The organism is Nostoc sp. (assembly GCF_036917315.1).
Classification (GTDB): domain Bacteria; phylum Cyanobacteriota; class Cyanobacteriia; order Cyanobacteriales; family Nostocaceae; genus Nostoc.
The window spans coordinates 1-93,773 of the sequence record NZ_JBALDR010000043.1; the positions used below are offsets into that span (position 1 = coordinate 1).

77 protein-coding genes and 3 pseudogenes are annotated in these 93,773 nt (G+C 41.3%); 41 read left to right on the forward strand and 39 right to left on the reverse strand.

The features are described 5' to 3' along the window. Positions 1-99 precede the first annotated feature (99 nt). Positions 100-2,436: pseudogene (locus V7K84_RS19285) on the reverse strand (tetratricopeptide repeat protein); the annotation flags it as partial. A gap of 472 nt (positions 2,437-2,908) precedes the next feature. On the opposite strand from V7K84_RS19285, the gene V7K84_RS19290 reads away from it, so the two are divergent. From V7K84_RS19290 to V7K84_RS19300, 3 genes are all read left to right on the forward strand, one after another. Continuing rightward, complete coding sequence (locus V7K84_RS19290) at positions 2,909-3,076, forward strand: hypothetical protein (RefSeq protein ID WP_334840361.1); 168 nt, start codon at positions 2,909-2,911, stop codon at positions 3,074-3,076. A gap of 131 nt (positions 3,077-3,207) precedes the next feature. Beyond that, positions 3,208-3,477 (forward strand): hypothetical protein, encoded by a 270-nt coding sequence (locus V7K84_RS19295; protein ID WP_334840362.1) that lies wholly within the window; start codon positions 3,208-3,210, stop codon positions 3,475-3,477. Further along, on the forward strand, positions 3,474-3,893 hold the full coding sequence (locus V7K84_RS19300) for a putative toxin-antitoxin system toxin component, PIN family (RefSeq protein ID WP_334840363.1): 420 nt from the start codon (positions 3,474-3,476) through the stop codon (positions 3,891-3,893). Before V7K84_RS19295 ends, V7K84_RS19300 begins: the two co-directional genes overlap by 4 nt. 123 nt (positions 3,894-4,016) lie before the next feature. Here V7K84_RS19300 and V7K84_RS19305 read toward each other — a convergent pair whose 3' ends face one another. The 3 genes from V7K84_RS19305 to V7K84_RS19315 all read right to left on the reverse strand — a co-directional run bounded on the left by V7K84_RS19305 (position 4,017) and on the right by V7K84_RS19315 (position 6,053). Continuing rightward, the gene (locus V7K84_RS19305) at positions 4,017-4,175 is read right to left on the reverse strand and encodes a hypothetical protein (protein WP_334840364.1); all 159 of its coding nucleotides are present in this window, start codon (positions 4,173-4,175) and stop codon (positions 4,017-4,019) included. Positions 4,176-4,364: 189 nt separating this feature from the next. Beyond that, positions 4,365-5,345 (reverse strand): porphobilinogen synthase, encoded by a 981-nt coding sequence (hemB, locus tag V7K84_RS19310; RefSeq protein ID WP_109011263.1) that lies wholly within the window; start codon positions 5,343-5,345, stop codon positions 4,365-4,367. A 348-nt stretch (positions 5,346-5,693) separates the two neighbouring features. Beyond that, positions 5,694-6,053 carry a DUF4870 domain-containing protein gene (locus V7K84_RS19315; protein ID WP_334840366.1) on the reverse strand — a complete coding sequence of 120 codons (360 nt, stop codon included), beginning with the start codon at positions 6,051-6,053 and terminating at the stop codon, positions 5,694-5,696. 124 nt (positions 6,054-6,177) lie between these two features. Between V7K84_RS19315 and prfC the strand changes: the two genes are divergently transcribed. The 8 genes from prfC (at position 6,178) to V7K84_RS19355 (ending at position 16,298) form a co-directional block, all read left to right on the forward strand. After that, positions 6,178-7,806 carry a peptide chain release factor 3 gene (gene prfC, locus V7K84_RS19320; protein WP_334840368.1) on the forward strand — a complete coding sequence of 543 codons (1,629 nt, stop codon included), beginning with the start codon at positions 6,178-6,180 and terminating at the stop codon, positions 7,804-7,806. A gap of 204 nt (positions 7,807-8,010) precedes the next feature. Then, positions 8,011-10,287: a M48 family metalloprotease gene (locus V7K84_RS19325; RefSeq protein WP_334840370.1), complete on the forward strand. Its 2,277-nt coding sequence runs from the start codon at positions 8,011-8,013 to the stop codon at positions 10,285-10,287. A gap of 617 nt (positions 10,288-10,904) precedes the next feature. Then, positions 10,905-11,417 (forward strand): RNA recognition motif domain-containing protein, encoded by a 513-nt coding sequence (locus V7K84_RS19330; RefSeq protein ID WP_334840371.1) that lies wholly within the window; start codon positions 10,905-10,907, stop codon positions 11,415-11,417. Between the two features lie 491 nt (positions 11,418-11,908). Then, positions 11,909-12,349 carry a SufE family protein gene (locus V7K84_RS19335; protein ID WP_334840373.1) on the forward strand — a complete coding sequence of 147 codons (441 nt, stop codon included), beginning with the start codon at positions 11,909-11,911 and terminating at the stop codon, positions 12,347-12,349. 101 nt (positions 12,350-12,450) lie between these two features. Then, the gene (locus tag V7K84_RS19340) at positions 12,451-13,365 is read left to right on the forward strand and encodes an alpha/beta fold hydrolase (RefSeq protein ID WP_334840454.1); all 915 of its coding nucleotides are present in this window, start codon (positions 12,451-12,453) and stop codon (positions 13,363-13,365) included. 465 nt (positions 13,366-13,830) lie between these two features. Continuing rightward, positions 13,831-14,802 (forward strand): CobW family GTP-binding protein, encoded by a 972-nt coding sequence (locus tag V7K84_RS19345; protein WP_334840375.1) that lies wholly within the window; start codon positions 13,831-13,833, stop codon positions 14,800-14,802. Positions 14,803-14,885: 83 nt separating this feature from the next. Next, positions 14,886-15,947, forward strand: coding sequence for a WD40 repeat domain-containing protein (locus tag V7K84_RS19350; protein WP_334840376.1), 1,062 nt, complete (start codon positions 14,886-14,888; stop codon positions 15,945-15,947). Between the two features lie 78 nt (positions 15,948-16,025). Then, a complete protein-coding gene (locus V7K84_RS19355) occupies positions 16,026-16,298 on the forward strand; it encodes a hypothetical protein (protein ID WP_334840377.1) in 273 nt (90 codons plus the stop codon). A 102-nt stretch (positions 16,299-16,400) separates the two neighbouring features. On the opposite strand, the gene V7K84_RS19360 is transcribed toward V7K84_RS19355, so the two are convergent. Continuing rightward, complete coding sequence (locus V7K84_RS19360; protein ID WP_094349445.1) at positions 16,401-16,625, reverse strand: hypothetical protein; 225 nt, start codon at positions 16,623-16,625, stop codon at positions 16,401-16,403. A gap of 3 nt (positions 16,626-16,628) precedes the next feature. Here V7K84_RS19360 and V7K84_RS19365 point away from each other — a divergent pair, with 3 nt between their 5' ends. Further along, complete coding sequence (locus V7K84_RS19365; protein WP_334840378.1) at positions 16,629-18,233, forward strand: NAD(P)H-quinone oxidoreductase subunit N; 1,605 nt, start codon at positions 16,629-16,631, stop codon at positions 18,231-18,233. An 85-nt stretch (positions 18,234-18,318) separates the two neighbouring features. On the opposite strand, the gene V7K84_RS19370 is transcribed toward V7K84_RS19365, so the two are convergent. The 6 genes from V7K84_RS19370 to V7K84_RS19395 form a co-directional block, all read right to left on the reverse strand. Continuing rightward, entirely contained in the window at positions 18,319-19,710 is a 1,392-nt protein-coding gene (locus V7K84_RS19370) for an ATP-binding protein (RefSeq protein ID WP_334840380.1), read from the reverse strand. Positions 19,711-19,796: 86 nt separating this feature from the next. Continuing rightward, complete coding sequence (locus V7K84_RS19375; RefSeq protein ID WP_334840382.1) at positions 19,797-20,339, reverse strand: methanogen output domain 1-containing protein; 543 nt, start codon at positions 20,337-20,339, stop codon at positions 19,797-19,799. A 540-nt stretch (positions 20,340-20,879) separates the two neighbouring features. Next, a complete protein-coding gene (locus tag V7K84_RS19380; RefSeq protein WP_334840384.1) occupies positions 20,880-21,923 on the reverse strand; it encodes a sensor histidine kinase in 1,044 nt (347 codons plus the stop codon). Between the two features lie 6 nt (positions 21,924-21,929). Then, positions 21,930-23,081, reverse strand: coding sequence for an FIST signal transduction protein (locus V7K84_RS19385; protein WP_334840385.1), 1,152 nt, complete (start codon positions 23,079-23,081; stop codon positions 21,930-21,932). A 42-nt stretch (positions 23,082-23,123) separates the two neighbouring features. Continuing rightward, on the reverse strand, positions 23,124-24,419 hold the full coding sequence (locus tag V7K84_RS19390) for a hybrid sensor histidine kinase/response regulator (protein ID WP_442940974.1): 1,296 nt from the start codon (positions 24,417-24,419) through the stop codon (positions 23,124-23,126). A gap of 90 nt (positions 24,420-24,509) precedes the next feature. Further along, positions 24,510-24,653 (reverse strand): hypothetical protein, encoded by a 144-nt coding sequence (locus V7K84_RS19395; protein WP_334840388.1) that lies wholly within the window; start codon positions 24,651-24,653, stop codon positions 24,510-24,512. A 441-nt stretch (positions 24,654-25,094) separates the two neighbouring features. Here V7K84_RS19395 and V7K84_RS19400 point away from each other — a divergent pair, with 441 nt between their 5' ends. Both V7K84_RS19400 and V7K84_RS19405 read left to right on the forward strand, forming a co-directional pair. Beyond that, positions 25,095-26,129 carry a terpene synthase family protein gene (locus tag V7K84_RS19400; protein ID WP_334840389.1) on the forward strand — a complete coding sequence of 345 codons (1,035 nt, stop codon included), beginning with the start codon at positions 25,095-25,097 and terminating at the stop codon, positions 26,127-26,129. Positions 26,130-26,366: 237 nt separating this feature from the next. Next, the gene (locus tag V7K84_RS19405; protein ID WP_334840390.1) at positions 26,367-27,776 is read left to right on the forward strand and encodes a cytochrome P450; all 1,410 of its coding nucleotides are present in this window, start codon (positions 26,367-26,369) and stop codon (positions 27,774-27,776) included. 104 nt (positions 27,777-27,880) lie between these two features. On the opposite strand, the gene V7K84_RS19410 is transcribed toward V7K84_RS19405, so the two are convergent. Next, positions 27,881-33,574 carry an AAA family ATPase gene (locus V7K84_RS19410; RefSeq protein ID WP_334840391.1) on the reverse strand — a complete coding sequence of 1,898 codons (5,694 nt, stop codon included), beginning with the start codon at positions 33,572-33,574 and terminating at the stop codon, positions 27,881-27,883. A gap of 388 nt (positions 33,575-33,962) precedes the next feature. Further along, positions 33,963-34,598, reverse strand: a complete 636-nt coding sequence (locus V7K84_RS19415) for a response regulator (protein ID WP_334840392.1) — start codon at positions 34,596-34,598, stop codon at positions 33,963-33,965. A 234-nt stretch (positions 34,599-34,832) separates the two neighbouring features. Between V7K84_RS19415 and lipA the strand changes: the two genes are divergently transcribed. Next, positions 34,833-35,753, forward strand: coding sequence for a lipoyl synthase (gene lipA, locus V7K84_RS19420; protein ID WP_334840456.1), 921 nt, complete (start codon positions 34,833-34,835; stop codon positions 35,751-35,753). A 198-nt stretch (positions 35,754-35,951) separates the two neighbouring features. Continuing rightward, positions 35,952-36,101 (forward strand): photosystem I protein PsaX, encoded by a 150-nt coding sequence (locus V7K84_RS19425; protein WP_194041075.1) that lies wholly within the window; start codon positions 35,952-35,954, stop codon positions 36,099-36,101. Between the two features lie 21 nt (positions 36,102-36,122). Here the strand turns inward: V7K84_RS19425 and V7K84_RS19430 are convergent, their stop codons facing one another. After that, complete coding sequence (locus V7K84_RS19430; protein ID WP_334840393.1) at positions 36,123-36,989, reverse strand: branched-chain amino acid ABC transporter permease; 867 nt, start codon at positions 36,987-36,989, stop codon at positions 36,123-36,125. 208 nt (positions 36,990-37,197) lie between these two features. On the opposite strand from V7K84_RS19430, the gene hrmK reads away from it, so the two are divergent. Then, positions 37,198-39,132: a hybrid histidine kinase/response regulator HrmK gene (hrmK, locus tag V7K84_RS19435; RefSeq protein WP_334840394.1), complete on the forward strand. Its 1,935-nt coding sequence runs from the start codon at positions 37,198-37,200 to the stop codon at positions 39,130-39,132. A gap of 91 nt (positions 39,133-39,223) precedes the next feature. Then, entirely contained in the window at positions 39,224-40,051 is an 828-nt protein-coding gene (gene larE / locus V7K84_RS19440; RefSeq protein ID WP_334840458.1) for an ATP-dependent sacrificial sulfur transferase LarE, read from the forward strand. Between the two features lie 25 nt (positions 40,052-40,076). Here the strand turns inward: larE and V7K84_RS19445 are convergent, their stop codons facing one another. The 3 genes from V7K84_RS19445 to V7K84_RS19455 are packed head-to-tail and all read right to left on the reverse strand — an operon-like array spanning position 40,077 to position 41,641. Beyond that, the gene (locus V7K84_RS19445) at positions 40,077-40,433 is read right to left on the reverse strand and encodes a DUF4864 domain-containing protein (RefSeq protein ID WP_334840395.1); all 357 of its coding nucleotides are present in this window, start codon (positions 40,431-40,433) and stop codon (positions 40,077-40,079) included. Next, positions 40,391-40,558: a hypothetical protein gene (locus tag V7K84_RS19450; protein WP_334840396.1), complete on the reverse strand. Its 168-nt coding sequence runs from the start codon at positions 40,556-40,558 to the stop codon at positions 40,391-40,393. The genes V7K84_RS19445 and V7K84_RS19450 overlap by 43 nt, the downstream gene beginning before the upstream one ends. Before the next feature lie 27 nt (positions 40,559-40,585). Continuing rightward, positions 40,586-41,641: an SGNH/GDSL hydrolase family protein gene (locus tag V7K84_RS19455; RefSeq protein WP_334840397.1), complete on the reverse strand. Its 1,056-nt coding sequence runs from the start codon at positions 41,639-41,641 to the stop codon at positions 40,586-40,588. 958 nt (positions 41,642-42,599) lie between these two features. Between V7K84_RS19455 and V7K84_RS19460 the strand changes: the two genes are divergently transcribed. Then, positions 42,600-42,794, forward strand: coding sequence for a hypothetical protein (locus tag V7K84_RS19460; RefSeq protein ID WP_094342069.1), 195 nt, complete (start codon positions 42,600-42,602; stop codon positions 42,792-42,794). A gap of 97 nt (positions 42,795-42,891) precedes the next feature. On the opposite strand, the gene V7K84_RS19465 is transcribed toward V7K84_RS19460, so the two are convergent. From V7K84_RS19465 to psaA, 6 genes are all read right to left on the reverse strand, one after another. Further along, positions 42,892-43,797: a DNA-methyltransferase gene (locus V7K84_RS19465; RefSeq protein ID WP_334840399.1), complete on the reverse strand. Its 906-nt coding sequence runs from the start codon at positions 43,795-43,797 to the stop codon at positions 42,892-42,894. Positions 43,798-43,903: 106 nt separating this feature from the next. Further along, on the reverse strand, positions 43,904-44,335 hold the full coding sequence (locus tag V7K84_RS19470; protein ID WP_442940975.1) for a DUF7689 domain-containing protein: 432 nt from the start codon (positions 44,333-44,335) through the stop codon (positions 43,904-43,906). A gap of 35 nt (positions 44,336-44,370) precedes the next feature. Beyond that, the gene (locus tag V7K84_RS19475; protein WP_334840402.1) at positions 44,371-44,682 is read right to left on the reverse strand and encodes a hypothetical protein; all 312 of its coding nucleotides are present in this window, start codon (positions 44,680-44,682) and stop codon (positions 44,371-44,373) included. 40 nt (positions 44,683-44,722) lie between these two features. Further along, positions 44,723-45,493: a hypothetical protein gene (locus V7K84_RS19480; protein WP_334840403.1), complete on the reverse strand. Its 771-nt coding sequence runs from the start codon at positions 45,491-45,493 to the stop codon at positions 44,723-44,725. A 138-nt stretch (positions 45,494-45,631) separates the two neighbouring features. After that, positions 45,632-47,857: a photosystem I core protein PsaB gene (gene psaB / locus V7K84_RS19485; RefSeq protein ID WP_334840404.1), complete on the reverse strand. Its 2,226-nt coding sequence runs from the start codon at positions 47,855-47,857 to the stop codon at positions 45,632-45,634. Between the two features lie 120 nt (positions 47,858-47,977). Continuing rightward, entirely contained in the window at positions 47,978-50,236 is a 2,259-nt protein-coding gene (psaA, locus tag V7K84_RS19490) for a photosystem I core protein PsaA (RefSeq protein WP_334840406.1), read from the reverse strand. 541 nt (positions 50,237-50,777) lie between these two features. Here psaA and V7K84_RS19495 point away from each other — a divergent pair. Further along, on the forward strand, positions 50,778-52,478 hold the full coding sequence (locus tag V7K84_RS19495) for a hypothetical protein (protein ID WP_334840460.1): 1,701 nt from the start codon (positions 50,778-50,780) through the stop codon (positions 52,476-52,478). On the opposite strand, the gene glsA is transcribed toward V7K84_RS19495, so the two are convergent. From glsA to V7K84_RS19510, 3 genes are all read right to left on the reverse strand, one after another. Next, positions 52,443-53,357, reverse strand: a complete 915-nt coding sequence (glsA, locus tag V7K84_RS19500; RefSeq protein ID WP_334840408.1) for a glutaminase A — start codon at positions 53,355-53,357, stop codon at positions 52,443-52,445. The genes V7K84_RS19495 and glsA overlap by 36 nt on opposite strands. A 29-nt stretch (positions 53,358-53,386) precedes the next feature. Beyond that, positions 53,387-54,085, reverse strand: coding sequence for an HAD family hydrolase (locus V7K84_RS19505; RefSeq protein ID WP_334840410.1), 699 nt, complete (start codon positions 54,083-54,085; stop codon positions 53,387-53,389). A 162-nt stretch (positions 54,086-54,247) separates the two neighbouring features. Continuing rightward, entirely contained in the window at positions 54,248-54,607 is a 360-nt protein-coding gene (locus V7K84_RS19510) for an HAD family hydrolase (RefSeq protein ID WP_334840411.1), read from the reverse strand. 251 nt (positions 54,608-54,858) lie between these two features. Here V7K84_RS19510 and V7K84_RS19515 point away from each other — a divergent pair, with 251 nt between their 5' ends. From V7K84_RS19515 to V7K84_RS19535, 5 genes and pseudogenes are all read left to right on the forward strand, one after another. Continuing rightward, a complete protein-coding gene (locus V7K84_RS19515) occupies positions 54,859-56,373 on the forward strand; it encodes a thioredoxin-like domain-containing protein (RefSeq protein ID WP_334840412.1) in 1,515 nt (504 codons plus the stop codon). A gap of 283 nt (positions 56,374-56,656) precedes the next feature. Beyond that, on the forward strand, positions 56,657-57,079 hold the full coding sequence (locus V7K84_RS19520; RefSeq protein WP_334840413.1) for a KGK domain-containing protein: 423 nt from the start codon (positions 56,657-56,659) through the stop codon (positions 57,077-57,079). A gap of 183 nt (positions 57,080-57,262) precedes the next feature. Further along, positions 57,263-57,829, forward strand: a pseudogene (locus tag V7K84_RS19525) (HAD family hydrolase); the annotation flags it as partial. 123 nt (positions 57,830-57,952) lie between these two features. Next, positions 57,953-58,303: a DUF952 domain-containing protein gene (locus tag V7K84_RS19530; protein WP_334840461.1), complete on the forward strand. Its 351-nt coding sequence runs from the start codon at positions 57,953-57,955 to the stop codon at positions 58,301-58,303. 254 nt (positions 58,304-58,557) lie between these two features. Continuing rightward, positions 58,558-59,475, forward strand: coding sequence for an RluA family pseudouridine synthase (locus V7K84_RS19535; protein WP_334840463.1), 918 nt, complete (start codon positions 58,558-58,560; stop codon positions 59,473-59,475). A 200-nt stretch (positions 59,476-59,675) separates the two neighbouring features. On the opposite strand, the gene V7K84_RS19540 is transcribed toward V7K84_RS19535, so the two are convergent. The 3 genes from V7K84_RS19540 to V7K84_RS19550 form a co-directional block, all read right to left on the reverse strand. Beyond that, entirely contained in the window at positions 59,676-60,443 is a 768-nt protein-coding gene (locus tag V7K84_RS19540; protein ID WP_334840414.1) for a phycobilisome rod-core linker polypeptide, read from the reverse strand. Between the two features lie 414 nt (positions 60,444-60,857). Next, positions 60,858-61,403 carry a hypothetical protein gene (locus tag V7K84_RS19545; RefSeq protein WP_334840415.1) on the reverse strand — a complete coding sequence of 182 codons (546 nt, stop codon included), beginning with the start codon at positions 61,401-61,403 and terminating at the stop codon, positions 60,858-60,860. After that, on the reverse strand, positions 61,400-62,017 hold the full coding sequence (locus tag V7K84_RS19550) for a phycobiliprotein lyase (RefSeq protein WP_334840465.1): 618 nt from the start codon (positions 62,015-62,017) through the stop codon (positions 61,400-61,402). The genes V7K84_RS19545 and V7K84_RS19550 overlap by 4 nt, the downstream gene beginning before the upstream one ends. A gap of 293 nt (positions 62,018-62,310) precedes the next feature. Between V7K84_RS19550 and V7K84_RS19555 the strand changes: the two genes are divergently transcribed. The 4 genes from V7K84_RS19555 to V7K84_RS19570 all read left to right on the forward strand — a co-directional run bounded on the left by V7K84_RS19555 (position 62,311) and on the right by V7K84_RS19570 (position 64,918). Continuing rightward, on the forward strand, positions 62,311-62,481 hold the full coding sequence (locus V7K84_RS19555; protein ID WP_012410163.1) for an NblA/ycf18 family protein: 171 nt from the start codon (positions 62,311-62,313) through the stop codon (positions 62,479-62,481). Positions 62,482-62,952: 471 nt separating this feature from the next. Further along, complete coding sequence (locus V7K84_RS19560; RefSeq protein WP_289795383.1) at positions 62,953-63,510, forward strand: bleomycin hydrolase; 558 nt, start codon at positions 62,953-62,955, stop codon at positions 63,508-63,510. Positions 63,511-63,588: 78 nt separating this feature from the next. Further along, entirely contained in the window at positions 63,589-64,083 is a 495-nt protein-coding gene (locus V7K84_RS19565; RefSeq protein WP_289795384.1) for a bleomycin hydrolase, read from the forward strand. A 226-nt stretch (positions 64,084-64,309) separates the two neighbouring features. Continuing rightward, on the forward strand, positions 64,310-64,918 hold the full coding sequence (locus V7K84_RS19570; protein ID WP_334840417.1) for a HEAT repeat domain-containing protein: 609 nt from the start codon (positions 64,310-64,312) through the stop codon (positions 64,916-64,918). A 41-nt stretch (positions 64,919-64,959) separates the two neighbouring features. On the opposite strand, the gene V7K84_RS19575 is transcribed toward V7K84_RS19570, so the two are convergent. Together V7K84_RS19575 and V7K84_RS19580 are read right to left on the reverse strand one after the other, a co-directional pair. Continuing rightward, on the reverse strand, positions 64,960-65,868 hold the full coding sequence (locus V7K84_RS19575; protein WP_334840419.1) for a HEAT repeat domain-containing protein: 909 nt from the start codon (positions 65,866-65,868) through the stop codon (positions 64,960-64,962). Between the two features lie 32 nt (positions 65,869-65,900). Continuing rightward, the gene (locus V7K84_RS19580) at positions 65,901-66,140 is read right to left on the reverse strand and encodes a hypothetical protein (RefSeq protein WP_194041200.1); all 240 of its coding nucleotides are present in this window, start codon (positions 66,138-66,140) and stop codon (positions 65,901-65,903) included. Between the two features lie 251 nt (positions 66,141-66,391). Here V7K84_RS19580 and V7K84_RS19585 point away from each other — a divergent pair, with 251 nt between their 5' ends. Together V7K84_RS19585 and V7K84_RS19590 are read left to right on the forward strand one after the other, a co-directional pair. Next, the gene (locus V7K84_RS19585) at positions 66,392-66,574 is read left to right on the forward strand and encodes a hypothetical protein (RefSeq protein ID WP_194041202.1); all 183 of its coding nucleotides are present in this window, start codon (positions 66,392-66,394) and stop codon (positions 66,572-66,574) included. Positions 66,575-66,757: 183 nt separating this feature from the next. Further along, positions 66,758-68,029, forward strand: a complete 1,272-nt coding sequence (locus V7K84_RS19590) for a HEAT repeat domain-containing protein (RefSeq protein ID WP_334840420.1) — start codon at positions 66,758-66,760, stop codon at positions 68,027-68,029. Between the two features lie 231 nt (positions 68,030-68,260). On the opposite strand, the gene glgA is transcribed toward V7K84_RS19590, so the two are convergent. From glgA to V7K84_RS19605, 3 genes are all read right to left on the reverse strand, one after another. Beyond that, positions 68,261-69,700 carry a glycogen synthase GlgA gene (gene glgA / locus V7K84_RS19595; RefSeq protein ID WP_334840422.1) on the reverse strand — a complete coding sequence of 480 codons (1,440 nt, stop codon included), beginning with the start codon at positions 69,698-69,700 and terminating at the stop codon, positions 68,261-68,263. A gap of 139 nt (positions 69,701-69,839) precedes the next feature. Beyond that, positions 69,840-70,811, reverse strand: a complete 972-nt coding sequence (gene hemC, locus V7K84_RS19600) for a hydroxymethylbilane synthase (protein WP_334840424.1) — start codon at positions 70,809-70,811, stop codon at positions 69,840-69,842. A 209-nt stretch (positions 70,812-71,020) separates the two neighbouring features. Further along, positions 71,021-71,758 carry a phycobilisome rod-core linker polypeptide gene (locus tag V7K84_RS19605; protein ID WP_334840426.1) on the reverse strand — a complete coding sequence of 246 codons (738 nt, stop codon included), beginning with the start codon at positions 71,756-71,758 and terminating at the stop codon, positions 71,021-71,023. Between the two features lie 817 nt (positions 71,759-72,575). On the opposite strand from V7K84_RS19605, the gene V7K84_RS19610 reads away from it, so the two are divergent. Beyond that, positions 72,576-73,547: a YegS/Rv2252/BmrU family lipid kinase gene (locus V7K84_RS19610; protein ID WP_334840428.1), complete on the forward strand. Its 972-nt coding sequence runs from the start codon at positions 72,576-72,578 to the stop codon at positions 73,545-73,547. Between the two features lie 124 nt (positions 73,548-73,671). Then, on the forward strand, positions 73,672-75,222 hold the full coding sequence (locus V7K84_RS19615; protein ID WP_334840430.1) for a metallophosphoesterase family protein: 1,551 nt from the start codon (positions 73,672-73,674) through the stop codon (positions 75,220-75,222). A 392-nt stretch (positions 75,223-75,614) separates the two neighbouring features. Here V7K84_RS19615 and V7K84_RS19620 read toward each other — a convergent pair whose 3' ends face one another. The 4 genes from V7K84_RS19620 to V7K84_RS19635 form a co-directional block, all read right to left on the reverse strand. Then, positions 75,615-76,022 (reverse strand): hypothetical protein, encoded by a 408-nt coding sequence (locus V7K84_RS19620; protein WP_334840432.1) that lies wholly within the window; start codon positions 76,020-76,022, stop codon positions 75,615-75,617. A gap of 347 nt (positions 76,023-76,369) precedes the next feature. Beyond that, the gene (locus tag V7K84_RS19625; protein ID WP_334840434.1) at positions 76,370-76,804 is read right to left on the reverse strand and encodes a CAAD domain-containing protein; all 435 of its coding nucleotides are present in this window, start codon (positions 76,802-76,804) and stop codon (positions 76,370-76,372) included. Between the two features lie 187 nt (positions 76,805-76,991). Further along, complete coding sequence (locus tag V7K84_RS19630; RefSeq protein ID WP_334840436.1) at positions 76,992-77,453, reverse strand: BON domain-containing protein; 462 nt, start codon at positions 77,451-77,453, stop codon at positions 76,992-76,994. A 133-nt stretch (positions 77,454-77,586) separates the two neighbouring features. Continuing rightward, on the reverse strand, positions 77,587-78,867 hold the full coding sequence (locus tag V7K84_RS19635) for a general stress protein (protein ID WP_334840437.1): 1,281 nt from the start codon (positions 78,865-78,867) through the stop codon (positions 77,587-77,589). 554 nt (positions 78,868-79,421) lie between these two features. On the opposite strand from V7K84_RS19635, the gene V7K84_RS19640 reads away from it, so the two are divergent. The 8 genes from V7K84_RS19640 (at position 79,422) to V7K84_RS19675 (ending at position 92,937) form a co-directional block, all read left to right on the forward strand. After that, complete coding sequence (locus V7K84_RS19640) at positions 79,422-82,544, forward strand: MFS transporter (RefSeq protein ID WP_334840438.1); 3,123 nt, start codon at positions 79,422-79,424, stop codon at positions 82,542-82,544. Between the two features lie 474 nt (positions 82,545-83,018). After that, a complete protein-coding gene (locus V7K84_RS19645) occupies positions 83,019-83,174 on the forward strand; it encodes a hypothetical protein (RefSeq protein ID WP_334840440.1) in 156 nt (51 codons plus the stop codon). Then, a complete protein-coding gene (locus tag V7K84_RS19650) occupies positions 83,149-83,880 on the forward strand; it encodes a calcium-binding protein (protein ID WP_334840442.1) in 732 nt (243 codons plus the stop codon). The genes V7K84_RS19645 and V7K84_RS19650 overlap by 26 nt, the downstream gene beginning before the upstream one ends. 916 nt (positions 83,881-84,796) lie before the next feature. After that, on the forward strand, positions 84,797-85,495 hold the full coding sequence (locus V7K84_RS19655) for a calcium-binding protein (protein WP_334840444.1): 699 nt from the start codon (positions 84,797-84,799) through the stop codon (positions 85,493-85,495). A gap of 1,226 nt (positions 85,496-86,721) precedes the next feature. Beyond that, positions 86,722-87,414 (forward strand): calcium-binding protein, encoded by a 693-nt coding sequence (locus tag V7K84_RS19660; RefSeq protein WP_334840446.1) that lies wholly within the window; start codon positions 86,722-86,724, stop codon positions 87,412-87,414. A 491-nt stretch (positions 87,415-87,905) separates the two neighbouring features. Continuing rightward, positions 87,906-89,591 carry a dihydroxy-acid dehydratase gene (ilvD, locus tag V7K84_RS19665; protein WP_334840448.1) on the forward strand — a complete coding sequence of 562 codons (1,686 nt, stop codon included), beginning with the start codon at positions 87,906-87,908 and terminating at the stop codon, positions 89,589-89,591. A 418-nt stretch (positions 89,592-90,009) separates the two neighbouring features. Next, on the forward strand, positions 90,010-90,387 hold the full coding sequence (locus V7K84_RS19670) for a hypothetical protein (RefSeq protein ID WP_334840450.1): 378 nt from the start codon (positions 90,010-90,012) through the stop codon (positions 90,385-90,387). A gap of 30 nt (positions 90,388-90,417) precedes the next feature. Next, a complete protein-coding gene (locus V7K84_RS19675; RefSeq protein ID WP_334840452.1) occupies positions 90,418-92,937 on the forward strand; it encodes a caspase, EACC1-associated type in 2,520 nt (839 codons plus the stop codon). Between the two features lie 85 nt (positions 92,938-93,022). Here V7K84_RS19675 and V7K84_RS19680 read toward each other — a convergent pair. Further along, a pseudogene (locus V7K84_RS19680) lies at positions 93,023-93,598 on the reverse strand (Uma2 family endonuclease). Positions 93,599-93,773: the final 175 nt, after the last annotated feature.

Genomic DNA, 93,773 nt, shown 5'->3' on the forward strand with positions numbered 1-93,773 from the left:
ACTCTTAAATGATGGAGAGCTTATTATTAAATGGGGAAGAAAAATAAAAAACAAGGGAAATGCTGTTTGTGCAAATTAAAAGCACAACAGCTTATCTAACAGAGATTGACGAAAATCATTTGTAGCATTCTCTATCTTTTCCTGTCCGGGTAGTTCATAAGTATCAAGAGAATTGGGAGTGACAACCCAAAGATAGCTATGTTTTTTACCCAAGGAATATTGCAATAGCAGGGTGTCTGAATCTAGTTGTTGCTGAATTTGAGTTAATTTTAGAGGGTTAGGATATTTCAGTGCTGCATATTTGGGACTACTTGTACGGATTTTGGTTTGCAGTTCTTCGTATTGGTTAAGGAGGTCGGCAATTTCTTTTTCGAGGTTTTGTATAGCGGTTGTGGGTGCTGTTTTATTCAGTAACTCTTGACGCAGTTTATCTCTAGCATCAAGTTGCTGCTGCAAGTTTTGTTCTTCTGCTAGTAGTTGCGGGTCAATGCCTTTACGGATTTTGGCATTGGCTTCTGTTAATAGTTCTAAAAGACCCCTGGCGCGCGATCGCTCACTGATGTGCAGTGCTTCAGCAGCGTATCCTTTAGATGGATCTTTTTTGTGCAGTTCCATCAGCAGGTCGGTGTATAACTTGTAATAGTCTTGGACAGAAGCAAAATAAGAAGCACGTAGTTCTTTATTAGCTATTTTGGTGCGTAAATCTTCAATGATTTCAATAGCTGCTTGAATATGTGTTTGGGCTTGCTGTAAATTACCACTACTGCGTTCTAGGAAAGCCATATTAGAGAGAGTGTTGGCTTCCCCTCCCCTGTCCCCCACTGCACGGAGTATGGGTAAAGCTTGGTTGAAGTATTTGAGCGCTTCTTGCTTTTCTCCTAAATCGGAGTAGACACCGCCAATATTGTTGAGAGTGGCGGCTTCACCTCCTCTGTCCCCTACTGCACGGTGTATGGGTAAGACTTGGTTGTAGTATTTGAGCGCTTCTTGCTTTTCTCCTAAATCGGAGTAGACACCGCCAATATTGTTGAGAGTGGCGGCTTCACCTCCCCTGTCCCCCACTGCACGGAGTATGGGTAAAGCTTGGTTGAAGTATTTGAGCGCTTCTTGCTTTTCTCCTAAATCGGAGTAGACACCGCCAATATTGTTGAGAGTGGCGGCTTCACCTCCCCTGTCCCCCACTGCACGGAGTATGGGTAAAGCTTGGTTGAAGTATTTGAGCGCTTCTTGCTTTTCTCCTAAATCGGAGTAAACACTGCCAATATTATGGAGGGTGGTGGCTTCACCTCCTCTGTCCCCCACTGCACGGCGTATGGGTAAAGCTTGGTTGTAGTATTTGAGCGCTTCTTGCTTTTCTCCTAAATCGGAGTAGACACTGCCAATATTGTTGAGGGTGGTGGCTTCACCTCTCCTGTCCCCTACTGCACGGTGTATGGGTAAGGCTTGGTTGAAGTATTTGAGCGCTTCTTGCTTTTCTCCTAAATCGGAGTAGACACTGCCAATATTATGGAGAGTGGCGGCTTCACCTCCCCTGTCCCCTACTGCACGATGTATGGGTAAAGCTTGGTTGAAGTATTTGAGCGCTTCTTGCTTTTCTCCTAAATCGGAGTAGACACTGCCAATATTGTTGAGGGTGGTGGCTTCACCTCTCCTGTACCCCACTGCACGGAGTATGGGTAAAGCTTGGTTGTAGTATTTGAGCGCTTCTTGCTTTTCTCCTAAATCGGAGTAGACTCTGCCAATATTGTTGAGGGTGGCGGCTTCACCTCCCCTGTCCCCCACTGCACGGTGTATGGGTAAGGCTTGGTTGAAGTATTTGAGCGCTTCTTGCTTTTCTCCTAAATCGTCGTAGACACTGCCAATATTATGGAGGGTGGTGGCTTCACCTCCCCTGTCCCCCACTGCACGGCGTATGGGTAAGGCTTGGTTGTAGTATTTGAGCGCTTCTTGCTTTTCTCCTAATGAGTCGTAGACACCACCAATATTGTTGAGAGTGATGGCTTCCCCTCCCCTGTTCCTCACTGCACGAAATATGGGTAAGGCTTGGTTGTAGTATTTGAGCGCTTCTTGCTTTTCTCCTAAGGAGTCGTAGACTCTGCCAATGGCAAGGAAAGTGAGTGCTTGCCCAGGTTTATCATCAACTTGTTGCCAAAGCTTCAGCGCTTCTTGCCATTTGTCAATCGCTTGTCGCAGTGATTCTGCTGTTCCTTGTTTATAAAGCTGCTTCCCTTCTTGATAAACCCGTTCCGCAGCAGCGCGAGTGGCATTTTGTTGAGTAGTTCCTGGCTGCTGTGCTATCTGCAACCCTCGGTTTCTCGGTGTCGCCCCCACTGCATCAGCAAGCAAAACCGCACTCAACAACAAAGTTAAACTGTAACGGGTAAATTTTGTTAACAAGCACCAAAAAACCCACTGAGACTTTACACTCCCCATCATTGTTTACCCTTAATCTGTGATTATTAGCAACCCAATTCCTGGCAAACCAATCCCTGACGTTAGTAAACTATTTAATTGTCATCAGGGATATTGCGGAAACTTTAAATTGATTTTATGGGTGCGGTCAAAGTTTACAGCTTTGGTTTCTGTTTTTGCAACAAACTCCCTCGCTAAACACTGATTTTCTCGTTCTCGCGCTTCCTCCCAGGAGATAAGGCAATACGGTTCAGTTAAGGTTTTTTGATGAAAATTCTAGATCGCTAAAGATGCGATAAATCACTGTCAATACGAAAGACTATTGTCTTGACGGCGATTCATCGTGTCTCTTGCCTTAACCGAGGAGTATTGGGAGATAAGGAAGGAGAAAAAGGTCTATCTATAATTGCCTAAGTACAAGCGATTCTTTATTTACACCCCAGCCAAATGCCACAAATAAAAGGATAAAATTGAATAAGACTCAAATATAAAAATTATGAAAACAGCTATTATTGCCAAAGTAACGGCTGATGGAAAGCTAGAAAATCCTCCAGAAGTATTAGCACAGTTTCAGCCCTCTACTGAGTATGAAGTCTCGGTTACAGAAGATCAGATAGTTTTCAAAAAAACTTATCAACGATTAACACTAAAAGAATTAAGGTAGAGAGCGTTAGATGCTGGTTCAGATCCAAATCAACCAACGCTTGAAGAAATTAGTCAAATAGTCAAACAAGTTAGACAAGAACTTTGGGCTAATTTAGGTATTCATTAATAATGTAATAAATGAGTAAACTTATGCAGACAGATCCAATTATCAGAGTCACTGATGAAAAGCAAATAAATCTCCCAGTAGAAATTGAATCTCAACTGATACCTGGCGATGAATACAGAGTAATTCTAAAGGAAAATTGTATTGTTTTAGAAAAAATTACTCAGCAAAATGTAGATTTAGATGATTTTTTACAAAGTCTTGAACAATTAGAACCCGATCCTAATCAACCAACTCTGGAAGAAATTAGTGAACTTGTCAAGGATGTCAGACAGGAGTTATGGTCTAATCCATGAGAGTTATCCTTGATGTAAATGTTTGGATTTCAGCTTTGTTGTGGGGAGGTGTTCCTGGTAAAACCTTGCGTTTAGCAAGAAATCAACAAATTAATATATTTGCTTCTGAATTTTTATTATTAGAACTAGAAACAACTTTAAAACGTGATAAATTTCAACTACGATTACAACAAAGAGGTTATACGGTTGAGGATTTGATTTCTGTAGTCAAGGGTTTATCAAATGATTGTCCAACAATCTCTGTAGATGCTCCTCAATTACGCGACCCAAAAGATAATTTAGTTCTGGCTGCGGCTGTTGCGGCAAATGCTGAAGCAATTGTTACTGGAGATTTAGATTTATTGGTGTTGATAGAATTCAACGGAATTCCAATTTTAACTCCGCAAGATTTTTTAAGTCGTTATTTCTTAGATTAAGTTTTAGCATTAGCCTAGAAGTACAGTTCTCAAAGAAGCGACACACCTGTTGATGATACCGATCTCTAGCGCTGTAGTACGCAAACAAAAACCCGCTATCTGCGAGTATAAGCGGATAATAGGTCATGAATGCCGCTTGTTGAGATATTGAGCGATCGCTTTTTTACGGTTTGAGCGTTCCGATAAATCCGTTGGTGCATCTTGCAGCAGATGTTCAGGGTGTCCACCCCGCCTCTCTACCAAAGTTTTACCCGCTTGTAAGGTTAGCCAGCGTTCAGCCAATCATCCTCTATTTCTCCGTGTCCTCTGCGCCTCTGTGGTAGTCTGCGACAAGCCGCTTTGCGTCTACGTTATTCCCTAACTCTTGCGTAAGTCCCAAAAGAATCTCACGCCCAAACACCAAAAGACAACTCTGCGTCTTCGCGCCTCTGCGTGAGATTTCCCCCTAAATTAGTATTCAATATGCCTAGCCTACTTTAACCATCGCGCCGCATCTTTGGCATGATAAGTCAAAATCAAATCTGCACCAGCGCGTTTAAACCCAGTTAAAGTTTCCATAACCACCCGCTCTTCATCAATCCAACCATTGAGAGCCGCAGCTTTCACCATCGCATACTCACCAGAAACATTGTAAGCCGCAACTGGTAAGTTACTTGCTTCCTTGACGCGCCAAATAATATCCATGTATGCCAAGGCTGGCTTAACCATGAGCATATCAGCACCTTCAGCGATATCCAATTCAATCTCTTTAATCGCTTCGCGGGCGTTACCTGGGTCCATTTGGTAAGTTCTTCTGTCCCCAAATTGTGGTGTCGAGTCTGCTGCATCCCGGAATGGGCCATAATAACCCGAAGCATACTTAGCAGCATAAGATAAAATCGGCGTATCTTGAAATCCTGCTTCATCCAAACCCTGACGAATTGCCTGGACAAACCCATCCATCATCCCCGAAGGCGCGATGATATCAGCACCGGCTTTTGCTTGAGAAACTGCCGTTTTCTTCAACAATTCTAGAGTTGGATCGTTTAAAACTCGTCCTGTTAAATCACCAGTTTGTAAATAACCACAATGACCGTGACTGGTGTACTCACACAAACAAGTATCGGCAATTACAATCAAATCTGGTACTGCTGCTTTTACCGCAGTCGCCGCTTTTTGCACGATACCGCAATCATGCCAAGCGCCAGTGGCATCCACATCTTTATCAGCTGGAATACCAAATAGAATAATAGAAGGAATTCCTAAGTCGTAAACTTCTTTTGCTTCTTCAACAATTTTATCTACCGAAAGTTGGTAGACTCCGGGCATCGATTTCACCTCATTAGCGATTCCCTCACCCGGTACAGCAAATAATGGGTAGATTAAATCACTTGTTGTTAAAACAGTTTCACGAACCATCCGGCGCAGTTGGGGATGAGTACGCAGACGACGGGGGCGATGTGTAGGAAACATAAAATTTTATCAAGAAAAACAACGCAGACAGACACAAAACAAAGCGTCACAAAAGCAGGCTAAAATTTTCCTGCCGTCAGACAGACTACAAACAGTGCTTAACTGTCCTTTGCCCTACTCTTAATCAAGTTGTGGGGCAATTTTGTATTCTACAGCTTGGTTGCACCTATCCGACGGACTGGAAAAAAAACAACATTATGAAGAAATTCAAAAATTTAAACGCAAAGTGGCACAAAGGTAAACGCAGAGGCACGCAGAGAATTTGCTACTAAGTTTAATGAAATGTTGTGCTTGGTAGTAAATAACTGACAATTACCAATGCTCTATGCCTAATCCCATAAATTTGTGTTAAAAAACTCGGAAAATATAGGGATAACGGAAGGGTATATCAGGATTGCTAAAAACTCCAATGAGCGCCCAAATTGTTAATCCCCAGTGTAATAGATATCCCAGACCGGCTAGTGGCCCCAGCAATAGTAAAGGTAATACTAACCAACCGAATAGAAAAAACAATGCTCCCAGAATTGCACCATAAAACCAGACATTAAAGTGGAAATTGATCGATTCTTTGGCGTTTTCTTTAACAACAGGATCGTTAGATACGAATAGTATGGCGATAGGTATGCCTACAGATACCAATGTTGTGCTGAAAAAAATCGCTCCATGAGACAAGGCAGATAGAAGCTTTCGCTTGTCTGTGTCGTACATTGCTTTCTCCTATTTAGTCAGATTGTTGGTTATACTACGACCCTATCATGAGCATCGTTGTCTTAAGATTAAAAGACTTACCAGAGTCAAAAAAAATTAAGCTAGCTAACAAACAAATACATTTATGTCTACTGAACTTCAGTCTGAACTTATTCAAGCAGTTGAACTTCGCCGCAACTTTGCGATTATATCTCACCCCGATGCAGGTAAAACTACACTAACTGAAAAGCTACTCCTTTACGGGGGTGCGATTCACGAAGCTGGGGCCGTTAAGGCACGACGGGCACAGCGAAAAGCTACTTCTGACTGGATGGCGATGGAGCAACAACGGGGTATTTCCATTACCTCCACAGTGTTGCAATTTGAATACCGGAATTGCCAAATCAATTTATTAGACACTCCCGGACACCAAGATTTCAGTGAAGATACTTATCGCACCCTTGCCGCCGCAGATAATGCCGTGATGTTGATTGATGCGGCAAAGGGTTTGGAACCGCAAACGCGCAAATTGTTTGAAGTGTGTAAGTTGCGGGGTATCCCAATTTTTACATTTATCAACAAGCTCGATCGCCCAGGAAGGGAACCTCTGGAATTGTTGGATGAAATTGAGCAAGAACTGGGATTGCAAACCTATGCGGTAAACTGGCCGATTGGCATGGGCGATCGCTTTAAAGGTGTTTTTGACCGACACAAACAACAAATTCACCTGTTTGAACGCAGCGCCCACGGCAGCCGAGAAGCCCGTGATACCATAGTGGAATTAGGCGATCCGAAAATAGAAGAACAGCTAGAACAAAGCCTGTACCACCAACTGAAAAACGATCTGGAACTGTTAGATGGAGTTGGTCCAGAGCTAGATTTACAGTTGATACACGAAGGCAAAATGACGCCTGTGTTCTTTGGTAGCGCCATGACCAACTTTGGGGTAGAGTTATTCCTCAAGTATTTCCTCGACTATGCCCTCAAACCCGGTTCTCATATTAGCAGTGTTGGCGAAGTTCCCCCTACATACCCAGAGTTTTCGGGGTTTGTCTTTAAACTGCAAGCGAATATGGACCCGAAACACCGCGATCGCGTCGCATTTATCCGGGTTTGCACTGGTAAGTTTGAAAAAGATATGATGGTGAATCACGCTCGCATTGGTAAACTCATCCGTCTATCTCGCCCGCAAAAACTCTTTGCTCAAGAGCGAGAATCGATTGATGTGGCTTATCCTGGCGATGTGATCGGTTTGAATAATCCCGGTGTTTTTGCGATCGGGGATACAATTTACACGGGACAAAAGCTCGAATATGAGGGAATTCCGTATTTCTCGCCGGAACTGTTCGCATCTTTGAGGAATCCTAACCCCTCGAAGTCTAAACAATTCCAAAAAGGCGTTGCGGAATTGCGAGAAGAAGGTGCTGTGCAAATTATGTATTCAACTGATGAAGCCAAGCGCGATCCAATTTTGGCGGCGGTGGGTCAGTTGCAATTCGAGGTGGTACAGTTTCGCTTACAAAATGAGTATGGTGTAGAAACCATATTAGATTTATTGCCCTACAGTGTCGCCCGTTGGGTTGAGGGTGGTTGGGAAGCATTAGAAAAAGTGGGACGAATATTCAATACCACTACAGTTAAAGACAGTATGGGACGCCCAGTGTTGTTATTCCGCAATGAGTGGAATTGTCAACAGTTACTGGGCGACCATCCAGAGTTAAAATTAAGCGCGATCGCTCCAGTATTTTCTAGTCAACAACCAGTGGAAGAGTGAAGAAGAATACAGAATTCAGAATCCAGAATTCAGAATTAGTCCTACAAAAGAGCTAACTGAATTCTGACGACTGACTCCTGAATTCAATCTTTATCATTCACTTGACAAACAAAACTTGAGCGCGGTTGATTTCCACGGCATCCGAGGTTCGCGCTTTTGCACAAACGTGGATCATTTAGAAGAGATTGGAGTGCCAGAATTTGTATGCCTTCACATGCCAAACCGTCTTTGGAGGCTGGTTTAGTTGCCCTCAAGCAGGGAAATTACCAAACAGCGATCGCCCAACTAGAACCTATTGCTAGCAGCCAAAATAATGGGACTGCTAGCTTACAAGCTCAGGTTGGTTTAGTGATGGCTTATGCTCGCACTGGCGAAGTTCCCAAAGCGATCGCTATTTCCCAGAATCTCATTGAGAGTAACAATCCGCAAGTTCAAGAGTGGGCAACACGCGCTCTCGAACACCTGACAAAACGTAAAAAAACCGAGCAAGAATCAAAAAAAGTCGAAACTGGATTTGTTCCCTTTGAGAATTCAGCACCAGATTCAACCCCCATTACTCCCCCGGAAACTTCTACATTAGAGGAAAAGCCGAACAACGATCGAGTAATAGAAACCAAAAGCGACGACATCCCGCCGATGGTACCACTAGCTAGACTCAAAGCTACATTAGCGACACCGCCACCACCGCCACCATCGGCTACACCCCTAAGCGGCTTCATGGGTTCTGTTACTCGCACCCAAGCCAAATTATTCGGCGTTATTTACTGGCGACAAGCACAACGCGCCAGAGCATGGCAACCACTACGTAAACCAAAATTAATTCCCTTGCGGCTACTGTCCGCAGGGACATTCATCGCAGTGTTTTGGGTAATACGAGAAATCCTCAAGTTAGCTCTGGGATTAATCAACCAGACTTTAGTCAAACTACCTTATCTGGAGCCGATACAGCTTTTATACCACGACCCTACTCAACTGTTGCTGATCGCATTGGTGATTTTAATCGCAGTATCACCTTGGTTGCTGGATCTGCTACTGGCGAATTTGTATGGTCAGCGAGAATTTCCGAAAGATGTATTGAATACCCATAGCCGCGAAGCCGTTCGGGTGCTACAACGTTGTTCCCAACAGCGGCACTGGCCGTTACCCAAACTGCGGATTTTACCAACGGCTGCACCAATTATTCTGACTTATGGTAGTTTACCACGTAATGCCAGGATTGTTGTGAGTCAAGGGCTATTAGAGCAGTTGGCAGATGATGAAATCGCCATTATTTATGCCACGCAGCTAGGGCATATTGCTCACTGGGATTTTGCTGTAATGTCTTTGTTGCTGCTGGTGACACTACCAACTCATAAGCTATATCAGCAAATGTCGGAGTTGGGAGACAAAATATCAGCGAAAATTTGGCGCTGGCCGGTAACAATTCTGGCGAGTCTAATTTATGGAATTTGGTGTTTGCTGACTGGGACTGCATTGTGGTTGTCGCGGTTGCGGCTTTATTATAGCGATCGCGTCGCCGCTGAAATTACTGGTAATCCCAATGCTCTGATTCGCGCTTTACTCAAAATTGCCATTGGCATCGCCGCTGATATCCAAAAACAAGAACACACCAGTTGGCAACTAGAAAGCTTAAATCTTTTAACACCAGTCAGCTACCAACAGAGTTTATCTTTGGGCACTATTGCCAGCAATCTATCTTTTGAATCCTTTTTGAAGTGGGATACTGCCAATCCCTATCGCCGATGGTTTACGATTAATAATAGCCATCCTTTAATGGGCGATCGCATCGAACGCCTCTGCCAAATAGCCCGTCACTGGCATCTAGACACCGAACTACATTTTGCTAGCGAACCATCAAAGGTTAAGCGTCAGTCTTTTCTATTACAAGTCGCTCCCTGGTTGGGAATTCCTCTAGGGGTTCTGTTTGCAGCTTTCGTCTGGCTAACCTGGCAACTAGCATTCACACTCAAGTTTTTAAATCTAAAGTGGATATATGAAGATTGGTCTTTCATTACAGGCTGCCTTCTGATTGGCTTTAGCATCGGTACTGTGATGCGGATTAATTCTTTCTTCCCCGATATTAAACCTGCCACCGTACAAACTGACGACAGCTTACCCAACCTGTTAGCTGACCCTTCTGCCTTACCTATTGATAGCGTCAGCGTGCGTCTTGTGGGTAAATTATTAGGTCGTCAAGGTACTAGTAACACCCTAGCGCAAGATTTAATCTTGCAATCCAGCGCAGGTTTGGTGAAATTACACCACATTTCTTGGCTAGGACAGTCAGTCAATCACCAGGATCTAATCGGGCGGCAAATTATCGTCACAGGTTGGTTCCGGCGAGGGGCAACACCTTGGATCGATATCCAAACCCTAGAAACTCAAAGTGGTAAAACCATTCATAGCCCTCATCCCATTTGGTCTACTTTTTTGGCTGTTGCAGCACAGGCTTGGGGCGCATATGTCTTTCTCACTGGTTAGTCATTGCTCATTGACAAAGGACAAATTGGAATGTAAACAAAAGTTGCAGGTTTTCTTAACAAATGTTACATTTATTTACACAAACAAGAGCAGCCGACATAACTCAGTATCACCGCTTAGTTATAGATTTAGGTGCTTTTTCCCCGCTCTATACCTTTTTATCCTCCCAACACAGCAGCAAATTAACCAGCCAGTGGCTGGTTTTTGTTTCAAAATATGCTCACTTGCATAAAAAAATGTGTTTTATGTTACGATGCAGTAATAGTAATGCTGAAAATGTAGGCGCTAAACTAGCTACGTAGAAAATACCGTGGTAATGTAAGGAATGGTATTTGATTCTGCGAAAAAGGGCATAGAAGAAAGCGTGTACTTTAGCAGGCAATAGGCTATTAAATTTACAATTCTTAGAATTAAGGTGTTATTAGCTCACCATAGTGTGAGCCTTTGGATTAAACAAGCTTGATCCCGACGAAAAACTGTATTGTTGTATAGGTTGACAGTTTCGAGCAAAAAAATTGGTTTATGGCAGTCTTGGTCAATAGCATCTATTTAAAAGCCAAAGCTAAGTGATTGTTTTCTTGCCTTGCCATGTTCATTCAACTCTGGAGGTATAGTTCATGTCCGTTCGCCTATATATAGGTAATTTGCCTAAAGATGAAATAGATCGTCAAGATCTGCAAGCCGTTTTTGCAGCAGAAGGTGATGCTGTAACTACTAAATTAATTAAAGACCGCAAAACTGGCAAATGCCGTGGTTTCGGTTTTCTTACAGTCAACAATGACGAACAAGCTGACGAAATTATTGAAAAGTATAATGGTCAGATGTTCAAAGACACTCCGATTAAGCTAGAGAAGGCATTACCTCGGACAAAGGGTGAAGAGGGCGACGAGCAAGCTCCTAAACCAGTTACTCTTGCTAGTACTAGTAATAGTACCCCGACTCCTAGCCCGAACAGAGAAGGTAGCCGTCGTGAGAAAAGCTCTAAGAAACCTCGTCGTGGCGGCGGTGGCGGAGGTTCTCGCGAAAGCAGCACTACAACCACCGATTCAGACGCTATTCGTCCAGATCCTCGTTGGGCTTCGGAATTAGAAAAGCTGAAGCAGATGCTAGCTGCACAAACTACAAATTAATCCTCAAGGGAGAGAAATTAAAAATTAAAAATCAGAATTTTTTTTGATTTTTAATTTTTATAATTGTTGATAATTATCTAGCTGCTTAGTTTAATGAACTTGCAGCTAATTTTGTAAGTACGTAGGCGCAGTCCGCTGTAGGCATCGAATTGTCGAATCGTGGAGAATTGAGGGTTGAAATTTAAACGCAGAGGAACGCAAAGGTAAGCGCAGAGGCACGCAGAAAATATGCTGCAAACTAATAAAGTTTTTACTTGGAATAAAATTAAGTTTTTGTGATTGGACGCATTAAAAAACCTGGACGATGGGGATGCGATGCCTGCGGCGGGCTGCGCCTACGCAGTAATTATCTGGATTTGATAAATTAGAGTCAGTAATGGCAAGCTTGATAATGCCAAGCCAACCGGAGGCGCGTAGGCGTAGCCCGCCGTCGGCATCGCTCTAAAGATAATCTACACTCAAAGAGATACCGATCGTTTGCAGCTTCTGTTATGTCCTCAACTCTAGATTCTTTGCCACCTGCGCTCGCTAAAATTGTCCAGCGCTTTCAACGCGCTTCCGAACCGAAGCGACGCTACGAACAGCTAATCTGGTATGCTCAGAAGCTCAATGAGTTCCCAGAAGCTGATAAATTACCTGAAAATAAAGTTCCTGGTTGCGTGTCTCAAGTTTTTATCACAGCAGCCTTGGATGACGGTAAGGTTGTATTTCAGGGCGATTCCGATTCTCAGTTAACCAAAGGATTAGTCGGGCTTCTGGTTGAAGGATTGCATGGACTAACGCCAACTGAGATTGTCCAACTTACTCCAGATTTTATTCAAGAAACAGGTTTAAATGTTAGCCTGACACCTTCCCGTGCGAATGGATTCTACAACATTTTTAAAACCATGCAAAAAAAAGCATTGGAATGTAAGTTAGATTTGCCTAGCTAAACTTGGTCATTTGTCATTTGTCATTAGTCATTAGTCATTTGCAAAGGACAAAGGACAACTGACAAGTGACAAAAAACATACAAATACCAAAATTTAGTCTTATGTCAACCAATTTATTATCTACCTCTGCTGCTACTGGCTTTGGTGGAGTAGTTCAAGAATATCTCTGGAATTTTGAAAATCAGCAATTGCGCGTTGTTTATGAAACTCTTGGTAAAGGTTCACCGCTATTGCTACTACCATCTTTCAGCAGTGTTTCGACGCGTTTGGAAGTGGGCGAACTTGCCAAGTTACTAGCTCCCAATTTTCAAGTTGTAGCTGTAGACTGGCCTGGATTTGGTGAATCTTCTCGCCCTAGTTTGAATTACCGACCGGAAATATATCAGCAATTTTTGGAAGATTTTGTCAAAGCTATTTTTAATACTTGCATTACTGTGGTGGCGGCTGGTCATGCAGCTAGTTACGTTTTACAATTAGTTGTGAAACAACCTGCTACTTTTTCCCGGATTGTATTGTTAGGCCCTACTTGGCGTGGGCCTTTGCCAACAATGGGGGCAAGTCAGCAAATAGCTGCTCTGGTGAGAGAATTGGTGCGATCGCCTATACTTGGTCAAGCTCTCTACAAACTCAACACTACTCAATCTTTCTTAAGTTTTATGTACCGCCGTCATGTCTTTACTGACGCGGCTAAAATTACACCCAGTTTCATTGAGAAAAAGTGGCACACGACTCAACAACCAGGAGCGCGATTTGCATCTGCTGCCTTTGTAACTGGTAATCTTGATGCTGTACGCGAACAATCTGATTTTTTAGAACTTGTAAAGTCTTTAACTGTACCGCTCATGGTAGTAATTGGGGAATCTAGCCCCCCCAAATCACTAGAAGAAATGAACGCTTTAGTAGCCTTATCAGGAGTGAAAAGTGTTGTCATACCTGGTTCTCTGGGACTGCATGAAGAATATCCAGTAGTTGTTTTAGAAGCAGTTCAAGATTTTTTGTTATCCCCAGAAAATTAAATTTTCACATTGCACCTTGGTGCGAGACTAAGATTATATAACTAGCCCTTTCAAGATGGGTAAAAATATTGGTCAATAAATTCTTTTAAACCGCAGAGGCGCAGAGGACACAGAGAGAAGCAAATGCAGTTCTCGCAGTTTTTGCTCTCTGTGCCTCTGCGGTAGCCTGCGACAAGCCGCTTTGCGTCTACGTAAAAAAATGACTTTGACAAACGAGTGCTAACTTTAACCCAACCGTATTGACCGCAGTGTGGGTCGGCTTGTATGCAATATTCCTATCAGGCTAGTTCAACTTGTGAACATTTATTACTTATTACAGATGCATACAAATAAAATGTTTGGTGATTAAATTATGTAATGATTTTGCTGAAAGCCAAAATAATAGCAAGTTCGCACAAAAATATAAAAAGATTTATCATAGGCGAAAATGATTATCCATAAGGTGAGATAAGAGGAATTTAGAGTATGGTGGCTGACGTAATTAACAATTCAGTTCCCGTTACTGTTCTGACAGGCTATTTGGGAGCAGGTAAAACGACTCTACTCAATCACATCCTCACCTACGAACACGGCAAAAAAGTTGCTGTGATTGTCAATGAATTTGGGGAAGTGGGTATTGATAATCAATTGATTATCGATGCTGATGAAGAAATATTTGAAATGAACAATGGCTGTATCTGTTGTACAGTGCGCGGCGATTTAATTCGCATCATTGGCAATTTGATGAAGCGGCGTGATAAATTTGACCATTTAGTAATTGAAACAACTGGATTAGCCGATCCTGCACCAGTGATTCAGACATTTTTTGTTGATGAAGATTTACAAAGTCAACTGTCTCTAGATGCGGTGGTGACAGTTGTAGATGCCAAGCATATTTGGCAGCATTGGGATGCCGACGAAGCACAAGAACAGATTGCTTTTGCCGATGTAATTTTACTTAATAAAACAGATTTGGTAGCACCAGAAGAGTTAGATGAATTAGAAAAACGGATTCGGGCGATGAATGCGATCGCAAAAATTTACCGCACCCAAAATTCTGAACTAGGAATGGATGCTTTGTTGGGTGTAAAAGCCTTTGATTTAGAACGCGCATTAGAAATCGATCCAGATTTCTTAGGCGAAGATGCCCACGTACACGATGAAACTGTCTATTCTGTGGCTTTAGTAGAAGCAGGTGCAGTTGATGGAGAAAAATTAAACACTTGGCTTTCGGAGTTACTGCGTACTCAAGGGCCAGATATTTTTCGGATGAAAGGCATTTTAAATATTGCTGGAGAAGATAATCGATTTGTATTCCAAGGAGTACACATGATCTTTGATGGCAAACCCGATCGTCCTTGGAAAGCAAGCGAAACACCCAAAAATGAACTAGTTTTTATCGGTCGCAACCTTGATGCAGCCCAACTCAAGCAAGACTTTCTTGCTTGTCTAGCTTAATTTCGGAAGTGGGGACTGGGGATTGGGAAAAATTCACCCCCTAGTTCCCGTCCCCAGTCCCCAGTCTCCAGTACTCAATAACTATGAACACCACAACCAGCAAATCTAAGGAATTTGAACAACACTATTCCGGGACACTTTTAGATTATGTAACTGCGATGGCTTGGTCGCCACAAGGTCAAACTTTAGCAGCAACTTCTGCCGCTGGGGAAGTAGTTCTGTGGAATGATGGCGAACTCACAAGCTTACAAACTGGTAATGGTAAATCAGTAGACTGTCTCGCCTTTTCACCAGATGGAAAATTTTTAGCTGTTGGTGGACAAGATGGACAGGTGAAAATTTGGCGCAACACTGAATTAATCGCCACGTTGGAAAATGCCCCCGCATGGGTTGACAAGCTAGCTTGGAATTACACCAGTAACCAATTGGCTTTTAGTTTGGGGCGTTATGCCCAAGTCTGGGATGCAGATACTCGTGAAATTGTCGTGACGCTGAATTTCGACAACTCTTCAGTATTGGGTATAGATTGGCGCATTGACGGACAGTACTTAGCTATTAGTGGTTATAAAGGAGTCAAAATTTGGCACAGTCAAAACTGGGATGAAGAACCATACAGCTTAGATATGACTACTGTCAGTTTAGCGATGGCTTGGTCGCCCGATGGCAAATTCCTGGCTTCTGGCAACATGGATCGCAGTGTCACCGTTTTAGAATGGAACAACCCCGATCCTTGGGTGATGCGTGGCTTCCCTGGTAAAATTCGCCAATTGGCATGGTCAGAAGCTATGACCAAAGTGGGTGCGCCAATATTGGCATCTTCTAGCGTTGAAGGTATTGTGGTGTGGGAAAAGTTAGAGGATGATTCTTTAGGTTGGGAAGCGCGAGTATTAACTAATCATGTGGGTACGATCAATGCGATCGCCTTTGCACCCAAAAGCTTTCTGCTAGCTTCTGCTGCTGCTGACGGCTGGTTATGTTTGTGGAACAAAGCCAAGGAAGTATCCCAAATTATCACAGGTGTCTCAGCAGGATTTTCCACCCTAGCTTGGCATCCCCAAGGCAAGTTACTGGCCGCAGGCGGCGAACAGGGCGAATTACTTGTATGGTCAAAGGTTTTGCGCGGTCAAGGATTCGGGCGTAGTTAAGCAATACTTGGTAATTAAAATTGAAGCTGCGCAATTTATTAGCTATGCTGTATCAGCAAAGCTATCTTTGTGTGAATTATGAAAATTGTCAAACTGATTTTACTTGCCTGTCCCGCATTTCTGGTATCCATGCTGCTGATAATCAATCCAGCAAACGCATCTAGCCTTAAATCTACATACGCTACCCAAATTATGACGGTAGTATCTACACAACAAATTCCCGATCTGGCAACACCAAACTTGATTCAAACATCTCATCCGATAATCGATCGAGTTGGTTGCAATTGTGCCAACTGTGTTCAGTCTAAATTTCAGTCGCTACAAGGCAAGCTGCCATCAGTCGGTTTTTAATAAAGTTAGGAGTTATGAATATTGTTGGGGCACAGCATTAGCTGTGCCCTTATTAATTTTATCAGCTTTTTGTAAGTAACTATTGCACTGGTTGCAGCATAATTATTGATGATATTCGCTAAAAGTCACGCCTGAAAAACGAAGTAGGAAAGTTGTTAAGTGAATCCCTGGATACTGAGAAAGCTGCTGGTAAAGTAGTAAGGTTGGTGCAATCGCCATCTGCATCCAAGCTGTTAAGCTCTTGTTAAAAGAGCTAGTCCGGGGATTAGAAAACTTGCTAGAGTGAACAGAGTTAGCCTTAATGTCTAATCGCCAAAACCTATACATCTCATGGATTTTGCTAATATTGCATCCCAGCTAAACGCTGGAACGATTTTACCAGAGGGGATTGTTATTCTCACCCTCTTGGGGGTTTTGATTGTTGATTTGATTTTGGGGCGTACATCCGCGCGCTGGATTGGATATCTAGCGATCGCAGGTTTATTTGCTTCGATTGTCGCCCTATATTTTCAATGGGACTCTCCTAATCCCATCGGTTTTACCGGTAGCTTTAACAGTGATGACCTGAGTATCGTCTTTCGCGGGATTATTGCCTTATCTGCGATCGCCACTATACTGATGTCAATTCGCTACGTTGAGCAGAGCGGCACCGCTTTAGCAGAATTCATCGCTATTTTGCTGAGTGCTACATTAGGAGGGATGTTTTTATCCGGGGCTAGTGAGTTGGTGATGATTTTCATCTCCCTAGAAACCCTGAGTATTTCCTCTTACTTGTTGACAGGTTATACCAAGCGTGACCCCCGCTCCAACGAAGCGGCGCTGAAATACTTGTTAATTGGAGCTTCCAGTACGGCAATCTTTTTGTACGGTGTATCACTGCTGTATGGACTATCTGGAGGACAAACCGAACTAAGTGCGATCGCAAATGGCATTGCCACAGCAAAAGTGGGACAATCTTTAGGTTTAGTGATTGCCTTAGTTTTTGCGATCGCAGGTATTGGCTTCAAAATCTCCGCTGCACCGTTCCACCAGTGGACACCAGACGTTTACGAAGGCGCTCCCACCCCAGTCATCGCCTTTTTATCAGTTGGTTCCAAAGCCGCTGGGTTTGCCCTAGCCATCCGCTTGCTGACAACAGCCTTCCCACTTGTTGCTGACGAGTGGAGGTTTGTCTTCACAGCTCTAGCCGTTCTCAGCATGATTTTGGGTAACGTAGTCGCCCTAGCTCAAACCAGCATGAAACGGATGCTAGCTTATTCATCCATTGCCCAAGCTGGGTTTGTGATGATTGGCTTGATTGCTGGTACACAGGCAGGATATGCCAGTATGATATTTTACCTACTGGTTTACTTATTCATGAACCTGTGTGGTTTTACCTGCATCATCCTATTCTCACTACGCACGGGAACCGACCAGATTGCCGAATACTCTGGCTTATATCAAAAAGACCCGCTCCTAACACTGGCGTTGAGTATCTCCCTGCTTTCCTTGGGTGGTATTCCACCATTGGCTGGGTTTTTCGGCAAGATTTACTTATTCTGGGCTGGTTGGCAAGCAGGACTTTATTGGTTAGTTTTGTTGGGCTTAGTTACCAGCGTCGTCTCCATCTACTACTACATTCGCGTAGTTAAGATGATGGTAGTCAAAGAACCTCATGAAATGTCCGACGCAGTGAAGAATTATCCCCAAGTGCGTTGGGATTTGCCTGGGCTAAGACCTTTGCAGGTCGGGTTGGTGGTAACATTAATTGCCACTTCCATAGCAGGGATTTTGTCAAATCCACTGTTTACATTGGCTAACAATTCCGTTTCCCATACCCCATTTTTGCAAGCAACAATCAACAGTAATGTAAAAGCACAAAATCCCCTGCTTTTACCAAAATTAGATTCGGTTAGTCAGTCTCAATCTTCAGTTGATTCTACTGCCAAGATATAACCGAGTCTCAACCAAATTTTGTCCTTAAAGACACGCCTGTTTGCTAATTAGCAGACAGGCGTTGTCATATCTTTTAACTGAAATTTTATGAAGCTGATTGAATAGGTATCTTAATTACAAATTCTGCACCTTTTCCTGGAACAGAAAAACAGTTAAGTTGCCCGTTATGTTTTTCGACTATAATTTGATAGCTTATATATAGCCCTAGTCCAGTACCTTTGCCCACAGTTTTAGTGGTGAAAAACGGATCGAATAGCTTTGAGCGAACTTGTTCATTTATCCCCCAACCATTATCAGCGATCCTAACGGCTATCCATTTTTCATCGAGTAGCTCAGTTTTAATTTGAATTTGGGGATTATTATTTATCAGTTTTTGACTTTCAGTTTTTTGTGTATTTACTTCTGAATACTGACTGTTGAGTGCCGATACTTCCAATGCATCAATCGCATTAGCCAGAATATTCATAAACACTTGATTGAGTTGACCAGGATAGCAAGTTACATTCGGTAGTTGACTATATTTTTTGATGACTTTGATTTCTGGGTACTCATGCCTAGCTTGCAAGCGATGCTCCAAAATCATTAAAGTACTATCAATTCCTTCATGAATATTGACTTGCTTAAGTTCTGCTTCATCCAGCCTGGAAAAATTACGTAGTGATTTAACAATTTCCTGAATGCGTTCTGCTCCCACTTGCATTGACTGGAAGAGTTTAGTTATATCTTGAATCAAAAAATCTAAATCTATTTCTTCTACTTGCTGTTGGATTTCTGGAAGAGTATTTGGAAAAGCTTGTTGATAAACTTCGACTAATTTCAGTAAATCTTGAGTGTATTTATGAGCGTGGTGAAGGTTCCCATAAATAAAACTCACGGGATTATTAATTTCATGAGCAATACCAGCGACCATCTGACCTAAACTAGACATTTTCTCAGCTTGGATAAGCTGAGTTTGGGTAAGTTGTAGTTCATTTAGTGTTTCTTGTAAAGCAGTTGTACGTTCCTCAACCCGAATTTCTAGCTCTTGATTCGCTTTCCAAAGCGCTTCCTCCGCTTGTTTTCGTCTCTGAACTTCTTTGGCTAACTCATCGATTTTTTCGTTTAAGAGAACGAAATTACTACTGGCTAAAACTCTATTTTCCAAGCGTAAGAGAATTAAAGCTGAAGATTCAGGAGACCAAGGTTGAATAACTGCTCCTTGACTACGACATATTAAGGTTTGCCCATCATTCATTCGTAAAGTCAAAGAGCCAATCACCATTGCCCTACTACTTGAACAAGCTTGTAAATACTTTACAATATCGTTGCTAGAATCAGTTACGAGTTCAAAGAGCATTCTTCCCCGCAGTTCTTGACGGCGTAACCCCAGCATATCTGCTACTGGTTGATTCGTCGCTAACAACTCACCCTCTCCACTTACCAGAAGTAAAGGTTCTGGTAAAACTCTGGCAAATTCAAGAAATTGTTCGGGAGTCATGGAGCTTCCACTTTCACGGTTTGACTCTACTTTACATATCTGCACTAAGCTTAATCCTGGAGTTATTTTGTTTGATGGTGAAGGATTTACACAGATTCTAGTCCCCTAAAGTATTCTCGACCTTCTGCATCTTCTGCCTCTTCTGTAAGTTTTAAGTAAACAATAACTTTACATCCAGAATAACCTTCTGCTATCGTCTCTTGCAATTCTACTTTCGCATATCCTAGATTATTAGCTGCGATCGTTCCAAAAACGTTTGAAGTCATCATGCACATGGCAGGGCGATTAAGTACTTTATCGCCAAATGGGCAAACACGGTTTCCAAAGACAATTTTTTCATCATTCTGCTCAATAACATAAAAATCGCCCTGGATTCGCTTTTTTAAATCAATCAAGACATCAGCTACCTGCTTACGAGAAAGGTTAGAGATTTCCAGGGCAGATTTATAATCTTGGTTAATCTGCCTTCCCATCCTTTCACCAACAACGCTAATAAATCCTGAAGCTTCTTCTAAACCAACTACATCCTGCAAAGTACCAGATAATTCTCTGATTAGTGTACGTAAAAATATGTCGCGTTCTAAAGAAAGATTAAGCGTAGCTATTGACTGCTTGGGTATATTGATCATAAATTTTGAGGATACAATCTAGGAAGTACAGTTATAGAGTTCCCCAAAATATCTCTAAAGTAACTACTTAATATTTTTATTCGGAGAATTTAATGTTTGCTTTTGGTTCTAATGAAAAATAATCTCCATAATTAATTCTGAGCCTTCTCGTTGTGACAGTTTACGGTTTTGCATAGTCTCTTCTAGGTTAAGTCCCCATTATCCTTTCTAACCCTCCTTAAAAGGTGGGGAATTAGATCGAGTCTTAAAAAGTTAGCCAGCAAAATATTAATTTTTTTCACCATCAGTAGTGGGCTTGGGTTGGGAGAATCTTCTGGGGCAAAATATTGTTAACACTAAAAATAGTTTATTATCAACCCGCGCAAAAATCTACTTATTTGCAACCAGGATACAACTTTTTTCTTTTCTATAAATAAAAACTTTTACTTTAAAAATGTAATTAATTCTGAGGTAGAAAGTCAAAAATTAGATCGCTGTAACTTGCTATTATCTTGGATATTTATTTTTTAAATGTTTTAAATAACTTATATTTTTGATGATTTAATAAATAGGTATATTGATGATAAACTCAGAGCCTTTTCCTAACACAGAATTTACTTTTAGAGTTCCTTTATGTTTTTGGACAATTATTCGATAAGCAATTGATAACCCTAATCCTGTTCCTTTTCCCACAGGTTTTGTTGTAAATAAATGATCGAACATTTTTTGCTGAACATCAGCCGATATTCCCACCCCATTATCTTGAATCCGAATCGAGACATGATTCTTATCTTCTGTAAGAGCAGTATGAATTGTAATTTGATTAGGATTTAGTTTAATCTCATTAAAACTCAGTCCAGTATTAGATGAATCTAATGCATCAATGGCATTTGCCAATAGATTCATAAATACCTGATTCAATTGTCCTGGAAAGCATTCTACTAGGGGAAATTCTTCGTAAGATTGAACTACTTGAATAGCAGGACGAATCTTATTAGCTTGTAAACGGTGTTTGAGAATGAGGAGAGTACTGTTAATGCCTTCATGAATATTAAACAGAATTTTTTGTTCTATATCTGCTCTAGAGAAAGTTCGCAGGCTGTCGCTAATCTTGGAAATACGATCTGTACCTTCTTTCATTGAGAAAATGAGTTTAGGTAGATCCTCGCGCACATATTCTAGGTCAATCATTTTGATTGTTTCTTGAATTTGCTGAGATGCTTTGGGATAGGTCTGCTGATAGAGATCAATTAGATGTAATAAATTCTCAATATACTCTTTAGCCGGAGTCAGATTACCTACAATAAATCCAACTGGGTTATTAATCTCATGAGCTACATCCGCTACCATACTTCCTAAGGTAGACATCTTGTTTTCCATTATCTGAAGATTAAGAAGCATCATTTCTAGCTCATAGCTTCTTTCTTCTAACTTATTTTGATATGCCTTTAATTCATCAATTACTCTTCTGAGTAAACATTCTTTTTTTCGATTTGTTTCTTCAAGTTTTCTTCGATCTGATTCAGAGCGCTCTAATTTCTTTTGGATAATTCGGTTGGCTTTTTTTAATTCCTTAATTTCTTGTTGATAATCTAATATTTCCATTATTGTTTACTGATTTCCCAAAATTAAAGTTACAAAAGTTTCATTATGGAATTGCGTTTGGCTAATTCCATCTATAGGAGCAATTTCTCCATAAGAATAAAATCCACAGGCAGGTAAATAGTCAGTCAGACAAAGTTTTGTATTCTGATACTCTTCTTGTGCCCTAGTACCAAGTATTTGCCGACGAGCTACACATGAAAAAAATAAAACAGCACTTGGCTCTGTACCAGGATAATTATCTAAGGCATTCATAAATGATGCTTTGGAAGCTGCCAAAATATCTTCATAATCTGCTTCGGAAATTTGAATAATTGCTCGATCGGGAATATCTCCAAAAAAGGTTATGCTACTAGATTCTTGATTGTAAGCAATAGGTGCTCTTATATAAAAATTGTCTTCATTCTCGTCAAACACTGCTAGTGGATATTCCATTGAAGGTGGAAGCAAACCTAGATAATGATGATAAAAATCTAAAGCTGGTTTACCATCTATTTCATAGACTATGTTTTTATCTACCTTAGTCACTTTGCTTGTTTGACCAATCGGATGCCAACCACTTGCAACAGCGTGAGAAAACAATATTGTGCCGGAAAAAAGTAGAATTGGTACAGAATCACTTAATACTTCTGTTTGAAAAAATTGATATGTATTTTGATATCTTGATTGATCGCCTGCCAAACCACCGAATATTGGCACATATTGACCAAGAGCTAGCTTTAAGCCATTTAATATAGAGACACCACTAGTTGTGAGGCTCTCTGGATGAGTTAAGCATAGCTTTGGAAGTGCGGTACTTTTTGCTTTGGCTTGTTCTACAGCTTGTTTAGTTGCAGTAATTGGATCGTCTGAAACTTTACGTCCAACTCCTGCATGAATTTCAACTTCGTCTGAACAAAACAACATCAAGGTGATTGAGTCTTGCTGAAACTCTAAGACTGAAGAAATTTCTCCATCTGTTGTTCCACCAATCAACTCAATCCCCGGAAAAACCCGATCGATTTGCTGCAAAATGAGAGAATGATCAAAATCAATTGCAGCAAAAATAATCCCAGCTTTTGGTATATCTCCTGCAAGAGAACTGGCACATTGGTGAAGAACTTCTTCAATTGCTGCTAGAGAATCTGGATCGTTACTGTGACCTACTACTGCCTTGAACATAAATTTATTTATTATGTTGATAAACGGAACTTACTATAATTATTAAATGGGAAGTTTAATGATAAACTCTGAACCTTGCCCTATTGATGAACTTACCTCTAGAGTTCCTCCATGTTTTTCGACAACAATTTGACGAGCAATTGATAACCCTAATCCTGTACCTTGACCCACAGGCTTGGTGGTGAATAAATAATCAAAGATTTTTTGTTGGACATCAGCCGGCATTCCTACGCCATTATCTTTAATCCTAATCAAGATATAATTTTTTTCTTCATTGAGAGTAGTTTGAATCAAAATTTGATTAGGATTTGCTTCAATCTCCATATAGGTAAGTCCGACATTGGATTCCTCTAAAGCATCAATAGCATTAGCTAATAAATTCATAAACACCTGATTTAGTTGCCCGATAAAACATTCTAATTCTGGCAATATATCGTAATCTCTAATTACTTGAATATCGGGTCGATCTTCGGATGCTTTTAAACGGTGTTTGAGAATCATAATTGTACTGTCTATGCCATCATGAATATTGCAATAAACTTTGCGATCGCTATCTGCTCGAGAAAAGGTTCTCAAGCTGGTACTAATGTTGCGAATGCGCTGAACTCCCTCTTTCATTGAGGAAATTAAATTAGGTAGATCGGCAAGTATATACTTCAAATCTATGGCTGCAATTTCCTCTTGAATTTCTGGAACTGGATTAGGATAGTGCTGCTGATAGAGGTCAATAATATTAATCATGTCTTGGAAATATACTGAAGCGTGTCCAAGATTGCCATGAATGAAACCAACTGGATTATTAATTTCATGAGCAACTCCTGCTACTAATTGACCAAGGGCAGACATTTTTTCTGTCTGTACAAGCTGAAGTTGAGACTCTTGTAAGTCTTTTAATGCCCTAGATAATGCTGATGTCCTTTCTAAAACTCGTTTTTCTAAAGTTTTTGTGAGATTTCGTAATTGAAGATGGGTTTTAATTCTAGCTAATAATTCTTCTTCATGAAAGGGTTTTGTGATGTAATCAACTGCTCCTATATTTAGACCCTTTACCTTACTAAGAGTATCCGAATTAGCTGTCATAAAAATTACGGGTATATCACAAGTAGCTGAATTTTCTTTCAGTCTTTTACAAGTTTCAAACCCATCTATTCCAGGCATCATCACATCTAATAGAATTAAGTCAGGAAGCTGGAATCCAACCTGCTTAATTGCTCTTTGCCCATCATTTTCTGTGATAACTTTAAAACCGACATTAGTTAATATATCAAAGACAATTTCTAAATTAGTAGTAGTATCATCTACCACTAAGATTAAACTATCTTCTGGGGTATAAAGCATTTTTATATCTGGTTGTTCATTCATATATTTAAATTAATTTTATTCATTGTTAGTTATTCCCTATTTGCCCTGCGATCGCAGCTAAGTCCCCTATATTTTATTGGCAGACTGACTGATAAATTTCTCGTCTGACAACCTTATAGTTCCCAAAAACTCTGATAACAGCAACATTTTCACACTAAATTGCCTATAGCTTTGGGCTGGGGCGATCGCTACATGAGGAACATTAACCACCAATCTTCATTTCAGTAGAGATAAGTATCTTCTTTTTTGAAGACAACCGCTCATAAATTAGTCATTATTACCCTTGTCTTTTTATAAAAGTAGTGATTGCTAGCTCAGAAAAAGATTGTTAATGCTATAAGTTAATTGTTTCATTTAGTCAATAGTGTCTATCATGAGTATTTCTATATGTAACTTTTTCTTTACAAAAAATATAATTACATGTAGTTACGCTATAGTTACAACTATGTTTTTTAAAAAACATAACTAGTTAAGTTTGGAAATATTCATATATATTTACATGCCACTAACAGGGACGTAAATATAATTTATACACTGTATAACGTGTGATATTACAGCGAGTTCTTTTCAAAAATTTGTCATAGACTCTTTGTCTATTGATTTTGTTCTCCTGTAATTTATGTTCAGTACTTCTGACTTCTAATAATTGCCATGAAGGAACTACTTTCCTCCGATTTATACTGTCCATTTTCATCCCATATCAATAAGCATGTTGATGTTTTAGAAGAGTCTGCTCTTGAATGGGTAACTCGCTTTAACTTACTGGCAAATGAATCAGTTTATCGACGTTTCACCAAGTCAAATTTTTTCAAGCTAGTAGCAGGTGCTTATCCTTACTGCAATCTGGAAAAAATAAAGATTGCTAGTGACTTGTTCAGTTGGCTGTTTATTTGGGATGACCAATGCGATATGTCAGATTTAGGCCAACAACCTGAAGCACTCAAGCTTTTTCACCAGAGATTTATTGAAGTATTAAATGGAGCAGAACTTACAAACAACGATATACACCTTAGCTATGCTTTAAGTGACCTACGACAGCGGATGCTCCAAATAGGGAGCATAGAATGGTTCCATCACTTTGTTTTTAGCTTTGAGGAATACTTCGCCGGATGTGTACAGGAAGCAAGTAACCGCGCACAAGAAATAATACCGGATATTGATACTTATATCAGAATACGTAACTTAAGTTCGGCTGGGGATCTTACTGTCGTATTGATTGAATTTTGCGATCAATTGCTGATTCCTGATATTTTACGACAGCACGAGATTTTCAAAAAACTCAAGGAGAAGACAATTAATATTCTTGCCTGGTGTAATGATATCTTCTCGTATTCTAGAGAAATGGCAAGTGGTGATGTTCACAATCTAGTATTAGTATTGCACTATCAACAGCAACTACCTCTAGAAATAGCGATTAAGCGTGCAATCGACATCCACGATCGAGAAGTACGAGAACTGATCGAATTAGAAGCATGTCTGCCATCTTTTGGAGAAGAAGTAGATACTGAACTTGCAAAGTATATATCAGGAATGTATGCCTGGATACGGGGCAATCTAGATTGGTACTTTAATTCCGATCGCTATCAAACTATAGAAAGGCTGGAGTTAGTAGAAACCTTGGAACTAGATAAATCTCAAAGCAATATGCAAGTACTTTCAAATATGAAAGTTTTACTACCATCATAAGGAAAAATATAGTATCTCAAAGAAGATTTTCCACGATGCTCCCAACGATTTTTTAAATATGTTGGGATTATATAGCGGTTCCCGACCTAGTGAGGTACGTTTTTAAAGCTATTAACCTTGGTGAGCAAGAATTCGGTGTACCTCAGTTGCTTGGGAAACGCTATATAGAATTTTACTGCTTCAAAGTTAATCAATATTACCCCATAGCCAACAATACAAAAGTAACGCAATCTCAGTATGAAAAATCAAATACAACCACCTAATCCACTCAAAATCTCCCCTTTACTCCAGAAAATTCAGTGGGTTATAGACCCTGTTAGTTTTATGGAAAATGCGGCTCAACAATATCCTGACATTTTTACTGCTGAGGTAATTGGTTTTGGGGAGACCGTGGTTTTCGTGAACCATCCTCAAGCAATCAAGGAAATTTTCACTAATGATAGGAAGAAGTTTCTATTCGTTGGTAGAGGGAACAAAATATTTGAACCCTTAGCCGGGGAATATTCACTCCTGATGCTGGATGGTGAACGCCATAAGCGGCGGCGAAAACTCACAATGCCTTCCTTTCATGGCGACAGGATGCGAGCCTACGGTTCTTTGATTTCTAATCTCACCGAACAAGTCTTTAGTCAATTACCACTAAATCAGCCCTTCTTAGCTCGTACTGCAATGCAGGAAATTTCTCTGCAAATCATTTTACAAGCTATCTTTGGCTTGCATAAGGGAGCACGTTACGACGAAATCAAGCGCTTAGTGGCGTTGCTTTTGGATCTCTTTAGCTCACCCTTTACTTCTAGCTTTCTTTTTTTCCCCTTTCTGCAAAAAGATTTAGGAGCTTGGAGTCCTTGGGGATGGTTTCTGCGTCAACGGCAACAAATTTATGAATTGCTTTACGCTGAAATTGCCCAACGCCGGGAAGAACCCAATCCAGATCGCATCGATATCCTATCCTTGCTGATGTTAGCGCGGGATGAAGAGGGTAATCCGATGACAGATCAAGAGTTGCGTGATGATTTGATGACACTGATGGTAGCAGGACATGAAACAGTGGCAACAGCAATGGCTTGGGGATTGTATTGGATTCATCATTTACCGAAAGTCCGAGAGAAATTGCTTCAAGAACTTGATTCTCTCGGTGATTCCCCAGATCCCATGAGCATTTTCCAACTGCCTTATCTCACGGCTGTTTGTAATGAAACTTTGCGAATTTACCCGATTGCAATGTTCGCGTTCCCCAGGATAGTCCAAGAACCCTGCGAACTACTAGGACATCCTTTAGCTTCTGGAACGTTACTGGTTCCCAGTATTTACTTGACTCATCAGCGTGAGGATTTATATCCGCAGCCTCAGCAATTTAAACCAGAACGGTTTATAGAACGCGAATTTTCTGCCTATGAATTCTTGCCTTTTGGTGGTGGAGTTCGTCGCTGTATGGGTGAAGCTTTGGCTATGTTTGAAATGAAGCTAGTATTAGCAAAAGTACTGTCAGACTATCAACTTGCTCTAGCTAGTAAGCGGCCAGAGCATCCTCAACGTCGAGGTTTTGCACTTGCGCCTGCTAATGGGGTGAAGATGGTAGTTACAGGACGACATGTGCGTGAAGAGCCTCAAGTGAATATGACAACTACATCCACATCCGTCTTCTAGTAATCTGTCAGAGCGATTTTAATGAATATTATAAACGCAGCTTTTCACAAAAACTGCGTTTTTAGTACTCTTAGATTTGGACTCGATCAATTACTCATCTAGCCCTATAACTGTTGTATCGGTATCTCAATAGTAAACTCAGTCCCTTTTCCTGGTGTAGAATCACAGGTTAAACTACCTTTGTGTTTTTCCACGACAATTTGGTAGCTAATCGACAACCCTAAACCCGTACCACTTCCTACTGATTTAGTGGTAAAAAACGGGTCAAATATTTTCTGCTGCACGGCTTTTGTCATGCCAGAACCGTTATCAGTAATCCGAATTATCGCCGTATTAGAATCTGTTAGTTCAGTAAAAATATGAATTTGTCCTACACGATGAGAAGTCGGTGACGTATCTATATCATTTGTTAATTCTTCTCGATCATTTACTACTGATGGATGATCTATGATAAATAACTCTTCTAAAGCATCAATTGCATTACTCAGAATATTCATAAATACCTGATTGAGTTGCCCAGGGTAACAAATAACTTCCGATAATTGCCCATATTTTTTGATGACTTCAATTTCCAGTAAATTGCTATTTGGTTTCAGTCGGTGCTGCAAAATCATTAAGGTGTTGTCTATTCCCTCATGAACATCTACAGATTTCATTTCAGCTTCATCTAAGCGAGAAAAGTTACGTAAGCCCAAAACAATATTTCGGATACGCGAACTTCCTACTTTCATTGAATCTAGAATTTTGAGAAGGTCTTCTGATAAAAAATCTATGTCAATATCCTCAGATTTCTCTTCAATTAAAGGGGAAGGATGGGGATATTCTTGCTGATAAATAACTATCAAATCCAGCAAATCTTGGACATACTCATTAGCATGATTAATATTGCCATGAATAAAGTTAATAGGGTTATTGATTTCATGAGCAATTCCCGCCACCATTTGTCCTAAAGAAGACATTTTTTCACTTTGAATCAATTGGATTTGGGTACGTTGCAATTCTTGCAGAGTTTGTTGTAAACAGTGATTTTTGTCGTTGAGTTCCTGCGTTCTTTTCTGGACTTTTTCTTCTAGGGTATGGTTGTATTCCTCCAAGCTTTCTTTAGCTTGTGCCAAGTTTTTGTAGAGAATAGCATTCTCTAGGGATATTGCTGCTTGAGTTGTGAGAAGTTTGAGGACTTCTACGCGATCGCGTGTAAATGCTCCTGTCGTTAGATGATTTTCTAGATAAAGAATCCCAATTAATTTACCTTGATTTAGAAGAGGTATAGACAATAAACTCTTAGGCTCTTCACTTAGAATATAGCTATCACCTACTAGAAAAGAAACAGCCATTGCATCATCAATAACCAAGATTTCTCTAGAGCGTTTAACATAGTTAATCAAAGTAATAGGAACATCGTAGCTTGACTCGAGGCAAGTTGATGGAAACTCAGTGTAGGTATGTTCCAAATTTGAACTTGAACAAACAGCCGTGACAGTTAATGCTAAATTATCACCTTCGCTCAAAATTAAAGCGGATTTAGAGGCTCCTGCATTTTCCATAACAACTTCCATCAAAGTAGAAAGTAGTCGCTCAAGCTCGATTTCCCCAGAAAGTGCTTGAGATGCTTTGATGAATGCGGCTAAATCCAGAGAGTCAGAAATACCTGTCTTCGAGCCAATAACAGTTTGTTGATTACTCAGGGTAGATAAAGATGATATAGATGTGCGATTGAAAGAAGTGCTTTCCTCGCTGGCAGGAATACTCAGCTTTTGTTGGTGAGATATAGGAGTTAGTAATTGGGGATAGCGTTTTACTAAATCGTCAACTTTGGCTTTTGCTCCCCAATTAACATATCCATAGTAGGCATCAATTAAGTAGGTTTGGGCGATTTTCTGCTTGCCCCATTTTAAATAAAATTTAGCTGCAAGTTCTTGAGCTAAAGCTACTTCATTTTTGTAGTCATGTTCTTCAGCTAGGGAGATAGCACGGTCGTATTCTTCCATTGCTTCAAAATATTTCCCTTCAACTCGATACTTTTCTGCTTCTACCAAATAAAATTTATGCCAATTATTCATTGGGGCATGATATGCCCAATATTGCATCTTTTCCTGATTAGCTTGCACCCGATCGAGAATACGCTTTTGCTCTGAATCAGGTGCATCAGTGTACACCGCCAGTTTGGCCAGAGAATCGTAAAAATAGAAAACAGGAACAACTAGTTGTCCTGTACCACTATCTAAATACTTTTCAGCTAGGGTGGCATTTTCAGCTGCTTGAGGGAACTGCTGAAACAAGTAGCATAAATGTAGTTTATGAAAATATAGATATAAAAGTCCGATTCCATCCTTGGCTTCCAAGTGAAGCGGCAGCATTTTCTCCTCATCATAGGCTTCACCAATTAAACGACAAGGATCTTCTACAAACCCCAGTAAATTTAAGACACTTTGTTGATAGATACAATTCCAGTTAAACGCTCTTTCTTGCTTGATTTGCTTCAGGGCATTGCTGTAGTTTGCTATCTCGCGTTCCAGCCCTGTCAGTTCTCTACCAATGGAATAACAACAGAAGCAATAAAACTGAAGAAATAAAGCTGCAAATTCTAAATCTCCTGTTTCTATCGCTAGAGAGTAAGCTTCTAGTACAGTATTTAATGTTTCTTTAGGATGCTCCTTCCAATGGCGGATACCTGCATGAAATACCTCCATAACTTTTGCTTCAACTTCTTTAGCATTGTACTTAGCCACCAAACTTAAAGCCAGTTTGCCAAAATCATAGCCAGACTGAATATCTCCCTTTTCGCTACAGAGGATCGTTCCGTAAAGAACGTATGCAAAGGCAGACAAGGGAGCATTGCCATATTTGAGCGATAAGTTGATTTGTTTAAGAACAATTAATGAAAAAAGTTCAGGAGTAACTGCATAGGCGAAAAAAAGCGCATTCGATAGAATCCGCATAACTACCAATGTTTGTTCTGCCGTCATTTCTGGCAGATCAATTAAATCCTCAATCCGCTTTCCATTTAAATTTAATGTTAGTTCAGCGATCGCTAGCTGAATATCTGACTGGCTAGGATTTTCAGGCAACTCAACTTCCAACAATTTTAGAACACTTAGTGCAGTCCTGACAGATTCTAGTGCTTGGTTTTGCGCTCCATAAGCTTTAATTTTGACTTCATAAACTTTTACTTTTTCTAGCAGTGTTTTTGCTCGTTCTAACACTACTTCTACTAATTGCTCCATTTGCCTAAAGTCGCCAGCTAGATATGCCGCCTCGGCTGCTGTCTCATACAAAGCTAGGATTAGTTGATATTTAGTCTCCCAACTATCACTTGCCAGCAATTGGATACCGATAGTTAAATACTTAACAGCAGCTGGATAAGCTGTTGATGCTAAAGCTTTACGTCCAGCAATTAAATTCATCTGGGCCAGTTCATCTCGTTTAGCTTGAGGAGAGATGAATTCTACTGCGATATTAAACTGATTGACAAGCTCAAAAATCTTTTCTCCCTGTTCTGCAACAGGAATATTGTTCAATAACAGTAACCCAATTTTTAAGTGAATTGGCTTTTTTTGTTCTTCAGGAATTAAAGAATAAGCCGCTTGTTGCACTCGGTCATGGACAAATTTATACTTAGGTAGCTGTAAATTAGAATTTGAAAATTGTGTAGATTCTATTCCATCAACAATTAATTCTTGATTAGTATGATCTTTGGAAAAAATGTTGTAATTTTCAGTCTGTGGTAAAACTAACCCATCAAGTAATGCTTGCCACAAGTCTGATGCTGTATCTACTAAAGATTTTTCATTAACGATCGCCAGAGTTTTTAAGTCAAATTGATTCCCAATACACGCAGCCAGTTTCAAAACTTTTTGGGTATATATTGGCAATTTTTCTATTTGCAGGGCGATAAATTCTACTACATCATCTGTAAGAGCTAAATTTTTGATTTTGGAAATATCATACTGCCAATGTCCAGCATCAAAATTTAATACAATTAACCCATCATCATGTAAGGATTTGAGAAATTGAACAGAAAAGAAGGGGTTGCCTTTAGTTTTAGCAAATACCATCTGGGTGAGAGAAAAAGCAACTAATTCAGAACAACGAAGTGTATCAGCAATTAAATGATTTAAATCACCTTGATTTAGAGGTGTTAAGGTAATTGTATTAATGATTGATCCTGCTTTTTGAATCTCTTGTAGTGTCAAAGAAAGCGGATGTGCCTTGGAAACTTCATTATCTCGATAGGAACCAACTAATAAAAAACCTCCTTTGGTTTCACCTATCTGTTCTGTTTCTTCTGAAAGAGAAGACAACATACTTTCACACATTAATAATTGAATTAACTTCAAAGAAACCGTATCTGCCCATTGCAAGTCATCGAGAAATATAACCAGAGGATGTTCTTTAGTTGTGAAAATTTGAATGAATTTTTGAAACAATAAATTGAAACGATTTTGGGCAGCGCTACCAGATAGTTCAGTAACCGGAGGTTGCTTACCAATAATCTGTTCGATTTCAGGAATGACATCAATAATCACCTGAGTTTGTGTACCCAATTCCCGCAGAATTTTGGATTTCCATTGTTGAATTTGGGCATCATTTTCTGATAGCAGTTGCCCGATTAAGTCCCGAAAGGCTTGCACTAATCCTGACAAAGGAATATCACGTTGAAACTGGTCAAATTTGCCTTTGATGAAGTAACTACGCTGCCGCACAATAGGTTTGTGGACTTCATTGACCACGGCAGTTTTGCCAATGCCAGAGAAACCTGCAATTAATATCATTTCTGTTGCCCCGCTTGTTACACGCTTAAAAGCAGCGAGTAGGGTTTCAACTTCACTTTGGCGACCGTAGAGTTTTTCGGGGATTATAAAACGGTCTGAGATGTCTCTCACACCGAGTTCAAAGGGTGCAATATTTCCTGTTTCTTGCCACTGGCTTTGGCACGCCTCCAAGTCATGTTTTAACCCCAAAGCACTTTGATAGCGGTCTTCGACATTTTTTGCCATCAGCTTGCTGATGATGTCAGACAAAATTGGCGGAATATTGGAGTTAATCTGACTGGCTTTTAGCGGTTGTTTGGCAATGTGAGAATAAACTAACTCCGTCGGATCTTTGCTGGTAAAGGGTAACTGTCCGGTGAGGAGTTGAAAGAAGGTGACACCGAGGGAATAAAAATCAGTGCGGTAGTCAATACCTCGGTTCATCCTTCCGGTTTGTTCTGGGGAAATGTAAGCCAGAGTGCCTTCTAGGATGTTGGGATTCGTGAGAAACTGAATTTCTCTTGGCAGAAGGGTGGCAATACTAAAGTCGATAAGTTTGATTTCATCTGTGGTAGGGTTTATGAGGATGTTGGCAGGCTTGATATCTTTGTGAATGATGCGTAACCCTTGCCCGCCGGAGGCATCGCGATGCAGTCTTTCCAGGGTAGAAGCAATTTTAATCCCTATGTGGAAAAACTCGTTCAGGGAAAGCCAGTTTTCCTTTTTTCTCTTGTCCTCTATTAGCCAGTTTTGGAGGGAAATACCACCAAAATCTTCCATCACTAAGACATAGCTGTTACGGTAATTTTCTAAGCTATAGGTTTTGACTATGCCAGGAATATCGAGGTTTTTGGTGATGATATATTGATTTCGGAACTGAGCTATTTCCGCAAAGGTAGGATATTCATTCCGCATCAATTTGAGAACGACTGATTTTTGGTCTTCTTCTCTAATACCCCGATAAACTAGGGTTTTGCTGCCTGAGTAGATTTGTTCGGTAATGCGATAGCCAGGAAACGAATATAATGTATCCAATACTATTAACATTGCGGATTATGCTCATAATGATTGTTTCTATGGCTTATTATTCCCACGCCAAGACTATCCTCATCATGAAATAGGATTTTTTGGTTTAATTTGTATTATAAAATATGACTTTTAATATATTTTTTTACTAAATATCTGAATCTTGAATTGTAGCGTTTCCTCATCAAGTTAATGTACATATTAAAACCTCAACCATAACCCCTCTCCGAACTTACGAAGAGGGAAGATAAAGCACAGCTTTACCGGACTAAGGTCAAGCTGTACCTCACTAAATAATGATGATTTGTCAACATAAGTGTTTTTGAACTAACTATTTTTATCCGCTTTTAATCGGACACCAGTATAGATGGTGTATTTTTGGCTGCGATAATAATAACGAGCACAAATACTACTTGATTTTTTGTTTAATAAAAGTCACAACCTGAGTTAGCTGTTTCTTCAAACCATCAATTTCTGCTTGCATTTTGACAATTTTCTCATTCAATGCATTAATTTCTGCCTCGGAGACTCCTCCAGTGCTGGGGGTTGCGACGCTAGAGGTTGCTACGCTAGGGGCTACTACCGTACTATTGGCGACAGCAGAGGTTGATAACGTGCCGTTTTTTACGGAAACTCCTGCTCCGACTGCGACTAGTTCTGGGCGTGGCTGTTTCGCCTTAGCCATAGCTAACTTAATAGCGCCAATTAATTGTTTCTGATCGAAAGGCTTGCCCAAAAATTCAAAATATTCAAATGGTTCTGTGATTTTCTCAGTTACCTCTTCCTTGCGACCAGACATGATCACTAAAGGAATTTTCCTTAACTCCGGATCGGCTTGAACTTTCTGGAAAACCTCCCAGCCACTCATTTTAGGCAACAGGAAATCCAGCATAATCAGGCTGAGTTTTTCCTGAAGGATGAAATTTAGTCCTTCCAAACCGTCTTTTGCTTCTAGTACCTCAAAATTGCCCGGAGGCAACATTTCTCGTACTTTTACCCTGACAACTGTAGTGTCATCGATAACTAAAATCTTGTTGCTTGCCACGACTGTTTGCTCTAACAGAAACTATAAGTGTAAATAGCGGCTTTGCCGATTGTCCTTGAGAATCCTCCCACTATATACATAATTTCTAGCAATTGGGGGATAGTATATTTCGGTATAAATGACATTGTTAGAGGTGTTTTGCAAAACTTTTGCTTGCGCTCTTTTAAATTTGTGTCATTGTGATATTTAATCAACCGACCACTACATCTATATCCGCATCTTGCTTGGATGTCTATGATTTCGTCACAACAAGCCGAACTAAAGTCTGAAATTAAGGCAATGCCTAGCTGGTTACGTCGCCCAATTGGTAAAGCCAGTGAAATCTCTACCGTACAACGCATTATTAAGCAGCGCCAAATTCACACGATTTGCGAAGAAGGACGCTGCCCTAACCGCGGAGAGTGCTATGCCCAAAAAACTGCAACTTTTTTGCTAATGGGGCCTACATGCACACGCTCTTGTGCTTTCTGTCAAGTAGATAAAGGTCATGCACCAATGCCTCTTGATTTAGAGGAACCTGAAAAGGTTGCCCAGGCGGTGCAGCTTTTGGGATTGCGTTATGTGGTGCTGACTTCTGTAGCCCGTGATGACTTGCCCGATCAGGGTGCAGGGCACTTTGTAAAGACGATCGCGACTATCCGCCAATTGAACCCAGAGACTCAAATAGAAGTGCTGACCCCCGATTTTTGGGGTGGTACTGGTGTTGGGCAAGAAGGTCAACGCCAGCGGATAGAGATGATTGTCAAAGCCAAACCAGCTTGTTTCAATCACAATATCGAGACAGTGCGGCGGTTAACTGGCCCAGTGCGCCGGGGAGCCAAGTACGATCGCTCCCTCTTGGTGCTGGCTACGGTTAAAGAAATCGATTCGACAATTCCCACCAAATCAGGTTTGATGCTAGGACACGGAGAAACACTTGATGAAGTCATTGAAGCAATGGCTGATTTAAGGGCTGTAGAATGCGATCGCTTGACTATCGGGCAGTATATGCGTCCTTCTTTAGAACATTTACCAGTCCAAAAATATTGGACTCCAGAGGAATTCGATCAGCTTGGCAGATTAGCATGGGAAATGGGATTCAACCATGTTCGTTCTGGGCCTCTGGTTCGCAGTTCCTACCATGCTGGAGAGGAGGGAGTGGGGATTGGAGAGTAGGGAGTGGGAGGAGCAGGGTGGCAGAGGGGCAGGGGAGCAGGGGGACAAGTTTCTCCTTTGTCTCCCCCCTCTTCCTTGTCTCTTCTCCATGCCCAATGCCCAATTCCCAACTTCACACAAATATTCTTAAAGAATTTGAGTATTTGGTACGCCAGTTTGGTATTTCTTAAAAAGTCATGACATTAGGAGAATCGGATTATGACCTCTAAAACAACGAAGAATCCGGCAGATTTACCAGTTGCCGACAGTGGAGCTAAACCTCCCTACGCCTATCGCACAGGCTGGGCAATATTCTTGTTAGCTATCAATTTCCTGGTAGCAGCCTGGTATTTCCACATTATTGAGTAGTTAGAAGTGGATAGGTGCTGCTCAAATCGTTCCTTTGAATAAACCTTTGGGACGAATGAGCAGCACCAAAATCATGATCAACAGTGCGACACCTTGTTTGTATTGTGAACCCAGCCAAGGAGTGCTGACTTCCTGGACGATGCCAATGATAAAAGCTGCTGCGATCGCACCGTAGGGGTTGCCAATCCCCCCAAGTATTACTGAGGCGAACAAGGGTAATATTAGAAACCAACCCATATTCGGGCGCACGGCTGTAATTAGCCCATACATACTGCCGCCCAATGACGTAAGAGTGCCAGCAATTACCCAAGTCCAGAAAATTACTCGATCGACATTGATACCTGAAACCCTCGCTAAGTCCAGATCGTCCGCAACTGCTCGCATCGCCTTACCAATTTTGGTATTTTGCAGCAGGTAATGCAGCGCCAAAATTGCTAGTACTGCCAACCCTAATACCAATAATTGATTTTGCGGTATCTTTAAACCCAAAATATCTAAAGCCGGAGTAACAGGTAAATTATAATTTTGGTTCCTGCCACCCCAGATAAAAATAATCCCATTGCGAAGAAATAAGGCAAGTCCGATAGAAATAATAATCAGCGTAGTGGAAGTAGCACGGATAGAGCGCATCTTTGACCACAGTAACTTTTCCGATAACAGCATTGCTGCTACCGTTCCCGCCGCCGCCAAAATCATCGACAGCCAAATATTGACTCCAATGGTGTTTATCAGCCAAGTTAGGTAGGCTCCTAAAGTGAGAAAGTCACCATGAGCAAAGTTCGATAGCCGTAAAATTCCATAAGTAAGAGTCAGTCCGACTGCGGCTAGAGCAATAATGCTCCCCACCGCAATCCCATTAACGATTAGTTGGGCGAATTGTGTATCCATAAGTTTTCAGTTGCGTTGAAAAAATTTTAGGTTAGTGGTTCATACAATAATTTTTTTTTGGACTAGCTGCTAAACTCGACATCATAAGTTATGGTTTATAACAACATTAGTTATCGTTTATAAATAAAAAAGAATTGTCCGTTAATATACATAAAATCCTGTTGGGATTTTTATGCGTAGCTAAACTTGTTCAGCGGTCTAATTGACCATGCAGCAGTATTCAAGCTTACCAGACCAGAAATCACTGATAGATGCAACGCCAAAACTTTTGACAACAATTGAGCAACTTCGCGCGCAGCTGTGGCTGGAGAGCAGCTTAAACCAGTTGCAAAGTCGCCTTAATGATTGCTTGCTTTTTGCTTGTAACACTGTCCCACAGCCAGAAGCAGCACAAGCGGAAATTTTCCAAACCGTGGTTAACGAGATTAACAGTGCTATTCACAGCAGTAATCTGGCACTTACAGAATGTGCCGTAGGCATCGCTATGTGTCAACCACAAGACACTGTTGCCACAGTTTGCTATGTTTCTCGTTCTCCATCCCCAAATTCATCACCTTTATTTCTAGAAGTGCTGACAGCAGAAAACAAGCTGCTGTTGAGATTGCAAGAAGTCATAAAAATTGAAGATTTACAACAGCTTGAGAATCAGCAACTACCGAGCGCTTGGCGGTTGGCGGATGATTCTGGCAGTGTTATCGGCTGGCTAATTCTTGCCACAACGCCCCTAAGTTCTCATCATGAGTCGTTCATAGAATCGCAAGCTCAACTCAGATCGCAATTGATAACAAGGTCTGCCAAATGCTGTACTACAGCCTTGGTACAACTTAGACACATCTTGTCTTGGCCGCAACGGTGTCAACAGTTAAGTAACTCTAATCAAGAATTGGAGCGCACTAATCAACTGAAAAATCAGTTTCTGGCAAACACCAGCCACGAAATTCGCACACCGCTTAGTTCCATTATTGGGTTTACCCATCTGCTTTTAGCTCCAGGGTACGAACCAACTAAAGAACGACAGCAAGAGTATTTAAATATCATTCAGTCTAGCGGTAAACACTTACTAGCTCTGATTAATGATATTTTGGATCTCTCTAAAATTGAAGCAAATCAGCTAGAAGTACAGTGGGAAACAGTAGATGTACCACTGTTGTGTAACAATGTTTTGGCACTGGTGAAAGAGAAAGCCGCTAATAAGGGCTTGAAACTGTGCCTAGAACTTGAACCCGATATTACAACCTTAGTAGCTGACCCCTTACGACTCAAGCAAATGTTGTTGAATTTACTCTTCAACGCCCTAAAGTTTACCACTAAAGGAAGTGTTGGCTTACAGGTTGCTTCCAAAGGTGTATTTGTGCATTTTATAGTTTGGGATACTGGCACTGGCATTTCCCAGGAAGACCAAGTTCAACTGTTTCAGCCATATTTCCAAATTGCTAAGGCTGTAGCAGATGGTATTGAAGGTACTGGTTTGGGTTTAGCAGTGACTCAGAAACTCGCCCAAATTCATGGTGGTTCGGTGAAAGTTGAATCTGAAATGGATCGTGGCTCCCGTTTTACTCTTGTACTTCCCCTTAAGCAAGAACTGAGAGTAGGAGGAGATGAGGGTGGAGAGGAAGATGAGGAAGCAGGGAAAGCAGAATTTTCCTCATTTCCTCTGTCTTTGACACCTAGTTCTTCTGTAGAAGTTTTGCTGGTAGAAAATGATTTACCCAATGCCAATTTGATGCAAATTTATCTATGTAAATTGGGATATCAAGTGACTTGGGTTAAGAATGCTGCCGAGATGTGGGAAGCTCTAACACAGTTAGATCCAGCAGTAATTTTAATGGATGTTTGTCTGACAGATGGAAATGGTCTTAACTTGGTGCAACAACTGCGAGAACATCAGCAATATCAGAAGATTCCGGTAATTGTTCAAACAGCAATGGCGATGAAAGGCGATCGCGAAACCTGTCTAAATGCCGGAGTAAATGACTATATTTCTAAACCAATTGATTTACCACTTTTAGCCAGTCTGGTGGCTAAGTACAGTCAAGCACCAACGTTGGTTGATGAGGAGCAGAGGAGCAGGGGAGCAGAGGAGCAGGGGAGCAGGGGAGCAGAGGAGCAGGGGAGCAGAGGAGCAGAGGGGAAGTTACAGTAAGTCCCTTTGCCTTTTGTGCCCAATGCTCCATAACTAATGACTACAATATAAATGATTGGGTGCTATAGGGTTTTGGCAGGATTGGGAAATGATGCTGACAGAAAAATTTGAGCAATTAAGAGCCTTATTTAGAGAAATGGAGCAGGCATTGATTGCCTACTCTGGGGGCGTTGATAGCACTTTGGTTGCCAAAATTGCTTATGATGTGTTGGGCGATCGCGCTTTGGCTGTCACGGCTGTTTCTCCTTCACTGTTACCAGAAGAATTGGAAGACGCGAAAATTCAAGCTGCAACAATTGGGATTCCTCATAAAATCGTCCAGACTCACGAGATGGAAAATCCCAATTACACCTCTAACCCAGTTAATCGCTGTTATTTTTGCAAAAGTGAGTTGCACGACACTCTGAAACCTTTAGCTTTAAAACTGGGTTATCCTTATGTGGTGGATGGGGTGAATGCTGATGATTTGCATGATTATCGCCCAGGAATTCAGGCGGCTAAGGAAAGAGGGGCGCGATCGCCTTTAGCAGAAGTGGGTGTCACCAAAGTAGAAGTTCGCCAACTTTCGCAACAACTCGGTTTAGCTTGGTGGGATAAACCGGCTCAACCTTGCCTCAGTTCCCGGTTTCCTTACGGTGAAGAGATTACTGTCGCTAAGTTGCAACGAGTCGGCAGAGGAGAAATTTTTCTGCGAAAGCTAGGTTGGCAGAATTTGCGCGTGCGATCGGAAGGAGATACAGCACGTATTGAATTACCACCAGAACAAATCAAAGAGTTTGTGTTAACTAACGATTTACAAACACTAGTTTCGGCATTTCAAGATTTTGGATTTATCTACGTAACCTTAGATTTAGAAGGTTATCGTAGCGGTAAGTTGAATCAGGTTTTAAATAGGGAAGCCTTGGGCGTTAAAGTATAGAATTTTAGTTCTATAAATATAAAGTTTATTTACCCTCTAGAGAAACTAGAAAGCAACCGTTAATTCTCCAGATATGATTGGGCTGTTTTTCCATAAAATATAAAGCCCTCAAGGGAACTCCATCAGGAGCAAGTAGCAACACTGGTTGAGTTATGTTTCCCTGGATGGTTGTTATTTTTTCAAAAAAGACAGAACGAGGACGGTATACTGCTGGATAGCTTGTCTTTACCATCTGTATAAAATTTTCTGGGGTTACGAATTGCGCCTGAATTGCTGGACTAGCAAAGGCAAAAGCGCCTTGGGCATCATCTTTTTTAAAGGCTGCAAATTGGTATTCAATTACAGAACGTATATTGATGGCATCAGTATCAGTAACTTCCATAAATTTAAAAATTGCGTAGGCGCAGCCCGCACTTCTCTACGAGACGTTCCGCGTAGCTTGCTTCCACGTTCGCGGAGCGTGCCGTAGGCAAGTGGTACGGCAACCTCAGTGACCATCGTAGACATCGCTCCAAGTGTCGGCAAAGCGATCGCTCAATTCTCACGCTGAGTCAGTGTGTATTCTATCTGCTGTAGTGCCGTTCGCCACACATCATATCCCTCTTGAGACAGGTGCAACCCATCTGTGGTTAATTCTGGGCGCAAATTGCCTTCCATATCCGTAAACCAGCTATAAATATTGAGATAATTAGCGCCTTCTTGTTTGGCAATCACGGTTAGTTGGATGTTTAGATGACGAATACGGCTATTAGAAATTTTTGGTAGACGAGTAGGCAAAATTGATTGGACAATGATTTGAGCTTTGGGGTGAGTCTGGCGTAAACGTCGGACAATCCGGCGATAATTATGCAAAATTGTTTCATCACTAGCGCCTTTTCGTAGGTCGTTAATCCCAGCCATGATGTAAATAACATCTGGGCGCGTTGCTGAAAATGCCCCCAATCTTTTTAAAACGCCACTAGAAGTATCTCCAGATATGCCTTGATTCAGCCACAATTTACCAGCAGGCAGTTTTTCTCTAGGAAACCACATGCTCAAAGAATCACCAACTAAAATACTTAGATGATTGGCGCCTTGACCTTGAGCGATCGCTCTAGCTTCTAAAGTTAATAAACTTTTCCAGTCATCATAAGTTAGCTGACGTTTCTTGATCGACTCCCACAATGACTGCAAATTATCACTATCTACGCGTGTATAAATCTGACCTGTTTTCAGAGCTGCCAATCTTTGGTAGTAAAGTTGATTTCCAGATGTCAATAGAAGGCTCGTTGCTTGGGTGCTGGGGTTGAGTGATGACTCTGTTGATACTGGTAATCCCTGACTGCTGAATTCTGGTACGCTAGGGACGTTTTTCTCACTTACTATTGGCTGCGAACTTTTTAGGGGTTGGAACGCTTGGCCGCTGAGTTCGGGTAAGGAGAGATCAACGCTCTTGATAATTTTTGTACTGACTATTGTCTGTGAACCTTGTTTTAAATCCCACAGGAATCTAGAACTTTCTGGCAGGACAATTGACAGATGTGGAAGAGCCGATGCTGGTATTGCTAATCCTGTTAACAAGCCTGCTGCCAACAGATAAGGGTCCCTCATCGCTTTCTCTCTCCTCTACTCACTGCTTTTCCTTATGACGGCATTAATTGCCTGTATTCAGGAAAATTTTACTTCGGTTAAGTTATTATTCTTATTTACGCTGTATAGTTCTGTAAAGCGTGTTCATGAGATTATATTTGACAATTTACGATCTCTTTAAAGTACGGTTTTCCCGGTGGTATACAAGTCTCGTTTATGCGAATACTTATACTGAGGGCACTGTTTTCTTCAGCCGACTACTTTTCATAACTCAGTTTTCACAAATATTGCAAGTGTTTGCAAACTAGGCGATTAGTGAGTGATTTTGAGGATCTCAGGACAAAGGTTTTTGCTTTTGATGTTGCTCATATATGAAATAAGCATCAGATTTTAGGTTTTTAGATTTTAGTCAATTGTCGCGATCGCATAAAAGTTAGCTCTATAAGCCGTTTCTCTACAAGACGCAAATACATCTACATTTTTCGTTTTGTCATGTGAAATTAAGCAGTGCAAATGCACCAGTTATTAAATATGTGATTAGTTCAGATTAAAGCTTCGAGATGTAGCACAAGTGAAACTATGGTCACTAAAATAAATTTCTGACCATTATAGGGTAATTTGCAGCACATTTACAATTTATGCGCTTCGTCACAAAATGACAAAACTTGACTTTCCTGCTATATCCAAATTAGCTCATATCTTCAATATGACGATTGAGGACTTAGTAGAAATTTTGGAAAAAAATACGCAAAATTTTAACTGTTGAGATTATTGATATCATACGATAACGTGTCCTCAATGAGCAAGTATCAGGTTTGCCATACTGAGAATTTGATAACTCACTAGACGTAATTTAAAATTTATGTTTACTCATTGAAGTATGAGTTGAAACACATTTAAATTAAGTTTTCACTCTAGAGAATAACCTCATTGAAAGTGCTAAGATTTAGGCTGAATCATTAGTGTTTTCCTTTTTTCTGTGGCTAGAGCTAGTACAGCGATTGGTGTCAGTCCGATTATTAAAGAGATTGTGCAAAAACAGGCACATTCCACACGTTTGACCCTGAAAGAAGTTATTCTGATGGGGATGTTAGCTATTGATAAACTAGATGATCGAGGTCGTCAAGAGCTAGCCGATCGAGTTCATCAAATGCAGGTGAATGGAGAAATTTAATTGAGTAGCTATGAGTTAAGAGTTATGAGCGATGCCCTGAGCCTGCCGAAGGGTTATCAATTTTAACTTCTCACTCCTGACTCTTTACTTAATTTTGTTATTGGCTAAATCGATAACGACTTCCCATTACATAATTTTCATTAATTTCAAAAGATATCCATTGACGTTGCAGAGTTTCAGCAACAAAGCCAGTTGTGTTAGAACCTGCAAATGGGTCTAATACTATATCACCTTCATCAGTTAAGAATTTGATGAAGAACTCGGCGAACCCTTGAGGAAACCGTGCTGGATGGGGTCTAATTTCTGCTGTTTTGCAACGTCGTAAATAAGCACTATTCGATTCAGTATTAGCAATTTCTAGCAAATTCGGCGGAATTGCACCCTGATTATCCTTTTGAAATTTATCAGAAATATCATGTCCACTAGGACGTATTTTTGCTTTATAGCCATTTTTGAGTAACTGTTTCATACTTTGGCTATAGGGCTTTAAAACTTTTCTGTTATCTGCTTTAGGATTTGGTGTTTTAGACAACCACCAAACTGTATTTACAGAATCTTTCACACGAATTCGCCTGATTGTCACCCACTCAGCAGGGGTTGGCAGTCGAGCCGGATTATAGTGGTAAAATTCTTGAGCAAGAAAGAAACCTACTTCTTTGCATAATCTGACTAAAAGTTCGTATTGGTAGATACTCCGCACTGGATTACCAGGTAGGTAAGCGCCGCCTAAATCTAATACGAATGAACCATTATCTCTCAGTACTCTTTTAAATTCATAAGCAAAAGGTAGAAACCACTCAATATATTTTTCAGCGGTTTCATTACCGTATTCTTTTTTGCGTGTCAGAGCGAATGGTGGTGATGTGATAATTAAATTAATACTATTATCATCAATGAATTTAATAAGTTTAAGGCTATCACCTAAATATGCTGCTCCGTTCTGCTGGGTATAAGAGGGATTAAAAATTATTTCTTTTGGTGGCGTTATTGGTTTTTCTTGCAAGAGTTATAAAATTATCTCATTTTTTATAGTTATAACTTGTTTTGATATTGTTCAAGTATTTAATTTTAAAGCTTAACTTAGTAATTAGATTAGTGCTAAATATTTTCTACACTGGAATTGATTTTTTCATAATACAGGCAACCTCACCATAACCAGGATTTCCAGTTAGTCCTTGTAAATTATTATGCTCTATATCTTCTAGCGATCCAAGCTTATTTGTCCATTTACCAGTAGGTAGTTGTCTAGCAACGTGAGTTGGTACTTTATTGCAATTAGTATATATCGCTATTCTTTGAAATCCCTTTTCTAAAGCATCACCTTGACAAACTTCATAACCAAGTGTTTCAAATGCCTGTTGAAAAGCCTCTATAGTTTCCTCTCTGGGAATACTCAATGGCCAATAAAATTGATGTTGAATATCTGGCCACCACCATGTTTCATCATCCTCGGCTGCCCAAGCAACACAGTTGTAATCAATTGTATCTGGACTGGTAAGTTTGTATCCATAGACAATGAGGTTAGGATAATCACGCTCAATTTTTTCTCTGACAAACTTAACTCAAGCGTTATTACCTACCACCTGTAGCCTCTTTGCTTACCCCACTCCAACCAAGCTTTAGTCATTTCCTTTACCTTTCCCCTATATTCTGGAGGTACAGGATCTTCTCTGCTGATAGATTTTAATGCCCAGAACCAGTGTCCAGATTTATTTTCCAGTTCCCTAAGTAAAAGTGGGATTACAGGTTTTCCCATGCCGATAATTTGTTGGTATGCAGGGTGCATCGACATTTGGTTAGTAGATGATATCCCAAAAGTTTCTTCACGCCATTGCTTAACAAGCGCTGCAAACGTAGCTTCTATTTCTGAGATTTGCAATTCTTCCATATTGCTGCTTATCACTAAGTTAATTTTAGGCGATCGCAGTCTACCTTTTGTGTTTAGACAAAAAGCTCAAAAATTCTTCTACTACTGTCCTTGGTTGGTTGTAGCATTTCTCCGCAGGGTAGTGTTCAACGCAGAGAATTCCTGATTTTTTAAACCAAGCATCCTTTTCTTTATCCTTCTCATACCTGTCTGGGTGAAAAGAAATCTCTAATATTCCGAATGTTCCGTCTAAACACACTAAAAAATCTACTTCCCGGTGATCTTCATAAATATTACCTGTTTCATGTTTGACAGCTAGAGGGAGTGGAAAGAACAAGACACCTTTAACTTCTAGCTCTTGTGCAATCCTAATTTCAGACTGCGACGCAAATTTCATCTCATTGTAAATGATCGGCTCTCTACCTTTTCGAGCAAAAGCTTTCTCTGTAACAAGTCCTTGATTCAACTCTTTTGATTTAGCTATTAGAAATTTAATAGTCTTCTGCCAATTCTCTTCTACCTCTAGTAACTTAACTCTATAGTAGATGGGAAAACTAGTCATATCATTCCAAATGTAGCCACCAGCAATAGATACAAAATAATGTCTCAAGGTTTGTTGAATTTCGTCACTATTTGAAACTATTAATCTGAGATTAAGTGGCAAATATACTACAAGACCTGAATTACAATTGTGTGAATAATATTCATCCCATTCAAGATCAAATTCTAATTCAGCATCAACAATAATTGCTGCATAGTCGTTCCAGCAATCATTAATTAAAGCTTGAACCCAAGTTCGATGTAATTTTTCTAACAATTCCGAATCTTGCATCAAAAAATATTTCAAAACATACAAATTAATACATACTATATCCCTAACCTCATCCAGTTACAAAATTGATTTCACAAAAAATCCCCCACCTTGCGGTAGGGGATTTTTATTACTTATCTACAAAACTAGCAGCTGAAATTAACCGAACTTACCAGCAGTAGAAGCAATCAAGAATGCTGCGTAAGTTACGACGTAGCCAACAGTGAAGTGAGCTAGACCAACTACACGAGCTTGAACAATGGACAGAGCCACGGGCTTGTCTTTCCAGCGAACTAGGTTAGCTAGAGGAGTGCGTTCGTGTGCCCAAACAAGGGTTTCAATCAACTCTTGCCAGTACCCTCTCCAGGAGATTAAGAACATGAAGCCAGTAGCCCAAACTAGGTGTCCAAACAAGAACATCCAAGCCCAGACAGACAGGTTATTCACGCCGTAAGGGTTGTAACCGTTAATCAACTGAGCAGAGTTAGCCCAGAGGTAATCGCGGAACCAGCCCATGAGATATGTAGAGTTCTCATTGAACTGAGCTACGTTGCCTTGCCAAATACCTAGATGTTTCCAATGCCAGTAGAAGGTCAACCAACCAATGGTGTTGAGCATCCAGAATGTAGCGAGGTAGAAGGAATCCCATGCTGAGATGTCGCAAGTACCGCCACGACCGGGGCCGTCGCAAGGGAAGGCATAGCCGAAGTCCTTTTTATCGGGCATCAGCTTAGAACCACGGGCATCCAAAGCACCTTTGACCAAGATCAAGGTGGTGGTGTGCAGACCTAGAGCGATCGCATGGTGTACCAAGAAGTCGCCAGGGCCAATTGTTAAGAACAGGGAGTTAGTACCAGCATTGATGGCATCTAACCAACCTGGAAGCCAAACGTTAGCGTAGTTAGGCCATGCTGTGTAAGCAATACTATCGGGGTTAGATAGCAATGTATCTAAACCGTACAATACCTTACCGTTAGCAGCTTGGACGAATTGAGCAAATACTGGCTCAATCAAGATTTGCTTTTCAGGAGTGCCGAAAGCAACTACTACGTCATTGTGTACGTACAAACCAAGGGTGTGGAAGCCCAAGAAAAGGGATACCCAGCTTAGGTGGGAAATAATCGCTTCTTTGTGCTTCAGCACGCGCTCAAGTACGTTGCCTTTATTTTGTTCTGGATCGTAATCACGTACCCAGAAGATTGCTCCGTGAGCAAAAGCACCGAGCATCAGGAATCCAGCAATATACTGGTGATGCGTGTACAACGCTGCCTGAGTTGTGTAGTCCTTCGCAATAAATGCGTAGGAAGGCATGGAGTACATGTGCTGCGCTACCAGGGAGGTTACAACACCTAGCGCTGCTAAGTGCCAACCTAATTGGAAGTGCAGGGAGTTGTTGTAGGTGTCGTAAATACCTTGGTGAGGTAAGTTGAACGGTCCTTCAACAGGAATACCAAAGAAACTCTTGGCATTTAATGCTTCTTTGAGACTGTGACCAATCCCAAAGTTTGTCCGGTACATGTGACCGGCAACGATGAATAAAACTGCGATCGCTAAGTGGTGATGAGCTATGTCAGTCAGCCACAAAGCTTCTGTCTGGGGATGGAAACCACCCAAGAAACTCAGAATTGCAGTTCCTGCACCTTGCGATGTCCCGAAGATATGTCCAGGAGTGTCAGGGTTTTGAGAGTAAACACCCCAGTTGCCTGTAAAGAATGGTGTCAAACCTGCTGGGTGGGGTGGAGTATTCAGGAAGTTATCCCAACCTACGTGCTGACCGCGAGCTTCGGGGACAGCAACGTGAATTAAGTGACCAGCCCACGCCAAGGAACTAACACCAAACAAACCTGCTAAGTGGTGGTTTAGGCGATGTTCAGCGCTCTTAAACCATGCCAAGCTAGGACGGTACTTGGGTTGCAAGTGCAGCCAACCAGCAAACAGTAATACAGCAGCGAATAATAGCAAGAACACTGAACCGTTGTACAGTTCGCCGTTATTCCGCATACCGATGGTATACCACCAATGGTAGAGACCAGAGTAGGTAATGTTTACCGGATTGCTAGCGCCCGCTTGGGTAAAAGCTTCGATCGCTGGTTTACCAAAGTGGGGGTCCCAAATCGCATGGGCGATGGGACGGATGTGAAGGGGATCTTTAATCCACTGTTCAAAGTTACCTTGCCAGGCTACGTGGAACAGGAGGCTGGATGCCCACAGGAAGATGATTGCCAAGTGACCGAAGTGAGTTGCGAAAATCTTTTGGTAAAGATTTTCTTCCGTCATGCCATCATGGGTTTCAAAATCGTTGCCTGTAGCGATCGCATACCATATCCGACGAGTCGTCGGGTCCTGTGCGAGATCCTGGCTAAATTTCGGAAATTTTGTCGCCATAGGTTTAATAAATCCTCTGACCTTTAGCCATCAAATACCAGCGTCTAGAGTCCTGAGTTCTGAGTACCAAGTTTTGAGTATTTTCTCAGCACTCAGCACTCAGCACTCCACAACTGATTGCTACCCTACTGAAAGGATGTGTGCATGGAAGAATGCCCAGGTTGTGGCAATTCCTCCCAAGAGGTAGTGAGCTACCCCTACAGCCCGACCCTGAATAATGCTCAGAGCGCGAGGCTGAATTGCTGGTGCTACCTTCAGTTTGTTATGCGCCCAAACAATGGACTCAATCAGTTCTTGCCAGTAGCCGCGACCACTGAACAGGAACATCAAGCTGAATGCCCAGACAAAGTGAGCGCCTAAGAAGAGTAGACCATAGGCAGATAGCGCGCTGCCATAGGAATTGATGACTTGTGTAGCTTGTGCCCACAAGAAGTCTCGCAACCAACCGTTGATGGTAATAGCACTTTGGGCAAAGTTACCACCAGTGATATGAGTTACAGTCCCATCTGCATCTACGGTTCCCCAAACATCTGATTGCATCTTCCAACTGAAGTGGAAAATTACAATCGATATGGAGTTGTACATCCAGAAAAGTCCGAGGAATACGTGATCCCAACCAGAGACTTGACAGGTACCGCCACGACCGGGGCCGTCGCAAGGGAAGCGGAAGCCCAAGTTTGCCTTGTCTGGAATCAGACGAGAGCTACGGGCGTACAGCACACCTTTGAGCAGAATTAGGACGGTGACGTGAATGGTGAAAGCGTGAATGTGGTGAATTAGGAAGTCCGCTGTGCCCAAAACAATGGGTGCAGCTGCCACTTTACCGCCAACAGCCAAGACACCGCCGCCAAAGACATAGCTAACTGGTTCTAGGGCATTGGGTGCAGTTGTACCAGGAGCCAAGGCGTGAATACTTTGTATCCACTGGGCAAATACTGGCTGCAATTGAATCCCTGTATCAGAGAACAAGTCTTGAGGACGACCCAATGCACGCATTGTATCGTTGTGGATGTAAAGTCCAAAGCTATGGAAGCCGAGGAAAATACACACCCAGTTCAGGTGAGAAATAATCGCGTCACGGTGACGAATCACCCGATCCAACAAGTTGTTTTGATTCACAACTGGATCGTAATCCCGCACCATGAAGATCGCAGCGTGAGCCGCTCCACCAACAATCAAGAATCCACCGATCCACATATGGTGAGTGAATATGCACAACTGCGTAGCGTAATCAGTTGCCAAGTATGGATAGGGGGGCATCGCGTACATGTGATGCGCGATGATGATGGTCAGCGAACCCAAGAAGGCTAGATTAGTAGCCAACTGAGCGTGCCAAGATGTGGTCAGGTTTTCGTAGAGACCTTTGTGACCTTCACCAGTGAAAGGGCCTTTGTGGTTTTCGAGGATCTCTTTAATGCTGTGACCAATACCCCAGTTGGTACGGTACTGATGTCCAGCAACGATAAAGAGAACTGCGATCGCTAAGTGGTGATGAGAAATATCAGTCAACCACAAGCCGCCTGTTACCGGGTTCAGACCGCCCTTGAAGGTTAGGAAGTCAGCATACTGACCCCAGTTCAAGGTGAAGAAAGGTGCTAAACCAGCTGCAAAGCCAGGGTACAGTTCGGTCAACAAGTCTTTGTTCAAGATGAACTCGTGGGGCAGAGGTATGTCTTTGAGAGCAACACCTGCATCCAAAAGCTTGTTGGTCGGTGCGGACACGTGGATTAAGTGACCTGCCCATCCCAAGGAACCACAACCTAGCAGTACTTGCAAGTGGTGATTCAGCATCGATTCCACATTCTGGAACCATTCCAGTTTGGGAGCGCGTTTGTGGTAGTGGAACCAGCCGGCAAATAGGAACAAGCCTGCTAATACCAATCCACCGATCGCTGTGCAGTAAAGTTGGAAGGAGTTTGTGATACCCCAGCCACGCCATACTTGGAACAAACCGGAGGTGATTTGAATACCGTGGAAACCACCGCCAACATCACCGTTTAGAATGTCTTGTCCGACAATGGGCCAAACGACTTGAGCGCTAGGCTTAACGTTTAACGGGTCACTTAGCCAAGCTTCGTAGTTAGAAAACTTCGCGCCGTGGAAAATCATCCCACTCAACCAGATTGTCACTACTGCCAAGTGGCCGAAGTGGGCTGAGAATATCTTGCGGGAGATGTCTTCTAAATCGCTTGTATGTGTATCAAAATCATGGGCGAGTGCGTGCAGGTTCCAAATCCATGTGGTGGTTTTGGGACCTCTGGCTAAGGATCTGTCAAAGTGTCCAGGTTGCGCCCATCTCTCGAATGAGGTTGGAACTGGATCGTTATCGACGATTACTCTTGCCTTTTTTTCCTCTCGCTCCGGAGGACTTATTGTCATTCGACCTCCTCTCTTGATAAGGAATGAGGAATCATGAATACCACAAAATTAACCATTACCGCAAACTCCAGAATTTTGCTGAAGCCGCGATGAAGACCTATGTGGATTGTTGTTTCTCGTTGAATTATAGAGTCTTCACTTGTACATTGTTAGAGATATTTTAACAATAATTCAAACTTGCTCAAATATTGCTGAAATTCATGCCTTAACTGGCTTTTAACTTCAAACTTTTTGTCCAAAAGTCAATAGTTTATCTATTTAATTTACAAAGAATAACAATTCGTAAAATTTATGGTTTGGCTGTATGTAGCCCATGTCCCAACTTTTACTCCTATTACTCATGAACATTTATGTCATATTTCAATTTTTGCAAGTAAAACGCTGTAGAGATTATGATTTATTTTAAAATTTTATGAGCATACCAAGGAAAACTTATGTGATATGAGGCAGATTTCACCTTTTGTTTGGGCTATAGTTCCAGATGGACAGTTTGAGCCAAAATAATCTGTCAATTGTCGAAGACTATCACTGGATGCAACGCATGAACTCGTGGCAGAAAAGGGTGTTAGAGAAGCTCCTCCCTCAGAGGTTCCCGATTCTCAGGTGGGTAATGATATTAGTGCTGGTATTAAGCTTGACCAGTTGCGGCGAGAAAGCCGGCAGCCAGGAAGTATCTACTGGCTATAAAGAAAACTCCCCAAAGATTTCTCAAATTTCAAAGCAATTTTCGGAAGTTTCCCCTCCATCTGTTATTCAAGAACTGCGTCCAATTTTGGAAGTTTATCAGCCACAAGTGACAATTGTTACTCCAAAATTTGATGAAGTTCTGCAAGACAACAAAGTAACAGCCAGTTTTCAGGTTAAGGATTTACCAATATTTAAAGACCCACAATTACAACTGGGGCCACATTTACACGTAATTCTGGATAATCAACCTTATATACCTGTTTACGACCTGAATCAGCCCTTGGTATTGCCAGACTTGTCTCCAGGTAGTCATACCCTGCGCGTCTTTGCTTCTCGTCCTTGGCATGAAAGCTTTAAGAATGAAGGTGCTTATGCCCAAACAACATTTCACGTCTTCACCAAAACTGACGACAACACCCCAGATCCGAAATTACCCCTGTTAACTTACAGCCGTCCTCAAAGCAGCTACGGAGCAGAACCAATCTTACTGGACTTTTACCTAACTAATGCTCCTCTGCATCTCGTTGGTAAGGAAAACCCCAACGACGAGTTCAGTGATTGGCGCATCCGCTCCACTATTAATGGTGAAAGCTTTATTTTCGATCGCTGGCAAGCAGTTTACCTTAAAGGCTTCCGTCCAGGGAAAAACTGGGTAAAGCTAGAATTTCTCGATAATCAAGGAAATGCTGTCAAAAATGCTTTTAATACTACAGTTAGATTGATTGACTACCAGCCAAAGGGCAAAGACACTCTGTCGAGAATTGTCAGAGGAGAACTCACAGCAGCTGAGGTGCGCCCTATTGTAGACCAGAATTATAAACTTACACCTAAACCCATACCCACACCTTCTGTTGAAAAAACACCCCAAATACAGCCTATTCCTGAAACTGAAATTCCAGAACAATCCAAAACACAGCCAGAACAACCAAAATTAGAAGTTCCAACGGCTGTACCATCTCCTAATTTGCCACCCACACTGCCAGAAATTATTGAATCCCCAGCACCAGAACCACAGCCAGAGGTAACGCCAACTCCTGAATCTACGCCTTTACCTGAAAACGTAACGCCTCAGCCAAAAAAACCTAGATTTGGTGGATTTTTTAACCGTGGGACTGGTAAAGTTCCCACCCCAGAAGCACCAGTTGCACCATCTCCTAGTTTGCCACCCACACTGCCAGAGATTATTGAGTCTCCTGTACCAGAAATTATTACGCCAACACCAGAACCACAGCCAGAGGTAACACCAACTCCTGAATCTACGCCGTTACCCGAAAAAGTAACACCTCAGCCAAAAAAATCTAGATTTGGCGGATTTTTTAATCGTCTAACGAGTAAGACACCTACTCCACAAGTAACAATTGCACCATCCCCTAGTTCGTCACCCACACTGCCAGAGATTATTGAGTCTCCTGTACCAAAAATAATTACGCCACCAGCAGAACCACAGTCAGAGGTAACGCCAAATTCTGAATCTACGCCGTTATCTAAAACAACCGCTCCCGACGCAGAAAAACCAGAATTAACCAAAAATACTCAACTGCAACTCTTGCGCTAAAACTTCAACCAATGCGATCGCACCTACAGGATTTCCGATATTATCCAAACCAGGACTGTAACAAGCGATCGCTCCCTCTCCTGGTACTATTGCTATAAGTCCACCACCAATCCCTGATTTCATCGGCAAACCAATTCTGACTGCAAACTCAGCAGAAGCTTCGTATAGTCCACAAGTTGACATTACAGCATTGACAATTCGGCGGTTTTGTGGTGATATACAGCCATTGTCAAAAGCTAAGAGTTTTCCTAACAGGGCTAAATCTTCAACTTTCCCAGACAAACAGCATATTTCCTCATAAGTGTCAAGTGCTGTTTCAATATTTTCTAAATGACCAATTTCGGCAAGATAATTAGCGATCGCTTCATTAGCTGTTGAACGGGTTAATCGCACTGAAGCCAGCATTTCCTCATCTAAACTTAGTTGGCAACCTGCTAATTGGTTGAGCCATTGACAAAATAAGAGAGTGCGATCGCTAGCGTCCTTTCCTGGTAACTTATCAGAGAGGGTAATTGCCCCACTATTAATCATCGGGTTGCGGGGATGGCCGCGATCGCTAACTAATTGTTCTAAAGAATTGAAGGGTGCATCCGATGGTTCCACCCCAACCCAGCCAAAAACTGTTTCTGCTCCTAGATGTTCTAGCAGATAAAGTAGAGAAAATGTCTTGATCGCGCTCATTAGCGGGAAAACACAAGCTGTATCCCCAAAACTGATATTTTTCCCCGATTCACAGCAGATGTGAACTGCAAACCAAGCAGAATCAGCCAAAGCTAATAGCGGAATGCGATCGATAACTTTTCCGTGTTCAGCTTTAGTTTTCGCTTGTTGTACCCAAGCTGACAACTCTATAGTAGTTAGTCTGTCAAGTTTTTTCAAAAGTGATATCCGCTAAAACCATTTCTAGTTTATAAACTCGCTGTAATCTTTTCTATCGTTACTGATGGTGGATTGATAAGAGTTAACAGTATATCGACTACTTCACTAAAAGAAGCTGCACTCTTTAAATTTGCTGATTCTACATAACCAAATCCATAAGAGGCGTGAATAAAATCAACCCCTGCTTTCATAGCTGCTAATCTATCACTTTCTGTATCTCCAACATAAATTGCCTTTTTTAGGCTATTACGCTGACAAATTGCAATGATATTTTCAGCTTTAGGTTTTTGAGTTATGCCAAAACACTCTGAGTCTACAAATATATCCCTAAAAGTTTTGTTTGTATTACTAGTGTTTAAAGGCATAGAAAGAAATACCTGTAAGTACCAGTACTCACAATTGCTAACTAAAAACAAGGGAAACTGACTGGACAAAGTATCTAAATATTCTGAAACTCCTTTGTATAAAGTTCCACCTCTAGTTTTTATCTCTTGCTTTTCACAGTCTTCTATTAAAATAGAAAGGTTATCAATATTTTCCTCTTCTATGTCTGGAAAAATATTTTTTATGCACTCTATCAAAGGAAGACCACTGACCCCATTGATATCATTCTCAGTGATAGGAACTCTCTGAATATTGGCAATCTTAATTGCTTCATTCCAAGCATATGCACATATACTAGATATATTCCAAAGAGTTCCATCTAGATCAAATATTACCCCGACCATATATAACTCCTAATAGAAACTAAGCAATTTCAATCCCTATGCTACTAGTGGTCTGTCCCATTAAATATAATGGGTGAACTCATTCTTAAGTTTTCTTCCTTTGCGCTCTTTGCGTCCTTGGCGGTTCGTTCTTTTATCCCTCAGAATTAATGGAACAGACTACTAGTCAATATAGTAAACACAATCTTCCGTACCATTAAAACTAGATACAAACGGAACACAGCCGAACTCCAGGATAAGTTTATAGATACTTTCAACTACGGAAGGACAAATAGAGTTAATAATTTCATGTCTACCAGAATCCAAATCAGAAAGAAAAGCACCATTAAATTCGATAATCGGTAGACGAAGATTCAAACCTTTTAGCATGACTTGCATAGAAACAACGCTACGCGCACTAGCTACAGTAAACTGGAGTCCTTGATGCAAGAGTTCATCAAGGATTTTTTTGCTGAACGAAGAAAGAATTGCATTATCTCCAAGCAATCTACCGTCTAAATCGGAAACATAGAAAGTGTTCATAAACTGTAGCTGACACTGATTGAGAGGATAATTATACTTTAAATCACGATAAGTCGATAGACTTACTGCAATATGCTAATAATCCTATTTGAATTGCAAACACCGAGAGGCTCAGATCCCCGACTTCTTCAAGAAGTCGGGGATCTTTTTGTTCGTAATTCATTTAGGATTGTTATATAAAAGAATCAAGTATAAAAACCCCTCTAAATTTAAAGTTAAACTGATGAACTAACTTTAGCAAAGGATACTTTATGATTCCCCGTGTTAGAGCGCCAAAATTACCGCAAAATTACTTTTGGCTCAATACCGATAAACCATTGTCTCTTAAACAACTTAAGGGTAGAGTCGTAATTTTAGACTTTTGGACATACTGTTGCATCAATTGTCTGCATATTCTGCCAAACCTGAAATATTTAGAACAAAAATATAAAGATAGTCTTACTATTATCGGCGTTCACTCTGCCAAATTTGACAACGAAAAGGAAACAGAAAATATTCGCCAAGCTATCCTGCGCTATGACATTGAACATCCTGTTGTAGTTGACAGAGGTTTTCGGATTTGGGAAGAGTATGCTGTGCGTGCTTGGCCTACGTTAATAATTATCGATCCAGAAGGTTACGCGATCGCCCAGATTTCTGGTGAAGGAAACCGTGACACTTTAGACGAGTTGATTCAAAAGTTAATTCAGCAACACCAAGACAAAGGCACAATTAATTTCCAAGAAATCAGCTTAACTTTAGAAAAACAGCGCCAACCATTAATCACACCTTTAGCTTTTCCTGGTAAAGTTCTAGCTACTCAAGCAGGTTTGTTTATCGCTGACTCTGGACATCACCGCCTGGTTATGAGTAGCTTTGATGGAGAAATTTTACAGTTGATTGGTACTGGAAAATCTGGCTTAACCGATGGTGCTTTTAACGAAGCGCAATTTTTTGCACCGCAAGGAATGGCTTATGATGCCGAAAATCAGATTCTTTACGTTGCTGATACAGAAAATCATGCGCTGCGGCAAGTTGATTTAAAGCGCCAAGTAGTCAAAACTATTGCGGGAACTGGCGAACAAAGTCGCAATATCCATCCTCATGGAGGCGCTGGGTTAGAAACCGTACTGAATTCCCCTTGGGATTTAGTGAAAGTGGAAAATACCTTATTTATTGCAATGGCTGGGCCGCATCAAATTTGGCTAATGGATTTAGAAACTGGCATCATCAAAACTTATGCTGGTACTGGTGCAGAAGCGTGTATTGATGGTTCACTTACTGAATCTGCTTTTGCTCAACCTAGTGGTATTACTAGTAATGGGCAAGAATTATATATTGCTGACAGTGAAGTTAGTTCAATTCGTGGTATTGGAATTGTCGAACCGTATCAAGTAAGAACTGTTTGCGGTAGTGGCGGTTTATTTGGTTTTGGCGATGTAGATGGACAAGGTGAAGATGTTCGTTTACAACACTGTTTAGGAGTGGAATATGCGCAGAATTTGTTGTGGGTGGCAGATACTTATAACCATAAAATTAAATTAGTTAGCCCCAGTGGGAATTGTCAAACAGTTTTGGGAGATGGTTCTGCGGGTTTACAAGATGGCCAGGGTAAGAACACTCGGTTTTTTGAACCTTCAGGATTGAGTGCTTTGAGTTCTTATTTATATATTGCTGATACTAATAACCATGCTATTCGTTGCGTAGATTTGGATAGCTTTGAGATGACAACGCTACAATTTCCTGGTTTATGTGCGCCAGATGTTTGTATTCCGCCGAATTTATAGAATGATAAACTTACACAAAAGCGTAAAATAAAGCTTCGTGTCTGGGCGTAATTTTACAAACATCCAGAGTCTCTGATACCCAAATTATTCAATAATTCGGGGATCTCTTTGTTCGTAATTTATTTAGGAATATTGTTGAGCATCGCTTAATGATGCTCAGATTATTTTTTTGCAGTCGTTTGAGTATTTTCACTAACTTGATGCAAACAAAATTGCAGAATAAACTGGGAGTAAGCTTAAATTATCAAGCTATTATTGTCCACTCTGAATTGACTACATTGATATGAATAATAAATTCATTGCTCTAGACTGTGATGATGATGTTGTACTTTTGCAGAAAGACACTTTTAAAGTCAGCAGATTAAAGGAATTAGTTCAGGAAGAGATTTGCAGAAAATGGGAAAGTCATGGTGCTTATGATTACTCGATTCAAAAGGCTAACACTTCAATTTATGAATTTTTCAAGAAAATATCTGTTAGTCAACAGATACTCAAAATAGATGAAATTAAATTTAATTTGATTGTAGATTGCCAAATACTTAAAATTAGCGGTAACGGCTGGCAGAAAGGAAAACTAAAAATTAATATATATGTATCAAATATTACTAAAGATAAATATAAATTATCTCTAGAATTTTGTTCTGATGAACCCCCTGAATCCGAATCACCTTTAGATGATATTCGTAAAATGATACAAGCAACATGAATACTATTCTCTACATCACTGAACGCCAACAATAGGAATAAGCAAAAATAATTGGCAGCGATCGCACTGATTAACTCGATTCTGAGAGACAATTTATAAAGTAAATCTTAAGTAGATTGTGTTACGGATTTAGCATCTGGATGTGATATTTTAAAGAATAATTTTTTTATAGCGATCGCTTATATGCAATTAGTCATTTTTGATATTGATGGTACACTAACAAATACCAACAAAATTGATGAAAATTGTTTTGTACGTGCTTTTGCATTGGAGTTAGGAATTTTTGGTATAAATCCAAATTGGACTGAATACACATACACCACAGATTCTGGAATTACCCAGCAAATTTTACAAGAAAACTTAGAACGTTTTACTTCAAATGAAGAATTAGTTAGACTTAAAGCACGTTTTGTTAGTCTACTTCAGGAAGCGTTTATTAATAACCAAGATTTATTCAGCGAAATTCCTGGTTCTGCAAATATATTAGCTAAATTACAGCTAGACTCTGATTGGTGTGTTGCGATCGCAACTGGTGGTTGGTGTGAGTCTGCTAAATTAAAACTTCAAAAAGCTAACTTACCAATAGAAGGCATACCGTTGGCTTCAGCAAATGATGCACTGTCGCGAGAAGATATTATTAAAAGAACTATTATTAAAGCCAAAAATATTTATCAAGTTGAAAATTTTCGGAAAATTGTTTTTGTAGGTGATGGTGTTTGGGATGTAAAAGCAGCCTATCAGTTGAGTATTGCTTTTGTTGGAATCGGTGATAATAAATTAACAAATGTTGGTGCTACCAAAGTAATTAAAGACTTTACAAATTTAGAAGATTTCCTGAAAATATTACAAGACGCAGAAATTCCTAGATATTCTATGAACACCATTCTCCACATTACAAAACGCCAACAATGGGAACAAGCAAAAAATCTTGGTACATATCGCGCTGATTCGTTAGACAGTGAAGGTTTTATACATTGTTCAAGATCAACGCAAATACTCAAAGTTGCCAAGAGATTTTTTGATAATCAAAAAGAATTGGTACTACTTTTTATTGATTCTGAAAAAGTCCAAGCTGAAATTCGCTATGAACCTGCTGAAATAGGAGAATTATTTCCTCACATTTATGGTGAGTTAAATATTGATGCTGTGTATCAGGTGATTGATTTTGAAGCTGGGGAAGATGGTTTATTTGAGTTGCCGCAAGAAGTTATAGATTTAGAATAACGAACCGCCTTCTCTGCGAGAGGCTTGTCTGCGACACGCTGCGCGAATGCCAAGAATGCTGAAGAGTAAAGACGAGAAGCAATTTAAAGTATTTCGCGCTTTACTTAAAGAACGGGAATTAATCTAGAGCAATTGTGACCGAATTTAATTTACAAATCCAAGAAAATAGCGATCGCTTTGCCAACGCCAAGGGCGAACGCTTCTCAACTCCACTGGAGGATGCTTTACCTAGCTTGCTTCCCCTTAAGAGTACAATACACTGTGTCAACACCAAAGGCGATCGCATCGACCGTTTCCTTTCCCAAGAATTACCAGACTTATCCCGTTCCCGCATCCAACAGTTAATCGAACAGGGTAATGTCCAACTTAACGACAAAGTTTGCACATCTAAGAAGATCAATGTCAAAATAGGCGATCGCATCACTCTGGAAATACCAGAAGTTCAACCTTTAGAACTGCAAGCAGAAGATATCCCTTTAGATATCCTTTACGAAGATGATCAGTTACTTATTCTCAACAAACCCGCAGGTTTAGTTGTCCATCCCGCACCCGGTCATCCAGATGGTACTTTAGTAAATGCTCTATTGGCTCACTGTCCCAATTTACCAGGAATTGGCGGAATCCAACGTCCAGGAATCGTCCATCGATTGGATAAGGATACTACGGGCGCGATCGCGATCGCTAAAACAGATATTGCCCATCATCATCTACAAGCACAACTCAAAGCAAAAACTGCACGGCGAGAATACTTGGGCATAGTTTACGGTGCGCCAAAAACTGAAAGTGGCACTATCGACTTGCCTATTGGTCGCCATCCCCAAGACCGCAAAAAAATGGCTGTTATGACTGTTGAACAAGGCGGACGAGTTGCCGTCACTCATTGGAAAATATTAGAACGCCTTGGTAACTTCACCTTAATTCACTTTCAATTAGAAACTGGACGCACCCATCAAATTCGTGTCCACAGCAGCAAAATTGGTCATCCCATTGTCGGCGACCCAGTTTATAGTTCTGGCCATTCAGTGGGAGTAAATTTACCTGGTCAAGCATTACACGCTTGGCGACTCAAATTGCAGCATCCCCTATCTGAGGAGTTGATTGAGGTGACAGCTACTCCTCCCGCTCACTTTACAAAACTTTTGGAGATGCTAAAAAGACGAACTACACTTTAAGCTCATCCACGCTTGAATCTAACCCCGTTTTAAATACATCAAGCATTGATAAAAAACCATTAACAACTAGCGTGCATTAGACATGGGATAGAGTCTGTTTCACTTAGTTATATCTAAATAAAACTCCTACATAACCCAAGACTTATGCACGCTATAAAACTATCAAATGGATGTACTAGCCAGCCACCGACCAAAAATCGTTATTTAATTCCTGCCAGTTGCCGATAAGGTACAGACTTTTCGATATCGATGTTGTATGGCGAGATCCGTTGTGGAGCATTGCCAGTTGCATTGATATTTTGTGCCATACCCAAGAATAGAGATGGATCTCCAGCCTTTGCTTTTTGCTCTTGTGGAAGGAATCTGCGTACTTCGACCTGCCAAATGATTTGGGGGAAACCCAATTTGGCACGGTGATAATCTTCGTATCGCGGAGATTTGATGTTGAATGGCAACTCACCCGCAGATTGGGATGGCAGTATCCGACGGCGCTGATAAGGCACTGTGGAATATCCAAAATTGCTCAGGTACTCTTCAGTATTGAGCACTTCATCAATAAAGCCTACAATCCCCTTGGTTGCGACTACAATTGACCAAGCGATTTTTTCCCGCTCGTTGTATGGATCGCGTCCTAGAACCCGCTGAATTACTTGCTCAACAAAGCGATAATTATTGTTGAGATCGTAGAAGCTTTTCTTAAAGGTATTGGAAAGCACCAATCCACGAATAAAGTCCCGTACTGTAATTTGTCCATTACGGAGTTGAGACTCTAAATATGTTTCGCGATCGGCAGCAAAGGCATAAAAGAAAATTTGACGATATGCTGCTTCAATCAGATCGCCTAAATCTGACGGAGAAAGTATATTGTCGGTAGTAAAAATCCTGGGCTGTTCATCACCCGGTACTTCATATCCAGCTACACGCTGGTTTTGACTTGAAGGTTCATATTCTAACAGAGGAAGTGGCACTCTAAAGCCTCCATGTTCTTAATTAAAGTTAACAACTTTTAATCACATATTAAGGGAGTAGTTGTATCAGAACTTCAGATTCTGATAAAATTTCACGAAACTTAACTAAGGGGAATTTAAGTATTCGTAGGATAAATGATTAGTCTGCTGGATTCAACCAATAGCTAATCAATAAATAGAGAGTCAGACTTCCAGCTTAATGACTATGTAAATAACTAAAAAATTTTATTCACATATTTTAGATTAGGAGATTCAGTTTCACCTTTTTGAACTGAAGCAATAATTTTTAACATTTAGCAAAAGAAATTAATGGGGCATTGAGCATAAGAGGCAGAGGGGCAGAGGGAAAAATTTACTGCAACTTCCCCTGCTCCCCTGCTCCCCTGCTTCCTGCCTCCTGCCTCCCTCGGCAACTCAGCAACCTATCCAAAATTCCAGGGGATCTATGGTTGATTTACAGTAAGGCCAACTACGCAAAGTTGCTTCCATTCCTTCTTCCCAGGAGGGTGGTTCCAATCCCAGTCCTAAGCATAGATGAGATAGGATGCTAGCAAATTGCTCATTGTGACCAAACTCTCCTAGATGAGCATGGGCGTATTCATGGACGACTACACCAAACCAATCTCTAGGTGCAATTCGACCAACATCTACCAGAATAGTGATTGGGTTTGTGAGAATGTTGCACAGCCCATCTATGCCGAAGGATTGAGCTATAGGGACTGCAAAAATTTGGATTTGGCGACGCTCTTGGGGATGAAAGCACTGATGACAAACTTCCAGATAGGCGTTGATCTGAGCGTTTACGGCGTTAATATTTTCGCCGATCCAAGTGCAAATGGGGATGCGATCGCGCAGGTTATCAAACACATCCACCATACCCGGTTCTAGGGCAAGTCCCTGTACCAGACGCAGATAATCTTGCCCACGAGTATAAGCATCGCTCTGCTTGAGATAATTCACCAGCCCAAAACTGAATAAAACTGTCTTTTTTCCAGAACATCCGTCCCAAGTCTTTCTGTTATGTCTTCTGGGCTGGAAACCTCGACAGAAGTTTCAATGCGGCTTTCACTACAAAATGATGCGGTGCTAAAGCCACCAAACCGTTTGACTGTACTGGTTCGTAGTCGCATATTTGGGCTGGCGAACCAGAATCGCTCAATGGAACTCATTGTTTCGTATTCGGTTGTTAACACTAGTCCATCTTCATCGTCCATGTGAAAAAGACCGACTACAGGTACTATTTCGGCGTAACCTCTTTCGCGGAGTAATTTACCTTGCCTTGGGTTATCGCCATCAGGCACGATCGCAAATATAGTTTTCCCCTGATGATTCTCTTCACCCTCTCGATCCCAAGCCATTGTTCCTAGCCAACGCACACGCGAACCACCGACTGAAAGGCTGGGATCAATCTCATGATACTGGCACAGTTCAATAATTTCTGGATGATCGGCATCGAGAGTTTCTACCTGTATATCCGATTCTCCTATCTCTGAGCGCTTGAACGCCAGATGATGAGTTGCACGTTGCGATCGCCACTTACCAGCACTTAGCTGAAAAAATTCCATTGCGTCTATCAATCTTCTGACTCCTACTTATTGCTCCTGCGGATGATGTTTTACGAGTTCTTTTTTTTTAGAGTAGTTGGTATATAAACATTCTAAACATTACAGCGATTAGCGGCCAGCTTCAATAAACACCCTAAAAAAGGATATGTAGAGGTGTTGTTATGCAATTGTAAACTTTTATGAGTGTGATTCACTATAGCTTGACAATGTAGACATTTTAATATTCGAGTGCTACACTAGTAGAAAGCGATCGTCTTCCACTAACAACAAATACCTTTCGATTCAGTCAATCACAGGAGTGAATGATGGACTTTCCAGTCGAATTAACTTTAGAACAACAGTTTCGCTTACAAAATTTGAAAGACCAGGTAAAAAGTTTGAGTCAACAAGAGGCTCAAGAATTTTTACTAGAAGTTTTACGGCAGATGATGGTGAAAGATAATTTGGTCAAACATTTGTTAAAACAAGCTTGATCGAGTAAAAAATAAAATTTTTCCTTAAGACTTACGCAATGGCAAAGTTCCACAAAATTGCGTAAGTCTTAATTTTTGGGCATTGGGCAGAGCATTTGCTGAACAACCTACCAGCAGACTTGTTGCGTTTGACTAAAGATTGCAGGATTTTGTCGAGCTATTTGCATAACCAAGGAACGGGAACAAGCGTTTTCGGCAATTCGGGATGCAATTGCTACTGGAGTTAGAGATTTTCTAGTTGCTTTTAGGCATGACTGGGCTAAGGTTGGGGGTTAAGTCTCTATTGGACTCAACACAGAAGCGCTATATCCTCCATACCCAAAATAAATATTACAGATTGTTACTTTGTCTCTCATAGTAAAGACTAGGGTACTGTTGATCCCCTATGTTTTTGTTTGGCTACTCACAGTTAACCTGATCGAGAACACGCCAAAAATAATATCCGCCATTTGTGAATATTAAGGAGAACTCATGGTTCTTGATGCTTTTTCCAGAGCTGTAATTGCGGCTGATGCCAAAACCGCTCCTATCGGTGGTGCTGACTTGGCAGCCCTGAAGTCTTTCATCGCTGAAGGCAACAAGCGCCTTGATGCAGTGAATGCGATCGCCAGCAACGCTAGCTGCGCGGTTTCTGATGCTATTGCTGGGATTGCTTGTGAAAATACAGGTTTGCTACAAGCTGGTGGTAACTTGTATCCCACTCGCCGGATGGCTGCTTGCTTGCGTGATGCTGAAATCGTTCTGCGCTATGTAACATACGCGTTATTGGCTGGTGATTCTTCCGTATTAGACGATCGCGCTTTGAACGGTTTGAAAGAAACCTACACAGCTTTGGGCGTACCCACTGGCTCTTCTGTACGGGCTTTCCAAATCCTGAAGGCTATCAGCGTCGCTCACATCACCAACACCAACACTGAAGCTAACGCTGGTAAAAAGTTCCGTAAACAAGAAGTTGTTCAAGGCGACTGCTCTGCTCTAGCTGCTGAAGCTGCTAGCTACTTCGATCGCGTAATTTCTGCTTTGAGCTAATCGCTCATGGCTAAAGGCTGTTAGCCAAGCAAACTGAAATTAAAACTCGATCAAATCTAATCTGGAGTATAAAAAGCAATGAAATCAGTTATCACTACAGTTATTGGATCTGCTGATGCAGCAGGTCGTTTTCCCAGCAGTTCCGATCTAGAATCCGTTCAAGGTAGCATTCAGCGTGCTAATGCTCGTCTAGAAGCTGCTGAAAAGCTAGCTTCTGGTATCGATAACGTAGCTAAGGAAGGTTATGATGCTGCCTTCAAGAAATATCCTTACCTGAGCCAAGATGGTGAAGCTGGCGACACTCAAGTTAAGAAAGACAAGTGCCTCCGCGACATCAAGCACTACTTACGCTTGATCAACTACAGCTTAGTTGTGGGCGGCACTGGTCCTTTGGATGAGTGGGGTATTGCAGGTGCTCGTGAAGTTTATCGCTCTTTGGGTCTGCCCACCGCTCCCTACGTTACCGCGTTGACTTATACTCGCGATCGCGCTTGCTCTCCTCGCGACTTGTCTCCTCAAGCATTAGTTGAGTTCCGCTCTCTTCTTGACTATGTAATCAACTCCCTTTCATAGTAATAGGGATTGACTAGAGGTAGACGAGCGATCGTTATACTCTAAAACTCAGGGACTCTCAGTCCGTTGCTTTGCCTGTATCAGGTTGAGTGATTGACCAAGAGTCCCTCTGTTGTTAATAATTCGTAATACTTCTCTACGAGAGGCTGCGGCTACGCTCACTACAAGTTCGTAATTCGTAATTAATGATTGGATTTGGAGGATTTAAACAGGGAAGTTTTCTTTTATGACAATAGATTCTTTATTTGCACAGTTAAAACACCCCAACCCCAATTTGCGGGAACGAGCCATGTGGGAACTGGCTGATGTCCGTGATGAAAATACCATTCCTCGGCTGATGGATATTTTAGATGAAGAAGATGTCACCTATCGGCGAGCTGCGGTAAAAGCACTGGGTGCTATTGGTACAGATGCTGTACCGCTACTGGCAGAGTCATTAGTAAATAGTGATAATGCGACCATTCGGGGTAGTTGTGCTAAAGCTCTAGCACAGGTTGCTGCTAATCATCCCGATGTTCCCTTCCCAAATGAGGGTTTACAGGGATTGCAAACAGCGCTCAATGACCAAAATCCTGTTGTTTATATCGCATCAGTAATGGCATTGGGTGAGATTGGAACTCCTGCTTTTGAGATTTTGACTGAAGCTCTGAAAACAATAGATAATGTTGCCGTGGCTGTGGCGATCGTCAATGCACTCGGTTCGATGGGTGATATCCGAGGGGTGGAAGTGCTGACGGCATTGACAAATGATGAATCTATCGATCCGTATGTTCGGGAGTCAGCAGTAAGTGCTTTGCCCCGATTAGATCAAGTGATTAAATATAAGAGAGAGTAGCGATCGCTAATTATTCGCTCAAGTTGGAAATTTTCATCGCCTTATTCCCAAGCTTCTTCCTCTAACTGCCTCTCAATTTGAGAAATCGCCAACTTCATCACTGCTTGAACCCCCGCTTCTTCTTCCTCAGTTAATGCGGCTTGCAGGGGTTCTAAAGCAGCACCGTCGCCAATCTTCATCAATGCCAGAGCCGCTGCTTTTCGGGTTTCCCAATCGGGGTGATGTAGTAATTCAACAAGGCTAGGAATTGCCGAGCGATAGGTGAGGCTACCCAAAGCTGCTGCGGCTTCACACCTGACAATTTCAGATGGATCGTTGAGGGCATTAATTAAAATATTAAATGCTCCTTCTTGAGTGCCTTCTTGAGCAATTTTAGCGATCGCACCCACTACCGCAGCCCGAACTTCAGCCGAGTCTGAGTTAATCTCTCGATATAAATGCTCCTTCGCTTCTGCCCCAATAAATCCTAACGCCCATACAGCATGACCTTTGGCACTTTCTGGATAGTCGGTTGACGCCAAGATTTTCAGTAATGCTGGCACAGCTGCCTCACCTATTTTGGCCAGCCCCCCCACCGACGAGGTTTTGACCACCATATCTTCATCATTTAAGAGGGCATTGACCAAAGTCGGAACTGCGATCGGGTCAGCAATCAGTGTCAAGGTTTTAGCGCTGGCTCTCCGTACAACTGGGTTGGGGTGATTTGCCACAGCTTCCATCAATAAAGGGGTCGCTGGTTTGCCGATTTTACCCAAAGCCTCAGCAAAACTCAACCTAACCATACCTCGTGAGTCTCCCATACTCTCAACCATCCGCTTTATTAGCTCTTGGTCATCGGAGTTGAAGGTGTTTAAGCTTAATTGCTCACTCACCGCTTTAAATAAAGCGTCAGTTTCTGCATGGGACAGATTTAACGAATCTGCCCCGGATTGAGTTTCGGAGTTGAGCATATAATCTCTAGCTAAATTATCAAGACAAATGACTAGTTGCTGCCACTCAGGGCAGCCTGTTGATTACGGAGTTCCTGGAGGGCAGAATCAATCTTGGCAAGCTCAGGCTCTAGTTTTGCCATAACGCTTACTCTCATCAACTTAGCCCGTTTTGCCGTTTCCGTAGTTTCTTGAACTAGACGTTCCCGATATTGCTCAAGTTCTGCAATCACTTCTGCTACATCTTGAGCGGTTATGTGATTGGCTGTTGTGAGTTCAGAGGTTTCATCCATAAGTTTGGTTTCCTAAATTATGTGTTTATATGAATGATGTGCGATCGGTGTTCCCAAAAATGTTTGTATTTGGTTACTCGCTAAAGACCAACGTTTAGCTGTTACATAAAACTGAACAATTAGCAAGAGGCAACTGAACTAATAGCTGACAAATGCATATATTATGATCTTCTCAGATCGCGTTACCACTGGTAAAGCTTTTTGACGTAAATCTTCAAAAGTTTAACCCAACTACATTATGGAAAAAGATCGTGGAAACGACAAGAAACAACCCACTAGATATACGTCATATTAGTCCTAACGTCAGAGAGCTAATTAAGCAATACGCTGCTGTAAATAACTGTACGCAGGCGGAAATGCTAGAGCGTATTGTTTTAGAGTGGAACACCCAACAAAGTGACAGCGAACGACCATCAGGAGATGAGGACGAATAGCTTTTTTGTACAGTTTTTTTGAGGGCAATGATGCGGTTTTTTGGTTTTTTTGGCTCTACGTTGTTATTTTGTACTCGCCCCGTCTAGACTTCATCTTCCCAGTCGCCAATCACTAGTAGCCAGTCCCTAGTACGATAGTAAAAGTGACCTGCAAGCAATTATCCAAGAGCCATTTATAGATCAATGGATAAACGTTTTTTTAAAATGTTTGGGCTAACAGAAGAAGAAGCGATCGCAATTATCGATACACCGTTAGAACAACTCGAAGACGCTTCTGATAAGTATATTGCTGTTTCCCATTTAATTAACTTCCCGACTGAGCAATCGATTGCGGCTTTGGTGCGGGCGATTGAAACCAGTAACCCTGATGAGTTAGACCACCGCATTGTTCGACGCAAAGCTGTAGAAAGTCTGGGGCGATTGCAGGCGGAATCAGCTTTACCTGTAATTCGGCAATGTCTTAAAGATGATGATATTTATACTGTTGAAAATACCGTGTGGGCAATCGGGGAAATTGGCACTAAAGAGCCAGAAATTCTCGAAGAGGTAGCACAACTGCTTGATAAACCAGGTCAAATCTATCGAGTCATTATTCACACTCTAGCTAACGCTGACTATCAGCCGTCCCTTGAACGTGTGCGGAAATTTACCCAAGTTGAGGATGAACCTACCCGTAGTGCAGCGATCGCTACGGTTTGTCGCTTCACGGGTGACTACTCCCAAATTACCGAGGTGATGGCGCTGCTGCAAAGTTCTAGCGTCAATGCACGGCGCGGTTCTATTCAAGACCTGATTGATTCCTGCTACTACAAAGCCATCCCAGAAATTGCCCGTTGTCCCGTATCTCTGGTGTTTCGCTTGCGAGGATTGCGGATGCTTTTGGATGCAGGTGTTCCCAGTGGTGAAATTAGCTTTACAGAAATTCAACCTTACTTAGAGCAAGTACTCTACGATCGTCCCAACGACCTCGATCTAGTACATGAGTATGATGCTACCCCTGTTCTAGATTTTGTGATTAACGAACTCTACGAAACCGATTTTGGACGTTGCTATTTAGCGACAAAAACCTTACTAGATATCTATCCACAAGAAGCACCAGCAGCACTTTTAGCAACTTATAGCGACAAAGCATATAACGACTATGGCGCTCATTATCATGTGATGAAACTTTTCGGCTGGCTAAAATATGCTCCTGCTTACGATTTATTAATAGAAAACCTGCACAACCGCGAACCTCAGTTTCAGAAATCTCGTGCGGCGTGTGCGATCGCTCTTGGTGAATTGGGCGATTCACGAGCAATTACTGAACTCAAAACTTGCCTAAATACGCCGATTTGGGACTTGAAATATGCTTGTTTATTAGCGCTAGACCGCTTAGGAGACTCGTCTGGTCGGGAAATTTGCGATCGCGATCGTGACTGGTTAATTAGGGCGAAAGCGACGAGTAATCAATAGTTTGCAGTTTGCAGTTTGGAGAGACGCGATTAATCGCGTCTGTACAAAAGTTTGGAGTTTTAGTCTTAACAATACGTGAATTATAGGGCTTATATAGTGTCTGGAAAAAGACCTCTCCCTGGTTTTACTACGCAAAACCGTCCCTCTCCGAGTCGGAGAGGGAAAGAGTTGAACTTTAGTTCAAGGCAGGGAGAGGTTCTTACAAATCACAAGTCAGAAACAGTTGGCGGTTTAGGATTTGCTATTAGTGACTGCTTCGTTTAACACTAACTCTGGTTTTGGTGTTTCCTCTTCTTCTGGCAGACCGTAAATTGACCTGTACAACTTCACATACTCTTTGGCAGATTGATGCCAACTGAAATTTTGACTCATGCCCCGTTTTTGTAGTTCTTGCCATTGCGGTTTGAAACGGAAGCCTTCCCAAGCCCGGATCATACAGGTGAAAAGGTCTAGCGGTTCATAGCGGTCAAAGCAATAACCGGTGCCTGCGGCATTTTCGGGGTCGTAGTGGGTTACGGTGTCAACTAATCCACCTGTGCGGCGGACAATGGGCACAGAACCGTAGCGTAAAGACATCATTTGGCTAATGCCACATGGTTCAAAACGACTAGGCATCAAGAAAGCATCAGTACCAGCGTAAATCCGGCGAGACAGAGCATCGTTATACAGTAAGTAAGTTGCCATGCGTCCGGGAAAGCGGGATGCTAATTGCCACATCTGAGTTTCATAGTAGCGATCGCCTGTCCCTAACAGCACCAATTGTGCATCTGTATAAGATAAGAAGCGATCGAGGATTTGTAATATCAAATCAATGCCTTTTTGTTCCACTAATCGCGTCACAATCCCAATGAAAAAGGCTTTGGAGTTGACTTCTAATCCTAGTTCTTCTTGCAAAGCAATTTTGTTAGCCTTGCGTTTATCTAAAGTATCAGCAGTGAAGGTTTGAGTAATGTATTTGTCATTTTCTGGGTTGTAAACTTCGGTATCAATACCATTGATAATCCCAGATAATTTCCCGCTAATAAAGGACAGTAAACCTTCTAATGTTTCACCGTAAGCTGCTGTCTTGATTTGCTCGGCATAGGTGGGCGAAACTGTATTTACCTTATTGGCAAATTGCACTGCCGCTGCCATTACATTGTGTCCTTGCATATACCAGGGACACCAAGTAATTTTCTCTAAATACCAACGCCACGGCCCTTGATAAGCCAGATTATGAATGGTAAACACTGTGCTGATATCAGGATCTTGGTGCATCCACACGGGAATCATCCCCGTGTGCCAATCGTGGCAATGGATAATTTCTGGCTTCCAGTAATTCCAGGCAAATTCGGCTGCACCATTAGCAAACAATGTGAACCGCCAATCTTCATCATCTCCAGAATAAATGCGGCGCGGCATGAAGGACGGATGTCCAAATAAGTACAAGGGAACATCAGTACCAGGCAGAATACTTTCGTATACTGCAAAGTGCTGGAACATGGCATCTCCCCACCAAATCGGTTCTTGGGGAATTTCCATTTTGTCTGGCAGGAAGCCGTAGTAAGGCAAGAATATCCGCACATCATGCCCCATTTCTCTCAGGACTTTGGGTAATGCCCCGACAACATCACCCATTCCTCCTACTTTCGCAACGGGTGCTGCTTCTGCTGCAACAAATAGAATCCGCATGGTAATTTTTGCTTCCCTGAGTCTATATTGTCAAACTAACTCTACGATCGATTCCGACCAACGCAACTTGTCGCGTCTGGCACATCTTTAGTGCAACGGCGATCAATTCTTATCTAATCACATCGGCTTGCCTAATTGCTTAGGAACCGCGCTGAATCACCGCAAAAATTTCTGACAAAATTTCTTGCGCTCCCTGTTGCCGCAAAAGTTCTGCTAGTTCAATGCCTAAGCTTTCGGCATTGTTGGCAATCCCTGTGACGGTATCTTTTACGAACTTTTGACCATCTACACTGGCGACTATCCCGGTTAAGGTCAAATTTTCACCAGATATTTCTGTATTTACACCGATAGGTACTTGACAGCCGCCCTCTAGAGAACGGAGAAAAGAACGTTCGGCGAGACAGCGATCGCGTGTTTCGGGATGTTCGATCGCTTTGAGTAGAGATAGCACTTCACTATCATCAGCCCGGCATTCTATCCCTAAAGCGCCTTGTCCAACGGCATGGAGGGAGATTTCTTTGGGTAAGACTTGATGAACGCGATCGCCCATTCCCAATCTTTCTAACCCTGCTGCTGCCAAAATTAAAGCATCGTATTCGCCTGCATCCAGTTTTGCCAACCGTGTAATCAAGTTTCCCCGCACATCCTTAAAGGTAAAGTGAGGAAAATGATGGCGTAACTGTGCTAACCGCCGTAGAGAAGATGTACCAATTACCGCACCTTCTGGCAACGTATCGATTTGTTTATCTTTGTGCTTTTCATGCACCACTAATGCATCTGCTGGGTTTTCTCGTTCAGTAATTGCTGCTAACGTTAACCCTTCTGGTAAGTGAGTCGGCAGATCCTTGAGAGAATGAACCGCAAAGTCAATCTCTTGATTGAGCATTCCAACTTCAAGTTCTTTAGTAAAAAGTCCTTTATCGCCAATCTTAGCTAATGCTACATCCAAGATTTTATCGCCTTGGGTAGACATGGTGTGGACTTCAAAAGTGATATCAGGAAAGCTTTTCTGGAGCTGCTCTTGTACCCAATAGGTCTGAACCAGAGCAAGTTGGCTTTTGCGTGAGCCGATCCGAATAGTGCGTGGGGGACTAGAAACAACTGAAGTCATAAAACAATATAATATCGCACGCGATAAATTCACTTTCATCTAGACTACCGTAGTCAGGGACTCATGCGAATTTTGGGTTTTGGATTTGGGATTTTGGATTACAATTCTTTACCAAAAGCTTGTTTGTGAAATCTCAAATAATAGAATTTTTATGCATTGAGGATGTTGCGATCGCTCACAATGGCGATCGCAACACCTTTAAGTTTCAGCTAGTACCCACCAAATTTTGGGAAATAACCAAATGTAGTCAGCAAACTAAACAAGACAATCAGTGTCAGCGTCGAAGCTAATAGCAATAACACCACATCTCTGTCAGAACTGCGTAAGAAGGTTTGTAAATTAAAAGGCTCAACCTGCTTTCTCGTCAAAGGAAGCGGTAATTTATCGCGATAATCTTCGCCATAACGAGCCATTCTGGCAAATGGTAATTCCCCTAAAGAGCGTCCTTGTAAAATTCGTCGCCGTTGATAGGGGACTGTATTGTAACCAAAGTTACTCATATACTCCTCACTATCCACCAAATCGTCGATAAACCTGTGCAGTCCTTTACTAGCTAAGACAATCGACCAGGCTAGTTTTTCGCGTTCATTGTAAACCTCGCGACCCAATAAGCGCTGTATGCATATCTGCACAAAGCGGTAATTATTGTTGCTTTCGTAATTGAGTCGCCGAAATGCATCAGATATTGCTAATCCTCGAATGAAATCCCTGACTGTAATTTGACCAGTTCTGAGTTGGGATTCTAGACAGATTTGGCGGTTGCTATCTAGCATCTGTTGTTCGTGGAAAATCTGGCGATAGGCTGCCTTAATCAAGGCATCCATTTCTAGTGATGATTGCAGATATTCGGCTGTATAAATTCTAGGTTGCTCGTCGCCAAGAATCTCATATCCAGATACACGATGATTTCGAGATGAAGGGGAATAGCTTAACAAAGGAATAGACATATTAGAGCTATAAATTTGTAGGGAGTGGGCATTATGTATGAGGCAAAACAGTTCCGTTAGCGAGGCGTTGAGTCAGTTTCGAGTTCTGAAGATTCCCAACTCAGCATTCTGAAGGGCATTTAATTTTGCTTTTGTCTCCCTTATCCCCAGTTATTAACCCTTTGAGTTGTAATGCCGCAAAATTGACTAATAGTATGCCAAGTTTAAGTTTGTAGTAAGGACTTCAGTCCTTATTTTCTAAGCACTAAAGTGCTTACTACAAACCCTCAAGATTAACTTAGACAAAATACTAGTAGACTGTAGTGGAACTTTGTCTACCTTTAATAAGTTGCTCAAGCAACTTGTCGGATTAATTGAGATAGTAGCTAGATTTACGCATTGATGGGAGCGTAACGAAAGAGATGCCTAAAGTTTAATTCAATTGCCCTTCGCTACTAAACAGATAAACTTGCGATCGCTGATTTCACTTTGCTGAAACTACGACTCAAGAACAGTAATTTGCTCACTTCCATAATATAGGAATTTCCTAAAACCTGTCTATATACAATTCTGATGATGGCTTTAAATTTTTCTACTGACTAACCAAACACCCTTCCAGTTGAGTGAGTCTTTTGAAACAGGCGGCTAAAAATAGACTTCTTTGGGAAGGTTCTAAAGATTCTTGCCTTTTCTTGGTGTATGATGCGATCGCACATTCCGCTGAACTTGGTCAATATCTCTAAAAAACTCAGCCCGAAAAGAGAAGTTGAAAATTTCCACGAATGCTAAGAATAATTTGTTATCTTCATTAGTTATCCAAGCTTAGTTATTATACCTTATGAATCGTTCCGCCTGTCTGATCTTCAATCCTGTTGCGGGTCAGGGCGACCCAGATACAGAGCTAGCAGAAATTCGGGCAATATTAGAGCCAGATATCGATCTAGATATTCATTTTACAACTGAAGAAATTGATGCTGACCAACTGGCATATCAAGCTGTAGAGCGAGGAGTAGATGCAATCATTGCTTCTGGGGGAGATGGTACTCTCTCAATAGCTGCGGCGGCTTTAGTGGGAACTGATATCCCATTTGGGATAATTTCCAGAGGAACAGCGAATGCTTTTGCCACAGCTTTAGGAATTCCTGACACGATCGCAGGTGCGTGTCAGACAATTTTGCAGGGAGCAACCACCCATGTAGACGTAGCTTATTGCAACGATCGCCCAATGGTACTCTTGGCAGGTATTGGCTTTGAAGCTGACACTGTAGAATTGGCAGACCGAGACGCTAAGAATCGCTTTGGGATGATGGCCTACGTTTTGGCAGGAATCCAGCAATTAAGAAATTTAAAAAACTTTGATGTTGAAATTGAAACTGAAGATAGGATAATTAAAACTAGTGCCAGTGCAGTAACGGTAGCAAATGCCGCGCCTCCCACTTCAGTTTTGGCTCAAGGCCCAGCAGGTCTGATTTATGATGATGGGTTACTAGATTTAACAATTGTCGCTCCAACTAACAAGGCAGGAGCGATCGCTGCCACGTTTCATCTATTTCAAACGGCTTCCACAGGTAACGCCGTTGAACGGGATGATATTGGTTTTCTGCGAGCCAAACAATTTAAAATTACCACTGAGCCACCACAAAAAGTTGTTCTAGATGGTGAAATAGTCGGCACAACACCTGTAGAAATTAAGTGTGTACCAGCAGGCTTAAGAATTTTCGTGCCATTAGTAGAAGAAGTTGAGCCGACCGAAAAACTAGAGGGACTCCCTAATCTGATTATTGAGATGAAAGATACGGCGGAAGAATGAGGGCATGGGGCATAAGAGGCAGAGAGGCAGGGGGGCAGAGGGGAAAAATTTAGTGCAACTTCTTCTGCTCCCCTGCCCTCATTCTCCTGCTCTCCTTCAATTGAAAACTCAGGAGTAGGTTGCATTGAAACTTGTATCTGATCCAGCGATCGCTAAGAAAATTCGGAAAATGAATCAGCGGGTACGGTGGCAAGATCCGTTAATTGTGGAACGGGATATCGACCAAACTCGGCTGGTGTTGGAAGATGGTCAAACAGACAATTCCGAGTTCTCATTTTTAGTTGTCGGTGATAGTGGTTCCGGCAGACACAGAGGACACAATCCCCAGCGACAAGTAGCTGAACTTATGCTGCCCCATCACAACGAATCCCGGTTTATGCTGCATATGGGGGATGTAATCTATTTAGTGGGATCGAGTGAATATTACCAGCAAAACTTTATTCAGCCTTACCGAGAGTTTATCTCCGGCATAGAGCATCGCAAACGGATTGCTTTTGACCAGATGGTTTTTAAGCTGCCTATTTTACCAGTGCCGGGAAATCACGATTACTATAACTTGCCGATTTTATTGAGCTTGGCGTCTCTAACAACATTACCCATTCGTCACCTGTTGCGATCGCGGTTAGACCTAGATGTGGGTTTACATGGCTCAGGATGCGGTGACGCTTACGCAAAGGCATTTCTCGACTATCTGAAGGCGTTTCAGCTTCCAGAAGAGTTAGCCACTCACTTAGATCGGCACTACACAGCTAAGACAGATACAGGTCGTTGTCTTTCTTATCAACCTGGGCAATTTACCCGCCTTCCCAATCGCTATTACACTTTTCGTTATGGCGGTATTGATTTCTTCGCTTTGGATTCTAATACCTTTAACGATCCACCACCGCTACCGAAAACAAAAAAAGGTAACGCGGATCGCAAACTTTTAGAAAAACGCCGTGAAGATTTCGAGCGAGAAAAGCAGGAAATTATTGAAACTTCAGCCAAACTTCGCCCAGAAAACCCTAATGAAGCCGATCAATTAGATGACTTCCATGCCAAGCTGTCACAAATTGAAGAAATTATTGTTGATATCGATAAGCAACTAGCTACTAATAAAACAACGCTGACTGACATTGAACAACTGGATTGGCTCAAGCAAAGATTAATTGAATCTTGGAATAATTCTGAAGTTCGGGGAAGGATAATTTATTTCCATCATCCACCTTATGTAACTGAGGCGACGAAGTGGGAACAAGCACAAACTCTAATTGTTCGCGATCGCTTACGTGGCGTGTTGGATGCGGTAGCTAAAGAAATCGGTTCTTTAAATCAGGGTCGTCCTTTGGTCGATTTGGTATTAAACGGTCACGCCCATTGCTTAGAACACCTGGAAACAATGGATACGGGACACGCTGATTCTCATATCCATTGGATTGTTTGTGGCGGTAGCGGGTTTAGTTTGCGACGCCAGCGAATTGAGGGAGCAGATTTGATGGAGGAGAATAGATTAGTGGCGCGATCGCATCTCTTCATCGGTCGCAACGGTCAAGGTTTTCAGAAGCGACGACCTTATTCAGGTTTGCGTATTGACGTTAAAGGCGATGGACAGCCTAAGTTTATTGTCCGTCCTTTGGTTGCCGAATGGTATCAGCGGCAATGGCATAATCGCGAACTTGAGCCACTTATTATCTAGTAATACTGCTGTATTAAACCCGTAGAACCCCAAAGCGCTTTGTCTTTTATTTGTTGTAAGTCCCCAATGGGATTGTTTCGACTCCTACCAATTGGAAAAAAGAATGCAACAAATAGACCATTTGTAGAGACGCGATGAATCGCGTCTTTACCCAAGGATGTGTTGCAATCATTAATTGAATTGGTATCAAAATAAATGTAGGGACGTAATATGTAATATTATGTCCGACTAATTAGTTTTAATTCTCAAATCTATGCAAAAAGCGTAAAAACCCTGCCGCTCTGCGGTCTTGAAGACACAATATAAAAAATTAGAGACGCAATAACTGCGTCTCTAGAAAACACCTATTTAGACTTCTTACGTGTAATTACACCCAGCAAAAGAGTAGTTAATTAAATTATTCCTGGGCCTCTACCGCGGCTGTCGCCCTTATCTGTCAACTTGCCTTCCTCGTCCTGATTTACTTCTCCAAGTTCTTCGATACGTTGTTCTCTATCTTCTGCCGCTTGCTGACGTGCATCACCCGGTTCTTCATAATACATTTCCGGTTCAATTGCATAGTTATTAGACAAACCTTCTTTATCCACGGTATAGCCGTCAGTGGTGCGTATACTTCCTGAATCGGTTTGATCGTCAGTAGGTGCATCTGCTTCCCGTTCTTCCGTGGGAAGTGTTTTGTACTTATCTCCTTCTCTTTCCATTCTAGCGGCGGTTTCTGCGGGGATAATGCCGCGATCGTAATTATTGACTTCCGCTCTATCAGATGAATCTGTATCTCTCTTAACTGCTTCATTAGCCATAATTTATGTCCTCGTTAAAGAATCTATTAAATAACTTCAGAAACTAGATTAGGCTGTTTCTTACTCTCCAAGCTACTATCTTGAGAAGTGACTTAAATTTAAAAATAATGTTATATTCTCTATCTTTTGATGTATCTAAAAGACTAAGATAGAGTCCGGTTAAATACTGTGAATTGATATTTATTGGTAGAACAAGGGTTTTGGTTGAAGTAAACTTATACATTAAAAGGGCAATTAGAAACTGCAACTATTAAGAGACTCTACCCAATTCCGCAGACGCGGACAAGAGTTTGTATCGTTGCGAATTCTATTTGCCCGTGTAAATCCTAGTTTAATAGTCAGTAAATTTACTCGCCCACGAATTGGTCTTTCAGTAATTGAATTTCATCGGCTAATTCTTGGCGAGTTGAAGCCTTCAGTAGATAACGGAAAACAAACCAACTGGTGTAACTAATTCCAACTAACTCAAAAAGTGGTGAGAGTAGGGGAATATCATTGATTGCAGCTAGTACCGTCAGTGCTATCCTAGCTGTAACAATTGCCGCCAAAATTAAAGCAACGGTTATTAGAGGCTGCTTGTAATCCCGAAAAAAGTCACTTAAGTATTGGGGCAGTTGCTCTAAAAATTGAGAAATTTGTCTGCTAATTTGCTGCAATTGAGATTCAGGTTCAGGTGCTGGCGGTAACTTTGGCAAGTTTTCAGTATCAGTACCTTCCAGTGCTAGCGTACCTTGTGATAAGGAAGCATTGATGGATTCACGTTGCTGTTGTTCGGTTTCCATAGTTTTTATGTTTGGTAACTACAAGACTTTGTATAACTGAACTGAGCATCAACAAATATAGTGATTAAGGTCGTCAGTTTTCAATTATTAGTGGTCAGTTAAATTTATTACTGACCACTGAGAGTTAGCAGGAGCAGTTAAATCTGTTTACGCCTACTTGCTCGCTTGGATTTATTAGTTAGTTGCCTTAGTTAGTTACTTTGGCAACAGTTGCTTTCACAACTACACTATTGACACCTTTAATTTCCTTAGCTAATTTTTCAATTTTAGCCAATTCCTGCTGATTGGTGACAGTTCCGGCGACAGTTACAACACCACCGTCTGCGGCATTAACTGTTAGTTGACTCTTGGGGATATTAGCCTCTAATTTAGAACGAACTTCACTTTCTAAATCAGCTTTAGCTCTTTTTGTATCGCCACCAGTGGTATTATTGCGCTGTTCGCGGGCGCGAATATCCTCATTGAGTTGTCTTCTACGAACTTCACTTTGTGCATCTTTTTGAGAAGCTTCTGTTGTTTTTGCACTCGGTGTTTGGGGAGCCTCATTAGGATTGTTGGGTGCAGATTCACTTGTTTTAGAAGCGTTATCACAAGCAGCAACACCAAACACTAAAAGGCAACTAATTACAAAGGGGGTTAGCTTTTTCATTGGTTTAATTCTGAATCAGAAAGTGAAATCTATTGATATTTACGGCAAAAGTGAGGAGCAAGTTTTTTTAGTCAGGAGCAAAGTTTTCAAATTATTGCTCCTGCAATTTTGTGCGAGTGAAAACTACTTTAGGTTAAAGTACTTCGTCACGACGATCGACAATAACTACAGAAGGATCGTTTCTATGAGGCTCTGTTGAGTAATTGGGGCGAATCGGATCGACTACTGCTGCGTCATTATGCGTTACTCGGTCGGAACCTGGACGATATTCACTAATTTCAGTTGCATCATAGATTGCAAATTCTTCAATACCTCGACGTTTAAGAATCGCTTCAGCTTGGTGGATTTCAGCGTCTGTACCATCGAGAATTACTAAGTAGTCACCTTTTTGGAAGCGATCGCTATATACTCGCGCTCTGTCTTCAGGAATTCCCAAGCCAACGAGTGCGCCGACAATACTCCCCGCTGCTGCACCGATCGCACCACCAGCTAATGTTGTCGCCAAAGTGGTTGCAACTGCACCACCTGCAATCACGGGCCCAATTCCTGGAATTGCTAAACTCCCAAGTCCAACTAATAAGCCAGTCAAGCCGCCCAGAACACCGCCTGTAGCTGCTCCAGCTTTGGCACCATCGTCTGCTTTATTACCAGTACCAACATTTCTATCTACATCTACACCACCGATCCCATGACCGTCTGTATCTTTGGCAATGATGGAGACTTGATTCAACGAAAAACCTGCATCTCGTAATTCTGTAATTGCGACTTCAGCATCTCGACGATGAGAAAATACCCCAATCGCGCGTTTCGCAACACCACTATGACCAGCAGTAGAACTTGGAGTCACATAACCAGTGGTTGCATTTGTTGCATCTGGGTGGTCGTAAATGCCAAACTCTTCCACACCCTGATGATTTAAAATTGCTTCTGCTCTATGGATTTCTGCATCTGTACCATCGAGAATGACTAAATAGTGTCCTCGTTTAACACGTTCGTCGTAAACTTTAGCTCGTTCTTCAGGAATTCCTAAACCAATTAATGCACCAAGCAAACTACCAGCTACTGCACCAATACCAGCGCCAGCGAGAGTTGTAGCTAGAGTAGTTGCTGCGGCTCCAGCCAACATAATTGGCCCGATTCCAGGAATTGCTAAAGTACCAAGACCGACTAATAAGCCAGCCAATCCGCCCAAAGCACCGCCTGTAGCTGCTCCGACTTTAGCACCTTCGTCAGATTGATCGCCGACGCGATCGCTCACATCTGCACCAGCAATATCGTCTCTGTCCCCATCTTGGGTAATGACAGAAACTCTGTTCATGTCAAAGCCAACTTTTTTTAATTCATGTAGGGCATGTTCAACATCTCGACGATGAGAAAATACACCTACAGCACGTTTATGTACGCCGACTACCATTATTCTTTCTCCTCAACAAAAATCCAATTATTTACTAATTCATAGCTCGTACTAACCCTTATTAATGCATGTTTCTATTTACTTTTCATCAATCGCTTGGGAGAATTTTTACCTCTATCATTAGATATAGGTGTTTTTATCTAAAGGTAGTAACTAAATCTCAGATAAAAAATATATTTTATTTTCTAAAGTTTTATAACAATTATGCTTTGTTTTGAATTTCTTCAATAAACAATTTCTTACATAATGGTTGATACCAAAATATGATTTTTTAGCGTTCGCTAGTGTAACTCACCCGCTCCGAACTTGCTATATCGGTAGATACAGTTTTACACAATTCATTTTGCCTAATAAATTTTATTAAAAAAATATTAACTAAATCATAAGTTTTAGTTGATTTATACAAGATAAATATTTAATTTATTTTTTTTAATACGACTTTTGGACAACCAACCTATTACTTAAGAAAGTGTCAGTTTATATAAATGATAATTAAGCTGATAAATAAGCCATTTTATAAATGGTATTTAATTGAGTAAAAGTGAGAAAATCCTATGTTTCAAGGTGTTTTAACTATTTTAGGATGGAATTGGCTATCTTTTGGATTAACGCCCATAACTTTAGCTCAGGAAGTACTAACTCCAGAAGAAGCGTCAGTTGTTTTTTCTGGGCCTAAATTATTGGTGGCGCTGCTAGCTGGTGTTTTGATGGCATTTGCCTTTCAATTATTATTGACAAACTTTTCAGTTGCTGTCGGAATTTCATCTTGGGAAATTGATGCAGATTCTGATGATGAGTCTGAAAGTTTGGGCAAGACAATTCGTAAAGGTCAAGCTAAAGTTGGTACTTGGGCGTTAATAACCGTTAGCATCGCATTATTTATTGCTTGTTTTTTAGCAGTAAAACTGAGTCTAATTGAAAGTGCATTTTTAGGAGCAATTATTGGTGTAGTCATTTGGTCTACATATTTTTCACTAGTAATTTGGTTGGGTTCATCAGCGGTAGGTTCTTTAATTGGTTCTATATCTAATACTGTCACTTCTGGTTTTCAAACTCTGATGGGCACGGCAACTGCTGGTATCGGTGCTAATACTGCAAAAAAACAGTTAGTTTCTACTGCTGAAGATATTACAGCCGCAGTCCGGCGGGAATTAACTTCAGGTTTTGATTCTGAAGGTATTAAAAATACCCTCCAAAGTTCTTTAGGTTCTCTGCAAATTCCAAAGCTGGATATTAAAGAAATTCGCAGTCAATTTGACCAGCTTCTTAAAGATACAGATTTGCAATCTATTGATAACAGCGACCTTTTACAAAATATCGACCGCCAACAAATTGTTGATTTAATCAGCAGCCGTAGCGATTTATCTCAAGAAGATATCAATAGCATTGCCGACCAATTTGAAGGTGCGTGGCAACAAGCTTTAAATCGTAAAAATCCCACAGAGCAAGTAATTAATTTACTTAAGTCTGCTACACCTGAAGAACTTAATTCTGAGCAATTAGGCGAACGGCTGCAAGAACTGGTTACAATTGGAGGTGGTAATGGCAATGGTGTAATTAAGCAAGCTATTACGTATGGCTTAAGTGCAGCTGCGCCAGCAGTTCTGGAACGGTTAAACCTTTCTAATATCGATGTGAACAAAATTACAACTCAGTTGCAAAAACTGAAAGAAAAAGTTCAAGATGTCGATGTTGAGGAAATCACAGAACAACTTCAAAAGTTTAGAGAGGAAGCAACTGAGCAAGTATCTGAAAAATTACCAATCTCACTAGAAAATGCGATTAAGGCAGATGTAAAAGACTATATATTGCATTCGTTCCCTTGGCACTTCAACCGAATTACCCTAATAGATGAATTTAAAGAAGTCATCTATGACGTAAATGCAGATCCGACAACTGTGAGACGAGAGTTGGAAGAAATCAATCAAGAATATTTCAGCAACTTGTTGAAGCAGCGTGGTGATATCAGCGAAGCTAGGGTGAAAGAAATTTCCGAACAAATGGAAAGCGATCGCTTGGAAGTTTTAGAAACTGTCAAACAGGCTCAAAGTCGCGAAAAAGGACAAGATTTCCGCAGCCGCATCGAAGATTATCTGCGTTCGACGGGTAAAGACGAACTCAATCCTGAAGGTATTGAACGGGACTTTGGCAAGTTGCTGGACGATCCACAAGCTGGGTTTGAAGATTTAAGTAGCCGCTTCGGGCAATTTGACCGCGATACTTTTGTACAATTGCTCCAACAGCGTCAAGATATTAATGAAGAAGAAGCTAATAATATTGTTAGTCAACTGGAACACAACCGCGATAATTTCTTGAATCGTGCGAGAGAATTGCAAGAACAAGCAAAAGCAAAAGCCGATGAACTGCGCCAAAGAGTTGAAGAATATCTGCGGAATACTAATAAAGACGAACTCAATCCCGAAGCGATCAAACGTGAGTTTAGAATTTTACTAGACGATCCGCAAGCCGGAATTAGCCTTTTGCAATCGCGCCTATCGCAATTTGACCGCGATACCTTGGTACAATTGCTCAGTCAGCGTCAAGATTTGAGCGAGGAACAGGTAAACGAAACTCTCGATCAGCTCGAAGCAGTGCGAGATAGTATTTTACAAGTACCGCAACAAGCGAAAGAACAGTACGAAAAAACGACAAAAGCGATCGCTGAATATCTCCGCAATACCAACTTGGAAGAACTTAATCCAGAAGGTATCAGAGCCGATTTGGAAAAATTACTCGACGATCCTCAAGCTGGAGCCTTAGCACTGCGCGATCGCTTATCTAATGTCGATCGAGAAACTTTGGTTAAACTCGTGAGTCAACGCGGCGACTTGAGCCAAGAGCAAGTTAATCAGATCATCGATCGCGCTCAAGATGCCATTGGTGATATTCTGAGAGCGCCACGACGTTTAGCAAAGCGCACTACTCAACAAGCTTTAGATTTTGAAGCCAATCTCGAAGAATATCTGCGTAATACCAATAAAGAAGAACTCAATCCCGAAGGAATCAAACGCGATTTACAATTGCTACTGTCTTCTCCCCGCGCTGGAATTGGAAGTTTAAGCGATCGCGCCTCAAAATTTGACCGTTCGACAATTGTGGCGCTATTATCCCAGCGTGAGGATATCTCAGAAGAGGAAGCTAACCGAATTGTGGATCAAATTGATTCTGTTCGCAGCTCAATTGTCGAACAATTCCAGCAGATTCAGCAGAGAGTGCAATCATTGCTAGATGGAGTTTTTGCTAAAGTTCGCAACTATCTCAACTCCCTGAATCGTTCTGAACTCAACTATGAAGGCATTAAGCAAGATTTTGCGAAAGTCTTCGACGATCCCCAAGCTGGATTTGAAGCATTGCGCGATCGCCTCAGTGAATTCGATCGTAACACCTTAGTTGCTGTATTGAGTTCTCGTGAAGATATTTCTGAAGCGGATGCTAACCGCATAATTGACCAAATAGAATCGGCGCGGGATGGCGTATTGCAACGAGCCGAACGCATCCAGAAAGAAACCCAAAAACGTTTGAAAGCGATTCAAGAGCAAGCTAAAAAGCAAGCCGAAGAAACCAAGAAAACCGTGGCTAATGCTGCGTGGTGGATATTTGGCACAGCGATTACTTCTCTTTGCGCCAGTGCGATCGCAGGTGCGATCGCTGTAACTGGCATAACTCTACCTGGATAAATAAAATATCTGCATCATCAAGAATTTTGAGAAATACAAAGTGGCATTCAGTCTTTATAAATGAATGCCACTTTTTTATTTATAAAAAAGTATCGCGATCTCAAGTCTCGTTAATTATTATTTCTTAAAGATAGAAAAAAGTAAGCTTGAGGTATTATCATACTCTTATTATTCTGAATCCCGTAAAAATGTCCTAAAACCTATGCAATTCCATAGGAGATGATCTGCTTATTTGCTAGTAGATTACTGCTAGAAACTGTGAAGTCATCAGGTATAAGGACATAACATGAGTCTTGGCACAATCTATTTTGATGCCAATATCATCAATAGATCCAGTATTTCTCAAATCTTTAGACTTAACAGCAAAGACCTGATTAAAACAGGTCTAATTTGTTATATCTTCCCACTCGTTATTTCTCCACTGGGGAAGTAACGAAGTAATTTTTTACCCTCTAAATTCAGGATAAATTCACGATGCCAACCATTAACGGTACTAATCAGCCTGACACTCTTGGTATTCCTTCTTCTATTCTCCCTTATATCATCAATGGATTTGACGGTAACGATACAATTAGGGGCGGCTCTGGCAACGATACGATTAACGGTGGTTCTGGCGACGATAGAATATAACGGTGGAAACGGTAATGATAGCCTTTTGGGCGGATCTGGCAGCGATACGATTGACGGGGGAAGAGGCAACGATATAATTGACGGCGGATCTGGCAACAATACGATTGACGGCGGATTTGACGGTGACGATAAGATTCAAGGTGGTAATGGCAACGATCGGATTCAAGGTGGATCTGGTAACGATACGATTAACGGCGTATCTGGCAACGATCAGATTAACGGCGGTTCTGGCGACGATAAGATTAACGGCGATTCTGGCGACGATAACCTAGTTGGTGGATTAGGCAACGATAACCTAGTTGGCGGATCTGGTAATGATACGATTAGCGGTGATTTTGGTAACGGTGGTATCCTCACGGGTGTTGGTGGAACTGATGTTCTCACTGGAGGATTGGGTAACGATGTTTTCGATTTCAACTTCGTTTCAGAAAGTCAACCTGGTTTGTTACAGGATGCGATCGCTGATTTTGTCGGAAACGGTATCCTTGCAGGGGATCAAATCGATCTATCTACCATCGACGCCAACTCCACTAAAGAGGGCAACCAAGCCTTCACTTTCATCGGAAGTCGTGCATTCTCTGGAATCGGTCAAATCCGTTATTCAGGAGGTATTCTCCAAGGTAGTACTGCTGGGGATCTGTCGGCTGAGTTTGAAATTCGGCTTACAAGTGCGCCACAACTAGTGGAAAGCGACATTATCCTTTAATTTAATATTATCTGCCTTGAAAATAAGGCATAATGCAGAATTTTGATAATTGAATGGTCGCAAATAAAGATAAGTTTAGCTTGCCTTTCTGATAGTTTATAGTTATTAAATTGCGCTGCGTCTACATCAGAAAATGAGGTAATACAATGGCAACTGTTGCGGACTGCCGCCTAATGAAAAGATATCAGAGAATTTGAGAAGGAACATTGTAACGCAAGGGATGTAGCGATATCTACGATGGTCACTGAGCTTGTCGAAGTGCGGGCTACGCCCTACGCACTGGTTAACAAAGCTTTTAAGTTATAGGCAATTACTTCCTTATACATAACTAGATAAATCACCAAATAAATCACCAAATAAATCTCAAAAACCAAAACTAACCTTATCCGAACAAAGGTTTCAGATTTTGCTTTAGCGAGAGGAATAAAAAAGGGCTAATTACTCTTTCTTATAGATAGGAAAAACTAGGCTTGAAAGTAATAGTATAGTCTTGTGATTGTGGCTAAAATCAAAACGTTCTAAAAGCTATGCGCTTCTGTAGGAGGAAATCAGCTTGTTTCATACCATCCTACTACTGCAACCAGTAAAGATATAAGGACATCACATTACTCTTGGCATAATAATTTTGATGCCAGCATCATCAATACATCTAGTGCTTGTCAAATCTTCAAAGTTAACAGCAAAGACCTGTTCAAATCAGTTGCAGTTCAGTTATCTATTCCCACTCGTTATTTCTTTGCCTTGTTTTCTCGGCGTTGCTGAATGACAGTGTGAAATTTAAAAATTCAATCTTTGAAACTGTTTCCTTTACACCTTTGGGGTAAACCAAATTCATACTCTTAATCAGCAACACCGTTTTCTGATGGGAAAGTGACGAGGTTATTTTTTACCCTCTAAGTTCAGGAGAAACTTACTAATGGCAATTATTAACGGTACCATTTTTAATGACAACAATACCATCAACGGTTCCCCACTAATCTTTCGCCCTGACCTAAATGGGGGTGCTGGCAGCGATATCCTTAACGGCAATGTCGGCGACGATATCTTAAATGGGGGTGCTGGTAGCGATATCCTTAACGGCAATGCCGGCGACGATAGTCTAAATGGGGGTGCTGGCAGCGATATCCTTAACGGCAATGCCGGCAGCGATACCCTTAACGGTAATGCTGGCAGTGATATCCTCAATGGCGGTGCTGGCAGTGATATCCTCAATGGTGGTGCTGGCAACGATACCCTTAATGGTAATGCTGGCAGCGATATCCTCACTGGCGGTGCTGGCACTGATTCTCTTATTGGCGGTGCTGGCAGCGATATTTTCGATTTCAACTTAGTTTCAGATAGTCCGACTGGTTTATCACGAGATATTATCGCTGACTTCGTTGGAAACGGTATCTTTGCAGGCGATCAAATCGATCTATCTACCATTGATGCTAACTCAAGTGTAGCGGGCAACCAAGCCTTTATTTTCATCGGTGCTGGCACATTCTCAGCGGCCCGTCAGGTTCGTTATTCAGGAGGTACTCTTCAAGCTAACATTGATGGGGATCTCTCGGCTGAGTTTGAGATTGGACTGACAGGAGCACCACCACTAATAGCAAGCGACATCATCCTCTAATCTAATACACCTCTTGCAAAAGCGCTGAACACCCTACTTCTAAGAGCAAGCGCTTAGGAGTGGGGTTCTTATTTATGATTTATGCAAGAAGTCTAATATTGAAGAATAATTTAGGTGCAAAGCAAAACATACTCCAATTGTGAGAAAATTCAGTAGGCTTTAACCTCTCAAGAATGATATTGCTATAGTCAAACACAGTTAAATACTAACAAAATTGCTCATAGCAACTGCACCTAACAGAAGCACATCTAAAAAATAGAAAATTACCAATGCTTGCCAAGGTTCGATCGTGCTGCGTATGCATGAGAAAATCTGTTAATACAATCAATCGCAAAAGTTGTGATAATGCCACAATAACCAAATTGTAACCCCAGGGATGCGCGATATGTCTACGACGGGCTACGCCTACGCACTGGTCTAACAAGGGAATGGCACTCAGTTCAAATACAGCCTCGATCCTGTAAGACTCTGCCTCCAGTGGCTTTACCATATAAAGCAGTCCTCTCGAAATACATTTCCAGTCTTAAGACTGAAAACGAATTCAAGTTACACAAATCTTTAGGCTTTTCTTCGTCTCATGCGTCTAACAAAGCTTTTAACTTATTGACAATTATTTGTTATATATAACTACAGAAACCACTAAACAAATACCAATATGCAAAACCAACTCTATCTGTACAAAGGTTTTCGATTTTATTTTGACCAGAGAATAAAAGAAAGTTAATTGTTCTTTTTTCTATTTATAAAAAAGTCTGTTGGAGGGTAATACTATGGTATTGTTATTATGAATACAGTAGCAAGGGACTCAAGTCTATATAATTACTTAGAACAAATCTCCTGTTACCTTAGTATTTTTCAACTGAAACAACTGAAAACATAAGGTACAAGAAGATTAGATGATTTTTAGTACAATTTTGATGTAAAGATCATCAAATACATCTAGTACTTCTTAAATATTCTCAAATATTCTCAAATATTCAAACTTAATAGTCAAGACCTGTTCTTGTCAGCTTTATTCAAGAATATATTCCCACTGTTGAGCTTTTTACCTTGCTATTTCGGCATTGCGGAATGAAAGTATGAAAATCCCAAGTTCTATGTTTGAAATTGTTTACTTTATGCATTTGAAGGAAAGCAAATTTATACTCTTAATCAGCAATGGCGTTTTATAATGGGGAAGTAAAGACGTAATTTTTTTTCCTCTAAGTTTTAGGAGAAATTCATCAATGCCAAGTTCAATATCAATTTCCTACGGTAGCGGCAGTGTTAGTGCCAGCTCTAGTAGCAGTAGTAGTAGTAGTAGCAGTAGCAGTAGCAGCAGCAGTAGCAGCAATAATGGTAAAAGCGATGTCATTAACACTAGTGGTGGTAACAGTACCCTTATAGGTGGTAGTGGCAACAGTCTCCTTAACGCTGGTGGTGGCAATGATAGCCTCTTTGGTAATGCTGGCAACGATACTCTTAACGGTGGTGGTGGCAACGATAGCCTGAATGGCGGTACTGGCAGAGATATTCTCTTTGGCGGTACTGGAAATGATAATCTTATCGGCGGTGATGGGGATGATGTCCTGACTGGCGGTAGTGGAAAAGATATTCTCACTGGAGGATCGGGTAATGATGTTTTCGAGTACAACTCAATTTCTGATAGTCCACTTTCGTCACGCGACTTAATCACTGACTTTCGTGGAAACGGTAATTTGTCAGGCGATCGAATTGATCTATTTACTATCGATGCCAACTCCACTATTGGGGGCAACCAAGCTTTCACTTTCATTGGGAGTGGCCAATTTTCCGCACCCGGACAAATCCGTTATTCAGGAGGTATTCTCGAAGGTAGTACTGATGGGGATCGGTCGGCTGAGTTTCAAATTCGGCTTATAGGGGCGCCACAAGTAGTGTCAAGTGACTTCGTTCTTTAATGTAATATTCCTGCCTTGAAAATAAGGCAGCAGACAGATGGCTTTTAGCGTCTCACCTTGGGAGAAGGCAGAAAGCACTAGAGAATGAAAACATCTCTTTCCCAGTCCCTACTCACTATTTTCAAGGCAGATATAATTTTGAAGAACTCTAGTGCAAAGTTAGAGTGTCTCCACCTTTGCGCCGGAATCAATATCAATATACTAAGCTATAAATGTGGAAAGTCAGAGCCTCAGCTTGGGGCAATGACTTTTTTTCATATTTAAATTCGTATTGCTATCTCTAGTATTTCCGGCACTCTAGATGCCTAACACACAAGAATTATCCCTATTTTATACAAACGCTTAGATGAAGATTTATTCTAATTAGGGTTGACCAAAAGACACGGTGAAACATAGAGAATTACTCATATTCGATCGCACCGCCCAGGCATGAGAAAATCATCAGGTAATACAATCGCAACTGTTGCGATAATGGCACGGAAGGAAAAAAGATGTCGGAGAATTTGAGAAGCCAAATTGTGACGCAAGGAGTGCAGCGATCGCCTAATCGAGCTATGCTGCGTGCAGTTGGTTTTAAAGATGAAGATTTCAATAAAGCCATTGTGGGCATTGCCAATGGCTACAGTACGATCACTCCCTGCAATATGGGGATAAACCAACTGGCGCAAAGGGCAGAGGTGGGGATAAAAACCGCCGGAGCAATGCCGCAAGTGTTCGGTACGATTACTATTAGCGATGGGATTTCGATGGGAACTGAAGGGATGAAATATTCCCTAGTGTCGCGGGAAGTGATTGCCGATTCCATTGAAACCGCCTGTACTGGACAAAGTATGGATGGCGTGCTGGCTATTGGCGGTTGTGATAAAAATATGCCAGGGGCAATGATTGCAATGGCCCGGATGAATATCCCGGCTATCTTTGTTTACGGTGGCACAATTAAACCCGGTCATTACAACGGACGCGATTTAACTGTTGTCAGTTCTTTTGAAGCTGTTGGTCAATACAGTGCTGGAAAAATTGACGAAAAGGAATTATTAGAAGTTGAAGGCCGAGCTTGTCCTGGTGCGGGTTCCTGTGGGGGAATGTTTACAGCTAACACCATGTCTTCAGCATTTGAAGCGCTGGGGATGAGTTTACCCTATTCTTCGACAATGGCGGCGGAAGATGCCGAAAAAGCCGATAGCACAGAAAAATCAGCATTTGTCTTAGTCGAAGCCATTCGTAAACAAATCTTACCTCGTCAAATTATCACCCGCAAATCTATAGAGAATGCCATCTCTGTGATTATGGCAGTAGGTGGTTCGACCAATGCAGTACTGCACTTTTTAGCGATCGCCCGCGCCGCTGATGTAGAGTTAACCATAGACGACTTTGAAACTATCCGCGCCCGCGTTCCCGTTTTGTGCGATCTGAAACCAAGTGGTAAATATGTTGCTACAGATTTGCACAAAGCTGGCGGCATTCCGCAAGTAATGAAGATGTTACTTGTGCATGATTTATTACACGGTGATAGCCTCACCATCAGCGGTCAAACCATTGCAGAGATATTAGCAGACATACCAGAAGAACCATCTGCCAATCAAGATGTGATTCGTCCTTGGAATAACCCGATGTATCCTCAAGGACATTTAGCCATCCTCAGAGGTAATTTGGCAACAGAAGGGGCTGTCGCCAAAATTACTGGGGTAAAAAAACCAGTAATTACTGGGCCTGCACGGGTGTTTGAATCAGAAGAAGCCTCTTTAGATGCAATTTTGGCTGGTAAGATTCAAGCTGGTGATATTCTCATAATCCGCTACGAAGGGCCTAAAGGTGGTCCTGGAATGCGGGAAATGTTGGCTCCCACTTCAGCAATTATCGGTGCTGGGTTGGGTGATGCGGTGGGATTAATTACCGACGGACGCTTTTCTGGAGGTACTTATGGCATGGTGGTTGGTCATGTTGCTCCAGAAGCCGCAGTTGGTGGGGCGATCGCGCTTGTAGAAGAAGGCGATAGTATTACTATTGATGCACCCGCTCGTTTATTGCAGTTGAACATATCTGAAGAAGAATTGGCCCGTCGTCGTGCCAACTGGCAACCTCCGGCTCCGCGTTACACTAAAGGCGTGTTGGCAAAATATGCCAAATTGGTATCTTCTAGCAGTATTGGTGCTGTGACAGACTTGGACTTGTTTTAATTAACCTGACAACTGTGGCACAAGTTTGCCTACCTTTAACAAGGGGCTTCAGCCCCTTGTCTGGTTGATTTGAGATGGTCGCTGGATTTACGTCATCCTGTAATAGTTCGATCTAGCGATCGCTTCTAAAGAAGTTGCAAGGACAAACTCGTAACTTACTTTGCGATCGCAAGCGTGGTAAAACAAATTGCTGTATCGAAACAACTTGTCAGATGAAATACTGTTGATTGCCTCTAAGTTTTGAAGCTATTGAAGAGGGATATTCTGTGTTTATACCAGATTTTTGCCTTAATTTCGTGAGTTTTTGGAAAAATCTTGCAAAAGTTTCAGGAAATTTACATAGAAGATGTGATGTCAATCGATATACTACAGAAATACTATTGACCATCAACTGCTGAAAAACTTAAAAGGGCAAAAAATGAGTTCTGAATCTAATGTCAAACTGACGATCGCTCTTTCTAATCCAGACTTAGATGCAGAGGAGCAAGAACAGGAAACACGGAATCTGCTGCGAGAAATCAAAGAATTAGATGTAGAAAGTGCTGAACTTGTAGCACTTACAGAAATACCCGAAAGAGGCAAGCCTGTTGGCGGTTTTCTGCTGGGAGTATTACAGGCAGAGGTTAGCCTTGCCAATTTTAAGAAATTGTTGGGATTTTTGGGCGATCGCTTGGGCAACAAAACCATTGAATTGGAAGTCGAGGCTAACGGCAAAAAACTGAAGGTGAAAGCTAGTAGTCAGGAAGAGTTAAACGCCGCCATTGAACAAGCTCAAAAGTTTATCGCAGGCAACTGATAAATTCCATTAGCAAGGAAGAATAACGAGATGGTGAAAATAGCACTGCTAATCGGAGTCAGTGAGTATGAACCTGGCCTTACTCCATTGCCAGCAGCGACAAAAGATGTTGAGGCAATACAGCGAGTTTTAGAGAACCCAGAGATTGGGGGTTTTGATGATGTCAAAGTGCTGCTGAACCCTCAACGGCATGAGATGGAGGAAGCGATCGGTATCTTGTTTGATAATCGTCAAAAAGATGACCTCGTGCTGCTATTTTTCTCTGGACATGGCATTAAAGATGAGAGTGGTAAGCTTTACTTTGCGGCTCGTAACACCCGTAAAACTGACAAGGGAGTACCAGCTAGGGCAACAACAGTACCAGCTAATTTTGTCCATGAGGCCATGAGTGATAGCCGCTCCAAACGCGAGGTAGTGATTCTCGATTGTTGCTTTAGTGGTGCGTTTGCCAAGGATATGGCGGCTAAAGATGATGGTTTTGTGGATGTCAAGAACCAATTGGGTGGAGAAGGGCGGGCTGTTCTCACATCTTCGACTTCAACTCAATTTGCTTTTGAACAGCAAGGAGTAGATACCTCAACTTATACCAGCTACATAGTTGAGGGTTTAGAGACTGGTGCGGCAGATCGGGATGAAGACGGTTGGATTTCTGTCGATGAGTTGCATGAATACGCTGCCAAGAAAGTACAAGAAAGTACGCCAGCCATGAAACCAGAGATATATCCTGTCAAAGGTGGCTTTAAAATCAAGCTTGCCAAAGCACCAAGTAATGATCCCAGACTCACATATCTTCGAGAAGTTGAGTATTGGGTAGAGGGTGGTAATGGTGAAATTTCTGTTGCTGGTCGCGCTGCATTGGATGCATTACAAGAGACTCTGCAACTATCATCTGAGGACGCTGCTGCAATTGAAACTCAGGTTTTAGCACCTATCGAAAACAAAAGGATAAAATTACAGCGATATGAGCTAGCGTTCCGCGACGAGATTAGACAAGGGTTTCCTCTCAGCGATAGAACTGGCGCTAATTTGAAACGTCTTCAGCAAGCTTTAGGACTTAGAAATGAAGATATAGCCCTAATCGAAGCTCCAATAATTGCTGAACAGCCACTTACTACTGCACCTCCGGGAGTTGACAATTCTCCACCCCCCCAAAATAGTAATTTTACAAAATATATAATAGGAGCTTGCATTGTTGGAATAATCGGAGTGGTTATTGGTGGTACTGTAGTCTACTTTTTTAGGCTTAAAGATAAACCTCAACTTGTAGTTAAACCTCTAGTAAACTCCTGTCTCAAAGAGGAGTATACTCTAGGTGATAGAATTAGTTTTGGTGAAAAAATTCTATTCAAGCAAGATACGAACCCAGATAAAGAAGCTGGAGTGAAAGCATTCTTAAATGGTGATTGTCCGACTGCTATTGATAAATTAAATTCATACCGTCAAGCTAATCGTACAGACCCAGAAGCTTTGATTTACTTGAATAACGCCAAGGCTCGCCAACAGAAAAAATACGTCAAAATAGCTACAAGTGTACCTATTGGTACAAATCCAAATGTGGCAAAAGAGATGCTACGGGGTGTGGCTCAAGCTCAAGATGAGGTGAATAACAGTGGTGGGATCAATGGTCAAGCTTTAGAAGTAGCGATCGCTAATGATGATAATGACCCAAGTGAAGCTGTAAAGATTGCGACTAACTTTGTCAAAGATAACAGCATTTTGGCTGTAGTTGGACATAATGCTAGTAATGCTTCCATCGCAGCAGCGTCAGTGTATCAAAGTGGAAGATTAGTAATGATATCTCCCACTAGTTTTGCTCAAAACCTTACCACTATAGGCAACTATATCTTACGCACTGCTCCTAGTGTTAAATCGATAGCAGATAACCTATCTAATTACGCTATCAAAACAGGTAAAACCAATTTTTTGATTTGTATTGATTCTAAAGGTATAGATAATTTTTCCTTTAAGGACAGATTTATTGAAGGGATAAAAGCTGCTGGTGGTCAGGTTAACTCCACCAACTGCGATATTGCTGCCAAAAATTTTGACTCTAGTGCAGTTATTACCCAAGCTGTTAGCAGTGGTGCTAATGCTTTAGTATTAGCTCTCTACATAGACAGAAATAGGGAAGGTCTAGCAGTGACACGAGCGAATAAAGGACAATTGAGCTTATTTAGTAGTTCCACGCTGTTTACAAGCGAAACCCTAAATGAGGGGGAAGCTATCAACGGCATGGTAATTGCTATACCTTGGTTTCCTGATCCCGGTAATTCCTTTGTAAATAATGCTGAGAAGCTTTGGGGTGGAACAGTGAATTGGCGAACGGCTACAGCTTATGATGCCACTTTAGCGATAGTTAAAGGTTTGCAGCAAAGTAAAACTCGTGATGATTTGCAAAATATATTGCACAGTCCAAGTTTTTTAGTTGATGGTGCTACAGGAAGGATTCAGTTTGCACAATCAGGTGATCGCACAGATAATGCCATTTTCTTAGTCAAAGTTCAACAAATATCTGGCACTGATAAATACAAATTTGTGCGGCAACCTTAGTTTTGCAGCTTTGCTTAATAGCGATCGCACTTGTTTATTGTAACGTTTTAAAATAGCGATCGCATTCTTATAAATTATTCTTTACTCAATCTCGAAAACTACGCATAGCTTGACTTCTACCAATTGTTAAACACTGCTGAACATATTCATTAACTAATTCAACAATTGGGATATTAGGAAAATTAGGACTAGATTGAGATTTAATATACTTTCCCTCTTGTAGAATCGAAATTTCTAAACCTTGTTGTGTATGTCGCCAAAGTTCAGGAACTCCCAAAATTTCATAATTCTCAAATCGAGTTCGAGAAGTAATATCAATTTCGATTGCTAAATCTGGTGGTGGGTCTATATTTAAATCGATGCGATTTTTACCAATGATAGCAGCTTGATTTTGAATATAAAAACTGGTATCTGGTTCTACTGCTTGCAGCATTCGCTCATTTTTAAGTGTTGTGGAACCAAAAGGCTCAAAATCAATTTGAAGTTTGTCTAATAAAACTCTTACTAACTCACCAATATATTCTTTATCTTTTTCGTGTTATGGTACGGGAACCATAATTTCTAACCAACCATGACTATAAGAAATACGTGCAGCACGCCTTTCTCCCATTTCTTCTAAAATATTTTCTAATTGCTGCCAACTAATATCTTTGAGTAACATTTATTGCCCAGGTTTAACAATAATTTGTTGCAGTTTTAAAAGCATATCACCTCAGAAAGTTGATGTATTAATGATTGTATGTAAGCTGTTGTGCTTTTAATTTGCACAAACAGCATTTCCCTTGTTTTTTATTTTTCTTCCCCATTTAATAATAAGCTCTCCATCATTTAAGAGT

Excerpts from the sequence above, each read along its gene's own strand:
- V7K84_RS19345 (WP_334840375.1), top strand. The coding sequence starts at position 13,831 with ATGGTGGCTGACGTAATTAACAATTCAGTTCCCGTTACTGTTCTGACA.
- V7K84_RS19315 (WP_334840366.1), bottom strand. The coding sequence starts at position 6,053 with ATGTACGACACAGACAAGCGAAAGCTTCTATCTGCCTTGTCTCATGGA.
- V7K84_RS19340 (WP_334840454.1), top strand. The coding sequence starts at position 12,451 with ATGTCAACCAATTTATTATCTACCTCTGCTGCTACTGGCTTTGGTGGA.
- V7K84_RS19555 (WP_012410163.1), top strand. The coding sequence starts at position 62,311 with ATGATGGACTTTCCAGTCGAATTAACTTTAGAACAACAGTTTCGCTTA.
- V7K84_RS19335 (WP_334840373.1), top strand. The coding sequence starts at position 11,909 with ATGTCCTCAACTCTAGATTCTTTGCCACCTGCGCTCGCTAAAATTGTC.
- V7K84_RS19390 (WP_442940974.1), bottom strand. The coding sequence starts at position 24,419 with ATGCTTTATACCCCAGAAGATAGTTTAATCTTAGTGGTAGATGATACT.
- ilvD (WP_334840448.1), top strand. The coding sequence starts at position 87,906 with ATGTCGGAGAATTTGAGAAGCCAAATTGTGACGCAAGGAGTGCAGCGA.
- V7K84_RS19625 (WP_334840434.1), bottom strand. The coding sequence starts at position 76,804 with ATGGAAACCGAACAACAGCAACGTGAATCCATCAATGCTTCCTTATCA.
- V7K84_RS19660 (WP_334840446.1), top strand. The coding sequence starts at position 86,722 with ATGCCAAGTTCAATATCAATTTCCTACGGTAGCGGCAGTGTTAGTGCC.
- V7K84_RS19530 (WP_334840461.1), top strand. The coding sequence starts at position 57,953 with ATGAACACCATTCTCCACATTACAAAACGCCAACAATGGGAACAAGCA.
- V7K84_RS19560 (WP_289795383.1), top strand. The coding sequence starts at position 62,953 with ATGGTTCTTGATGCTTTTTCCAGAGCTGTAATTGCGGCTGATGCCAAA.
- V7K84_RS19640 (WP_334840438.1), top strand. The coding sequence starts at position 79,422 with ATGTTTCAAGGTGTTTTAACTATTTTAGGATGGAATTGGCTATCTTTT.
- V7K84_RS19645 (WP_334840440.1), top strand. The coding sequence starts at position 83,019 with ATGCCAACCATTAACGGTACTAATCAGCCTGACACTCTTGGTATTCCT.
- V7K84_RS19505 (WP_334840410.1), bottom strand. The coding sequence starts at position 54,085 with ATGGTCGGGGTAATATTTGATCTAGATGGAACTCTTTGGAATATATCT.
- V7K84_RS19290 (WP_334840361.1), top strand. The coding sequence starts at position 2,909 with ATGAAAACAGCTATTATTGCCAAAGTAACGGCTGATGGAAAGCTAGAA.
- V7K84_RS19520 (WP_334840413.1), top strand. The coding sequence starts at position 56,657 with ATGAATAATAAATTCATTGCTCTAGACTGTGATGATGATGTTGTACTT.
- prfC (WP_334840368.1), top strand. The coding sequence starts at position 6,178 with ATGTCTACTGAACTTCAGTCTGAACTTATTCAAGCAGTTGAACTTCGC.
- V7K84_RS19455 (WP_334840397.1), bottom strand. The coding sequence starts at position 41,641 with ATGAGGGACCCTTATCTGTTGGCAGCAGGCTTGTTAACAGGATTAGCA.
- V7K84_RS19405 (WP_334840390.1), top strand. The coding sequence starts at position 26,367 with ATGAAAAATCAAATACAACCACCTAATCCACTCAAAATCTCCCCTTTA.
- larE (WP_334840458.1), top strand. The coding sequence starts at position 39,224 with ATGCTGACAGAAAAATTTGAGCAATTAAGAGCCTTATTTAGAGAAATG.
- V7K84_RS19325 (WP_334840370.1), top strand. The coding sequence starts at position 8,011 with ATGCCTTCACATGCCAAACCGTCTTTGGAGGCTGGTTTAGTTGCCCTC.
- V7K84_RS19620 (WP_334840432.1), bottom strand. The coding sequence starts at position 76,022 with ATGGCTAATGAAGCAGTTAAGAGAGATACAGATTCATCTGATAGAGCG.
- V7K84_RS19675 (WP_334840452.1), top strand. The coding sequence starts at position 90,418 with ATGGTGAAAATAGCACTGCTAATCGGAGTCAGTGAGTATGAACCTGGC.
- V7K84_RS19570 (WP_334840417.1), top strand. The coding sequence starts at position 64,310 with ATGACAATAGATTCTTTATTTGCACAGTTAAAACACCCCAACCCCAAT.
- V7K84_RS19330 (WP_334840371.1), top strand. The coding sequence starts at position 10,905 with ATGTCCGTTCGCCTATATATAGGTAATTTGCCTAAAGATGAAATAGAT.
- V7K84_RS19300 (WP_334840363.1), top strand. The coding sequence starts at position 3,474 with ATGAGAGTTATCCTTGATGTAAATGTTTGGATTTCAGCTTTGTTGTGG.
- V7K84_RS19475 (WP_334840402.1), bottom strand. The coding sequence starts at position 44,682 with ATGGAAGAATTGCAAATCTCAGAAATAGAAGCTACGTTTGCAGCGCTT.
- V7K84_RS19565 (WP_289795384.1), top strand. The coding sequence starts at position 63,589 with ATGAAATCAGTTATCACTACAGTTATTGGATCTGCTGATGCAGCAGGT.
- V7K84_RS19350 (WP_334840376.1), top strand. The coding sequence starts at position 14,886 with ATGAACACCACAACCAGCAAATCTAAGGAATTTGAACAACACTATTCC.
- V7K84_RS19495 (WP_334840460.1), top strand. The coding sequence starts at position 50,778 with ATGAACTCGTGGCAGAAAAGGGTGTTAGAGAAGCTCCTCCCTCAGAGG.
- V7K84_RS19295 (WP_334840362.1), top strand. The coding sequence starts at position 3,208 with ATGCAGACAGATCCAATTATCAGAGTCACTGATGAAAAGCAAATAAAT.
- glgA (WP_334840422.1), bottom strand. The coding sequence starts at position 69,700 with ATGCGGATTCTATTTGTTGCAGCAGAAGCAGCACCCGTTGCGAAAGTA.
- V7K84_RS19480 (WP_334840403.1), bottom strand. The coding sequence starts at position 45,493 with ATGCAAGATTCGGAATTGTTAGAAAAATTACATCGAACTTGGGTTCAA.
- V7K84_RS19450 (WP_334840396.1), bottom strand. The coding sequence starts at position 40,558 with ATGTCTACGATGGTCACTGAGGTTGCCGTACCACTTGCCTACGGCACG.
- V7K84_RS19380 (WP_334840384.1), bottom strand. The coding sequence starts at position 21,923 with ATGGAAATATTAGATTATCAACAAGAAATTAAGGAATTAAAAAAAGCC.
- psaB (WP_334840404.1), bottom strand. The coding sequence starts at position 47,857 with ATGGCGACAAAATTTCCGAAATTTAGCCAGGATCTCGCACAGGACCCG.
- lipA (WP_334840456.1), top strand. The coding sequence starts at position 34,833 with ATGATTTCGTCACAACAAGCCGAACTAAAGTCTGAAATTAAGGCAATG.
- V7K84_RS19575 (WP_334840419.1), bottom strand. The coding sequence starts at position 65,868 with ATGCTCAACTCCGAAACTCAATCCGGGGCAGATTCGTTAAATCTGTCC.
- hemC (WP_334840424.1), bottom strand. The coding sequence starts at position 70,811 with ATGACTTCAGTTGTTTCTAGTCCCCCACGCACTATTCGGATCGGCTCA.
- hrmK (WP_334840394.1), top strand. The coding sequence starts at position 37,198 with ATGCAGCAGTATTCAAGCTTACCAGACCAGAAATCACTGATAGATGCA.
- hemB (WP_109011263.1), bottom strand. The coding sequence starts at position 5,345 with ATGTTTCCTACACATCGCCCCCGTCGTCTGCGTACTCATCCCCAACTG.
- V7K84_RS19605 (WP_334840426.1), bottom strand. The coding sequence starts at position 71,758 with ATGTCTATTCCTTTGTTAAGCTATTCCCCTTCATCTCGAAATCATCGT.
- V7K84_RS19635 (WP_334840437.1), bottom strand. The coding sequence starts at position 78,867 with ATGGTAGTCGGCGTACATAAACGTGCTGTAGGTGTATTTTCTCATCGT.
- V7K84_RS19655 (WP_334840444.1), top strand. The coding sequence starts at position 84,797 with ATGGCAATTATTAACGGTACCATTTTTAATGACAACAATACCATCAAC.
- V7K84_RS19590 (WP_334840420.1), top strand. The coding sequence starts at position 66,758 with ATGGATAAACGTTTTTTTAAAATGTTTGGGCTAACAGAAGAAGAAGCG.
- V7K84_RS19670 (WP_334840450.1), top strand. The coding sequence starts at position 90,010 with ATGAGTTCTGAATCTAATGTCAAACTGACGATCGCTCTTTCTAATCCA.
- V7K84_RS19370 (WP_334840380.1), bottom strand. The coding sequence starts at position 19,710 with ATGACTCCCGAACAATTTCTTGAATTTGCCAGAGTTTTACCAGAACCT.
- V7K84_RS19630 (WP_334840436.1), bottom strand. The coding sequence starts at position 77,453 with ATGAAAAAGCTAACCCCCTTTGTAATTAGTTGCCTTTTAGTGTTTGGT.
- V7K84_RS19515 (WP_334840412.1), top strand. The coding sequence starts at position 54,859 with ATGATTCCCCGTGTTAGAGCGCCAAAATTACCGCAAAATTACTTTTGG.
- V7K84_RS19425 (WP_194041075.1), top strand. The coding sequence starts at position 35,952 with ATGACCTCTAAAACAACGAAGAATCCGGCAGATTTACCAGTTGCCGAC.
- V7K84_RS19580 (WP_194041200.1), bottom strand. The coding sequence starts at position 66,140 with ATGGATGAAACCTCTGAACTCACAACAGCCAATCACATAACCGCTCAA.
- V7K84_RS19360 (WP_094349445.1), bottom strand. The coding sequence starts at position 16,625 with ATGTATAGGTTTTGGCGATTAGACATTAAGGCTAACTCTGTTCACTCT.
- V7K84_RS19400 (WP_334840389.1), top strand. The coding sequence starts at position 25,095 with ATGAAGGAACTACTTTCCTCCGATTTATACTGTCCATTTTCATCCCAT.
- V7K84_RS19385 (WP_334840385.1), bottom strand. The coding sequence starts at position 23,081 with ATGTTCAAGGCAGTAGTAGGTCACAGTAACGATCCAGATTCTCTAGCA.
- V7K84_RS19410 (WP_334840391.1), bottom strand. The coding sequence starts at position 33,574 with ATGTTAATAGTATTGGATACATTATATTCGTTTCCTGGCTATCGCATT.
- psaA (WP_334840406.1), bottom strand. The coding sequence starts at position 50,236 with ATGACAATAAGTCCTCCGGAGCGAGAGGAAAAAAAGGCAAGAGTAATC.
- V7K84_RS19355 (WP_334840377.1), top strand. The coding sequence starts at position 16,026 with ATGAAAATTGTCAAACTGATTTTACTTGCCTGTCCCGCATTTCTGGTA.
- V7K84_RS19510 (WP_334840411.1), bottom strand. The coding sequence starts at position 54,607 with ATGAACACTTTCTATGTTTCCGATTTAGACGGTAGATTGCTTGGAGAT.
- V7K84_RS19445 (WP_334840395.1), bottom strand. The coding sequence starts at position 40,433 with ATGGAAGTTACTGATACTGATGCCATCAATATACGTTCTGTAATTGAA.
- V7K84_RS19375 (WP_334840382.1), bottom strand. The coding sequence starts at position 20,339 with ATGATCAATATACCCAAGCAGTCAATAGCTACGCTTAATCTTTCTTTA.
- V7K84_RS19365 (WP_334840378.1), top strand. The coding sequence starts at position 16,629 with ATGGATTTTGCTAATATTGCATCCCAGCTAAACGCTGGAACGATTTTA.
- V7K84_RS19430 (WP_334840393.1), bottom strand. The coding sequence starts at position 36,989 with ATGGATACACAATTCGCCCAACTAATCGTTAATGGGATTGCGGTGGGG.
- V7K84_RS19610 (WP_334840428.1), top strand. The coding sequence starts at position 72,576 with ATGAATCGTTCCGCCTGTCTGATCTTCAATCCTGTTGCGGGTCAGGGC.